Source organism: Pseudomonas sp. R3-41 (assembly GCF_054161485.1).
Window position 1 is genome coordinate 1,950,775 of sequence record NZ_CP096421.1, and the last position, 111,766, is coordinate 2,062,540.

General features: G+C 61.0%; 113 protein-coding genes, 1 tRNA gene and 1 pseudogene (2 of these 115 running past the window's edge). 89 read left to right on the forward strand and 26 right to left on the reverse strand.

What is annotated here, in order from left to right:
• Together amrS and M1D99_RS08800 are read right to left on the reverse strand one after the other, a co-directional pair.
• A protein-coding gene (amrS, locus tag M1D99_RS08795; RefSeq protein ID WP_431481309.1) for an AmmeMemoRadiSam system radical SAM enzyme crosses the window boundary here: on the reverse strand, positions 1-1,029 show its 5' portion. Its footprint begins 456 nt before the window's first position; only the first 1,029 of its 1,485 coding nucleotides appear in the window; its start codon is at positions 1,027-1,029; its stop codon lies off the left edge, out of view.
• A gap of 98 nt (positions 1,030-1,127) precedes the next feature.
• Positions 1,128-1,841: a YczE/YyaS/YitT family protein gene (locus tag M1D99_RS08800; protein ID WP_434574715.1), complete on the reverse strand. Its 714-nt coding sequence runs from the start codon at positions 1,839-1,841 to the stop codon at positions 1,128-1,130.
• A gap of 199 nt (positions 1,842-2,040) precedes the next feature.
• Between M1D99_RS08800 and M1D99_RS08805 the strand changes: the two genes are divergently transcribed.
• Positions 2,041-2,472 (forward strand): Lrp/AsnC family transcriptional regulator, encoded by a 432-nt coding sequence (locus M1D99_RS08805; RefSeq protein WP_060741195.1) that lies wholly within the window; start codon positions 2,041-2,043, stop codon positions 2,470-2,472.
• 27 nt (positions 2,473-2,499) lie between these two features.
• Here M1D99_RS08805 and M1D99_RS08810 read toward each other — a convergent pair whose 3' ends face one another.
• The gene (locus tag M1D99_RS08810) at positions 2,500-3,369 is read right to left on the reverse strand and encodes a response regulator transcription factor (RefSeq protein WP_458131653.1); all 870 of its coding nucleotides are present in this window, start codon (positions 3,367-3,369) and stop codon (positions 2,500-2,502) included.
• Positions 3,370-3,670: 301 nt separating this feature from the next.
• On the opposite strand from M1D99_RS08810, the gene M1D99_RS08815 reads away from it, so the two are divergent.
• From M1D99_RS08815 to M1D99_RS08870, 12 genes are all read left to right on the forward strand, one after another.
• Positions 3,671-3,862, forward strand: coding sequence for a Flp family type IVb pilin (locus tag M1D99_RS08815; RefSeq protein WP_434574717.1), 192 nt, complete (start codon positions 3,671-3,673; stop codon positions 3,860-3,862).
• Positions 3,863-4,006: 144 nt separating this feature from the next.
• Positions 4,007-4,198 carry a Flp family type IVb pilin gene (locus tag M1D99_RS08820; protein ID WP_434574719.1) on the forward strand — a complete coding sequence of 64 codons (192 nt, stop codon included), beginning with the start codon at positions 4,007-4,009 and terminating at the stop codon, positions 4,196-4,198.
• A 26-nt stretch (positions 4,199-4,224) separates the two neighbouring features.
• Complete coding sequence (locus M1D99_RS08825) at positions 4,225-4,755, forward strand: A24 family peptidase (RefSeq protein WP_458131654.1); 531 nt, start codon at positions 4,225-4,227, stop codon at positions 4,753-4,755.
• Positions 4,756-4,757: 2 nt separating this feature from the next.
• Positions 4,758-6,086, forward strand: coding sequence for a P-loop NTPase family protein (locus tag M1D99_RS08830; RefSeq protein ID WP_186707160.1), 1,329 nt, complete (start codon positions 4,758-4,760; stop codon positions 6,084-6,086).
• 15 nt (positions 6,087-6,101) lie between these two features.
• Positions 6,102-6,917, forward strand: a complete 816-nt coding sequence (cpaB, locus tag M1D99_RS08835; protein ID WP_186730971.1) for a Flp pilus assembly protein CpaB — start codon at positions 6,102-6,104, stop codon at positions 6,915-6,917.
• A gap of 71 nt (positions 6,918-6,988) precedes the next feature.
• Entirely contained in the window at positions 6,989-8,305 is a 1,317-nt protein-coding gene (locus M1D99_RS08840; RefSeq protein ID WP_186730972.1) for a TadE/TadG family type IV pilus assembly protein, read from the forward strand.
• A gap of 8 nt (positions 8,306-8,313) precedes the next feature.
• Entirely contained in the window at positions 8,314-8,778 is a 465-nt protein-coding gene (locus M1D99_RS08845) for a TadE/TadG family type IV pilus assembly protein (protein WP_458131655.1), read from the forward strand.
• Positions 8,778-9,272: a TadE family protein gene (locus M1D99_RS08850; RefSeq protein ID WP_186707164.1), complete on the forward strand. Its 495-nt coding sequence runs from the start codon at positions 8,778-8,780 to the stop codon at positions 9,270-9,272. Before M1D99_RS08845 ends, M1D99_RS08850 begins: the two co-directional genes overlap by 1 nt.
• Complete coding sequence (locus M1D99_RS08855; protein ID WP_434574726.1) at positions 9,266-10,486, forward strand: AAA family ATPase; 1,221 nt, start codon at positions 9,266-9,268, stop codon at positions 10,484-10,486. The genes M1D99_RS08850 and M1D99_RS08855 overlap by 7 nt, the downstream gene beginning before the upstream one ends.
• Positions 10,487-10,489: 3 nt before the next feature.
• On the forward strand, positions 10,490-11,932 hold the full coding sequence (locus tag M1D99_RS08860; RefSeq protein ID WP_186707166.1) for a CpaF family protein: 1,443 nt from the start codon (positions 10,490-10,492) through the stop codon (positions 11,930-11,932).
• Positions 11,929-12,915, forward strand: coding sequence for a type II secretion system F family protein (locus M1D99_RS08865; protein ID WP_434574728.1), 987 nt, complete (start codon positions 11,929-11,931; stop codon positions 12,913-12,915). Before M1D99_RS08860 ends, M1D99_RS08865 begins: the two co-directional genes overlap by 4 nt.
• Positions 12,916-12,942: 27 nt before the next feature.
• Entirely contained in the window at positions 12,943-13,908 is a 966-nt protein-coding gene (locus M1D99_RS08870; RefSeq protein WP_434574730.1) for a type II secretion system F family protein, read from the forward strand.
• A 690-nt stretch (positions 13,909-14,598) separates the two neighbouring features.
• Here M1D99_RS08870 and M1D99_RS08875 read toward each other — a convergent pair.
• The 5 genes from M1D99_RS08875 to M1D99_RS08895 form a co-directional block, all read right to left on the reverse strand.
• Positions 14,599-14,868, reverse strand: coding sequence for a DUF3613 domain-containing protein (locus tag M1D99_RS08875; RefSeq protein WP_186707169.1), 270 nt, complete (start codon positions 14,866-14,868; stop codon positions 14,599-14,601).
• 22 nt (positions 14,869-14,890) lie between these two features.
• A complete protein-coding gene (locus M1D99_RS08880) occupies positions 14,891-15,604 on the reverse strand; it encodes a tetratricopeptide repeat protein (RefSeq protein WP_458131656.1) in 714 nt (237 codons plus the stop codon).
• A gap of 56 nt (positions 15,605-15,660) precedes the next feature.
• Entirely contained in the window at positions 15,661-16,884 is a 1,224-nt protein-coding gene (locus M1D99_RS08885; RefSeq protein WP_458131657.1) for a type II and III secretion system protein family protein, read from the reverse strand.
• 461 nt (positions 16,885-17,345) lie between these two features.
• Positions 17,346-17,669, reverse strand: coding sequence for a hypothetical protein (locus M1D99_RS08890; protein ID WP_434574733.1), 324 nt, complete (start codon positions 17,667-17,669; stop codon positions 17,346-17,348).
• 196 nt (positions 17,670-17,865) lie between these two features.
• Positions 17,866-18,492: an alanyl-tRNA editing protein gene (locus tag M1D99_RS08895; protein ID WP_458131658.1), complete on the reverse strand. Its 627-nt coding sequence runs from the start codon at positions 18,490-18,492 to the stop codon at positions 17,866-17,868.
• A 91-nt stretch (positions 18,493-18,583) separates the two neighbouring features.
• On the opposite strand from M1D99_RS08895, the gene M1D99_RS08900 reads away from it, so the two are divergent.
• Complete coding sequence (locus tag M1D99_RS08900; RefSeq protein WP_186707173.1) at positions 18,584-19,582, forward strand: LysR family transcriptional regulator; 999 nt, start codon at positions 18,584-18,586, stop codon at positions 19,580-19,582.
• Between the two features lie 186 nt (positions 19,583-19,768).
• Here the strand turns inward: M1D99_RS08900 and M1D99_RS08905 are convergent, their stop codons facing one another.
• Together M1D99_RS08905 and M1D99_RS08910 are read right to left on the reverse strand one after the other, a co-directional pair.
• Entirely contained in the window at positions 19,769-20,176 is a 408-nt protein-coding gene (locus M1D99_RS08905) for a PA2817 family protein (protein ID WP_186707174.1), read from the reverse strand.
• 103 nt (positions 20,177-20,279) lie between these two features.
• Positions 20,280-22,727 carry an acyl-CoA dehydrogenase gene (locus tag M1D99_RS08910; protein WP_186730586.1) on the reverse strand — a complete coding sequence of 816 codons (2,448 nt, stop codon included), beginning with the start codon at positions 22,725-22,727 and terminating at the stop codon, positions 20,280-20,282.
• 400 nt (positions 22,728-23,127) lie between these two features.
• Here M1D99_RS08910 and M1D99_RS08915 point away from each other — a divergent pair, with 400 nt between their 5' ends.
• The 4 genes from M1D99_RS08915 (at position 23,128) to M1D99_RS08930 (ending at position 26,305) form a co-directional block, all read left to right on the forward strand.
• On the forward strand, positions 23,128-23,787 hold the full coding sequence (locus M1D99_RS08915; RefSeq protein WP_434574740.1) for a transglutaminase-like domain-containing protein: 660 nt from the start codon (positions 23,128-23,130) through the stop codon (positions 23,785-23,787).
• A 43-nt stretch (positions 23,788-23,830) separates the two neighbouring features.
• Positions 23,831-24,454 carry a glutathione S-transferase family protein gene (locus M1D99_RS08920; protein ID WP_434574742.1) on the forward strand — a complete coding sequence of 208 codons (624 nt, stop codon included), beginning with the start codon at positions 23,831-23,833 and terminating at the stop codon, positions 24,452-24,454.
• 136 nt (positions 24,455-24,590) lie between these two features.
• Complete coding sequence (locus tag M1D99_RS08925; RefSeq protein WP_458131659.1) at positions 24,591-25,523, forward strand: ABC transporter ATP-binding protein; 933 nt, start codon at positions 24,591-24,593, stop codon at positions 25,521-25,523.
• Between the two features lie 2 nt (positions 25,524-25,525).
• Positions 25,526-26,305 carry an ABC transporter permease gene (locus tag M1D99_RS08930; protein ID WP_411387542.1) on the forward strand — a complete coding sequence of 260 codons (780 nt, stop codon included), beginning with the start codon at positions 25,526-25,528 and terminating at the stop codon, positions 26,303-26,305.
• 169 nt (positions 26,306-26,474) lie between these two features.
• Here the strand turns inward: M1D99_RS08930 and M1D99_RS08935 are convergent, their stop codons facing one another.
• The gene (locus M1D99_RS08935; protein ID WP_046063671.1) at positions 26,475-26,990 is read right to left on the reverse strand and encodes a DUF2062 domain-containing protein; all 516 of its coding nucleotides are present in this window, start codon (positions 26,988-26,990) and stop codon (positions 26,475-26,477) included.
• 145 nt (positions 26,991-27,135) lie between these two features.
• On the opposite strand from M1D99_RS08935, the gene M1D99_RS08940 reads away from it, so the two are divergent.
• From M1D99_RS08940 to murB, 8 genes are all read left to right on the forward strand, one after another.
• A complete protein-coding gene (locus M1D99_RS08940; protein WP_434574745.1) occupies positions 27,136-29,382 on the forward strand; it encodes a DNA internalization-related competence protein ComEC/Rec2 in 2,247 nt (748 codons plus the stop codon).
• Positions 29,383-29,477: 95 nt separating this feature from the next.
• Positions 29,478-30,113: a MotA/TolQ/ExbB proton channel family protein gene (locus M1D99_RS08945; RefSeq protein WP_434574747.1), complete on the forward strand. Its 636-nt coding sequence runs from the start codon at positions 29,478-29,480 to the stop codon at positions 30,111-30,113.
• Positions 30,110-30,538 carry a biopolymer transporter ExbD gene (locus M1D99_RS08950; RefSeq protein ID WP_207964794.1) on the forward strand — a complete coding sequence of 143 codons (429 nt, stop codon included), beginning with the start codon at positions 30,110-30,112 and terminating at the stop codon, positions 30,536-30,538. Before M1D99_RS08945 ends, M1D99_RS08950 begins: the two co-directional genes overlap by 4 nt.
• Positions 30,538-31,548: a tetraacyldisaccharide 4'-kinase gene (gene lpxK / locus M1D99_RS08955; protein WP_434574749.1), complete on the forward strand. Its 1,011-nt coding sequence runs from the start codon at positions 30,538-30,540 to the stop codon at positions 31,546-31,548. Before M1D99_RS08950 ends, lpxK begins: the two co-directional genes overlap by 1 nt.
• 23 nt (positions 31,549-31,571) lie before the next feature.
• The gene (locus M1D99_RS08960) at positions 31,572-31,757 is read left to right on the forward strand and encodes a Trm112 family protein (RefSeq protein WP_003179363.1); all 186 of its coding nucleotides are present in this window, start codon (positions 31,572-31,574) and stop codon (positions 31,755-31,757) included.
• Positions 31,754-32,518, forward strand: a complete 765-nt coding sequence (gene kdsB / locus M1D99_RS08965) for a 3-deoxy-manno-octulosonate cytidylyltransferase (RefSeq protein WP_434574750.1) — start codon at positions 31,754-31,756, stop codon at positions 32,516-32,518. The genes M1D99_RS08960 and kdsB overlap by 4 nt, the downstream gene beginning before the upstream one ends.
• The gene (locus M1D99_RS08970) at positions 32,518-32,982 is read left to right on the forward strand and encodes a low molecular weight protein-tyrosine-phosphatase (RefSeq protein ID WP_186707183.1); all 465 of its coding nucleotides are present in this window, start codon (positions 32,518-32,520) and stop codon (positions 32,980-32,982) included. Before kdsB ends, M1D99_RS08970 begins: the two co-directional genes overlap by 1 nt.
• Positions 32,979-33,998 (forward strand): UDP-N-acetylmuramate dehydrogenase, encoded by a 1,020-nt coding sequence (gene murB, locus M1D99_RS08975; protein WP_434574752.1) that lies wholly within the window; start codon positions 32,979-32,981, stop codon positions 33,996-33,998. Before M1D99_RS08970 ends, murB begins: the two co-directional genes overlap by 4 nt.
• A gap of 86 nt (positions 33,999-34,084) precedes the next feature.
• Here the strand turns inward: murB and M1D99_RS08980 are convergent, their stop codons facing one another.
• Positions 34,085-35,338, reverse strand: coding sequence for an SEL1-like repeat protein (locus M1D99_RS08980; protein ID WP_434574754.1), 1,254 nt, complete (start codon positions 35,336-35,338; stop codon positions 34,085-34,087).
• Positions 35,338-37,157, reverse strand: a pseudogene (locus M1D99_RS08985) (phospholipase D-like domain-containing protein). Before M1D99_RS08985 ends, M1D99_RS08980 begins: the two are co-directional and overlap by 1 nt.
• Positions 37,158-37,762: 605 nt before the next feature.
• On the opposite strand from M1D99_RS08985, the gene M1D99_RS08990 reads away from it, so the two are divergent.
• The 4 genes from M1D99_RS08990 to M1D99_RS09005 are packed head-to-tail and all read left to right on the forward strand — an operon-like array spanning position 37,763 to position 42,127.
• The gene (locus tag M1D99_RS08990) at positions 37,763-38,233 is read left to right on the forward strand and encodes a (2Fe-2S)-binding protein (RefSeq protein WP_053123841.1); all 471 of its coding nucleotides are present in this window, start codon (positions 37,763-37,765) and stop codon (positions 38,231-38,233) included.
• On the forward strand, positions 38,230-40,545 hold the full coding sequence (locus M1D99_RS08995; RefSeq protein WP_434574756.1) for a xanthine dehydrogenase family protein molybdopterin-binding subunit: 2,316 nt from the start codon (positions 38,230-38,232) through the stop codon (positions 40,543-40,545). The genes M1D99_RS08990 and M1D99_RS08995 overlap by 4 nt, the downstream gene beginning before the upstream one ends.
• A complete protein-coding gene (locus M1D99_RS09000) occupies positions 40,545-41,516 on the forward strand; it encodes an XdhC family protein (protein ID WP_434574758.1) in 972 nt (323 codons plus the stop codon). The genes M1D99_RS08995 and M1D99_RS09000 overlap by 1 nt, the downstream gene beginning before the upstream one ends.
• A gap of 20 nt (positions 41,517-41,536) precedes the next feature.
• Positions 41,537-42,127: a nucleotidyltransferase family protein gene (locus M1D99_RS09005; protein ID WP_434574760.1), complete on the forward strand. Its 591-nt coding sequence runs from the start codon at positions 41,537-41,539 to the stop codon at positions 42,125-42,127.
• A gap of 1,191 nt (positions 42,128-43,318) precedes the next feature.
• On the opposite strand, the gene rne is transcribed toward M1D99_RS09005, so the two are convergent.
• Complete coding sequence (gene rne, locus M1D99_RS09010; protein ID WP_434574762.1) at positions 43,319-46,510, reverse strand: ribonuclease E; 3,192 nt, start codon at positions 46,508-46,510, stop codon at positions 43,319-43,321.
• A 699-nt stretch (positions 46,511-47,209) separates the two neighbouring features.
• Here rne and rluC point away from each other — a divergent pair.
• Genes rluC through M1D99_RS09025 form a run of 3 tightly spaced genes read left to right on the forward strand, consistent with a single transcriptional unit; the run spans position 47,210 to position 49,828 of the window.
• Entirely contained in the window at positions 47,210-48,166 is a 957-nt protein-coding gene (rluC, locus tag M1D99_RS09015) for a 23S rRNA pseudouridine(955/2504/2580) synthase RluC (protein WP_458131660.1), read from the forward strand.
• A complete protein-coding gene (locus M1D99_RS09020; RefSeq protein WP_186707189.1) occupies positions 48,156-48,818 on the forward strand; it encodes an HAD-IA family hydrolase in 663 nt (220 codons plus the stop codon). The genes rluC and M1D99_RS09020 overlap by 11 nt, the downstream gene beginning before the upstream one ends.
• Positions 48,819-48,838: 20 nt before the next feature.
• Positions 48,839-49,828 (forward strand): S49 family peptidase, encoded by a 990-nt coding sequence (locus M1D99_RS09025; RefSeq protein ID WP_186707190.1) that lies wholly within the window; start codon positions 48,839-48,841, stop codon positions 49,826-49,828.
• A 146-nt stretch (positions 49,829-49,974) separates the two neighbouring features.
• Here M1D99_RS09025 and M1D99_RS09030 read toward each other — a convergent pair whose 3' ends face one another.
• On the reverse strand, positions 49,975-50,553 hold the full coding sequence (locus M1D99_RS09030) for a Maf family protein (protein ID WP_250962544.1): 579 nt from the start codon (positions 50,551-50,553) through the stop codon (positions 49,975-49,977).
• Positions 50,554-50,658: 105 nt separating this feature from the next.
• On the opposite strand from M1D99_RS09030, the gene M1D99_RS09035 reads away from it, so the two are divergent.
• From M1D99_RS09035 to araH, 23 genes are all read left to right on the forward strand, one after another.
• Positions 50,659-51,186: a YceD family protein gene (locus M1D99_RS09035; RefSeq protein ID WP_003204262.1), complete on the forward strand. Its 528-nt coding sequence runs from the start codon at positions 50,659-50,661 to the stop codon at positions 51,184-51,186.
• Between the two features lie 13 nt (positions 51,187-51,199).
• Positions 51,200-51,382 carry a 50S ribosomal protein L32 gene (gene rpmF, locus M1D99_RS09040; protein ID WP_003179396.1) on the forward strand — a complete coding sequence of 61 codons (183 nt, stop codon included), beginning with the start codon at positions 51,200-51,202 and terminating at the stop codon, positions 51,380-51,382.
• Between the two features lie 4 nt (positions 51,383-51,386).
• A complete protein-coding gene (gene plsX, locus M1D99_RS09045; RefSeq protein WP_186707192.1) occupies positions 51,387-52,397 on the forward strand; it encodes a phosphate acyltransferase PlsX in 1,011 nt (336 codons plus the stop codon).
• A gap of 123 nt (positions 52,398-52,520) precedes the next feature.
• Positions 52,521-53,459, forward strand: a complete 939-nt coding sequence (gene fabD, locus M1D99_RS09050; RefSeq protein ID WP_434574767.1) for an ACP S-malonyltransferase — start codon at positions 52,521-52,523, stop codon at positions 53,457-53,459.
• Between the two features lie 15 nt (positions 53,460-53,474).
• Positions 53,475-54,218 (forward strand): 3-oxoacyl-ACP reductase FabG, encoded by a 744-nt coding sequence (fabG, locus tag M1D99_RS09055; protein WP_186707194.1) that lies wholly within the window; start codon positions 53,475-53,477, stop codon positions 54,216-54,218.
• Between the two features lie 191 nt (positions 54,219-54,409).
• Entirely contained in the window at positions 54,410-54,646 is a 237-nt protein-coding gene (acpP, locus tag M1D99_RS09060; protein WP_003175607.1) for an acyl carrier protein, read from the forward strand.
• A gap of 108 nt (positions 54,647-54,754) precedes the next feature.
• A complete protein-coding gene (fabF, locus tag M1D99_RS09065) occupies positions 54,755-55,999 on the forward strand; it encodes a beta-ketoacyl-ACP synthase II (RefSeq protein ID WP_018613569.1) in 1,245 nt (414 codons plus the stop codon).
• Positions 55,999-56,814, forward strand: a complete 816-nt coding sequence (pabC, locus tag M1D99_RS09070) for an aminodeoxychorismate lyase (protein WP_434574769.1) — start codon at positions 55,999-56,001, stop codon at positions 56,812-56,814. The genes fabF and pabC overlap by 1 nt, the downstream gene beginning before the upstream one ends.
• 3 nt (positions 56,815-56,817) lie before the next feature.
• Entirely contained in the window at positions 56,818-57,978 is a 1,161-nt protein-coding gene (gene mltG, locus M1D99_RS09075) for an endolytic transglycosylase MltG (RefSeq protein ID WP_434574771.1), read from the forward strand.
• 20 nt (positions 57,979-57,998) lie between these two features.
• Positions 57,999-58,631 carry a dTMP kinase gene (gene tmk / locus M1D99_RS09080; protein WP_186730601.1) on the forward strand — a complete coding sequence of 211 codons (633 nt, stop codon included), beginning with the start codon at positions 57,999-58,001 and terminating at the stop codon, positions 58,629-58,631.
• Entirely contained in the window at positions 58,624-59,610 is a 987-nt protein-coding gene (locus M1D99_RS09085) for a DNA polymerase III subunit delta' (RefSeq protein WP_186707198.1), read from the forward strand. Before tmk ends, M1D99_RS09085 begins: the two co-directional genes overlap by 8 nt.
• Before the next feature lie 42 nt (positions 59,611-59,652).
• Complete coding sequence (locus M1D99_RS09090; protein WP_186707199.1) at positions 59,653-60,009, forward strand: PilZ domain-containing protein; 357 nt, start codon at positions 59,653-59,655, stop codon at positions 60,007-60,009.
• A gap of 11 nt (positions 60,010-60,020) precedes the next feature.
• On the forward strand, positions 60,021-60,815 hold the full coding sequence (locus tag M1D99_RS09095) for a TatD family hydrolase (protein WP_458131661.1): 795 nt from the start codon (positions 60,021-60,023) through the stop codon (positions 60,813-60,815).
• A gap of 384 nt (positions 60,816-61,199) precedes the next feature.
• Complete coding sequence (locus M1D99_RS09100; RefSeq protein WP_186707201.1) at positions 61,200-61,838, forward strand: TetR/AcrR family transcriptional regulator; 639 nt, start codon at positions 61,200-61,202, stop codon at positions 61,836-61,838.
• Between the two features lie 155 nt (positions 61,839-61,993).
• Positions 61,994-62,962: a GTP 3',8-cyclase MoaA gene (locus M1D99_RS09105; protein WP_434574775.1), complete on the forward strand. Its 969-nt coding sequence runs from the start codon at positions 61,994-61,996 to the stop codon at positions 62,960-62,962.
• Positions 62,963-63,168: 206 nt separating this feature from the next.
• Positions 63,169-63,774 carry a DUF4823 domain-containing protein gene (locus tag M1D99_RS09110; RefSeq protein WP_186707202.1) on the forward strand — a complete coding sequence of 202 codons (606 nt, stop codon included), beginning with the start codon at positions 63,169-63,171 and terminating at the stop codon, positions 63,772-63,774.
• 15 nt (positions 63,775-63,789) lie between these two features.
• A complete protein-coding gene (locus tag M1D99_RS09115) occupies positions 63,790-64,350 on the forward strand; it encodes a DUF1285 domain-containing protein (RefSeq protein ID WP_434574776.1) in 561 nt (186 codons plus the stop codon).
• A 341-nt stretch (positions 64,351-64,691) separates the two neighbouring features.
• Positions 64,692-65,438, forward strand: coding sequence for a FadR/GntR family transcriptional regulator (locus tag M1D99_RS09120; RefSeq protein WP_060741242.1), 747 nt, complete (start codon positions 64,692-64,694; stop codon positions 65,436-65,438).
• The gene (locus M1D99_RS09125; protein WP_458131662.1) at positions 65,435-66,310 is read left to right on the forward strand and encodes an SMP-30/gluconolactonase/LRE family protein; all 876 of its coding nucleotides are present in this window, start codon (positions 65,435-65,437) and stop codon (positions 66,308-66,310) included. The genes M1D99_RS09120 and M1D99_RS09125 overlap by 4 nt, the downstream gene beginning before the upstream one ends.
• A 236-nt stretch (positions 66,311-66,546) precedes the next feature.
• Positions 66,547-67,365 (forward strand): SDR family oxidoreductase, encoded by an 819-nt coding sequence (locus M1D99_RS09130; RefSeq protein ID WP_434574780.1) that lies wholly within the window; start codon positions 66,547-66,549, stop codon positions 67,363-67,365.
• A 174-nt stretch (positions 67,366-67,539) separates the two neighbouring features.
• Positions 67,540-68,544 (forward strand): substrate-binding domain-containing protein, encoded by a 1,005-nt coding sequence (locus M1D99_RS09135; protein ID WP_458131663.1) that lies wholly within the window; start codon positions 67,540-67,542, stop codon positions 68,542-68,544.
• Positions 68,545-68,619: 75 nt separating this feature from the next.
• Positions 68,620-70,164: an L-arabinose ABC transporter ATP-binding protein AraG gene (araG, locus tag M1D99_RS09140; RefSeq protein WP_186707207.1), complete on the forward strand. Its 1,545-nt coding sequence runs from the start codon at positions 68,620-68,622 to the stop codon at positions 70,162-70,164.
• Between the two features lie 10 nt (positions 70,165-70,174).
• Positions 70,175-71,143, forward strand: a complete 969-nt coding sequence (gene araH / locus M1D99_RS09145) for an L-arabinose ABC transporter permease AraH (protein ID WP_025214842.1) — start codon at positions 70,175-70,177, stop codon at positions 71,141-71,143.
• 401 nt (positions 71,144-71,544) lie between these two features.
• Here araH and M1D99_RS09150 read toward each other — a convergent pair whose 3' ends face one another.
• Together M1D99_RS09150 and M1D99_RS09155 are read right to left on the reverse strand one after the other, a co-directional pair.
• Positions 71,545-71,925, reverse strand: a complete 381-nt coding sequence (locus M1D99_RS09150) for a Rho termination factor N-terminal domain-containing protein (protein ID WP_186707208.1) — start codon at positions 71,923-71,925, stop codon at positions 71,545-71,547.
• A gap of 32 nt (positions 71,926-71,957) precedes the next feature.
• Positions 71,958-72,305: a hypothetical protein gene (locus M1D99_RS09155; RefSeq protein WP_207964821.1), complete on the reverse strand. Its 348-nt coding sequence runs from the start codon at positions 72,303-72,305 to the stop codon at positions 71,958-71,960.
• A gap of 191 nt (positions 72,306-72,496) precedes the next feature.
• Between M1D99_RS09155 and M1D99_RS09160 the strand changes: the two genes are divergently transcribed.
• Positions 72,497-72,979 carry a GNAT family N-acetyltransferase gene (locus tag M1D99_RS09160; RefSeq protein WP_030137727.1) on the forward strand — a complete coding sequence of 161 codons (483 nt, stop codon included), beginning with the start codon at positions 72,497-72,499 and terminating at the stop codon, positions 72,977-72,979.
• A 3-nt stretch (positions 72,980-72,982) separates the two neighbouring features.
• Here M1D99_RS09160 and M1D99_RS09165 read toward each other — a convergent pair whose 3' ends face one another.
• Positions 72,983-73,615 carry a glutathione S-transferase family protein gene (locus M1D99_RS09165; protein WP_250962559.1) on the reverse strand — a complete coding sequence of 211 codons (633 nt, stop codon included), beginning with the start codon at positions 73,613-73,615 and terminating at the stop codon, positions 72,983-72,985.
• Positions 73,616-73,803: 188 nt separating this feature from the next.
• On the opposite strand from M1D99_RS09165, the gene M1D99_RS09170 reads away from it, so the two are divergent.
• The 5 genes from M1D99_RS09170 (at position 73,804) to M1D99_RS09190 (ending at position 78,986) form a co-directional block, all read left to right on the forward strand.
• The gene (locus M1D99_RS09170; RefSeq protein WP_186707211.1) at positions 73,804-74,784 is read left to right on the forward strand and encodes a 2-dehydro-3-deoxygalactonokinase; all 981 of its coding nucleotides are present in this window, start codon (positions 73,804-73,806) and stop codon (positions 74,782-74,784) included.
• A gap of 19 nt (positions 74,785-74,803) precedes the next feature.
• Positions 74,804-75,424: a 2-dehydro-3-deoxy-6-phosphogalactonate aldolase gene (locus M1D99_RS09175; RefSeq protein WP_186707212.1), complete on the forward strand. Its 621-nt coding sequence runs from the start codon at positions 74,804-74,806 to the stop codon at positions 75,422-75,424.
• A gap of 49 nt (positions 75,425-75,473) precedes the next feature.
• Positions 75,474-76,622, forward strand: a complete 1,149-nt coding sequence (dgoD, locus tag M1D99_RS09180) for a galactonate dehydratase (RefSeq protein ID WP_186707213.1) — start codon at positions 75,474-75,476, stop codon at positions 76,620-76,622.
• Between the two features lie 190 nt (positions 76,623-76,812).
• On the forward strand, positions 76,813-78,123 hold the full coding sequence (locus M1D99_RS09185) for an MFS transporter (RefSeq protein WP_186707214.1): 1,311 nt from the start codon (positions 76,813-76,815) through the stop codon (positions 78,121-78,123).
• Between the two features lie 59 nt (positions 78,124-78,182).
• A complete protein-coding gene (locus M1D99_RS09190; RefSeq protein WP_013693986.1) occupies positions 78,183-78,986 on the forward strand; it encodes an IclR family transcriptional regulator in 804 nt (267 codons plus the stop codon).
• Positions 78,987-78,992: 6 nt separating this feature from the next.
• On the opposite strand, the gene M1D99_RS09195 is transcribed toward M1D99_RS09190, so the two are convergent.
• Positions 78,993-80,045 carry an NAD(P)-dependent alcohol dehydrogenase gene (locus M1D99_RS09195; protein ID WP_186707215.1) on the reverse strand — a complete coding sequence of 351 codons (1,053 nt, stop codon included), beginning with the start codon at positions 80,043-80,045 and terminating at the stop codon, positions 78,993-78,995.
• 180 nt (positions 80,046-80,225) lie between these two features.
• Here M1D99_RS09195 and M1D99_RS09200 point away from each other — a divergent pair, with 180 nt between their 5' ends.
• Positions 80,226-81,116: an AraC family transcriptional regulator gene (locus tag M1D99_RS09200; RefSeq protein WP_186730202.1), complete on the forward strand. Its 891-nt coding sequence runs from the start codon at positions 80,226-80,228 to the stop codon at positions 81,114-81,116.
• Between the two features lie 183 nt (positions 81,117-81,299).
• Here the strand turns inward: M1D99_RS09200 and M1D99_RS09205 are convergent, their stop codons facing one another.
• Positions 81,300-82,964, reverse strand: a complete 1,665-nt coding sequence (locus tag M1D99_RS09205) for a 4Fe-4S dicluster domain-containing protein (RefSeq protein WP_186707217.1) — start codon at positions 82,962-82,964, stop codon at positions 81,300-81,302.
• Between the two features lie 544 nt (positions 82,965-83,508).
• Here M1D99_RS09205 and M1D99_RS09210 point away from each other — a divergent pair.
• The 14 genes from M1D99_RS09210 (at position 83,509) to M1D99_RS09275 (ending at position 95,032) form a co-directional block, all read left to right on the forward strand.
• The gene (locus M1D99_RS09210; protein ID WP_003179445.1) at positions 83,509-84,258 is read left to right on the forward strand and encodes an electron transfer flavoprotein subunit beta/FixA family protein; all 750 of its coding nucleotides are present in this window, start codon (positions 83,509-83,511) and stop codon (positions 84,256-84,258) included.
• Positions 84,259-84,260: 2 nt separating this feature from the next.
• The gene (locus tag M1D99_RS09215) at positions 84,261-85,190 is read left to right on the forward strand and encodes an electron transfer flavoprotein subunit alpha/FixB family protein (RefSeq protein WP_053123770.1); all 930 of its coding nucleotides are present in this window, start codon (positions 84,261-84,263) and stop codon (positions 85,188-85,190) included.
• A 76-nt stretch (positions 85,191-85,266) separates the two neighbouring features.
• Entirely contained in the window at positions 85,267-86,091 is an 825-nt protein-coding gene (locus M1D99_RS09220) for a substrate-binding periplasmic protein (RefSeq protein WP_434574796.1), read from the forward strand.
• A gap of 9 nt (positions 86,092-86,100) precedes the next feature.
• Complete coding sequence (locus M1D99_RS09225) at positions 86,101-86,460, forward strand: DUF4398 domain-containing protein (RefSeq protein ID WP_186707219.1); 360 nt, start codon at positions 86,101-86,103, stop codon at positions 86,458-86,460.
• Positions 86,457-87,266 carry an OmpA family protein gene (locus M1D99_RS09230; protein WP_186707220.1) on the forward strand — a complete coding sequence of 270 codons (810 nt, stop codon included), beginning with the start codon at positions 86,457-86,459 and terminating at the stop codon, positions 87,264-87,266. Before M1D99_RS09225 ends, M1D99_RS09230 begins: the two co-directional genes overlap by 4 nt.
• Positions 87,267-87,466: 200 nt before the next feature.
• Complete coding sequence (locus M1D99_RS09235) at positions 87,467-88,909, forward strand: aminotransferase-like domain-containing protein (protein ID WP_014339472.1); 1,443 nt, start codon at positions 87,467-87,469, stop codon at positions 88,907-88,909.
• Positions 88,910-88,994: 85 nt separating this feature from the next.
• On the forward strand, positions 88,995-89,471 hold the full coding sequence (locus M1D99_RS09240; protein ID WP_458132120.1) for a translation initiation factor 2: 477 nt from the start codon (positions 88,995-88,997) through the stop codon (positions 89,469-89,471).
• Between the two features lie 148 nt (positions 89,472-89,619).
• Positions 89,620-89,874: a YkgJ family cysteine cluster protein gene (locus M1D99_RS09245; protein ID WP_186707222.1), complete on the forward strand. Its 255-nt coding sequence runs from the start codon at positions 89,620-89,622 to the stop codon at positions 89,872-89,874.
• Positions 89,875-89,927: 53 nt separating this feature from the next.
• On the forward strand, positions 89,928-90,533 hold the full coding sequence (locus M1D99_RS09250; RefSeq protein ID WP_434574800.1) for an START domain-containing protein: 606 nt from the start codon (positions 89,928-89,930) through the stop codon (positions 90,531-90,533).
• Positions 90,534-90,671: 138 nt separating this feature from the next.
• Positions 90,672-90,908, forward strand: coding sequence for a hypothetical protein (locus M1D99_RS09255; RefSeq protein WP_186730199.1), 237 nt, complete (start codon positions 90,672-90,674; stop codon positions 90,906-90,908).
• 201 nt (positions 90,909-91,109) lie between these two features.
• A complete protein-coding gene (locus M1D99_RS09260) occupies positions 91,110-91,451 on the forward strand; it encodes a ribonuclease E inhibitor RraB (RefSeq protein WP_003179463.1) in 342 nt (113 codons plus the stop codon).
• Between the two features lie 411 nt (positions 91,452-91,862).
• Positions 91,863-93,272: a circularly permuted type 2 ATP-grasp protein gene (locus M1D99_RS09265; RefSeq protein WP_060741264.1), complete on the forward strand. Its 1,410-nt coding sequence runs from the start codon at positions 91,863-91,865 to the stop codon at positions 93,270-93,272.
• Positions 93,273-93,281: 9 nt separating this feature from the next.
• Positions 93,282-94,232, forward strand: coding sequence for an alpha-E domain-containing protein (locus tag M1D99_RS09270; protein ID WP_186707225.1), 951 nt, complete (start codon positions 93,282-93,284; stop codon positions 94,230-94,232).
• Positions 94,229-95,032 carry a transglutaminase family protein gene (locus tag M1D99_RS09275; protein WP_458131664.1) on the forward strand — a complete coding sequence of 268 codons (804 nt, stop codon included), beginning with the start codon at positions 94,229-94,231 and terminating at the stop codon, positions 95,030-95,032. The genes M1D99_RS09270 and M1D99_RS09275 overlap by 4 nt, the downstream gene beginning before the upstream one ends.
• 127 nt (positions 95,033-95,159) lie before the next feature.
• Here M1D99_RS09275 and M1D99_RS09280 read toward each other — a convergent pair whose 3' ends face one another.
• On the reverse strand, positions 95,160-95,972 hold the full coding sequence (locus tag M1D99_RS09280) for a c-type cytochrome (RefSeq protein WP_458131665.1): 813 nt from the start codon (positions 95,970-95,972) through the stop codon (positions 95,160-95,162).
• A 611-nt stretch (positions 95,973-96,583) separates the two neighbouring features.
• Between M1D99_RS09280 and M1D99_RS09285 the strand changes: the two genes are divergently transcribed.
• From M1D99_RS09285 to M1D99_RS09295, 3 genes are all read left to right on the forward strand, one after another.
• Positions 96,584-97,789: an acetyl-CoA C-acetyltransferase gene (locus M1D99_RS09285; RefSeq protein WP_458131666.1), complete on the forward strand. Its 1,206-nt coding sequence runs from the start codon at positions 96,584-96,586 to the stop codon at positions 97,787-97,789.
• A 24-nt stretch (positions 97,790-97,813) separates the two neighbouring features.
• The gene (locus tag M1D99_RS09290; RefSeq protein ID WP_458131667.1) at positions 97,814-99,958 is read left to right on the forward strand and encodes a 3-hydroxyacyl-CoA dehydrogenase NAD-binding domain-containing protein; all 2,145 of its coding nucleotides are present in this window, start codon (positions 97,814-97,816) and stop codon (positions 99,956-99,958) included.
• 88 nt (positions 99,959-100,046) lie between these two features.
• Positions 100,047-100,781, forward strand: a complete 735-nt coding sequence (locus M1D99_RS09295; RefSeq protein WP_186707230.1) for an amidotransferase — start codon at positions 100,047-100,049, stop codon at positions 100,779-100,781.
• Between the two features lie 83 nt (positions 100,782-100,864).
• Here the strand turns inward: M1D99_RS09295 and M1D99_RS09300 are convergent, their stop codons facing one another.
• The 3 genes from M1D99_RS09300 to M1D99_RS09310 form a co-directional block, all read right to left on the reverse strand.
• Entirely contained in the window at positions 100,865-101,836 is a 972-nt protein-coding gene (locus M1D99_RS09300; RefSeq protein WP_434574811.1) for a magnesium and cobalt transport protein CorA, read from the reverse strand.
• Positions 101,837-101,971: 135 nt separating this feature from the next.
• Positions 101,972-102,694: a 1-acylglycerol-3-phosphate O-acyltransferase gene (locus tag M1D99_RS09305; protein WP_186707232.1), complete on the reverse strand. Its 723-nt coding sequence runs from the start codon at positions 102,692-102,694 to the stop codon at positions 101,972-101,974.
• A gap of 356 nt (positions 102,695-103,050) precedes the next feature.
• A complete protein-coding gene (locus tag M1D99_RS09310) occupies positions 103,051-103,740 on the reverse strand; it encodes a crotonase/enoyl-CoA hydratase family protein (protein WP_053180884.1) in 690 nt (229 codons plus the stop codon).
• A 307-nt stretch (positions 103,741-104,047) separates the two neighbouring features.
• Here M1D99_RS09310 and M1D99_RS09315 point away from each other — a divergent pair.
• The 7 genes from M1D99_RS09315 (at position 104,048) to M1D99_RS09345 (ending at position 107,995) form a co-directional block, all read left to right on the forward strand.
• Positions 104,048-104,137 (forward strand) — tRNA-Ser (locus M1D99_RS09315).
• Positions 104,138-104,463: 326 nt separating this feature from the next.
• Entirely contained in the window at positions 104,464-104,946 is a 483-nt protein-coding gene (locus M1D99_RS09320) for a nuclear transport factor 2 family protein (RefSeq protein WP_458132121.1), read from the forward strand.
• 160 nt (positions 104,947-105,106) lie between these two features.
• Entirely contained in the window at positions 105,107-105,334 is a 228-nt protein-coding gene (locus M1D99_RS09325; protein WP_186707235.1) for a zinc ribbon domain-containing protein, read from the forward strand.
• 158 nt (positions 105,335-105,492) lie between these two features.
• The gene (locus M1D99_RS09330; protein WP_434574816.1) at positions 105,493-105,825 is read left to right on the forward strand and encodes a type II toxin-antitoxin system HigB family toxin; all 333 of its coding nucleotides are present in this window, start codon (positions 105,493-105,495) and stop codon (positions 105,823-105,825) included.
• Positions 105,822-106,463 carry a helix-turn-helix domain-containing protein gene (locus M1D99_RS09335; protein ID WP_458131668.1) on the forward strand — a complete coding sequence of 214 codons (642 nt, stop codon included), beginning with the start codon at positions 105,822-105,824 and terminating at the stop codon, positions 106,461-106,463. Before M1D99_RS09330 ends, M1D99_RS09335 begins: the two co-directional genes overlap by 4 nt.
• Before the next feature lie 340 nt (positions 106,464-106,803).
• Entirely contained in the window at positions 106,804-107,385 is a 582-nt protein-coding gene (locus M1D99_RS09340) for a hypothetical protein (protein ID WP_186707238.1), read from the forward strand.
• A gap of 49 nt (positions 107,386-107,434) precedes the next feature.
• Complete coding sequence (locus M1D99_RS09345; protein WP_186707239.1) at positions 107,435-107,995, forward strand: GNAT family N-acetyltransferase; 561 nt, start codon at positions 107,435-107,437, stop codon at positions 107,993-107,995.
• A gap of 34 nt (positions 107,996-108,029) precedes the next feature.
• On the opposite strand, the gene M1D99_RS09350 is transcribed toward M1D99_RS09345, so the two are convergent.
• Positions 108,030-109,145: a S1C family serine protease gene (locus M1D99_RS09350; protein ID WP_458131669.1), complete on the reverse strand. Its 1,116-nt coding sequence runs from the start codon at positions 109,143-109,145 to the stop codon at positions 108,030-108,032.
• Between the two features lie 202 nt (positions 109,146-109,347).
• On the opposite strand from M1D99_RS09350, the gene M1D99_RS09355 reads away from it, so the two are divergent.
• Positions 109,348-110,508, forward strand: a complete 1,161-nt coding sequence (locus tag M1D99_RS09355; RefSeq protein ID WP_186707241.1) for a PDZ domain-containing protein — start codon at positions 109,348-109,350, stop codon at positions 110,506-110,508.
• A gap of 40 nt (positions 110,509-110,548) precedes the next feature.
• On the opposite strand, the gene M1D99_RS09360 is transcribed toward M1D99_RS09355, so the two are convergent.
• On the reverse strand, positions 110,549-110,878 hold the full coding sequence (locus tag M1D99_RS09360; protein WP_186707242.1) for a DUF2834 domain-containing protein: 330 nt from the start codon (positions 110,876-110,878) through the stop codon (positions 110,549-110,551).
• A gap of 116 nt (positions 110,879-110,994) precedes the next feature.
• On the opposite strand from M1D99_RS09360, the gene M1D99_RS09365 reads away from it, so the two are divergent.
• Positions 110,995-111,766: the 5' portion of a helix-turn-helix domain-containing protein gene (locus M1D99_RS09365; protein ID WP_238349498.1), read on the forward strand. It continues 38 nt past the right edge of the window; the window shows 772 of its 810 coding nt (coding positions 1-772); it begins with the start codon at positions 110,995-110,997; its stop codon lies beyond the right edge, outside the window.

The window sequence follows — 111,766 nt, forward strand, 5'->3', positions numbered from 1 at the left end:
ATCGTGCCCGCACTGAGAGCAGCACCCTTTGCTGTCCAGCCCGATGATTTCCGCGTTCAAGCCATAACGGGTGACGAGCAGGGCGTTACAGTGGTTGCAACTGGTGTTGGTCCCTTCGACGTCATTCACGTTACCCAGGTAGACATGCTCGACGCCCATGCTCCGAGCCACGTCCCGAGCCTTCAGCAGCCTGTCCACCGGCGTACGGATGCTGTTGCTCATCTTGTAATCGGGGTGAAACCGGACGAAGTGCAGCGGTACGTTCGGCCCCAGTTCATCCAGGACCCACTGGCTGATTTTCCGGGCCGTTTCTTCGTCGTCGCTGATGTCGGTCACCATCAAGGTGCTGACCTCGACATATTTGCCGGCGTCATAGACTTTCTTGATGCCCGCCAGAACGGGCTCTACCCAGCCGGTAGTGACCTTGCGGTAGTATTCCGGGGAGATGGATTTCAGCGAAATCGAGAAAATATCGATGACCGGCAGTAATTCATCGATGGCTTCTTCGCTGATGAAAAACGCCGATTTATAAAGATTGATCAGGCCCGCTTCCTTGGCCAGCTTTGCTGTGTCGAGGATGAATTCATGCCAGACAACCGGATCGTTATAGGTCCAGGAAATGACGCGTATGCCGTGTTTGAGCGCGGTCTCCACCACCTGTTCGGGGGTGTAGTAGTAAACGTCCTTGTCGGTGACGTACTTGGCCTGTGATGTCTTCCAGTTGTGACAGTAACCACAGTTGAGCATGCAGCCGATATTGCCCAGGGACAGGATCCGCTCACCGGGGGCAAAGTGGAAAACGGCTTCGGTTTCGATTGTTTCCTCGGTGCTGTGGACGCCCTTGCCATAGTTCAATGTAACGAGCCTGCCCCCACGGTTTCCGCGTACCTTGCAAAACCCTACCTTGCCTTCCTGAATGACACAGTTGCGTGGGGAAAGATGACACTTCACGGCACCCCCAGGAAGTATTTCTTCCAATTTTGCCGGGCTGCTTTCCAAGGTCCAGTTTTTATTTTTTGTAGTGTCCATCTTTCACTCCTCATCACGGAAGTTGCCATCAATAGCATCGGTTTAAAAAAATCGAGGCGAAGCCATCCTGCCGCCCTAGAGGGCAGTCATGTTTCTTATTAGTAAGAGGATGAAGCGCTCATCAATCCATAGTTCTTAAGTGCAAAGCGCTTGGCATTCATGTTCATGAACGGTTGAATAAGCGGGCCAATTACCAGCAGGAATGCAATTGTTCCTATACCGAACGGCCCGCCTAAAAGCCAACCGCTGGAAAAGATGCCGATTTCAATAATCATTTTGGCTTTGGTGAATGACCAGTTCCATTTGGATACCATGGTCAATACCACAAGATCCATGATCCTGATGCCAATACCGCTCATGATGATCAATGCGGATGAATAGGCACATAACATCAGCCCCGAGGCCAATAACGCGTACTCATTCATTCTGACGATCAAATACTCTCCGAGCCCCAGCCACGACCAGAGATCAATCAGCAGTCCGGTCAGCGTCGTGGTAATGAAGGGGCTTATCGGCGGGTATTTTTTGTTCCAGAGCATCCACCAGGTCAGGAAGAACAGCGACACGATAGCCGAACAAACACCCATGCCGAGCAGAAGAATTTTATCGATCGAGATGATCAAGACGTCTAGAGGATCGGTACCCAGTTGACTGATGATGAAACACTTGGCACCCAGCGAAAAGAAGCTGACGCCCATCAGGTACATCAGTATCTGGTCTTTCTTGAAGTGGCGGAGATTTAGGACTTGCGTGCCAATGTGCTGAATCAACGGGTGAGGCTTTTTTCCACACTTTTTCTTTTCATCTTCCATGCGAACACCATCCCTGGAGAGAATATTTTATTATGAGTGCGTCACGCTAAAGAGCAGGGCTATTGATTACCCGGATTCTTTTTCAGGTTTTTCAGGCTGGGAATAGACTAGCGCGCTGCTTTATTTTGGTGCATGCTTTTTTTAATGAAAAATGCGGGGTTTTCATTAAAATTTATACTTTGAACCGGGGAAAACGCACATGGATCGTATAGACGTCAAAATCCTGGGTAAGGTACAGGACTGTGGTCGCATTTCCATCACAGAGCTTTCCAAGCATGCTGGGCTTTCTATTCCTGCCACCAATGACAGGTTGCGCAAACTTGAAGACTCCGGGGTCATCAAGGGCTATTGCGCTCAGTTGGATCCTACCAAGCTGGGCTACGGCATATCGGCCGTCGTCGGCATTACCACCCTCAAGCCGGCAAAAGCCAAATTGATCGCGACGCTCACCGACATACCCGAGGTCGTCGAGTGCCTGCACATCACGGGGAATGACTCCTATCTGATTCGGATCTACGCCAGGTCCATGGCTGAGATCGAGGACATCATCGCGAAAATCAACGCGTACGGAGAGACGCGGACCAGCATCGTGCTGTCCATTCCAATCGAGAGAAGAAAGCTCGCCCCATGAGCCTGGGCTGCGCGCACCGACTACTGTTCAACCCTCAAGGCTGTGCACCAGGTTTTCAATCGCTTCCAGGGCCGCCTCATCCGCAGGCTCCGGTGCAGGACTCGCGCTGCGCATCTGGTACGCGAGACGGTACTCGCTTGGCGTGCAACTGGCGTATTGCTTGAAGGCGCGGGCAAAGTAGGACGGGTCTTTGAAGCCGGCCTCATAGCCGATGCTGGTGATGGGCATCTGGCTGTTGTCGAGCAGTTCCTTGGCGAAGCTCATGCGTTTGTTCAGCACGTAGTCGGTGAAGCCGAGCCCATTGGCTTCCTTGAACACCCGGCTGAAGCGAAACGTCGTCATGCCACAGCGCCTGGCCAGGTCGCGCTGATCGATGCTGTCACGAAAGTGCTGGTCGATGTACAGCATGATGTGGCTGAGGGCCTGGTGTTTCTGGTGCCCGGAAGTCAGGCGAATGCTGTCCGGCAGGGTCGGAGAGTGGTCGATCTGCGAGGTTCTTCCCCGGCCGCTGGTAGTGCGGCGCAGCTCACACAGCTGGGCCACGGCGGTGAGGTAGCGCTTTCGCTCGGCGACGGACAAGGGCAGCACCATGTATTCCCAGACGCTGGAGCGCATCGCCCACACCGCCAGTTCCTCGGAGTGCTGCACGGTGAACATGGTGATGGGGGTGCCGGGCACGGTCCGCTTGATCTCCAACAGGCGTCGCAGGCCCGGCGTGTCCGGGCGGTCGAAATGGATGCAGATCATGTCGACCTGTTCCGCGCTGGGCAGCATGGCGTTTTTTGCCAGCGTGCAGTCGCAGGTTTCCCGGAACTGGGAGACGAGCTCCTGAGTGGACCGATCATGGGTCAGATCGAACCATAACAGCTTTGGCTTTCCAGTCGGATTGGGTGCCATAGGACGACTACTCACAGGTTCTTTCTGCCCTTTAGCTAGCAGTATTGTCACTGTGCCATCACTTCGCCGAATTATTTTTCATAAAAATCCTATTTCTTCCCGTCATCCTCTCGCGGGACGCTTGCCCGGGGCTGTCGCAGGGGCGAATTCCCCGCGCCGGCCTCTTTCCCACCCCGCGCAAAAAAATCCTAGCGATGTGCAAAATCCTCCTAACGGCAATGACCACCCGCTGACTAGGGTTGCATCAGGCAGTTCGCAATGTACTGCCTCTTGAGAAAACAACCCCAATGAGGTGTGCGAAATGACTCTTCAAACAATCAAGGCTTCGGTAGTGAAGTTCGCCAAAGATGAAGATGGCCTGACCATTGTGGAATACGCCGTGGCCGGTGGGTTGATCACGGTGGCGGTGGCGGCGATGTTCGGCTTGCTGGGTGGCGCCGTAAATACCCGGATTACCGCACTCTGCGCCGCGGTCAAGGGCGCTGCTTGCTGACAACCGCCCCTGTCGGGAATGGGATGAAGCCCATCGAGGCGCCGGTTTCAGCAGGATCTGATAAAGCTTCGAAGTAGTTGCTCAATGGGCTTCGCGTTGTTCTTGATCAGCCGGCTTTATTGCCGTTGAAGTGAGGTAAATGACATGAAAGTTCAAAGACTGAGCACTTCGATAGTTAAGTTTATCGACGATGAAGATGGCCTGACTATTGTGGAATACGCCGTGGCCGGTGGGCTGATTACGGTGGCGGTTGCCGCGATGTTCGTTCTGCTAGGCGGTGCGGTGAATGATCGGATCACTGCACTTTGTGCCGCGGTTAAAGGCGCTGCCTGCTAACCCCAACCGCATTATGGAGACGCATCATGTCCATGGAATTGCTGATGTTGACGGTATTGCTGCTAGGACTGCTGGGTGTGGCGGTGGTGAGCGATCTGCGTCGCCACCGCATCCCCAACACGCTGGTCCTGTTGGGCCTTGCCCTGGGCTTGGCCGGCCAGGTCTATACCGGCGGGATCGGCGGCCTGGGCGACAGCCTGCTGGGCATGCTGGTCTGTTTCGGGTTGTTCCTGCCCATGTACGCAGTGGGTGGCATGGCCGCCGGCGACGTCAAGCTGATGACCATGGTCGGCAGCTTCCTGCCTTTTCATTACGCACTGTGGGCGGCGCTGTTCAGCCTGATCGCCGGCGGTGTGTGCGGTTTCCTGATCGTCCTGGCCCGCGGCCAACTGCTCCAGACCCTGGGACGCTACTGGTTGATGGTGCGAGCCCAGTCCTACCTGGCGCCGACGTCGGATGAAGTAGCCGGCAAACCCTTTCCTTATTCGATTGCGATCCTGATCGGTACTTTGAACAGCGTCTACTGGCAACTGGTTGCCGGCGGCTGGGGAGTCTAGTCATGCACGTCATCAACGATAGCGATGCCTACCCCAGCGAACGGGAAGCGGTGCAACGCCTGGCACCCCAGCCATGCACCATTCGCGACACCGGCCTGAGCGACAGTTTCCTCGGTGAGCTGGTGTGCAAGCACCTGCACGATGGCGGTGTGCTGGACATGTCGCGGCTGGTGGAGCGCCTGGCCCTGACCGGCGCGGTACTGGAAGAAGTCCTGGCGTTCCTGCGCAAGGATGGTCGCGTCGAAGTGCTGGGTCAGTTGGGCCAGACCGGCGGGCAGACGTTGCGTTATGGCCTGACCGAGCGCGGCCGAAGCTCCGCCCGTGATGCCCTGGCCCGCAGTGGCTACATCGGCGCTGCGCCGTTTCCGGTGAGCACCTATCGCTCGCTGATCAAGATCCAGACCATTCACCACGGCCGCATCACCGCCAAGGACATGAACCAGGCCTTGGCGGGGATGGTGCTGAGCCAAGGCATGCTCGACCAGTTGGGCGTCGCCCTGAATTCCGGGCGAGCGATCATGATCTACGGCCCGGCGGGCACCGGCAAAACCTACGTCAGCAGCCGGCTGATCCGGTTGTTCGCCGAAGCCATCTGGGTGCCCCACGCGATTGTCATCAACGAGTCGGTGATCGAAATCTACGACCCACAGGTGCATCAGCGCCTGGATGACAACAGCCAAACCAACAACCTGATGCTCAACGAAGGCATTGACCGCCGGCTGCTGTGCTGCAAACGCCCGATCGTCATCACCGGCGGCGAGTTGAGCATGGAGCAGTTGGACGTGCGCTACGACCCGTTCACCCGGCAATACCAGGCGGCGTTGCAGCTCAAGGCCAGCAACGGCCTGTTCATCATTGACGACATGGGTCGCCAGCGCATGGCCCCGGCCGAATTGCTCAATCGCTGGATCGTGCCCATGGAGGAGAAGCGCGACTTCATCAACCTGGGCGGCGGTCGGCATTGCGAGTTGCCGTTCGACCTGGTGCTGGTGTTTTCCACCAACCTCAATCCCCTCGAATTGGCCGACGAGGCCTTCCTGCGGCGCATTGGCTACAAGGTCCAGTTCGGCTACCTCAAGCCCGAGGAGTACGAACGCATCTGGCGCCAGGAATGCGAACGCCTGGGCATCCCCTATGACCCGCTGTTGGTGCGTTATGTCCTGCAGCGGTTGTATGGCGGCGAAGGCATGCCGCTGGTGCCTTGCCATCCCCGTGACCTGTTGAACATGGCGCTCGACCGCCAGCGTTACCTGGGCGGTTCCGGGCCCCTGTCGCCGCAAGAGCTGGATTGGGCCTGGCACAACTACTTCGTTCAGCTCGACTTCCTTTGATCTGGAGATACCGACATGAGCTCTCGTACGCTTCCGCTGATAGGCGTTTCCCTGGTAATGGGCCTTGGTGCCGCATGGATGGCTGACTCCTGGCTGAGCGCGCGACTCAACGCGACCCCCGATGATCACCTGCGAAGCGTGGTGGTCGCGACGGTGGAAATTCCCTTCGGGCAAATGGTCGAGGCCCAGCAGGTCACGACCGTGCGCATGCCCATGGACACGATCCCGGACGATGCCTTCGATGCCAGCGAACAGGCCGTGGGCAAGATCGCCACCTTCGACATCCTGCGCGGCGACATTGTGCGGGGCGCACGCCTGAGCGAGCACCTCGGCGGCAGCACCCTGGCTTCGCTGATCGCACCGGACAAACGCGCCATTTCGGTACGCGTGGACGATGTGGTTGGCGTGGGGGGCTTCCTCTTGCCAGGCAACCGGGTCGATGTCTTGGCGACCAAGACCACCAGCGCCGGCAGCAACAGCGCCACGTCCCGGACCATCCTGGAAAACCTGCGGGTGCTGGCGGTGGACCAGACGGCGGGCACCGACAAGACCCAGCCAGTGGTGGTGCGGGCCGTGACCCTGGAAATGTCCGCCACCGAAGCCGAAGCGCTGGTCACCGCGCAGACCGAAGGCAAGCTGCAGCTGGCCTTGCGCAACCCGTTGAACCTGGAAAAAAAGGCCGTGGCCGTTGCGCCGCCAGCCCCTGCGCCGGTCATCGCCATGGCAGCCGCCCCGGTGCCCAAACCAGTGGTGCAGCGCAGTGCCAAGCCGCAAGGCGGGGCTGTCACGCTGATCCGCGGGGTTGAAAGCAGCGTGATCAATGTCCGCTGAGTGATCCCTCCATGCCAGGCCTTTGCGGGCCGTGGCGATGCCGATCCTCAAACGTTGTAGGTGAGGGCTCGATGATGAATGCCAATATCCGGCGCCAGGGAGGGGCGGTGAGTGTACTGATGGTGATCGCGTTGGTGGCGATTTCCATGATGGCGGCGTTGGCCCTCGATGGCGGGCACATGCTGCTGAACAAGACGCGCCTGCAAAATGCGGTGGATGCCGCGGCCTTGGGTGGCGCCAAGACCCTGAGCCAGGTGAGTGGCGGCATCAACATGGCCAGCACCACCCGCGCGGCTGCCCTGGATACGCTGAACAGAAATGCCAGCGCCGTGGGCAACACCGAGCTGGCCACCGCGGTTGCCGGCAACCCGGGCGCGTTCGCCGTGGTGGAACTGGCCAGCAGCGTCTATGGCCCGTTCTCCTACCCTGGGCCTAGCGATGCCAAATACGTGCGGGTGTCGGTGGCCAGCTATCAATTGGACGGTTTTTTCTGGAGCTTCGTGCAAACCATGGGCAGTGCCGGGCTCGGTAACAAGCGCGTGGCGGCGATTGCCACGGCGGGTCCCAGCCCCACCTCGCCGTGTGACCTGGCGCCGTTGATGGTCTGTGGCGAGCCCACTGAGTACAACCCGGCCGCCGGCAACTTCTGGGGGTATCAATTTGGCGATCTGGAAGTCTTGAAGACGGCGGCGGGGAACACCTCGCCCATCGGCCCGGGCAACTTCCAATTGCTGGATTTCGGCTCCGGCGGCAGTGCGGTCCGCGAGGACCTGGCCGGCGGGGGCTCGGTCTGCCGCAGCGTTGGCGACAACGTCCAGACGGCGCCGGGCAATAAAGCCGGCCCGACTTCCCAAGGCTTGAACACCCGTTTCGGTGTCTATAACGGCCCGGTCAGTTCTTCGGATTATCCACCGGACCTGGTCACGTCTTCAGGCAGCCCGGCAATCACCTACAACGATTCGGTCCCCCGGCCGGAATACAAAGGCCAGGCGATCACCTCGAGCAACGGCGATCTCTCGGCGGGCGGCGAGGCGATACAGGACTACAACGACTGGCGGGCCCAGGTCGCCGCCTGTGTGGCGGGGGGCGCCAGCGGCTGTGAAAGCAACGGGGTCTTCGAGCGCCGGATGCTGAAGATCGTGATTGGCGATTGCGCCGGGAAACTGAGCGGCTCGACGTCGATTCCGGTCCTGGGGTTTGGCTGCTATTTCGTCCTGCAACCGGTGAACGGTGGTGGTTCGGAGTCGATCATCTTCGGCCAGTTCGTCCAGGAGTGCGAAGGCGACAACGTACCCGGCCCGACGCCATCTTCCGACTCCGGCCCACAGATCATCCAGCTCTACAAAACCTATCTCAACGGCAGCGGCACGCCGAGCACCGACTCGTAGGAGGCGTCATGGGACTTTCTCATTTCAAACCCGCAAGAGCCCAACAAGGCGTGGCGCTGGTGGAGTTCACCCTGGTGCTGCCGTTGCTGCTGTTGCTGCTGCTGGCCTTCGGCGAGTTCGGCCGGATGCTCTACCAGTACAACGTGCTGTTGCAGGCCAGCCGCGATGCCGATCGCTTCGTCGCCAGCCAGGCGTGGAACACCACCCTGGGCGGGATCACGCTGAACAACACGTTGCTGACCCAGACGAAAAACGTGGCGGTGTATGGCGTGCCCAGCAATGCCGGCGACGCCGTGGTGTCCGGGTTGACCACGGCCGACGTGGAGGTCGTCACCGAGGGCATCGATCATGTGCGCGTCACCATCAAGCACACCTTCTCGCCGGTGATCGGCACGGTGATCCCTGGTTTTTTCGGTGCGTCCACCGTCTTGGGCATCGAACTGGTGGCGACCACCGTCATGAGGGCGCTGTGATGAATCGCAAACACATGGGCGGCACCTACATCGTGGAGTTCTCCTTCGTCGGCTTGCTGGTGTTCATCCTGCTGTTCGGCGTGGTGGAAATGGGCCGGCTGTACTTCACGGTCAACGCCCTGGATGAAGCCGCGCGACGTGGCGCGAGGCTGGCGGCGGTGTGCAATGTCAGCGACCCGGTGGTCCTGCGCCGGGCCATCTTCAACGCCGCGACGGACGCTGGCACCAGTCAGTTGATCAGCAACCTGGCGACCTCGAACCTGGCGCTGACCTACCTGGACGTCAATGGCGCCGTGGTGGCGAACCCCTCCAACACATCCGGCACCACCGGCTTTCGTGCCATCCGCTATGTGCGGCTGAGCGTGCAGAACTTCGTGTTCAACCTGTTCATTCCCGGCTTGGGCGTGCCCATCACCTTGCCGACGTTCCAAGCAACCTTGCCACGCGAAAGCCTTGGGCGTCATTCCGATTCCGCGGAGATCACACCATGCTGAACACCAGGGAAAATCCGCTTTCAACCACCACTGGCAGAGCCGGGCTGCGGATACTGATCAGCAGTCGCGATGCCACGGCGCTGCGCGACCTGCAATGCGTCTGCCAGCGCATGCCGGGCCTTGAGGTCAGCACGCGCCTGGTCAGCAATGGGCATGTCGATCCGCTCTATGGGCTGGATCGCATGCCCGATCTGTTGCTGCTGCGGGTCAGCCATTTGTGGCGCGAAGAACTCTCGGCGTTGCTGCAACGTCCGGCCCATGAACGGCCGCCGATGCTGGTGTGCGGTCCTTTGGGCGAGCAGGAAGGCATGCGCCTGGCGATGCAGGCCGGTGCCCGGGATGTGTTGCCCGAACCCATCGCCGATACGGAGCTGGTGGCGGCGCTCAATCGCCTGGTGGCGGACGTTCGTCTCGGCAACGGCAACGAAGGGAAGTTGGTCGCGGTGATCAGCGCCAAGGGCGGCTCCGGCGGCACCTTGGTGGCCTGCAACCTGGCCCAGCAGCTCAGCGCCCGGGCAGGCAATACCCTGTTGCTGGACATGGACCTGCAATTTGGCAGCGTGACCCATTACCTGGACGTGGCGCAGTCCCACAGTCACCTGGAAGTGCTGCAGCAGGTCGATGAGATGGACAGCGTCGCGCTGCGAGGCTTTTGCAGTCACTTCAGCCCGACCCTGCACGTATTGGGTGGTCGGGCCGGTGAATTGTGCCTGCCCCAGGACGCCCAGTCTGAACAGCTCGATGCCCTGCTGCAACTGGCCCGCGCCAGTTATGACTGGGTGGTGGTGGACCTGCCGCGGCAGATCGATCACCTCACCGGCTCGGTGCTGGAACAGGTGGACCGGGTGTACGTGGTGGTGCAGCAGAGCGTCAGCCACCTGCGTGATGCCAGCGCCTTGGTGCGGATTCTTCGCGAAGACCTCGGTGTGCGCGGGGACCAGTTGCAGATCGTGATCAACCGCTATGACAAAAACGCCGCCGTCAGCCTCAAGGACATCGGCGAGGCCCTGCGTTGCGCGAACCTGTCGAAATTGCCCAATGACTTCAACCTGGTCAGCCAGAGTCAGAACACTGGCGTGCCGTTGGGGCTGCATGCGCCGAAGGCGGCCATCACCGCCGCCCTGCGCGATTTGACCGAAGACCTGGTCGGTCACCAGATGGCCACGAACAAGGGCCTGCTTAAACGCGCCTTCAACCGTTTCTTCGGGGGATGACCCATGATCAGCGACTTTCGTAACCGCTTGCGCAAACAGCCCGCCAAACCTGGCACCTCGGCGGGTGCCCAGCCCGGCGACAGCTTGCCGGACCCGACGGACGCCTTGATGGCCTGGGAACAGGCCATCCCGGATGTGCTGTATGAAACCCGCAGCCAGGTCACGCCGGTGGAAGCCGAGTGGCGGGAAAAGATCTACCAGCAACTGCTCAAGGTCATGGACCTGTCATTGCTCGATGCCCTCGAACAAGCCGAGGCCGCGCGGCAGATTCGCGATATCTGCCAGCGCCTGCTGGAAGAACATTCCGCGCCGGTGAGTACCGCCAGCCGGCAGTTGATCATCAAGCAGATCACTGACGAAGTGCTCGGCCTTGGGCCGCTGGAACCGCTGTTGGCCGACCATAGCGTGTCCGACATCCTGGTCAACGGCTTTGCTTCGGTCTACGTCGAACGCTTCGGCAAGCTGCAACGCACCGACGTGCGTTTTCGCGACGACCAGCATCTGTTGAACATCATCGACCGCATCGTCTCCAGCCTGGGGCGACGCATCGACGAGTCCTCGCCGTTGGTGGACGCTCGGCTCAAGGACGGTTCGCGGGTCAACGCGATCATTCCGCCGTTGGCCATCGACGGTCCGAGCATGTCGATCCGGCGCTTCGCCGTGGACCTGCTCAATACCGACAGCTTGATCCAGGTGGGCACTATGACCCCGGCCATTGCCTTGCTGCTCAAGGCCATTGTTCGTGGGCGGTTGAACGTGCTGATTTCCGGTGGGACCGGCAGCGGCAAGACCACCATGCTCAACGTGCTTTCCAGTTTCATCCCCCACAACGAGCGCATCGTCACCATCGAGGATTCGGCCGAGCTGCAACTGCAGCAGCCCCACGTGGTACGCCTGGAAACCCGACCGTCGAACATTGAGGGGCGTGGCGAGGTGAGCCAGCGGGAACTGGTGCGCAACAGCCTGCGCATGCGCCCGGACCGCATTGTCATCGGCGAGGTGCGTGGCGCCGAGGCGATGGACATGCTCACGGCGATGAACACCGGCCACGACGGTTCGCTGACCACCGTTCACGCCAACACTGCACGGGATGCCCTGGGGCGAATCGAGAACATGGTGTCGATGACCGGGGCGACGTTTCCGATCAAGGCCATGCGTCAACAAATTGCCTCGGCCATCGATGTGGTCATCCAGCTGGAGCGTCAAGAAGACGGCAAGCGCCGCGTGGTGAGCATGCAAGAGATCAACGGCATGGAAGGCGAGATCATCACCATGACCGAAATTTTCTCCTTCGCGCGCCAGGGCATCGGTGAGCATGGCGAGGTGCTTGGGGAGTATCGGCCCAGTGGCATGATCCCGGCCTTCCGCGATGTGCTGGCCAAGCGCGGCATCGAGTTGCCGCTGACCTTGTTTCGCCCTGAGTGGATGGAGGGCCGGACGTCATGAGCAATATCCCCAGCGAGTTCATCCTGATGTTCCTGGGCATGGTGTTCATCGCCGTGTTCCTGCTGTCCCAGGGCGTGGTGGTGCCGGTGTTCGGCGAGGCCGGCAGGATGCGCAAGCGTATTCGTGGGCGCCTGCATGTGCTGGAGAAGGCCAACCACTTGCCCAACATGCAGACGGTGTTGCGGCAGAAATACCTGACGCGCCTGTCACCCTTGGAAGCGCGGCTGGAGCAGCTGCCATTCATGGCCAACCTGACGCAACTGATCGAACAGTCCGGCCATGAATACCGGGCTTATCGGGTCATGCTGCTCGGTCTGATCCTGGGGACGGCGGCCGGGGCCTTGGTGCTGATGGTTTCGCCAGTCTGGTGGATGGCGCTGCTGGCGGCCTTTGCCGTGACCTGGGTGCCGGTGTTGAAAATCCTGCGGGACCGCAACAAGCGTTTCGCCGCCTTCGAGGAAGGTCTGCCGGATGCGCTGGACGCCATGTGCCGGGCCTTGCGCGCCGGGCACCCGTTCAACGAAACCCTGCGTCTGGTCGCCGAGGAGCATAAGGGGCCGGTCGCCCAGGAGTTCGGCATGACCTTTTCCGACATCAACTACGGCAACGATGTGCGCCGGGCCATGCTCGGCCTGCTGGAGCGGATGCCGAGCATGACGGTGATGATGCTGGTGACCTCGATCCTCATCCACCGCGAGACCGGTGGCAACCTGACCGAAGTGCTGGAGCGCCTGAGCCGTTTGATCCGCGGGCGTTTCCGGTTCCAGCGCAAGATCAGGACGCTGTCGGCGGAAGGGCGCATGTCGGCCTGGGTGCTGGTGGCGATCCCGTTCGTGCTGGCGATCGCCATCGTGCTCACCAGCCCCAGCTACATGCCGGTGCTGATCAATGACCCCATAGGGCACAAGCTGATCATCGGCGCGTTCTGCGCCATGTTGATCGGGATTTTCTGGATCAGGAAAATCATCCGGATCCAGGTTTAAGCGCTGTTGCGTCGAGAGGTTTCAGCCATGGACTTTCTGCTCGGATTGTTGAGTCGGTTCACCGGTAACGAAGAACTGGCCCGCCTGTTGTTCATCGCCGCGATTGGCCTCAGCACGGTGCTGACGGCCGTTGCGCTCCTGCTGTTGGTGCTGGGCTTGCAGGATCCGGTGCAGCGGCGCCTGGCGCTGATCAAGCGCGGTTACGCCGGCACCGGCGCAGGGCAGGAGGCGCCGGGTAATTTGCAGCTCTTGCTGGAGCGAATCGGCCAGCGTTTTGCCTCGACCGACCAGGCCCACACGTCCGCCACCCAGACTTTGCTGACCCACGCCGGTTACCGGTCTGCCTCGGCGGTGCAGATGTATTGGGCCGTGCGCCTGATGTTGCCGCTGTTGCTGGTTGGCGTTGCGTTGTTGCTGCTGCCGATGGTCAAGGTTTCATTGGCCGTTGGCTTGCTGGGGGTGACCCTCATGGCGGGCATTGGCTGGTTGATCCCGGCGATCTACGTCGGCAAACGCAAGCAGGCCCGCCAAGGCCGGCTGCGCGCCGCGTTTCCGGATGCGCTGGACCTGATGGTGGTGTGCGTCGAGTCGGGCCTGGCCCTGCCGACGACGATTGAGCGGGTGGCTGAGGAAATGTCGGTCAGCCAGGTGGAACTGGCCGAGGAACTGGCGTTGGTCAATGCGCAGATCCGGGCGGGCATCACCAGCACCGAGGCGCTCAAGCAACTGGCCGTGCGCACCGGCCTGGAGGATATCCAGGGCCTGGTCAGCCTGCTGGCGCAAAGTATCCGTTTCGGCACCAGCGTGGCCGATACCCTGCGGATCTACGCCGACGAGTTTCGCGACCGGCGAACCCAGGCCGCGGAAGAGATGGGCGCCAAGATTGGCACCAAGCTGATCTTCCCGCTGATCTTCTGCCTGTGGCCGAGCTTCTTCCTGGTCGCCATTGGGCCGGCCATGATCGGGGTGTTCCGGGCTTTCGGGAATATGTAGGCCGCGCCTATTTGTGGTGATGAGGCTTGTGTTCACCACAGCCCATTGTGGGCGATCTGTGGGAGCAAAGCTTGCTCGCGATAGCGGTGGGTCAGTCGGTCAAGGTAGTGACTGTCCGTCCGCTTTCGCGAGCAAGCTTTGCTCCCACAGGTTTTTCTGGCATCCGTCTACTGATCACTCCGGTCAACACACCGCACCTGTGGCGAGGGCGTCTGCTCCCACAGGTTTTTCTGACACCTACCTACTGATCCTTCCAATCGAAACACTGCACCTGTGGCGAGGGAGCTTGCTCCCGCTGGGCTGCGCAGCGGCCCCGGCTTTTTGCGGCGGCTCTGCACCATTGTGTGCGAGCTTGCTCGCGATAACGGTGGGGCAGTCAGTTAGGTGTTGAATGTAAGTTGGCCATCGCGAGCAGGCTCCCCACAGATGATCTTGGGTGTTCATGAGGCTTGTGTTCACCACAGTCCCATTGTGGGGACATCTGTGGGAGCAAAGCTTGCTCGCGATAGCGGTGGGTCAGTCAGTGACGTGTTGAATGGCAGTCCGCCTTCGCGAGCGAGCCCGCTCCCACAGGTTCAGGCCTGTGGTCTGCCGGCCGCTCAAGCTAAAAGACCGCAGCCCTCGGCAGTCCCTGCATCGGATCAAATGCAGGGACTGTCGAAGGCTGCGGTGTTTCGTTTCCAGCGTGTTTCATTTGCCGCTGGTAATTTCTCCTGCCGAGTCCTGGTCAAAGAACTCCGGGATCGGATAGTTGAAGCTGTTGAGCCAACGCTGCATGGCCATCTCGCGCTCGGCGGCCGAGGCGGTTTGCAGGTGGGTGGAGGCCGCCACGCCGCGAATCTGCAGTTGCATCCAGCTCTCGGTGCCTTGCTGAGCGGCCGAGGAGGGGCCTGGCTCAATGGCCCAGGCGGCGGTGGACAGGCCCACCATGCACACGATCATCAATTGTTTGGTCATCATTTCTTGAACTCCTCGTAACGCTCTACTTGACCGCGCCGGTTGAAGCATCGACAACTTCGGTCAGGCGGTTGACGGGTGACGTCACTGCCTGAGGGGCCGAGCCCCTGATTTTTTCCGCACGGGCCTGGGCATCTGCTACTTGCCGGGGGCTGAGCTTGGCCATGTTGGCGAGCTCGGCGGCCTGCTTCCAGTTGTCCTGGTAAATCAGCAGGGTCACCATGTTGATCGCGGCCAGCGTGTCGGACTGCTGGAGCTCCATGGCGGTCATGAACTCGAAGCGGGCTTCTGAAATGCGCCGCTGGTTGAGGTAGACCACCCCCAGGTCATTGCGGATCTTGCCCTCGGTCGGGGCCATTTTCGCGGCGCGTTCGAGGTACTGTGTCGCGGCCGCATTGTCATGTTTGGCCGCCGCCAGCTGACCCAGGCCATGTTCACCGTCAGCGGCCAGGCACGTCCCCTGCAGGCTTTTATACAGCGGTTCGGCCTCGTTGCGGCCCATCAGCCGCAGCACCCGAGCCTTGCGCAGGCGGACCTGGACCAAGTCCTCGGGCAAGCGTTCGAGGTTCGCCAGGCTGGCGTATAGACGGCCCTCGTTGGCCATGTCTTCCGCCATGTTCAGGGCCAGCTCCTGGTCGGCCCCGGGCTTGGCACAATCGGCCGAGCGTGAAGCCACCACACCGTTGCTGGCGCAGCCGGCAAGCATCAAGGCCGCCGTTAAAGCGATCACTGTTTTCATGGAATACCCCTTGGCGAGCCGTTGGACATCGAACGCCTTGCACATCAGGCGCCGGCTCATTGGGAAAGCCCGCTGCGGTTGTCAAACTCGCCACTTTCAAGGAAGTACATGCGATAGAAGTTCGGGTCGTAATTGCGCAGTTGCTCGCCGGGCAAGCTCGGCAGTTGCGCGTCGGCTGCCAAGGGTTGGACCAGGTGTGGGGTGACGATCATCAACAGTTCGCGTTCTTCGCGGTTGATGGAATTGTCACGAAAGAACGCGCCGAGAATCGGCACGTCGCCCAGCCCTGGAAACTTGTTCACCTGGGAGCTGTTACGGGTGCTGATCAGGCCGCTGATGACAAAACTTTCGCCATCGGCCAGGGCGATGCTGGTATCGGTGCGGCGTACCGTGAGGGCGGGTACCAATGTCCCGGCGATGTTCACGGCGTTGGTGAAGTCCAGCTCACTGACTTCCGGCGCCACCTTCAAGACGATGCGATTCTTGCCGATGACGGTGGGGGTCAGGGTCAGGCGGATGCCGAACTCCTTGTACTCGATGGACACGTTGTCGCTGCCGGCACTGGGCACCGGGATCGGCACTTCGCCGCCGGCCAGGAAACTCGCACTCTGCCCGCTGAGGGCCACCAGGCTCGGCCGCGCCAGTGTGTAGGCGAAACCGCTGCCTTCCAGGGCGTTGATCATTAACAGGGTCTTACCGGTGGCGAACGACAGGTTGAACATGTCGTTATTGACCGGCAATGAAGGCCGGACCACACCGCCGATGGTGGGCAAGGTCCTTGGTGAACCGAACAGGAAGTTGCCGCGGGTGCCGAAAATCGAGGTCGAGGCTTCCTTGAGCTTGGTCCGGCTGACTTCCACGAAACGGATGTCGGTCTGTACCTGGGCGAGCAGCATCGGGTCTTCGGAAGGCATGCTCGCAGCGCTCGTCAGCGCCTCAGTGGCCCTACCTCTGACAAAGACCATGCTCTGGCGCGGTATTTTCGAACAGTCGGTCCAGACCATCAGGCTGGTGGCGCCGGGCGCCAGGCCCGTGAGAATGAAGGCATCGCTGCCACTGGGTTGCACATCGGCGATTTTCGGGTCGCCGACGGCCAGTTTCGTCACGGGGGCGAGGATGCGCAGTTCGCTCTGGAGCCCTTGGCCAACCTCGAAGGTCGCCGGCAAGCTGTCCAGTTGCGAACAGTTCGCCGCTGCGGCCTGCGCCGCCTCCAGGCCAAGACTCATCCAGAACAGGCCGTGAATGAAATGTTTTAAAACGGGTGCGGTGCGCTGGGTCATGAAGTGATCCTCGATGGAGAGGCCTTCCCTAGGCTTGCCTGATGCCTCGGATCACTTAAGAGGCCCGGGCTGCCCCTTTTCATCTCGCCAGATTGTTCATGAGTACCGGCTTCGGGCCTCATCGCTACCAGCGAACGGGCGCATTACACCGGCCCGACTGAACGACAGGCAGCTTGCGAACAACCTTTTTGGGTCCCGGGATCTCCGGGACTGTCGAGGGCAGTGACGGTATCGATCAGGGCGTATGAGGCACTTTTTACCGGCCCCGTCCTCGCTTGTGTTTGACGGTAGTTCACGCATGGCAAAGCGCCACGTCTCGGGACAAAAAAATGACTAAAAGCTGACGGGCGGAAAAGTCGGTGAAAATTCGCGTCAATAATCTGTCTTTTGTTGCGGTTTTCGGTTGACGTATTGACATGGAAAGGAAGGGGGTTAGCTACGCTGATGTTTGTTTTGAACGTTTAGAGCTCGCCGGCAAGAGCGATCAGCAACGCTTTGGGTTGGTCGGGTTCATGGAACAGGCTAAGGCTCAGTTGCAATAACAAATCATGGTCTGGATGAGCTTCCGAGCCAATTTGAGCTACCTCAAAAACTACATAAGGTTCGTGTGGGTAGGCTTGGCGAGTTTCGAAAGCTGCTCGCAGTACCTGGCTAAGTCGATCGAACAGCAGTGTCTCCGGGTGATTTGAATGCTCAGGCAGTACTGCGCGTTCCCATGCCCCGGGAGTGAATACTACGGGTAACTGAAGGGGGGAGAGTCCTTGCGGTTTGGGTGAGTCGGACATGGTGTGCCTCTTTTGAATGGGCGAAGAAACCTGCCCCATGGGAGAAAGATCTTTCCCGTGGTGGGTTCAAGAGAACATGTTGGTTTATCTGGAGAGCAGGACGCAGTGCCGATCGAGGTTCTCGACGGTAAGGATCTTAGGGCTGATCCATGTATAGGCCTGCGAACCGCTATCAGGCCGCAGGCTACGGTGGGTGTCAGTCCACGTGATAATGAACTGACAACGTTCCTTTCTTCTGTGAAAGCGAGGCGATGGTGACCGCTCCCAGTTCCTGCAGCCGCCGTATATGGGTGCCGCCGCAGCCGTAGGCGGTCAGCTCACCGAAGCCGACTTCCCGCGTGCCTTGGCGAAGTGCGACCAGGCGAGGCAGGTCCTCGGCGATCCAGGCATCGATGCCCTGCTGGATGATCGATGTATCCAACTCCTTGGCATATTCGCCAGGCTGGAACTGCACGCGGCTTTCGCCGGGCCAGTGATGGGCCTTGATCGGTTTCCAGCCACGGCTTTCGGCGAAATGGCCGATCAGGTGTCCGGCCGAGTGCAGGCGTGAGTTCAACAACCGCCGTTGCTCATCCACGCGGATCGTGGCCATGCCCGGGGCCACTGGGCGATCGACGTAATGAACGATCTGTTGCCCGTCCTGAACGACGCGCAGCACCTGGGCGTCGTCGATCCATCCGGTGTCGCAGGGCTGACCGCCGCCCTGGGGATGGAACAGGGTGGCGCGCAGTACCACGGCAAATTCATTTTCCTGGGGGCTGCAATCCAAGACTTCCGCGTTGGCCTTGAGGTCATCGCTATGGAAAAAAAGGCGAAGCGTCATATTCCATATCCTTATCAGAATTTCCTGTCGCGATTATAAAGTAGGCTGAAATTGGTGATAATCCGTTCCAATTTCAAAGGACTGTTGCGCCATGAGCACAAATCTACCGTTGCCGTTGCTTGCCGAAATGGCCATCTTCGTCAAGGTCGTGGAGACCGGCAGCTTTTCCGAAGCGGCCCGTCAATCCGGCTCATCGCCGTCGGCCATCAGCCGCAGCATTTCCCGCCTGGAGAAAGCCCTGGCGACCCGATTGTTGCAGCGCACCACCCGCAAGTTGCGCTTGAGCGATGGCGGGGAAGAGGTGTTCAAGCGCTGCCAGGAAATGGTCGCCGCCGCTCGGTCGGTGATGGAAATCAGCGGCCAGTTCACCCAGGAAGCGCAAGGGCGTATCCGCGTCAGTGTGCCCAAGGCGGTAGGGCGTTTCGTGATTCATCCCCACATGCCTGAATTCTTGCGCCGTTATCCCAAGGTCGATGTGGAGCTGTTCCTGGAAGATCGACAGGTCGACTTGATCGATGATCATGTCGACCTGGCCATCCGGATCACCGATCAACCGCCGGCCGGGCTGGTGGGGCGCCAATTGCTGACCATTGACCACTTGCTCTGCGCCACGCCGCAATACCTGGCGGAACACGGGGTTCCCACGCATCCCCACGATTTGCTGGAGCACAGCTGCATTTACCTGGGGGAAACCCCGAACGATGCGCGCTGGAAATTCAAGAAGGGCAGCAAGGCCGTCACCGTAGCCGTGCGCGGACGCTATGCGGCCAATCACACGGGCGTGCGGTTGGGGGCGGTTTTGCAGCACATCGGCATCGGTAGCCTGCCGTATTTTACCGCCCGACATGCTTTGGAACAGGGGTTGATCGTGCAGGTGCTGGCTGACTGGACGTTCCTGGCTTCCTACCACGGTGGCTTGTGGTTGCTGCATTCGCCGACCCGCTACCTGCCGCCGAAGCTGCGGGTGTTCATTGATTATCTGGTGGAGTGCCTGGCGAAGGAGCCGACCTTGAACAAAGTGGGCACGGGGAGTCGGTCCGGCAAGGTCGCGGCGCACTATGAATTGCCGGAGAGTGATGGGTTGTTCTGACGGGCGCCATCGCGAGCAGGCTCGCTCCCACAGGAGGCCTGCTGCGCACACGAATCCCATGATCAAATATAGTCATTGTGGGAGCGAGCCTGCTCGCGATGAGGCCCATCCAGGCAACACACTTTGCCCAGACAAAAAAAGGCCCGCAGGGTTAACCGTGCGGGCCTTTTGCATGACGGATCGTTATCAGTGCTTGCTGTCCTGGTCCGACATCGCCAGCAATTGCTTTTCCTGGTTCCAGTCGAAAGGCTCGTCGTTCTGCTCGGCTTCGAAACGACGCTCTTCCAGGGCTTGGTACAGGGCGATTTCTTCGTCGGGCATATAGTGCAGGCAGTCACCGGCGAAGTACCAGAGCAGGTCGCGAGGCACCAGGTGGGCGATCTGTGGATAACGGACGATTACCTGGCACAGCAGGTCCTGACCCAGGTACTGGCTTTCGATCGGGTCGACGGGCAGTTGCGCGCGCAGTTCGTCGAAGCGCTCCAGGAACAAGGCGTGGCTTTCTTCGGGCACCTGTTCGGCCTCACCTACGGCGACCAGGATGCTGCGCAAATGGTCAAGCAAGATAAGGTGGTCGGCAACGATGTTGGACACGAGATAAGTCCTCAAGAGCAAAACGGGCGCAGGAGTATAAAGCCCTTGCGCCCGCTTTTATAGTTGAAGAGCTATAGCTGGCGAGCGTACCTGGCCGTCAGCGTCAACGGACCTTGTCCTGCGCCAGTGTCAGCTCGTCCTTATCGAAATCATCCACGTCGATGACCTTGCGCCGCGCCGCCTCGGCCGCGCGCAAGGTCTGCGCTTCGCCGGCTTGCAGCACACCGGCGTCCAGCGCCGCGTCGATGAGGGGTTCGCCTGGCGCCGGGTTGAGCTGGCCCTGCTTGAGCGCACCGTGCAGTTTCTTGTGCAGCGGATGGGCGGCCGCCAGCAGATCGGCGGCGTGTTGCAAGGCGCCCACCGGGTCGTCGGTCGATTGCGGACGATAGCAACCTTGCAGCAACTCTTCGAGGGTCGGGTCACCCTTGGGGCGGCCAATGACCGCGGCGACCTCGGCGTCGAGCCTGTCGCTCGGGCCTTTGTGACGACGACCGAAGGGGAACACCACCAGGCGCAACAGGCAACCCAGCACCCGGTTCGGAAAATTGCCCAGCAGCTCATCCAGCGCGCGTTCCGCCTGGCCGAGGCTTTCCTCCATGGCCCAGTTGAACAGCGGCGCCATGTGCTCCGGCGAATCGAGGTCGTGATAACGCTTGAGCGCGGCGGACGCCAGGTACAGGTTGCTCAAGACATCGCCCAAGCGGGCCGACAGGCGTTCGCGGCGTTTGAGCTCGCCGCCCAGCAGCATCATGCTCAGGTCTGCCAGAAGGGCGAATGCCGCTGCCTGGCGGTTGAGGGCGCGAAAATACCCCTGGCTCAAGGCATTGCCGGGTGCTCTCTCGAAATGCCCCAGGCCCAAGTTGAGCACCAGGGTGCTGGCGGCGTTGCTGACCGCGAATCCGATGTGCTTGAGCAACAAGGCATCGAACTCGACCAGTGCCTGGTCCTTGTCTTCACGGGTCGCCAAGGCCATTTCCTTGAGCACGAACGGATGGCAGCGAATGGCGCCCTGGCCGAAGATCATCAGGTTACGCGACAGAATGTTCGCGCCTTCGACCGTGATGAAGATCGGCGCACCTTGCCAACTGCGACCCAGGTAGTTGTTCGGGCCCATGATGATGCCCTTGCCGCCATGCACGTCCATGGCGTGGCTGATGCACTCGCGACCGCGTTCGGTCAGGTGGTACTTGAGAATGGCCGACAGCACCGAGGGTTTTTCCCCCAGGTCCACCGCGTTGGCGGTCAGCATGCGTGCCGCATCCATCATCCAGGCATTGCCGCCGATGCGCGCCATGGCTTCCTGGATGCCTTCGAATGCCGACAACGGTACGTTGAACTGCTCACGCACCTGGGCGTACTGGCCCGTTACCAGGCTGGTGAATTTCGCTGCACCGGTGCCCACCGCCGGCAAGGAAATCGAGCGTCCGACCGACAGGCAGTTCATCAGCATCATCCAGCCCTTGCCGAGCATGGCCTGGCCACCAATCAGGAAGTCCAGCGGGATGAACACGTCCTTGCCCCAGTTCGGCCCGTTCATGAACGCGGCGCCGAGGGGCAGGTGACGGCGGCCGATGTGCACGCCAGGGGTGTCGGTGGGAATCAACGCGAGGCTGATGCCCAGGTCCTCTTCGTCGCCCAACAGGTGATCGGGGTCATACGCCTTGAACGCCAGGCCCAAGAGGGTGGCCACCGGGCCGAGGGTGATGTAGCGCTTTTCCCAGTTCAGGCGCAGGCCGAGGGTTTCCTGGCCCTCCCATTCACCCTTGCAGATGATGCCGGTGTCGGGCATGGCTCCGGCGTCAGAGCCGGCCAGCGGCCCGGTCAGGGCGAAGCAGGGAATGTCGTCGCCACGGGCCAGGCGCGGCAGGTAGTGGTCGCGTTGTTCATCGGTGCCGTAGTGCAGCAGCAGTTCCGCCGGGCCGAGGGAGTTGGGGACCATGACGGTGGAGGCCAGGTCGCCGCTGCGGGTGGCCAGTTTCATCGCCACCTGGGAGTGGGCATAGGCGGAGAAGCCCTTGCCGCCATATTCCTTGGGGATGATCAGCGCGAAGAACCCGTGCCTCTTGATGTGCGCCCAGGCTTCAGGCGGCAGGTCCATGGCCTGGCCGATCTGCCAGTCGCTGACCATCGCGCAGAGTTCTTCGGTGGGGCCGTCGAGGAACGCTTGCTCCTCCTCCGTCAGTTGCACCTTGGGGTAAGACAGCAGCAGGTCCCAGTCCGGGCGGCCGCTGAACAGTTCGCCGTCCCACCACACCGTGCCGGCATCGATGGCGTCGCGCTCGGTCTCGGACATGGGCGGCAGGGTTTTCTGGAACCAGTCGAACATCGGCGCACTGAAATATTTGCGGCGCAGGTCCGGTAGCAGCAGCGGGGCCGCGACAGCCGCGAGCGCCACCCAGAGAATCAGCAGCAGCCAGCCGGGCGCATGGCTGAAAATGCCCATGGCGAACAGGTAGACCGCGACGATACCCAGCGCGGGCAGCGGGTCGGTGCGCCGATGCGCCAGCCAGGCGATCCCGACGACCAAGACCAGTATCCACAACAACAGCATATGTAATCCTCCGTGAACCAAGGCAAAACCGACCTTCAGAGCTTAGACGGCCTCTGCAAAACCGGCGGTCAGCGCGATGTGATTGATTTCGTGGGAAACCCTGGGTTCATTGCGCCAGTCTGGTTGGCAACAGCCGTGGGAAATCGTTCGTTATCGAAGTGAGAAAACGCCATTGTTTGGCCGGAATGCCGTTATCGCTGGGCTGGGGCTGTGGATAGACTCGTGTTTGCCCGATGCCCGTTCTTAACCGCTGTTGTGGCGAGGGAGCTTGCTCCCGCTCGGTTGCGCAGCAACCGTAAAAGCCGGGGGCCGCTACGCAGCCCAGCGGGAGCAAGCTCCCTCGCCACAAGGATCTGGTTCGGCATACCAGCGGTGATGTTTCCCAAGAGGTCTTCCTTTTATGCAGCAATACCTGAACCCCAGCCGCTTCATCGACAGCGACCACCCCGCGGTCATCGACTTCGCCGAAACCCACCGCGGCGCCGATCGCGACCCGCTGGCCCAGGCGGTCAGCCTGTATTACGCCGTGCGCGAGGCGGTGCGCTACAACCCCTACACCTTCAGCCGTGACCCGGCGACCCTGCGCGGCAGTTACGCGTTGATGGCAGGCGAAAGCTATTGCGTGCCCAAGGCCACCTTGCTGGCCGGATGCGCCCGGCATTGTGGCATCCCGGCGCGTATTGGCCTGGCGGATGTCCGTAATCACCTGTCTACGCCGCGCCTGCTGGAATTGCTCAGGAGCGACGTGTTTGCCATGCACGGTTATACCGAGCTGTACCTGGACGACCGCTGGGTCAAGGCCACGCCGGCTTTCAACCAGGGTTTGTGCGAGTTGTTCGATGTGGCCCCGCTGGAGTTCGACGGTCGCCACGACAGCGTCTTCCACCCGTTCAATCGGCAAGGGGCGAAGCTGATGGAGTACGTCACCGAGCACGGCCAGTTCGCCGATGTGCCCGAGGCCTTCTTCTTCGAACACCTGGAAAAATGCTATCCGCACCTGTTCGGCGAGCAGGTGCCGCGCTTGCTCGGCGACATGCAGGGCGATTTGAGTCGCGCCTGATCCGGCGTATGCTGCTGCGCATTTATCCATCGAGGACGCCGTGATGCTGAAGATATGGGGCCGGAAAAATTCATCGAATGTGCGCAAGGCGTTGTGGTGCGCAGAAGAGTTGGGGCTGGCCTACGAGGCCATCGATGCCGGCGGGGCATTCGGTGTGGTGGACACGCCCGAGTACCGTGCGAAAAACCCCAACGGCCGCGTGCCGATGATCGAGGACGACGGCTTCGTACTTTGGGAATCCAACACCATCGTGCGTTACCTGGCGGCGCGCCATGCGTCGGGCTCGGCCTGGTATCCGGCTGACGTGCAGGCACGGGCCCAAGCTGAGAAGTGGATGGACTGGACCACATCCAGCTTTGCCGCACCGTTTCGCACGGTGTTCTGGGGTGTCTTGCGTACCCCGGCCGAACAACAGGACTGGGCGGCCATCGATGCGGCGATCAAGGAATGTGACGACTTGCTGGCGATGGTCGAGCAGACCTTGAGCGAGCAGCCTTACCTGTCGGGAGATGAAATCGGCATGGGCGACATTCCCCTGGGCAGTTTCATTTATGCCTGGTTCGAGATGCCCATCCAGCGCGCCGAGCGGCCTGGTGTACAGGCCTGGTACGGGCGGTTGCAGGAGCGTGCGGCCTACCGCAAGGCCGTCATGACCGCGTTGACTTAATACTTACTATCGACACACTTGACTGTACTTGTGCGGCGACGCCAAGCACCATTGCCTTCGTGCGCCGTGGTTGTATTGCTCGCCGCCCGCCCTTATCTATTCTTTTCTTCCCTCCCTTCTTGGTGCGTAATCCGATATGAGTTCCGCTCTGTCCATCCGGCAGTTAACCAAAACCTACGGCAACGGTTTCCAGGCCCTGAGTGGTATCGATCTGGATGTCGCCGAAGGTGATTTCTTCGCCTTGCTCGGCCCTAACGGTGCCGGCAAATCCACCACCATCGGCATTCTTTCCACCCTGGTGAACAAGACCAGCGGCACGGTGAATGTCTTTGGTCATGACTTGGACCGCGAGCCCGCCGCCCTCAAGCGCTGCATCGGCGTGGTGCCCCAGGAGTTCAACTTCAACCAGTTCGAAAAGACCTTCGACATCGTCGTGACCCAGGCCGGTTACTACGGCATCCCGCCGAAGATCGCCAACGAGCGCGCCGAGCAGTACCTGACCCAACTGGGCCTGTGGGACAAGCGTGACGTGCCGTCCCGCTCGCTGTCCGGCGGCATGAAACGTCGACTGATGATCGCCCGCGCGTTGGTGCATGAGCCGCGCCTGCTGATCCTCGACGAGCCGACCGCCGGCGTGGATATCGAGCTGCGTCGTTCGATGTGGAGCTTCCTGACCAAGCTGAACCAGAAAGGCATCACCATCATCCTCACCACCCATTACCTGGAAGAGGCTGAGCAGTTGTGCCGCAACATCGGCATCATCGACCACGGCACCATCGTCGAAAACACCAGCATGCGCCAGTTGCTCAGCCAACTGCATGTGGAGACCTTCCTGCTGGACCTTAAAGGCGACCTGGCGACCGCGCCCCAGCTCATCGGTTATCCGGCTCGCCTGGTGGACAGCCACACCCTGGAAGTGCAAGTGGACAAAGCCGCGGGCATCACCGGCTTGTTCACCCAGCTGGCCCTGCAAAACATTGAAGTGCTGAGCTTGCGCAACAAAACCAATCGCCTCGAGGAGTTGTTCGTGTCCCTGGTGGAGAAAAATCTGGCGAAGGTGGCGGTATGAGCATGAGTTCCGAACTGCGCCCCAACCTCATCGCCCTCAATACCATCGTCTACCGTGAAGTCCGCCGCTTCATGCGGATCTGGCCACAGACGCTGCTGCCGCCAGCCATCACCATGGTCCTGTACTTCGTGATCTTTGGTAACCTGATCGGCCGGCAGATCGGCGACATGGGTGGCTTCACGTACATGGACTACATCGTGCCGGGGCTGATCATGATGTCAGTGATCACCAACTCCTACGGCAACGTGGTGTCGAGTTTCTTCGGCAGCAAGTTCCAGCGTTCGATCGAAGAGCTGATGGTGTCGCCGGTGTCGCCCCATACGATCCTCGTTGGCTACACCTTGGGCGGCGTGCTGCGCGGCCTGGCGGTGGGCCTGATCGTGACGCTGCTGTCGTTGTTCTTCACCGATCTGCAGGTGCATCACTTGGGGGTGACGGTCTTGGTGGTGGTGCTCACGGCCACGATCTTTTCGCTGCTGGGTTTCATCAATGCCGTGTTTGCGCGCAACTTCGATGACATCTCCATCATCCCGACGTTCGTGCTCACGCCGCTGACCTACCTGGGCGGGGTGTTCTACTCGATCTCCCTGCTGCCGCCGTTCTGGCAGACCGTGTCCCTGGCCAACCCGGTGCTGCACATGGTCAACGCCTTTCGCTACGGCATCCTCGGTGTGTCGGACATCAAGATCAGCATCGCCATCACCTTCATGCTGGTGGCGACCGTGGTGCTCTACATCGGCTGCGCGCGGTTGCTGGTCAGCGGGCGCGGGATGCGGACCTGAGAAGTCCGCGTCGCCTTCTTCGCGAGCAAGCCCGCTCCCACATTCGATATTCAGTGAACGCAAGATTGGCGTTTGGCATGGATCAGTGTGGGAGCGGGCTTGCTCGCGAAGAGGCCAGCAAGAACACCACAAAAAAAGGCCTCCATTCCCAAGAGGCCTTTTTTGCATCTCACATCCGGCTTTTCTTGCGCCGCCGCCACTGCCGCGCCACCCACCAGCGCCAATAACTCATGGTGACGAAGTAGGCCAGGGCGCCGAGCACCAGGCCGGTCACCACCGAGCCCAGCAGGAACGGTTGCCACAAGGTGGACAACTGGCCACTGATCCATTCCCAGGTCAGTTCTTCGGGCAGCGTCCGGGCGGGTACGTCCATCAACCAGGCGCCGGTCTGGTAGGTGCAGAAAAACACCGCCGGCATGGTGATCGGGTTGGTCAGCCACACCAGGCTCACCGCAATCGGCATATTGCCGCGCACCGTAACGGCCAGCGCCGCGGCCAGCAACATCTGCAACGGGATCGGCAGGAACGCGGCGAACAGGCCAACGGCCATCGCTCGGGCCACTGAGTGCCGATTGAGGTGCCAAAGGTTGGGATCGTGCAGCAGGGTGCCGAGAAAACGTAAGGACTTATGTTCCCGAATGCTCTCTGGGTCTGGCATGTAACGTTTGAATAGGCGCCGGGGCATAAGGCTTCTCGGTCGGTTCAACGCAATTAAAGCCGCAAGTATGTCTGGATTCTACGGCTGGCAGATTCAGACTTTGTGACAATTGATAACGCCAGCGGTGCCGCGAACCGTCTATGCCTGAAGAGGGCACTCTCAAGGACGGGTTATGCGCACAGGATTAGTCGCGCTTGCATTGGGGCTGGTGGCCCCGATTTTTTTACCGGCACTGCCGCCGTTGTGGCTGGTTGCAGCCATGCCGCTGCTGGCGTTGATGGTGTTGCCGTTTCGAACCTACCCGCTGGGTTTTTTCCTGTTCGGGCTGGCCTGGGCCTGCCTGTCGGCGCAGTGGGCGCTGGACGATCGGTTACCCGCTACCCTGGACGGAGAAACCCGCTGGGTCGAAGGGCGCGTCGTCGGTTTGCCGCAACAGGGCGACGGCGTGGTGCGCTTCGAACTGGCCGATGTCCAATCACGTCGTACCCGCTTACCGAAAACGCTGCGCCTCGCCTGGTTTGGTGGCCCGTCCGTCAACAGCGGCGAACGCTGGCGATTGGCCGTGAAGCTCAAGCGACCCGCCGGGTTGCTGAACCCGCACGGCTTCGATTATGCCGCCTGGTTGTTGAGCCGGGGTATCGGCGCGACCGGGACGATCAAGCAAGGGCATCTCCTGCAAGCGGCCCGGGGCGCCTGGCGTGACGAGGTGCGCCAGGCGCTGGCACAGGTCGATGCCTACGGCCGCTCCGGTGCGCTGGCGGCATTGGTCCTGGGCGACGGTGGCGGGCTGAGTCGCGAGGATTGGCAGGTTTTGCAGGACACCGGCACCGTTCATTTGTTGGTGATTTCCGGGCAACACATCGGCCTGCTTGCCGGCCTGGTGTACCTGCTGGTGGCCGGCGCGGCACGTTATGGCCTTTGGCCGACGAGGCTCGCGTGGTTGCCTTGGGCCTGTGCGCTGGCCTTTTGCGCCGCCCTGGGCTACGGCTTGCTCGCCGGGTTCGAGGTGCCGGTGCGACGGGCCTGCGCGATGATCGGCCTGGTGTTGTTGTGGCGCTTGCGCTTCAAGCAGCCTGATCCCTGGTGGGCCTGGCTGCTGGCCTTCGCCGGGGTGCTGGTGTTCGACCCGCTCGCCAGCCTGCGGCCGGGATTTTGGTTGTCGTTCGCGGCCGTCGCCATCTTGATGTTCACCTTTGGTGCTCGCCTGGGGCCCTGGCGCTGGTGGCAAACCTGGACCCGAGCCCAGTGGCTGGTTGCGCTCGGCCTGTGTCCGCTGCTGTTGATCGTGGGCTTGCCGGTCAGCCTCAGCGGACCGCTGGTGAACCTGTTCGCGGTGCCGTGGATCAGCCTGCTGGTCTTGCCACCGGCGCTGCTCGGCACGGCGTTGTTGCCAGTGCCGCTCATCGGCGAAGGGCTGCTGTGGGTCGCAGGCGGTTTACTCGATCTGCTGTTCAGGGGGCTGGCGTTGGTGGCTGGGCGATTGCCCGCCTGGGTGCCGGTTGCGGTCCCGTCCTGGGCCTTGGGTATCGCCGCCCTGGGGGCTTTTTTGCTGCTATTGCCCAAAGGGGTGCCGCTGCGCTTGCTGGGGTGGCCGATGGTCTTGCTGATGGTGTTCCCGCCGCGAGAGAACCTGCCGCCAGGGCACGCCGAGGTCTGGCAACTGGACGTCGGTCAAGGACTGGCGGTGCTGGTACGCACCCGGCATCACACCTTGCTTTACGACGCCGGGCCGCGTTTTGGCGAGGCCGATGTGGGCGAACGTGTCGTGCTGCCGACCTTGCGTAAACTCGGCGTGCATGGCTTGGACCTGATGCTTCTCAGCCATGCCGATGCCGATCACGCCGGCGGCGCCCGCGCCGTGCGCAAGGGACTGCCGACGATGGAAGTGATCAGTGGCGATCCCGACGCTCTGCCTGAGCAATTGCAGGCCGGGCCTTGCGACAGCGGCAGGCGTTGGGAGTGGGATGGCGTCGGGTTCGAATTGTGGCGGTGGGCCTCTGCCGTCGAAAGCAACCAGAAGTCCTGCGTCTTGCTGGTAGAGGCCGGCGGCGAACGCCTGCTGCTGACCGGCGATATCGACACCCCTGCCGAGCGCGCCCTGCTCGACGAAGCCTTGGCACTGCCGATCCAGTGGCTGGCCGCGCCTCATCACGGCAGCCGCAGCTCGTCGTCGATGGCCTTGCTGTCGCGCCTCAAGCCGCATTCGGTGCTGATCTCCCGAGGGCAGGGCAACGCGTTCGGTCATCCCCATCCCCAAGTGATGGCCCGGTACCGCCGCTCGGGCCTGGCGATTTACGACAGCGCCGAGCAGGGTGCCATTCGTCTGCAACTGGGCGCGTTCGAGTTGCCGCGCACCGAGGCCGGGCACCGACGCTACTGGCGCGATCCGCCCGCCGTCGGGCCACCGCGGCAACATTGATCCAGGGCAATCGGCGGATGCGCTTATCGGCGGGACGGGTCTGCAAGGCGAGTCTGTGTGATAAAGTGGCGCACTTTTTCGAGGGGGCAGTCACTGTGTGGGAATTGGTCAAATCCGGCGGCTGGATGATGTTGCCGATCATTCTGAGTTCCATCGCGGCACTGGGTATCGTTGCCGAACGCCTGTGGACCCTGCGGGCCAGCCGCGTGACCCCGGAGCATCTGCTCGGGCAGGTCTGGGTCTGGATCAAGGACAAGCAGCTGAACACGGACAAGCTCAAGGAGCTGCGGGCCAGTTCGCCGCTGGGGGAAGTCCTCGCGGCTGGCCTGGCGAACTCCAAGCATGGTCGCGAGATCATGAAGGAGTGCATCGAGGAGGCCGCTGCCCGGGTCATCCATGAACTGGAGCGCTACATCAATACCCTGGGCACCATCGCCGCCATGTCCCCGCTGCTGGGCCTGCTGGGTACGGTGCTGGGCATGATCGACATCTTCAGCGCATTTACCGGTTCCGGCATGACCACCAACGCCGCCGTACTGGCAGGGGGTATTTCCAAGGCCCTGATCACTACCGCCGCTGGCCTGATGGTCGGTATTCCGGCGGTGTTCTTCCATCGATTCCTGCAACGCCGCGTCGACGAGTTGGTGGTGGGCATGGAGCAGGAAGCCATCAAGCTGGTCGAGGTGGTGCAGGGTGATCGTGACGTGGACCTGGCTGGGGGCAAGAAGTGAAATTCCGCCGCAAGCCCCGGGAAAACATCGAGATCAACCTCGCGTCGCTGATCGACGTGGTGTTCATCCTGCTGCTGTTTTTCGTCGTGACCACCACGTTCACCCGGGAAACCCAGCTCAAGGTTGAGTTGCCGGAAGCCGTCAGCGGCTCGCCGGCCGAAGACCAGCAACTCAAGAACCTGGAAGTCACTATCAGCGCCGAAGGGGCGTTTTCGGTGAACAACCAATTGCTGCCCAAGAGCGACCTGGCGAGCCTGATCGAGGCCTTGCAGAAAGAGTCTGGCGGCGACACCAACCTGCCGCTGTCCATCAGCGCCGACGGCAAGACCCCTCATCAATCGGTGATCACCGCCATGGACGCGGCCGGCAAGCTCGGTTTCAGCCATCTGCGCATGACCACGGTCGAGGCGGCTCCGGCACCCTGATGGCCATGTCCGATCGATTGCTTGCCGCGTGGTATGACGGCCACCCGGCCCTGACCTTGCTGCGCCCACTGGAATGGTTGTACCGGCGGGTGGTGGTGGGCAAGCGCGAGCGTTTCCTGGCGGGTGAGGGCCAGATCTACCAGCCGCCCGTGCCGTTGGTGGTGGTCGGCAATATCACGGTCGGTGGCACCGGCAAGACGCCGTTGATCCTGTGGCTGATCCAGCACTGCCAGCGCAGTGGCCTGCGGGTCGGGGTGGTCAGCCGGGGCTATGGTGCCAAGCCGCCGCAACTGCCGTGGCGGGTCGCGGCCGAGCAGGGCGCCGATGTCGCGGGGGACGAGCCGTTGTTGATCGTCCAGCGCACGGGCGTGCCGCTGATGATCGACCCCGATCGCAGTCGCGCGGTCCAGGCGCTGCTGGAGAGCGAACCGCTGGACCTGATCCTGTCCGACGATGGCATGCAGCATTATCGGTTGGCCCGGGACCTTGAGCTGGTGCTGATCGACAGCGCCCGCGGCCTCGGCAACCGACGTTGCCTGCCCGCCGGGCCATTGCGCGAGCCGGTGGAGCGCCTGCAATCGGTCGACGCCGTGCTGTACAACGGTGCCAGTGCCGACCGCGAAGACGGCTTCGCCTTCCAACTGCGTCCCACCGAATTGGTGAACCTGGCCAGCGGCGAGCGCCGTCCCCTCGACCATTTTCCATCCGGCCAGGCCTTGCACGCCGTGGCCGGCATCGGCAATCCCCAGCGTTTCTTCAAGACCCTCGAAACGCTACACTGGCGGCCCATACCGCACGGGTTTGCCGACCATGCCGAATACAGCGCCCAGGCCTTGAATTTCACGCCATCCCTGCCGGTGGTCATGACGGAAAAAGACGCGGTCAAATGCCGTGCCTTCGCCGCGCCCGACTGGTGGTACCTGGCGGTGGACGCCGCGCCGTCGCCGGCCTTTGCGGCCTGGTTCGATACGCAGTTGATGCGCCTGTTGCCGGATCGGCTCTTGCCTTAACACCTTTTACCCAGGGGAATTCCATGGACACCAAACTGCTCGATATTCTGGCCTGCCCAGTCTGCAAAGGCCCGCTCAAGCTCAGCGCCGACAAGACCGAACTGATCAGCAAGGGCGCCGGCCTGGCTTACCCGATTCGCGACGGCATCCCGGTGATGCTCGAAAGCGAAGCCCGTACCCTGACCACCGACGAGCGCCTGGATAAATGACTACCGCCTTTACCGTTGTCATTCCGTCGCGCTTTGCCTCGACGCGCCTGCCCGGCAAGCCGCTGCTGTCGATTGCCGGCAAGCCGATGATCCAGCATGTCTGGGAACAAGCCTGCAAGAGCAACGCCCAGCGCGTCGTGGTGGCGACTGACGATGCGCGCATCGTCGAGGCCTGCAAAGGCTTTGGCGCCGAGGTCGTACTGACGCGCGAAGACCATAATTCCGGCACCGATCGCCTGGCGGAAGTCGCGGCGAAGCTTGGACTGGCCGCCGACGCGATCGTCGTCAATGTGCAAGGTGACGAGCCGTTGATCCCGCCGAGCGTGATCGATCAGGTCGCCGCCAACCTCGCGGCCCACACCGAAGCGCGCATGGCCACCCTGGCCGAGCCGATCGAGGATGTGCAGACCTTGTTCAACCCCAACGTGGTCAAGGTGGTCAGCGACCTCAATGGCCTGGCGTTGACCTTCAGCCGCGCGACGTTGCCCTGGGCGCGGGATGCCTTCGCCCAAGACCGCGACGTGCTGCCAGAAGGCGTGCCGTACCGCCGTCACATCGGCATCTACGCCTACCGCGCCGGTTTCCTCCAGGACTTCGTCACCTGGGGCCCGTGCTGGCTGGAAAACACTGAAGCGCTGGAACAACTGCGGGCCTTGTGGCATGGCGTGCGGATCCATATCGCCGATGCGTTGATCGCCCCGCCGACCGGTGTCGACACCGCCGAAGACCTCGAGCGCGTTCGTCGCCTGCTGGAGGCTTGATGCGGGTCCTGTTCGTCTGCCTCGGCAATATCTGCCGCTCGCCCACCGCCGAAGGCATCTTGCGCCACAAGTTGCGCGAGGCCGGGCTGGCCGGGCAGGTGGAAGTCGCTTCCGCCGGCACCGGTGACTGGCACGTCGGCAAGGCCCCGGACAAGCGCAGCCAGGCCGCGGCCCTGCGGCGTGGCTACGACTTGTCGGCCCAGCGCGCGCAACAAGTGACGCGCGCCGACTTTGCCGCCTACGACCTGATCCTGGCGATGGACAGCAGTAACTTGCGCAATCTCCAGGCCCTGCAACCGGCGAAGGGCAGGGCCGAGCTGGATCTGTTCCTGCGGCGCTACGAAGCCGAACTCGACGATGTGCCGGACCCGTATTACGACGGCGAGCAGGGTTTCGAGCAGGTGCTGGACTTGATCGAACGCGCCACGGATCGCCTGGTGATCGAATTGAAGGGGCGGTTATGACCTTGCAGGTGCGGGCGGGCGTCAGCCTCAAGCCCTTCAACAGTTTTGGCGTGGACGTCAGTGCCCGCTTGTTCGCCGAAGCCCACAGCGACGCCGATGTACGCCAGGCGCTGGCCTACGCCAGCGAACATGGCGTGCCGTTGCTGATGATCGGCGGCGGCAGCAACCTGCTGCTGACCGGCGACATCGATGCCTTGGTGGTGCGCATGGCCAGCCAGGGGATCCGCCTGGTCAGCGATGACGGCGAGCGGGTGGTGGTCGAGGCCGAAGCCGGGGAACCCTGGCATCCCTTCGTCCAGCACACGCTGGCACAAGGCTGGTCGGGCCTGGAAAACCTCAGCCTGATTCCCGGTACCGTGGGCGCGGCACCGATGCAAAACATCGGCGCCTACGGTGTGGAGATCAAGGATGTCTTTGCCGGCCTCACCGCGCTGGATCGTCAGACCGGCGAACTGCACGAGTTCACCCTCGAAGAATGCCGTTTCGCCTACCGCGACAGCCTGTTCAAGCAACAGGCCGGGCGCTGGCTGATCCTGCGGGTGCGCTTCGCCCTCAGTCGCGCTGCGCACTTGCACCTGGAGTACGGTCCCGTCCGCCAGCGATTGACCGAGCAGGGCATCGATCAGCCGACGCCCACGGATGTGAGCCGGGCCATTTGCAGCATCCGCAGCGAAAAACTCCCCGACCCGGCCGTGCTGGGCAATGCCGGCAGTTTCTTCAAGAACCCGCTGGTGCCGGCCACGCACGTGACGCATCTCAAGCAGCAATACCCCGACCTGGTGGCTTATCCACAGCCTGGCGGGCAAATGAAAATCGCTGCTGGCTGGCTGATCGAACGGGCCGGCTGGAAGGGCTTTCGCGAGGGCGATGCCGGGGTGCATAAGTTGCAGGCGCTGGTGTTGGTCAATTACGGCAACGCTACCGGCCCGCAATTGTTGGACCTGGCCCTGCGCATCCAGAAAGACATTGCCGAACGTTTTCAGGTTGAGTTGGAGATGGAGCCTAATTGGTATTGATGGGCTGATTGTTAGCGGTGGCAGATCGATCAGCACCTTATGGATCGGGGGCGGGAATAACTGGGCGCATTCCCGCGCTTGATAGCTCATCCGTAAAATATCCAATCCACCTTTTCTGGGCCGACCGTCACCCGGTCAGGGAGCAGGAAACGGTACTCGCGATGACGCACGTTCAGCGTCGGCAGGGTCTGGCCTTCTTCGAAGCGGCGGATGACGGCATACCCGGCGGCGATCCAGTACCCGGTTTGCGTACAGGCCTGGCCGCTTTGGCAGGTTGTCGAGGGTTGCTCGGCCCTGATGAAGGCGGGTGAATCGGGCGTGGGTTTGCCGGTGGCGGGCTCGAGACCCTTGGCCTTGGCCAATTCGCGGATCAGCGCCTCGCTGGGTTTTTGCGGTGGGACATTGGCCAGGCGGGCTTCGAGCCATTGGAGCTTGCCGTCCCACTCGGGCAGTTCGGCGGGTGGCAGGGGGAGGATGTCGTGGATTTCGGGGACGGTGGGGTTGGCGTAGGAGTAGTTGCCCAGCACTTTGCCTATTTGCTTATAGCGCTCGACGCGTTCAAGGTCTTGTTGCAGGTCGAGGTAGTGCGACCGATTCTCTGGCCGTGGCCCACGAAAGCTTTGTTCCAATACGTAAGCAGAGGTTTCATCACCAGCAGCTACGCCTAGTTGGAATGCTTCAACTGCCTCCTGATATAGATCTGAGTTTTTTAAGTCGATGCCCAAAGCCAGAGCTGCTTCGCCACTACCTTGTTCAGCAGCACAGCGGCGCATCTGTCGCGCTACGTCTGGAGCAATTTTTATCGGTGCCAACTTATCGCCAACAGAATACTGAGCCTGAGCGTTGCCTTGATCAGCCGCTTTACGGAAGTAACGCAACGACATCTCGGGGTCCTGATGCAGACCCGCCGAGCCTTGTTGCAGGAAAATCCCGACGAAGTAGTAACCCGTTGCCACGCCTGCTTCGATCAATTGTTGGCTCATACGCAAGTGCTGGGCGCCACTGAGCTCGAAACGACCGCGCATGGCGCCATTCTGTAGGTTGATATTGGCTTTGAAATGGCCGTTCTCGGCGGCGATGCGGTAAAGCCGTTCTATCTCGATATCAACGGTTTCGTCCTGCTTGAGCTGGTTGTTCTTTTGCAACCAACGGGCGTATTGAAATAACACCTCACTTTCAGCGGACGGTGCAGGGATCGTTTCGTGTTGGCAGGTAAAGGCCAGCTTGGCCTTGATCTCGGTTAAAGGCTTCACGGAAGGGTCCTTCTTTGGAAAATTAAAAGCGCCACCGGTGCCGCAGGCAACCAGCAACAGGCAGGACAGCAGCAGGATCCAACGCATCAGTCGAGGTCCTTCAAGATGGCTTTGTCGTAGTAGAATTCAACTAGCGAAGTGTCGGGCGACCATTCCTTGGTTTGACGGTCTTTGTTCTCTTTAATGATGTTCTCCCAAGCCTTAAACGCCTCCTCCGCATCATCCTGCGATCCCTTCTTTTTCGTATGCAGATCCCACAACCGCCGCCGCAACGCCTGGGTCACGCTCATCCACTCATGGGCAATGTTCAGCTCGCTGTCCACCTGCATGCTGCGGGTGTTGATGTTGGCCGAACCATGAGTGGTGAACACGTCGTTGATGATCATCAACTTGGAGTGGATATACACCGGCATCCAGGGTTCGCCCGCCGGTGAGTCGGGGGCGACCAGGGAGCATATGTGCACCTTCAAGCCGGGTATTTCCTCGGGCACAACGGTGCTGTCGAGGATTTTTTGTTTCTTGCGTTCGAGATCGGCCTTCCATTGGGCCTGTTCCAGTTGGCCGATACGGTCGTTCGGGTCGGCGCGGGGCATGGGCGGGGCATGGGCGGGGCGTCCTGTTGCATTTTTTGAATGCGCCGCAGTTTGGTAACGCCTGGGATGGTGTTGGCGCGCCCGAGGCTTTCGAGCATGCGTTGGGTGTTCACGGTGCCGGCGCCGATGCCATCGTCGGTGGCGTTGGTGACCACGAACAGATGCAGCGCACCGTGCAGGCCGGGATCGCGCCCGGCCTGGGTCTGGGTGGCGGCGACCGACTTGATGAATTCGGCCAGCGGTGGCCAGCGGAAATACTGGTTTTCGATGTAGATGAACTGCGTCGCGTTGTTGACGGCTTGCATGTAGAGCCGCTCGATATCGCGTTTGCCCTCCTGCGGTTGAGTGCGCAGGATCTGAGCGATTTGCGGCAGACCGAGGGTGTGCAGTTGCGGCCCCACCTTCATGGATTGGCGCGAGGCGAGCAGGTCTTCGCCGGTTTCCTTGCGCCAGGCAACGGCGAAGTTGTGGTGCAGGTGTTCCAGGATCGGCCCGCTGACCTGGCTGGAAATGTCCTGGCGTGGCGTATCGCCGCGCGGGCCACGGTTGGGGGCGGGTTTGGTGCTGTCGGAACGACTCAGTGCCGAGTGCCGGTCGGTGTCCCAGTATTCATCGAGCATGTTGTGGCCCATGACGAAGCCGACCGCGCGGTCCGGTAGTTCGAAATCGACCAACACACTTTTCTGGTGGTGGGTGGCCGTCCACCTCAGCGTTTGGCGCATCTTGGTACTGATTTCGCTGTCCAGGCTCGCGTACTTCACCCAGTGGGCGATCTCGCTCCTTTCATCCAGGTTGAAACCGCGACTGACAAACACCGGAAGTCCTCCACTGGCGGTACGTTGCGCGGCCTCGTGATCGGCGACCGCAGAGGTCGCAAACCACTGGCGATCGAAGGCGTACTGCTCTTCGGTGGCGCGCTGCATCACTCGGTCCATGAGGCGGATCGAGCCTTTGCCGGGCAAGTTGGCTTCACCGGCAAAACCGGCGGTATTGAATGGCATCTCCCACCCCAACAGCCGCACCTCGACGCCTTCCCGCGCCTTGGCCATCAACAGTTCGCCAATGCTCGGCGCGTTGCCGTCCCGGATGAAATACATCGACGGCTGAAACCCCCAGCAAATGATGTCGATGCTCTTTTTGGCCTGGGCAATGGCCTGGTGCACGGCGCTGAAAGTTTCCTCGCCATTGACCAGCGGTTGATAGCCGGCCGCCACGGGATGGTATTCCGTGTGTTGGACGTACCACGGCGGGGTGCAAACGGCTTCCTCGGTGTGCCGTAGGCAAATGGGTACGACGATATCTGGCAGAATCATAGGTTGGTTTCTTCCTTGTTATGGTCTGGACCGCCCATCTGGACGGCGTACAGCGCGCGGTGGTCCGTGTGCGCAGAGGGTGCGTTGACTTCGGTCTTGGCAAGTCAAGGCTGGCCAGATTGGCCTGCTCGGTATTGCACTCGCGATGCATTGGGTTGCCTTACCAAGGACCGCTAGATCGGATCAATATAAAGGGGGAACTCCAAGTCAGGCCTGTACGTATCGCCCGTTTTTAAGCGTTTCAGAAGCGTCCTATGGGGAATCACCGCAACGTCCTAGGAAATGGCCCACATAAGGGCGGTCTATGGAGATAGAAGGGTAAATATTGGCTGTGGTTGTTTTGCTCCAGATTGAAGCTGACCCGAATTCAAAAAAACGCCCTGCACACGATCATTTGTGCAGGATTGTGCAGGGCGTTTTGCTTGATCCTGGGTTAATTTAGCCTCCTAACGATGCGACCATCGCATCCAAAAGGCCCGATGCAGACGCCTGCGTGCGCTTGCATAAGAGAGCCTGATCAGCCTGAGCCAGTCTGCGCGAACCGAACCGCTAACCCAGCGGCAGATTGCTCGACCCCATAATTCGATCACTGTGCGGGCGTGCCCATGATTACCCTGAAACTCAATGGAAAAGACCATCAACTGGATGTGACCGAGGACATGCCACTGCTGTGGGCTATCCGGGATGTGGCCGGTTACAACGGCACCAAATTCGGCTGCGGCATGGGCCTGTGCGGCGCCTGCACCATCCACATCGACGGCGCCCCGGCGCGCAGCTGCATCACGCCAATCGGTTCGGTGAAAGGGCAGGCCATCAGCACCATCGACGGGCTTCACGCCGACCCGGTCGGGCAAGTCGTCCAGAAGGCCTGGCTCGATACTGCCGTGGCCCAGTGCGGTTACTGCCAGGGCGGGCAGATCATGTCCGCCACGGCGCTGCTCAAGACCAACCCCAACCCGAGCGATGAGCAGATCGAGGAAGCCATGGTTGGCAACCTCTGCCGCTGCGGCACCTACAACCGGATCAAGACCGCGATTCGCCAGGCCTCCACTCACCTGAAGGAGGCCAAGGCATGAGCCGCTTGCCCGATGATTTCGTGCTGAGCAACCTCAGCCGTCGTGGTTTCCTCAAGGGCGCGAGCGCCACCGGTGTGCTGGTGCTGGCGGCCACGTGGGGCCTGCCGGATGCCTTTGCCGAAGAGAAAAAATTCGGCGCCGAGGGCATGCCCCATGGCGCGGTCGACGATCCCAAGGTCTATGTGAGCATTGCCGCCGATGGCAGCGTGACCGTGATCTGCAACCGTTCGGAAATGGGCCAGGGCGTGCGCACCAGCCTGAGCATGGTCGTGGCCGATGAGCTGGAAGCCGACTGGGCACTCGTCAAGGTCAAGCAAGCGCCGGCCGATGAAGCGCGTTTCGGCAACCAGGATACCGACGGCTCGCGCAGCATGCGTCACTGGTACGAGCCGATGCGCCGCTGCGGGGCCGCCGCCCGGACCATGCTGGAACTGGCCGCCGCTGCGCAGTGGAACGTGCCAGTAGGCGAATGCCGTGCGCAGATGCATAAGGTGGTGCACCAGCCTTCGGGGCGCGAACTCGGCTATGGCGAGTTGGCCGCTGCCGCGAGCGCCTTGCCAGTACCTGCCCGTGACAGCCTGCGCCTCAAGCAGCCGTCCGAGTTCCGCTATATCGGCAAGGAAGCGAGCCGGGCCATCGATGGCGCGGACATCGTCAACGGTCGCGCAGTCTTCGGGGCTGACGTGAATTTCGAGGGCATGCTCTATGCCGTCATCGCGCGTCCGCCGGTCTATGGCGGCAAGGTCAAGAGCGTGGACAGCAGCGCGGCGCTGAAGGTGCCGGGCGTGGTCAAGGTGGTGTCGATTGAAGGGCGACCGCTGCCCTCGGAGTTCCAGCCGTTGGGCGGCGTGGCGGTGGTGGCGAAAAACACCTGGGCGGCGATCAAGGGTCGCGAGGCCCTGAAGATCCAGTGGGACGACGGCCCGAATGCCGGCTACGACTCCATTGCCTATCGCAAGGAGTTGGAAGCGGCGGCCCTCAAGCCTGGAAAAGTCGTGCGCAGCAGCGGCGACCTCGACGATGCGCTGGCCAAGGCTGATTCGACATTGGAGGCATCGTATTACTTACCGCACCTGTCGCAATCGCCTATGGAGCCGATGGTTGCCGTCGCTCGGTTCAAGGATGGCCAATGCGAGGCCTGGGCACCGAGCCAGGCGCCGCAGGTCACTCGTGAACGTGTCGCTGAGCGCCTGGGCATTCCTTTCGAGAAGGTCACGGTGAACATCACCTTGTTGGGCGGCGGTTTCGGACGCAAGTCGAAACCCGACTTCGTCGTCGAAGCGGCGGTGCTCGCCAAGGAAATTCCCGGCCAGGCCGTACGCGTGCAGTGGACCCGTGAGGACGATATTCATCACTCGTATTTCCACACCGTGTCGGCCGAATACTTGAAGGCTGGCTTGAACAAGGACGGCATGCCTTCCGGTTGGCTGCATCGCACCGTGGCCCCGACCATCACCGCATTGTTTGCACCGGGCATGACCCACGAGGCGCCGTTCGAAGTGGGCATGGGCGTGACCAACATGGCCTACGCCATTCCCAACCTGCGCCTGGAAAACCCCGAGGCGGTGGCCCATACCCGGGTGGGCTGGTACCGCTCGGTGTCGAACATTCCCCATGGTTTTGCGATCCAGAGCTTCATTGACGAGTTGGCCCACAAGGCCGGCCAGGATCCGCTGAAGTACCACCTCAAGCTGCTGGGCCCGGACCGCAGGATCGATCCGAATAGCCTCAATGACAGTTGGAACTACGGCGAATCCCCCGAGCGTTATCCGATCGATACGGCGCGAATCCGCACGGTGCTGGAAACCGCTGCGAAGGCTGCCGGTTGGGGGCGCGAGTTGCCCAAGGGCCGTGGGTTGGGGCTGGCGGTGCATTACAGCTTCGTCACCTACGTGGCGGCGGCGATTGAAGTCGAGGTCAAGGACGACGGCACGGTGATCGTGCACAAGGCGGACATCGCCGTGGACTGCGGTCCGCAGATCAACCCCGAACGCATCCGCTCACAGTTCGAAGGCGCCTGTGTCATGGGCCTGGGCAATGCGATGGTGGGCGAGATCAGCTTCAAGGACGGCAAGGTGCAGCAGGACAACTTCCATATGTATGAAATCGCGCGCATGTCCCTGGCGCCCAAGGACGTGGCGGTGCATCTGGTCACGCCGCCGGGCGAGGTGCCGTTGGGCGGTGTCGGCGAGCCGGGCGTGCCGCCGATTGCGCCGGCCTTGTGCAACGCGATCTTCGCCGCCACGGGCAAGCGTATCCGTAACCTGCCTGTGCGCTATCAGCTGCAAGGCTGGCAACAGGCGAAGGCCTGATGGACAGCGTCGATCTGAATGTCTTGCGCAGCGTGCTTGAATGGCGCCGCGCCGGGCAGCGGGTGGTGTTGTTCACCGTGGTCCAGACCTGGGGCACCGCGCCCAGGCCGCCGGGGGCGATGCTGGCCCTGCGTGAAGATGGCGTGGTGATTGGTTCGGTGTCGGGCGGTTGTGTCGAGGATGACCTGATCGCCCGGTTGCACGACGGTCGCATTCCGGCGGACGGTCCGGCGGTGCAACTGATCACCTATGGCGTTACTCGCGAAGAGGCGGCGCGCTTCGGCCTGCCGTGCGGTGGCACCCTGCGCCTGACCGAAGAGCGGGTGGGCGATCCACACTGGGTCGCCCAGTTGCTGGAGCGTTGCGAGGCCCATGAAATCGTTGCCCGTGAGCTGACCGTCGCCAGCGGCAACGTGGTCTTGACCCCGGCCAGCAAGACCGACGCTTTGATGTTCGATGGGCAGGTGTTGCGGGCCATTTACGGCCCGCGTTGGCGGCTGCTGCTGATCGGGGCCGGACAACTGTCGCGCTACGTGGCGGAAATGGCCCGGCTGCTGGATTTCGAGGTGCTGATCTGCGATCCGCGCAAGGAGTTCGTCTACGGTTGGGAGGAGCAGCATGGGCGCTTCGTCTCCGGCATGCCTGACGAAGCGGTGCTGAGCATCCAGACGGACGAGCGCACGGCCATTGTGGCTCTGACCCATGATCCACGTCTGGACGACATGGCGCTGCTCACGGCGCTGGACTCCAAGGCTTTTTATGTCGGCGCCCTGGGTTCGCGGGTCAACAGCCAGAAGCGCCGGGACAACCTGGCTCAGCTAGGCTTGTCAGCAGAGGCCATTGAACGCTTGCATGGACCGATTGGCTTGCACATCGGCAGTCACACCCCGGCGGAAATCGCCTTGTCGTTGCTGGCGGAAATCGTGGCCATCAAGAATGGCGTGGAGCTGCGGCAGAAAAAGCCGCTGTAAGCCATGGGCAAGGAGGACGTATGGGCGATTCGATTGGCGTGATCATCCTGGCAGCGGGAGCGGGTAGCCGTTTCCGCCGGATTGCAGGTCCCGACAAGGATAAATTGCTCGCCGATTGCACCGGGCGTGACGGCGCCGTGCGGTCGGTGATCGAGCAGGTGCTGGTGAATCTGCCGGCCTCCCTGGAAAAGCGTGTGTTGGTGACGAACAAGGACCGGCCACAAGCCATACGCATGGCCCAGGCGTATGGGTGCGATTTCCTGGAGCTGGACTCCCCCGGCCTGGGTGACAGCATCGCCGCGGGTGTCCAGGCTTGCCCTGATCTTGATGGCTGGCTGATAGTGCTGGGCGACATGCCCTTCATCTTGCCGTCGAGCATCGAGCAGGTGGCGGCAGGGATTCATGAGGATGGGATCAGCGTGCCGGTCCTGGCGGGGGAGTACGGGCATCCGGTGGGATTTGGTCGTGGGTTTGGCCCGAAATTGATGGCGTTCACTGGAGATCGTGGCGCCAAGGCATTGTTTGCCGGGGCGCAGGTAGTCGAAGTACCGGTGGACGATCCGGGCGTGACGTGGGATGTCGATGTGCCAGAGGCACTGACCTTCAAATAACAGGCGACGCAAAACCCTTTGGGAGCAAGCTCGCGAGGGCGGAGGGTCAATTTGCAGTGATGTTGGATACCACCAGGTTTCTCGGAACAGCACGGTCCTGTGGCGAGGGAGCTTGCTCCCGCTGGGTCGCGCAGCGGCCCCAAAAAAACGATGAGCGCTGCGCACTGGAGCGCCAGCCCGGTCAAGCGGGAGCAAGCTCCCTCGCCACAAAAGCTTCCCAGCCATCACGGCACAGATTGATCAACAGTAAACATTGTGGGAGCGAGCTCGCGAAAGCGGTTTGGCATTCAACATTGATGCTGGCTGAGACGACGCTATCGCGAGCAAGCTCGGCTCCCACATTGGATCTCCAATGGATATAAGCCTTGTGCCGGGCCCCGGCCTCCTGTGCGAGCGATGGCGTAGGGTCAATTTGCAGTGATGTTGGATACCACCAGGTTTCTCGGAACAGCACGGTCCTGTGGCGAGGGAGCTTGCTCCCGCTGGGTCGCGCAGCGGCCCCAAAAAGCGATGAGCGCTGCGCACTGGAGCGCCAGCCCGGTCAAGCGGGAGCAAGCTCCCTCGCCACAAAAGCTTCCCAGCCATCACGGCACAGATTGATCAACAGTAAACATTGTGGGAGCGAGCTTGCTCGCGAAAGCGGTTTGGCATTCAACATTGATGCTGGCTGAGCCGACGCTATCGCGAGCAAGCTCGGCTCCCACATTGGATCTCCAATGGATATAAGCCTTGTGCCGGGGCACGGCCCCCGTGGGAGCGAGCGATGGCGCAGGGTCAATTTGCAGTGATGTTGGATGCCACCAGGTTTCTCGGAACAGCACGGTCCTGTGGCGAGGGAGCTTGCTCCCGCTGGGTCGCGCAGCGGCCCCAAAAAAACGATGAGCGCTGCGCACTGGAGCGCCAGCCCGGTCAAGCGGGAGCAAGCTCCCTCGCCACAAAAGCTTCCCAGCCACCACGGCACAGATTGATCAACGGTAAACATTGTGGGAGCGAGCTTGCTCGCGAAAGCGGTTTGGCATTCAACATTGATGCAGGCTGAGACGACGCTATCGCGAGCAAGCTCGGCTCCCACATTGGAGCTTCGGCGGATATGAGTCTTGTGTCCGGCCCAGTTCCCCTGTGGATAAGTCTGCAGGCATAAAAAAGCCCCGCCTGGCGTTACCAGGCGGGGCTTTTTACTGGGCGGTGGAATCAGGCGTGAGGTTTAGGCTCGTGCTCTTTTTCCTGGGCTTCAGTGTGACGCGGTGCGATTTCCTCAGCGACGTGCTGAGGTTCGTCGAACGTAGGAGCTGATTCAGCCGGGGTTTCGGCGACCGGGGCAGGGGCTGCCTCGGCTACGTCTTCCACGACTGGAGCTGGCTCGGCGGCAGGCGCTTGAGCGGCGGCAGCGGCAGCTTGTTCGGCTTCCTTCTGCAGACGCTCGGCTTCACGCTTGCGACGACGCACTTCACGTGGATCGTTCGGCGCGCGGCCATTCGCGGTCAGGGCACTGGCCGGTGCAGGCTCTTCCAGCGGGGCAGGGGCTTCGGCAACCACGGGCGCTTCGACCACTGGAGCAGGCTCGACCACTTCTGGCTCGACCGCTTTCACGGGCTCTGGTGCCGGCTCAGGCTCGACAACCGGTGCCGGTGCGGCAGGCTCGGCGGTCCAGTTGAACGCCGTCTGCTCTTCGCGGACAGGCTCGGGTGCCTTTTCTTCGGCCGGTGCTTCGACGACCGGTTCGGCAGCCACCACTGGCGTCTCGACGACCGGTGCAGGCTCGGCGGCGACTTCAGCGTCAGGCTGGGCTTCAGGTGCCGGAGCGAGTTCCACTTCTGGCGAAGCGGTGGCTTCTACCGGGGTGGTGGCTTCGACCGCAGGCGCTTCAACCGGCGCGCTTTCCACCGCAGCGGTGGCACGTTCAGCTTGTTCGTGCGCCTGGGCTTCGGCCGGAGCGCTGATCGCGCTGCTGGCAACGGCCGCAGTCACGGCCAGGCCGGCGGCCAGATCCGCAGCGCTTGGCGCTTCGGCGTTTTCGCTGGACTCGGACTCTTCCGAACCTTCGATCACATTGCCGTTGGCGTCGCGTTGACGCTCACGACGGTTGCTGCGACGACGCTGGCCACGGGAGCGGCGGCGTGGACGATCACCTTCGGCGGTGTCCTGGCCGTCTTCCTGCAACTGCTCTTCGGCGTTCAGCACTTCTTCTTCGCTGGCAGCGGCGGCTGCCTGTTCAGCGCGAGGCTGGCGCTCCTCACGTGGCGGACGCGGCGCGCGTTCTTCACGAGGCGGGCGAGCCGGACGCTCTTCAGCAGTGGCAACAGCCACGGCCGGGGCGGCATCCAGTGGCTCGCGCAGTTCGCGAACACGCTCTTCACGCTCGCCACGTGGCTTGCGATCTTCACGCGGTGCGCGCGGCTGGCGTTCTTCACGCGGCGGACGCGGTGCGCGTTCTTCGCGGGCTACGACTGGCGCTTCCTCACGGGCCTCGCGCGGCTGGCGCTCTTCACGCGGCTCACGCGGCGCGCGTTCTTCACGCGGTGCACGTTCTTCGCGAGGCTTGCGCTCTTCGTCGCGACGGCCGTTGCGGTTGCGGGTTTGCTGGCGACCGTTGCGGCGTTCTTCGTTGCGGGCCGGACGCTCGGTAGCGGCGGGCTTGGCGACGACGGCCGGGGCAGCTGGCTCTTCCTTGGTTGCAAACAGGCTGACCAGCGACTTCACCAGGCCTTTGAACAGGCTCGGCTCCGGGGCTGCGGCCGGGGCGGCAACCGGGGCAACCACTTCGGTAGGAACCGGAGCGTTGGCGCGGGCCGGTGCGGTCTTGACCGCGGCTTCCTGGCGAACCAGGGTGCGAGTGGCGGCGGCCGGCTGGACTTCTTCCACTTCGGCAGCGGCAGCAGCGATTTCGTAGCTGGACTGGTTGGTGTGGGCTTCCGGGCTGTCATCGCGCAGGCGCTGCACTTCGAAGTGCGGCGTCTCGAGGTGATCGTTCGGCAGGATGACGATACGGGCGCGGGTGCGCAGTTCGATCTTGGTGATCGAGTTGCGTTTTTCGTTGAGCAGGAACGCGGCCACCGGGATCGGCACTTGGGCGCGAACTTCGGCGGTGCGGTCCTTCAGGGCTTCTTCTTCGATCAGGCGCAGGATCGCCAGGGACAGCGACTCGACGTCACGGATGATGCCGGTGCCGTTGCAACGCGGGCAAACGATGCCGCTGCTTTCGCCCAAGGATGGACGCAGGCGCTGGCGGGACATTTCCAGCAGGCCGAAGCGCGAGATACGACCGACCTGGACGCGGGCGCGGTCGGCTTCCAGGCATTCACGGACTTTTTCTTCCACGGCGCGCTGGTTCTTGGCCGGGGTCATGTCGATGAAGTCGATGACAATCAGGCCGCCAATGTCGCGCAGGCGCAACTGACGGGCGATTTCCTCGGCTGCTTCAAGGTTGGTCTGCAGGGCGGTTTCTTCGATGTCGCTGCCTTTGGTGGCGCGCGCCGAGTTGATGTCGATGGACACCAGGGCTTCGGTCGGGTCGATGACGATGGAGCCGCCGGACGGCAGTTCGACGACGCGCTGGAAGGCGGTCTCGATCTGGCTTTCGATCTGGAAACGGTTGAACAGCGGAACGCTGTCTTCGTAGAGCTTGATCTTGCTGGCGTACTGCGGCATCACCTGGCGAATGAAGGTCAGGGCTTCGTCCTGGGCTTCGACGCTGTCGATCAGCACTTCGCCGATGTCCTGGCGCAGGTAATCGCGGATGGCGCGGATGATCACGTTGCTTTCCTGGTAGATCAGGAACGGCGCGGAACGATCCAGCGAGGCTTCTTTGATGGCGGTCCACAGTTGCAGCAGGTAATCGAGGTCCCACTGCATTTCTTCGCTGCTGCGACCCAGGCCTGCAGTGCGCACGATCAGGCCCATGTCGGCCGGTGCGACCAAGCCATTGAGGGCTTCACGCAGTTCGTTGCGCTCTTCGCCTTCGATGCGACGGGAGATGCCGCCGGCACGCGGGTTGTTCGGCATCAGGACCAGGTAACGGCCGGCGAGGCTGATGAAGGTGGTCAGGGCCGCGCCCTTGTTGCCACGTTCTTCTTTTTCGACCTGGACGATGACTTCCTGGCCTTCGCTCAGGACGTCCTTGATGTTGACGCGGCCTTCAGGGGCCTTCTTGAAATATTCGCGGGAGATTTCTTTGAGGGGCAGGAAGCCGTGGCGCTCGGAGCCGAAATCGACAAAGGCAGCCTCAAGGCTTGGTTCGATACGAGTAATCCGGCCTTTATAGATGTTGGCCTTCTTCTGCTCGCGTGCACCGGATTCGATATCCAGGTCGTAGAGGCGCTGGCCGTCTACCAGTGCAACACGCAACTCTTCGGGTTGAGTTGCGTTAATCAGCATTCTTTTCATGTAGTACCGTCGGTTTCCGGGCTGCCGGAAACGGCGTTCGGCACACACGACTTCTCACGGTCGGTGTCAGGTGCGTCCTGGAGGTGGCAAGGCCATTCCAGTGTCCAGCGAGTTCGGCCCAATGATGGCGAAGTCGCGACGGACGCGTCCTGCTTGCTGGTACTCAAGCACTCAGTCAGGAGGAGGAATCAACCGGCGTCTGTGGACGAGATGAAGCGTCTAAATATAAGCCTAGTGCTACACAGTCCGACGGTTGTACGTCTCCACCCTACACGTATCCCTGATAATTCGGGTGCTGCCGCGCGCAGAATCCGCAGCGGGTTGGCATTTACCGTGAGCTCCGGAAGGGGAGGTCACGCATCATGGCTAATTTAGGCGTTGTTTCCGAAGCTCTCGCTCGGGGTCGTTCGCAGCTGACTGCACTTTGTGAACTGGCCGTGAATGTGGCGCGCAAGGCGAGTCAAAACTCTGCTTTGCGGCGTATCTCAGGCCTCATGTCACCTGCGCTCGTTACACCTGAAAACTCTACCGTTACGTAGCGAAAGCCCCGTAGGACGGCCTCTCGTCCTCGTGAATTGCGTTGGTCAGGGCCGGTTTTTGACCGCTGGTCCACTGTCCAGCCACTTTTGGCGGCGTTCGCGACTATAGCAGCAATGATTAAGTGCTTCAATTCCATAAAAAATTGTTATGATCGCCGCCATGACAACTACTGCCTCTTCGACCCCTGGCGTTCAACTGCTCGAGGTCTCGCCGGAATATGCCGGCCAACGAATCGATAATTTCCTGCTGGCCCGGCTCAAAGGCGTGCCCAAGACCTTGATCTACCGCATTTTGCGTAAAGGCGAAGTGCGGGTGAACAAAGGTCGGATCAAGCCTGAATACAAGCTCCAGGCCGGCGACATCGTGCGCGTGCCCCCGGTTCGCGTGCCCGAGCGCGATGAGCCGGTACCCCTGGCCCAGGGATTATTGCAACGCCTTGAAGCCTCGATCGTCTATGAAGACAAGGCCCTGATCGTGATCAACAAGCCCGCGGGCATTGCGGTCCACGGCGGCAGCGGCCTAAATTTCGGCGTGATCGAAGCCTTTCGTCAGTTGCGTCCGGACGCCAAGGAACTGGAGCTAGTCCATCGCCTCGACCGCGACACCTCCGGCCTGCTGATGATTGCCAAGAAACGCAGCATGTTGCGCCACCTGCACGAGCAATTGCGCGGCGATGGTGTCGACAAGCGCTACATGGCGCTGGTGCGGGGGCGCTGGGAGACCTCCATCAAGCAGGTCCGTGCGCCGCTGCTCAAGAGCAACCTGCGTTCCGGCGAGCGCATGGTGGAAGTCAACGAGGAGGGCAAGGAGGCGCTGACGGTGTTCAAGGTATTGCGCCGTTTCGACGACTTCGCCACCTTGGTCGAGGCCAAGCCGGTGACTGGGCGTACGCACCAGATCCGCGTCCATACCCTGCATGCCGGCCACTGCATTGCCGGTGACAGCAAATACGGCGACGACGATTTCACCAAGGAAATCCGCGACCTGGGCGGCAAGCGCCTGTTTCTCCATGCCTATATGCTCACCGTGCCGCTGCCCGATGGTGGCGAGCTGAAGTTGCAGGCCCCGGTGGATGACATGTGGGCCAAGACCGTGGAGCGGTTGAGTGCATCCTGACTACAAATTGCTGATCTTCGATTGGGACGGCACTCTGGCGAACTCTGTTGGTCGGATTGTCGAAGCGATGCATGTCGCATCGGATCGTTCGGGTTTGGCCCGGTGCGACGATTTTGCAGTGAAGGGCATCATCGGCCTGGGATTGCCGGAAGCGATTCGCAGCTTGTACCCGGATATCGATGACGATGCGCTGGTGGTTTTTCGCCAGCACTATGCCGATCACTACATCGCGCTGGAGGCTGAGCCTTCGCCGTTGTTCGAGGGGGTGGTTCATACCCTTGAAACCTTGAAAGGCGAGGGTTATCGCTTGGCGGTCGCGACCGGCAAGGCTCGTCGGGGGTTGGATCGGGTATTGAAGGCCCATGGGTGGGATGATTATTTCGACATCACTCGTGCCGCCGATGAGACGGCCAGCAAACCGCATCCGTTGATGCTCGAACAGATACTGGCCCATTGCGGGGTGGAGCCTGCGCAAGCGTTGATGGTGGGGGATTCCTCGTTCGACCTGCAGATGGCGCGTAACGCCGGCATGGGTTCGGTGGCTGTCAGCTATGGTGCGCAGTCCATCGAGGCGCTCAAGGCGTTCGAGCCGCGACTGGCGATCGACCATTTTCCTGAATTGCACGCCTGGCTGAGCCGGCGCGCTGATTAAAGTCTGTTGAGGATGCATGTATGACCGATGAATGGAAGGCACCGGCCAAAGCGAGCGCTGACAACGGTGACGAAAAAAGCTGGAAGCTGTTGGAGAAGACCCTGCTGGCCGGGGTGGAAGAGCAGCGTCGTGCGCGCCGGTGGGGGATCTTCTTCAAGTGCCTGGTCTTTATCTATCTGTTTTTCGGCTTGGCGCTGATCTACCAGGCGGTTGACGGGAAAACGAGTCCGGGAGGTGGTGCAGCCTATACGGCGGTCATCGATATTGAAGGCATGATCGCCGACAAGGAAGCGGCCAGCGCGGACAACATCATCGGTAGCCTGCGAGCTGCGTTCGAAGACTCGAAAGTCAAAGGGGTGGTGCTGCGCATCAATAGCCCGGGCGGCAGTCCGGTACAGGCCGGCTACGTCTATGACGAAATCGTTCGTTTGCGTGCGGCGCACCCGGACATCAAGCTCTACGCGGTGATTGCCGATCTCGGCGCCTCCGGTGCTTATTACATCGCCAGTGCCGCGGACCAGATCTATGCCGACAAGGCCAGCCTGGTGGGTTCCATTGGCGTGACGGCGGCCGGTTATGGCTTCGTCGAGACGCTGGGCAAGCTTGGGGTGGAGCGTCGGGTCTATACCGCGGGCGAGCACAAATCCTTCCTGGATCCGTTCCAGCCGCAAAAGCCTGAGGAGACGGCGTTCTGGCAGGGCGTGCTCGACACCACCCATAAACAGTTCATCGCCAGCGTCAAGAAAGGGCGGGGCGAGCGCCTGAAAGACAAAGAGCATCCAGAGTTGTTCTCCGGGCTGGTCTGGTCGGGCGAGCAGGCTTTGCCGCTGGGCTTGATCGATGGCCTGGGCAGCGCCAGTTCCGTGGCTCGGGATGTGATTGGTGAGAAAGAGTTGGTGGATTTCACCGTCGAAGAGTCCCCGATCGACCGCTTCTCGAAGAAGTTGGGTGCCAGTGTCGCCCAGCACCTGGCGATGTGGATGGGGTTCCAGGGGCCTGCGTTGCGCTGATTGCCTTGAAGTTTTCGCTACAGGGGAAGGTTGACACTACCCCTGTGGCGAGGGAGCTTGCTCCCGCTGGGCTGCGAAGCGGCCCCAGATTTTGCGGTCGCTGCGCAACCGAACGGGAGCAAGCTCCCTCGCCACGGATTTTAGCGTTAGGGAACCTGCACGCCCTCGGCCAGCAACATATCCACAAGACGAATCAACGGCAGCCCGATCAGGCTGGTGGCGTCCGGCCCTTCGGTGCTCTGGAACAGGCTTACGCCAAGCCCCTCGGCCTTGAAGCTGCCGGCGCAGTCGTAGGGTTGTTCAGTGCGCAGGTATCGTTCGACGCGCCCAGGATCCAGGGTGCGCATGTTGACGGTAAACGGAACGCAATCGACCTGGCAGGCGCCGGTCTGGCTGTTGAGCAGTGCGAGGCCGGTCAGGAACGTGACCCTGGTGCCGCTGGCGGCCAGCAGTTGCTCGCGAGCATTGTCGAAGGTGTGGGGTTTGCCCAGGATGCGCTCGCCGAGCACGGCGACCTGGTCTGAACCGATGATCAGGTGTGCCGGATGGCTGTCGGCCAGCGCCAGGGCTTTTTCCCGGGCCAGGCGCTTGACCAGCTCGACGGCGGGCTCGCCGGGGCGATGGCTTTCGTCGATATCGGGTGAGCTGCAGACGAACGGCAGTCCCAGGCGGGCAAGCAATTCCCGGCGATAGACCGAGCTCGAGGCAAGTAATAAAGGCAGCATGGACGTCTCCAGGAGGCAGGGGTGAATTCTAGCGAGGCACGCAAGTGACGGACAGGGCTGAATTTCCTTTGACATGGCTGGGGGCATCCCTATAATGCTGCGCCTATGTTGAATGACCCGATTCCACCTCACGTTGACCCGCGCAAATTGGCTGACCGTGGCACCACCCTTCAAGGTGAACTGCTGCTGGCCGATTTGAAGAGACTCTGCGACCCGCTTTCCGACGATGTCGGTACGGTCCAGGCCAAATTCGTTTTTGAACGAGATGAACGTAAATCTGTGGTTATCCACAGCTTTATCGACACCGAAGTCAAAATGGTTTGCCAGCGTTGTCTTGAGCTGGTCACCCTGCCGATCCACAGCGAATGCAGTTACGCCGTGGTGAAGGAGGGTGCGAATACCCAGTCGTTGCCGAAAGGTTATGACGTGCTGGAACTGGGCGAAGATCCATTGGATCTGCAGTCACTGATCGAGGAGGAGCTTCTGCTCGCCTTGCCCATTGTGCCTGCTCATCATCCGGAAGAATGCCAGCAGCCGGCGGGAGCAGATGAGCCCGAACCGAGCGAGGACGAGGTAACGCGGTCCAACCCGTTCAGTGTATTGGCGCAGTTAAAGCGTGACCCAAACGTTTAGGAGTTAATCAATTATGGCTGTTCAGCAGAACAAAAAATCCCGCTCTGCCCGTGACATGCGCCGTTCGCACGACGCTCTCGAGGCTAGCACCCTGTCCGTAGAAAAGACCACCGGTGAAGTTCACCTGCGTCACCACGTATCGCCAGAAGGCGTATACCGTGGCCGTAAAGTGATCGACAAGGGCGCCGACGAGTAATCACTTGTCCGCTCAAGTCATCGCGATTGACGCAATGGGCGGGGACTTCGGTCCCCGCAGCATTGTTCAGGCCAGCCTTGCTTGCCTGAATGCTACTCCCTCGCTGCACCTGACCCTCGTCGGTCAATCCCCTCTCCTGGAAGACATGCTCAGCGGCCAATCGGCTGTGGATCGCGCGCGCCTGACGATTGTCCCGGCGTCGGAAATCATCGCCATGGACGAAAAGCCAGCCCAGGCCCTGCGCGGCAAGCCTGACGCCTCGATGCGGGTGGCCCTTGAGCTGCTGCGCGATGGCAAGGTCCAGGCCTGTGTCAGTGCCGGCAATACCGGTGCACTGATGGCACTGTCGCGCTACGTACTCAAGACCTTGCCGGGTATCGACCGGCCCGCGATGGTGGCGGCGATCCCGACCCAGCGTGGGTTCTGTCAGTTGCTCGACCTGGGGGCAAACGTCGACTGCAGTGCCGAGCATTTGCTGCAATTTGCGGTGATGGGCTCGGTCGCGGCTGAAACCCTGGGCATCGTGCGTCCTCGCGTGGCGCTGTTGAATATCGGCACCGAAGACATCAAGGGTAACCAGCAGGTCAAGCTGGCGGCCACGTTGTTGCAGGCTGCGCGGGGTATTAACTACATCGGTTTCGTCGAAGGCGATGGCTTGTACCGTGGCGAGGCCGATGTGGTGGTCTGTGACGGCTTCGTGGGCAATATCCTGCTCAAATCCAGCGAGGGGCTGGCCACCATGATCGGCCAGCGCATCGAGACTTTATTCAGGCAAAGCCTCGCCTCGCGGGTGGTCGGCGCCTTGGCGCTGCCGTTGATGCGCCGATTGCAGGCGGACCTGGCGCCGGCGCGGCACAACGGAGCGAGCTTCCTCGGGCTGCAAGGTATCGTGATCAAGAGTCACGGATCGGCGGGCGTGCTGGGGTTCCAAAGTGCGATCAACCGAGCGGTGATCGAGATCCAGGAGAACCTGCCGGAGCGCTTGCACGGTCGCCTCGAGGATTTGTTAACTTAGGCGTTTTCGTCCGACAATGCTTAAATGTGACCGGTCGGTTCAACCCGCCATCCAATGTGCAGTTTGCTAGCGCCCCCAGGGGCGTCAATTTTTGACGACAAGATCATTAGGGGCTTTGTTTTCATGTCTGCTTCCCTCGCATTCGTCTTTCCAGGGCAGGGCTCGCAGTCCCTCGGCATGCTGGCCGAGCTGGGCGCGCAATACCCGCTGGTCCTCGAAACATTCAAAGAAGCTTCCGATGCGCTCGGCTATGACCTGTGGGCATTGACCCAGCAAGGGCCGGAAGAGCAGCTCAATCAAACCGATAAAACCCAGCCAGCCATCCTCACCGCTTCGATCGCCTTGTGGCGCTTGTGGCTGGCTGAAGGCGGCGCGCGCCCGGCGTTCGTCGCCGGTCACAGCCTGGGCGAATACAGCGCCCTGGTGGCCGCTGGCAGCCTGAGCCTGGGCGCCGCGGTGAAACTGGTGGAGCGTCGTGGCCAGTTGATGCAAGAGGCCGTTCCGGCCGGGCAGGGCGGCATGGCCGCGATCCTGGGTCTGGAAGACGCTGATGTGCTCGCCGCCTGTGCCGAAGCGGCACAAGGCGATGTGGTCAGCGCGGTGAACTTCAACTCCCCGGGCCAGGTAGTCATTGCCGGTGCCAAGGCGGCCGTCGAGCGTGCCATCGAAGGCTGCAAGGCTCGTGGTGCCAAGCGTGCCATGCCGCTGCCGGTCAGCGTGCCGTCGCACTGTGAACTGATGCGTCCGGCCGCCGAGCGCTTTGCCGAATCCATCGCTGCCATCGACTGGCAGGCTCCGCAGATTCCCGTGGTGCAGAATGTCAGCGCCAACGTGGCGCCAGATATCGAGACCCTCAAGCGTGATCTGCTGGAGCAACTCTACAAGCCGGTTCGCTGGGTCGAATCGGTACAGGCCCTGGCAGCCAAGGGCGCGACCGAACTGGTCGAATGCGGTCCTGGCAAAGTGCTGGCAGGCCTGAACAAACGCTGCGCCGAAGGCGTGTCGACTTCCAATCTCAATACCCCAGATGCCTTCGCTGCCACCCGTGCAGCGCAGGCCTGAACAGGAGAAGCTTGCATGAGTCTGCAAGGTAAAGTTGCACTGGTGACCGGTGCAAGCCGTGGCATCGGCCAGGCCATCGCCCTGGAACTGGGTCGTCAAGGCGCCATCGTCATCGGCACCGCGACTTCCGCTTCGGGCGCCGAGCGCATCGCCGCGACCCTGAAGGAAAACGACATCCAAGGCACCGGCCTTGAACTGAACGTCACCAGCGACGAATCCGTTGCGGCGGTGCTGGCGAGCATTCAGGCGCAGTTCGGTGCGCCGGCGATCCTGGTCAATAATGCCGGTATCACCCGCGATAACCTGATGATGCGCATGAAAGATGACGAATGGTTCGACGTGGTCGACACCAACCTGAACAGTCTGTACCGGCTGTCCAAGGGCGTTCTGCGTGGCATGACCAAGGCGCGCTGGGGTCGAATTATCAGTATCGGCTCGGTTGTGGGTGCCATGGGCAACGCAGGCCAAGTAAACTATGCTGCGGCGAAGGCCGGTCTGGAAGGTTTCAGCCGTGCGCTGGCGCGTGAAGTGGGTTCGCGCTCGATTACGGTAAACTCGGTTGCACCGGGTTTCATCGACACCGACATGACCCGTGAACTGCCGGAAGCACAGCGTGAAGCCTTGTTGACGCAGATTCCGCTGGGTCGTCTGGGGCAAGCTCAAGAAATCGCGTCCGTGGTCGCTTTTCTTGCGTCGGACGGTGCGGCATACGTGACCGGGGCTACAATCCCGGTGAACGGCGGGATGTACATGAGTTAAATGTGACGGATTGCTTCAAAAAAATGTCATACGAGCTGTCTAAAATCCGTTATAAAGCTGCAATCAATTTATAGACGGCGGGCCGCTGGGTTTGAGGAGTGAAGCTTTCGGTTGAAAAACCGAAAAGTTCTTCTATACACTTACCCACCGGCCAGCTGCCTGAATTTGTCCATTAGGAGTGAAAACAAGGTATGAGCACCATCGAAGAGCGCGTCAAGAAAATCGTTGCCGAGCAACTGGGCGTTAAAGAAGAAGAAGTTGTGAACACCGCTTCCTTCGTAGAAGACCTGGGTGCCGACTCCCTTGACACCGTTGAGCTGGTGATGGCTCTGGAAGAGGAATTCGAGACCGAGATTCCTGACGAAGAAGCTGAGAAGATCACTACTGTACAAGCTGCTATCGACTACGTTACCAGCCACCAGGCGTAATCGTTCTTAGTCGTCGCTAGCTGTCATGGAAAAACCGCACTGCCATCACGGCGTGCGGTTTTTTCTTTAGGCCTGATGCAAAGTCGTCATTAGAAAAAGGAGAGTGCTGTGTCGCGTAGACGCGTCGTAGTCACCGGTATGGGTATGTTGTCGCCACTGGGCACGGATGTGCCGAGCAGTTGGCAGGGCATTCTGGCCGGCCGCAGTGGCATTGGTCTGATCGAACACACCGACCTTTCTGCCTATTCCACCCGTTTCGGCGGCTCGGTAAAGGGCTTCAATGTCGAGGAATACCTGTCGGTCAAGGAAGCCCGCAAGCTTGACCTGTTTATTCAATACGGCCTGGCAGCCGGTTTTCAGGCAGTGCGTAACGCCGGCCTGGAAGTCACCGACGCCAACCGTGAACGCATCGGCGTGGCCATGGGCTCGGGTATTGGCGGCTTGACCAATATCGAAGAAACCAGCCGCACGCTGCACGAATCGGGGCCGCGACGGATTTCTCCGTTCTTCGTGCCGGGCTCGATCATCAACATGATTTCCGGTTTCCTGTCCATCCACCTGGGTGCCCAGGGGCCCAACTACGCCATCGCCACGGCGTGCACCACCGGTACCCACTGCATCGGCATGGCCGCGCGCAACATCATGTACGACGAAGCCGACGTGATGATTGCCGGTGGCGCCGAGATGGCCGCATGCGGCCTCGGCATGGGCGGTTTCGGCGCATCCCGCGCGCTGTCGACCCGCAACGACGAGCCCGCCCGCGCGAGCCGGCCGTGGGACAAGGGCCGTGATGGCTTCGTGTTGTCCGACGGTGCCGGTGCGTTGGTGCTCGAGGAGTTGGAGCACGCCAAGGCGCGCGGCGCGACTATCTATGCCGAGCTGATTGGCTTTGGCACCAGTGGCGATGCGTACCACATGACTTCGCCACCGGCCGACGGCGCCGGTGCGGCCCGTTGCATCGCCAACGCCTTGCGTGACGCGAAGCTCAACGGCGAGCAGGTGCAGTACATCAACGCCCACGGCACGTCGACCCCGGCCGGCGACCTGGCCGAAGCCCAGGCGATCAAGACCGTGTTCGGCGAGCATGCCTACAAGCTGGCGGTCAGTTCGACCAAGTCCATGACCGGTCACCTGCTGGGTGCGGCAGGGGCGGTGGAAGCGATCTTCAGCGTCCTGGCGATCAACAGCCAGACAGCGCCGCCGACCATCAACCTCGATGAGCCGGACGAAGGCTGCGACCTGGACTTCGTGCCGCACACTGCCCGCAGCATGGACATCGATGTGGTGCTGTCCAACTCCTTCGGCTTTGGCGGGACCAACGGTTCGCTGGTGTTCCGCCGGTTCGCCGGTTGATGGAAAGCTGGGTCGACGGTCAGCCGGCCGACGTCCTGTCGCTGAAAGATCGTGGCCTGGCTTACGGCGATGGGTTGTTCGAGACCCTCGCCGTGCACGATGGCAGACCGGTGTTGCTTGAGCGTCACCTGCAACGCCTGGAAACCGGTTGCCGGCGGTTGGCTCTCAATGTCGACATGAGCGCGTTGAGCACCGAGCTGAATGCCTATGCCCGGTGCCTGGGCGCCGGCGTGCTGAAGCTGATCGTGACCCGTGGCGACAGTCTGCGCGGTTATGCCGCAGATCCCTCGACCTCGGCCCGGCGCATCCTGCAAGGGAGCCCGCCAGCCGCTTATCCCACCGCCCATGCCGAACAAGGCGTTCACCTGTTTCCTTGTACCGTGCGTTTGTCCGAGCAGCCCTTGCTCGCCGGCCTCAAGCACCTCAATCGCCTGGAACAAGTGTTGGCCCGTGCCGAGTGGCGCGATGGGCAGTACGCCGAAGGTTTGATGCTGGACACGTCCGGGCGGGTAATCGAAGGCGTATTCAGCAACCTGTTCCTGGTGCGCGATGGCGTGTTGTTCACGGCGGACCTGAGCCGTTGCGGTGTGGCCGGTGTGATGCGCGCGGAATTATTGTTTCAAGCCAAGTCCCAAGGCATCGCTACGCAAATCACCGACCTCAGCCTTGAACAGTTGCACCAGGCCGATGAAGTTTTCGTCTGCAACAGCGTTTATGGCGTGTGGCCGGTACGCGGATGCGGTTCGGCGCGCTGGTCGGTTGGCCCGCTCACCCGTAAACTGCAGACCCTTGCCCGTGCGCTATTGGATGCTTGATTCGTGAGACGTAAATTCTTGCTGCTGCTGGAGACCGGACTGGTCCTGGCAGGGCTGTTGTTGGGCGCTTCGGCCTGGAAAATTCATTCGGCGCTGCAACAGCCGCTGAACATTACCCAGGAAGAATTGCTGGACGTGCCCAACGGAACCACCCCGACCGGAACCCTCAAGCGCCTCGAGGCCGATGGCCTGATCAAGGACGCCTTCTGGCTGCGTGTCTATTGGCGCTTCAATCTTGCCGGCCAGCCGTTGCACTCCGGTGAATACCGGATGGTGCCAGGCATGACCATGGAGGGGCTGATCGGTGTCTGGAAGCGCGGTGAAGTGGTGCAGTACAGCGTGACGCTGGTGGAGGGCTGGAATTTCCGCCAGGTGCGCGCCGCACTGGCCAAGGATGAAAAACTCCAGCAGACCCTTGCCAACCTGAGCGACAGCGAGGTCATGGACCGTCTGGGTCATTCGGGAGTATTTCCCGAAGGCCGGTTCTTCCCGGACACCTACCGCTTCGTGCGCGGCACATCGGATGTCGACCTGCTTAAAAAAGCCTACGACCGTCTGGAAGACGTGCTCGCCAAGGAATGGGCACAGCGTGCCGCCGATGTGCCTTACACCATGCCGTACCAGGCGCTGATCATGGCGTCCCTGGTGGAGAAGGAAACCGGCGTACCCCAGGAGCGTGGGCAAATTGCCGGCGTCTTTGTCCGGCGCATGCGCCTGGGCATGCTGCTGCAGACCGATCCCACAGTGATCTACGGGTTGGGTGAGCGCTACACCGGCAAGCTCTCCCGCGCCCATTTGAAAGAAGAAAACCCGTATAACACCTACCTGATCCCGGGCTTGCCGCCGACGCCGATCGCGATGGTGGGGCGCGAAGCGATTCATGCCGCGTTGAACCCGGCACCGGGCAACAGTCTTTATTTTGTCGCCCGTGGCGATGGCAGCCATGTGTTTTCCGATGACCTGGAATCGCACAACAACGCGGTGCGCGAGTTCCAGCTCAAGCGCCGTGCCGATTACCGCTCCAGTCCGGCGCCGGTAACGCCGGACGAGCAGGCGCCGATCCCGGCGGCATCGCCCGACACGGCACCTGAAGCGGTGCCCCATGTGCCACCTCAGGTACCTGCCCCGGAACCGGACGCCAGCGAGCCACCGAGCCCGCAATGAATTTGATTAAGGATCGCCCCGTGACTGGCTTGTTTATAACGCTGGAAGGCCCGGAAGGCGCCGGCAAGAGCACCAACCGCGAATACCTGGCCGAACGCCTGCGGGCTGCCGGCATCGAGGTGGTATTGACCCGTGAACCGGGCGGTACGCCACTGGCCGAGCGAATTCGCGAGGTGCTGCTGGCGCCCCTCGAAGAAGTCATGAACCCTGACACTGAGCTGCTGCTGGTGTTCGCCGCCAGGGCGCAGCATCTGGCCGAGGTGATCCGCCCGGCGCTGGCCCGTGGCGCCGTGGTGCTCTGCGATCGTTTTACCGATTCGACCTATGCCTACCAGGGCGGCGGCCGGGGATTGTCCGTGGAACGCATCGCCGCGTTGGAAAGCTTCGTCCAAGGTGAGCTGCGCCCAGACCTGACCCTGGTGTTCGACCTGCCGGTGGAAATCGGCCTGGCCCGCGCCAGCGCCCGTGGCCGGCTGGATCGTTTCGAGCTTGAGGGCCAGGCTTTCTTCAATGCCGTGCGCAATGCCTTCCTGGGGCGCGCCAAGGCCGATCCGGCGCGTTACCTGCTGATCGATGCCGCGCAGCCGCTGACCCAGGTCCAGCAGTCCCTGGATAGCTTGCTGCCACGTTTGCTGGAGCGTGTCCGTGGCTGAAGCCTATCCCTGGCAAGACGGTCTCTGGCAGCAACTGGCCGGTCGTGCCCAGCATGCCCATGCTTATCTGCTACACGGCCCGGTCGGCATCGGCAAGCGGGCGCTGGCCGAGCGGCTGATGGCCAGCCTGTTGTGCCAACGCCCGGGGGTCTCCAACGCTTGCGGCGAATGCAAGTCCTGCCTGCTGCTCAAGGCCGGCAGCCATCCCGACAATTACGTGCTGGAGCCGGAAGAGGCGGACAAGGCGATCAAAGTCGACCAGGTTCGCGACCTGGTCAGCTTCGTGGTCCAGACCTCGCAGATGGGCGGGCGCAAAGTGGTGCTGATCGAGCCGGTCGAGTCGATGAACATCAACGCTGCCAACGCCTTGCTCAAGAGCCTCGAAGAGCCTTCTGGCGATACCGTGTTGCTGCTGGTCAGCCACCAGCCGAGTCGCTTGCTGCCGACCATCAAGAGTCGTTGCGTGCAACAGGCCTGCCCGCTGCCGAGCGAGGCGATGAGCTTGCAATGGTTGGCGCAGGCCCTGCCTGACAGCAGCGACGAAGAGCGTGTCGAGCTGCTGACCCTCGCGGCTGGCTCGCCCCTGGCGGCTGTCAGCCTTCAGGCCCAGGGCGTGCGTGAGCAGCGGGCCTTGGTGGTGGACGGGGTCAAGAAACTGCTCAAGCAGCAGCAGTCCCCCACGCAACTGGCCGAGGGCTGGAACGCCATCCCGCTACTGTTGCTGTTTGACTGGTTCTGCGACTGGTCGAGCCTGATCCTGCGTTACCAGTTGACCGAAGACGAGGCCGGCCTGGGGCTGGCCGACATGCGCAAAGTGATCCAGTACCTGGCGCAAAAAAGCAGCCAGGATAAAATCTTGAACATCCAGGACTGGATTCTTGCCCAACGTCAGAAGGTGCTGAGCAAGGCGAACCTCAATCGAGTGCTGTTGCTCGAGGCGCTGTTGGTGCAGTGGGCGAGTTTGCCTGGTCGAAGTTGACAGGTACCGCCTAGACTCAGCTCAATCGCAGCGGAGATCAGCATGAACGAACCTGTCAGTCCCGGTCCACGCAACGGCATCCTGTCCCTGACCATCAAGGACAAGTCGGTGCTTTATGCCGCCTACATGCCCTTCATCAAGAACGGCGGCCTGTTCATTCCGACCAACAAGAATTATCGCTTGGGCGACGAGGTGTTCATGCTCTTGAGCCTGATGGATGAGTCGGAGAAAATTCCGGTCGCCGGCAAGGTGATCTGGCTGACCCCCAAGGGCGCCCAGGGCAATCGGGCCGCCGGCGTGGGCGTGCAGTTCAGCGACGGCGACAATTCAGCCCGCAATCAGATTGAAACCCACTTGGCCGGCTCCCTGAAGTCCGACCGTCCCACCCATACGATGTAGCCTGACCTTTTATGCTTGTAGATTCCCATTGTCACCTTGACCGTCTCGACCTCGCTGCCCATGGCGGTTCCCTGGATGCCGCGCTGGACGCGGCCCGGGAGCGGGGCGTCGGCCACTTCCTGTGCATCGGCGTCAGCGCCGACAACGCTGCCGACGTGAAGGCCCTGGCCGAGCGTTATGCCGATGTCGATTGTTCGGTCGGCGTCCACCCACTGGACGTCCAGCCCGGCGCCGCGCCAGCGCTCGATTGGCTGTTACGTGAGCTCGATCATCCACGTGTGGTCGCCATTGGCGAAACCGGCCTGGACTATCACTACGAGCCAGAAGCCGCCGACGTGCAACAGGCGTCGTTCCGGCTGCACCTGGAGGCCGCCCGGCAGACCGGCAAACCGGTGATCATCCACACCCGCGGCGCCCGGGCCGACACCCTGGCCTTGCTGCGTGACGCCGCGCTGCCCCAGGCCGGTGTGCTGCATTGCTTCACCGAAGACTGGGACATGGCCAAGGCTGCTTTGGACATGGGCTATTACATTTCCTTGTCCGGGATTGTCACGTTCCGCAATGCCGATGCCCTGCGCGACGTTGCCAGCAAAGTGCCGGCTGATCGGCTGCTGGTGGAAACCGACTCGCCTTACCTGGCGCCGATCCCCTATCGCGGCAAGCCGAACCTTCCGCAATACGTACGGGAAGTGGCGGAGTTTCTGGCGATGCTGCGGGGCGAGTCCTACGAGCGATTTGCCGAGCAGACGACGGAAAATTTTAAGCAATTGTTTCCGCTGGCTCACGTTCGATCGGCGCACGCCTGAATTTCATGCAAAAAAAACCCGGGTTCTGGGGGGTGAATCCGGGTTAAGACCATTAGGAGTAAAACAAAGGCACGCGGTCCGTTGGCACCTTTATCAGCGCGTCACTTGGGGGAGATGTCACGCCGACAGTTCAAGTATTGATCAGTATGCCCACCCGTCCAGTCTGGCCGGGGCGGTTTTTAAACAAATTTGGAATACGCTCGCTTCGGATAAGTTCTCACTGTCGTCAAAGCTCGCCAGTGCGGCCCGTTGGCAAGGGAAACGACGAGGCGGGTGTGCACGGTTTTGTGAAGAACGGAGGCCGAGAATGGATGATCCGTGCATTTTTGCGTAAGTTAGGCATAATACCCGGCTTCGAATTTTGACCCTTCAGACCTTTTTCTTATGCACAAAGAACCCCGTAAGGTCCGTGAGTTTCGCCGCCGCGAGCAGGAAATTCTCGACACCGCGCTCAAGTTGTTCCTCGACCAGGGTGAAGACAGTGTCACCGTCGAGATGATTGCGGATGCCGTGGGTATCGGCAAAGGCACGATTTATAAACATTTCAAATCCAAGGCGGAGATCTACCTGCGCCTGATGCTCGACTACGAGCGCGATTTGAACGAGCTGCTGCATTCAGCCGATGTGGACAAGGACAAGGAGGCCCTGTCCCGGGCCTACTTCGAGTTCCGCATGCGCGACCCGCAGCGCTACCGCTTGTTCGACCGCTTGGAAGAGAAGGTGGTCAAGGGCAACCAGGTGCCGGAGATGGTCGAGGAGCTGCACAAGATCCGCGCCTCCAACTTCGAACGCCTGACGCTGTTGATCAAGGGCCGGATCAGCGAAGGCAAGCTTGAGGACGTACCGCCTTATTTCCATTACTGCGCCGCCTGGGCGTTGGTGCACGGCGCGGTGGCGCTGTATCACTCGCCGTTCTGGAGCAACGTGCTGGAAGACCAGGAAGGTTTCTTCCAGTTCCTGATGGACATTGGCGTGCGCATGGGCAACAAGCGCAAGCGCGATACCGACCACCCGAGCACCTGACTGGCCACACGAGCCAAGACATTCAGCTGCCTTATTGCGCCATGTCCGCTTACATGGCGCAGTGCCCCAGTAATATACTCAGGTTTGGGTCTTGCGAAATCTTGATTTCTAGGTCAAGTTTCGCTAGTCCGATTTTTCTCGTGCCGGAGTGATCCATGATCGTTGACCGTCAAGGCAGGCGCTTCCGCAATCTGCGGATCAGCCTGACCTCAGCCTGCAATTACGCCTGTACCTACTGCGTGCCTGACGGCAAGCGGTTGGTGGCTGCGCAGGATGAACTGTCAGCCGAAGCCATGGCGCGCGGCGTGGCGTATTTGATCGAGGCCGCCGGTATCGAGCGGCTGCGCATCACGGGCGGCGAGCCGCTGGTCAGCCCCAAGCTCGAGCGTTTCATGACGGCGGTGGGGCAGATGGGGCTGGAGGACATCAGCCTGACCACCAATGGCCAGTTGCTCGCGAAAAAACTACCGTTGCTGGTGGATGCCGGTATCCGTCGCATCAACGTTTCCCTCGACACCCTGGACCCCGCCGCGTTTCGCAGTATCGCCCGTGGCGGCGACCTGGCGACCGTGCTCGATGGCATGGAGCAGGCCCGGGCCGCCGGGATGAAGATCAAGGTCAACATGGTGCCGTTGCGCGGGCAAAACCTCGACCAGGTGATGCCGTTGCTCGAGTACTGCCTGGAACGTGGTTATGAGTTGCGTTTCATCGAGTTGATGCGCATGGGCCACCTGGCCAGCGATTCCAACGCCTTCCTGCAGCAGTTCGTCAGCCTTCAACAATTGCTCAGCCTGATCGGCGACCAGTACGAATACCTGCAGGCCGACGCGCCGGTGGACGCCACGGCGGTGCGTTATGAGATACCGGGGCTGGGGCACTTCGGTGTGATCGCCAACGAAAGCGTGCCTTTTTGCCGTACCTGTTCGCGACTGCGGCTGTCTTCCACGGGCTGGCTGCACGGCTGCCTGTCGTCGAGTAACCGTCACTTCGTCGGCGATCTTCTGGACAAGCCACGCCATCAGGCCTTGCCGGCGCTTCAGCGCTTGTTGGTCAAGGCGCTGGGGGATAAGCAGGAAGTGGCGTTCTCCGGCGGTGCGACCGTCATGAAAATCATCGGCGGCTGAATAAGGCTTTTGTGGCGAGGGAGCTTGCTCCCGCTCGACTGCGAAGCCGTCGCAACGTCCAGAGGGGCCGCTCGCAGCCCAGCGGGAGCAAGCTCCCTCGCCACAGGTATTCCAAGGTGCAACCCCAACCATCCTGCGAGCTGGCGCAAAAGCTGCATCCCACGACCATTCGCCGGTTTTCCGACACCGGTCTTTGGAGGAATAGGATGCGTAGCCTGGTTTTGCTGCTGGCCGTTTTGGTGCTTGGCGGTTGCATGAATGTCAGCGACATGGGGGAGGGCGTTCGTTATCACATGAGCGATGCCGGCCTGCTGGACCATAGCGACAGCCGTCGTGTGAACAACCTGCGAATCCAGCCCGACTCGTTCATCTACATCGCCCAGGGCGCCTTCGCTCCGCCGGGCAGTGCCTATCCACGTCCCAATGTCGTGGCCGAAGAAGCCTTCAACGGCTTCATCGAATATTTCCCCATGGTTCGTCGCGCCCGTGTTCCCGAAGGCCTCGATCAGGCGATGGGCGAAGCCCGTGCCGCCGGTGCTCACTACCTGTTGTACACCCGGTTCGCCAAGGCCGATAACCGCATCGGCAACTCCGACGAATGGCTGGATGAAGAGGCCGTGGATCGCCTGGGTGTCGATACCGGCGTGATTCAAATCATGTTGATCGAGACCAGCACGCAGTATTTGATTGATACTGCACGGATCAAGAGTCGTGGCGGTTTACTGACGTTCCACGACAAGCAGCCCCAAGACCTCATCGCCGCGCCGCTGCGTGAATATGCCCGCAGCCTGTTGGGGATGAGCGACCAGTAACTACGAGGAGTCACCATGAGCGGACCGCAAAAAGCCAATGACTTGCTGGGGCAGATCCCCAAGACCAAAGGCCTGCCGCCGGTCCACTTGTGGAACCCCGACTTCTGCGGCGACATCGACATGCGCATCGCCCGGGACGGCACCTGGTATTACCTGGGTACGCCCATCGGACGAAAACCGATGGTCAAGCTGTTCTCCACCATCATCCGCCGCGACGGCGATGATTATTTCCTGATCACCCCCGTGGAAAAGGTCGGCATCAAGGTCGATGACGCGCCGTTCGTGGCCGTGACCCTGGAGGTGGAAGGCCAGGGAGAAGGACAATTGTTGCGCTTCACCACCAATGTCGAGGAAACCACCGAGGCCGGCACCGAGCACCCGCTGCGGGTGGAGATCGATCCCCAGACCCAGGAACCGACGCCCTACGTGCATGTGCGCAGCAACCTCGAAGCACTGATCCACCGCAACGTGTTCTATCAACTGGTGGAGCTGGCGGTCAGTCGCGAGATCGATGGGCAGCGCTGGCTGGGTGTGTGGAGCGGCGGCGAGTTTTTCCCCATCGGCCTGGAGCCCTGATCCCTTGTGGAAGTGAGGGTTGATCCAACATCCGCGTCGGCTGAAGGATCGCTATCGCGAGCAAGCCCGCTCCCACAGTAAATTTGGAGTGCCTGCACTATCTGTGTGCACCACCAAACCTGTGGGAGCGAGCTGTGGTGAACGCTAATAATGTGAACGCCCGGAATCTACTGTGGGAGCGGGCTTGCTCGCGAAGGCGCCAGCACAGCCAACATCTTCTTAGCTGACCCACCGCTATCGCGAGCAGGCTCGCTCCCACAGGGTTTTGCAAAATTCAAATTGACACCCAATCATATGATGATTAGCGTGGGCCACCAATAAGAGTGGCCCGCGGGGTTTTCATGTCCAGCAGTTTTCACGCATCGACCGTCGATTGGCTGGGGGGCTGGATCGCCGCTGGCCAGGTCAAGCCTGGGCAAACCATCAAGGTCGAAGCGGACTTGGGCGAGCAACTGGGCGTCAGTCGCACAGTGATTCGCGAGGCGATCAAGACCCTGGTGGCCAAAGGCATGCTGGAAGTCGGGCCGAAAGTCGGCACGCGGGTATTGCCGGTGCGCCGCTGGAACCTGTTCGACCCTCAAGTGGTGGGCTGGCTGTCACGCAGCGGCCTGCCGGAAAACTTCGTCGACGACTTGCTGGACCTGCGCCGTACCATCGAGCCGATGGCGGTGCGCTGGGCCTGTGAGCGGGCCACGGCCGATCAGGTGCAGGCGATCCGCCTGGCCTACCATGCCCTGGAACGGGCAGTGGACAGCGGCGCCGATTACAACCGCGCCGACCAGTTTTTCCATGAGTGCATCCTGGCCGCCAGCCATAATCAATTCATCGAACAAATGGTCCCGGCCCTCGGTGCATTGCTGGCGGTGTCGTTCGAGGTGTCGGCGGCCGACCCGGATGAACTGCGCCGCACCTTGCCCATCCACAAGGACATCGCCGACGCCATCGCTGCCCGCGACGCGGCCCGGGGTGTCTGGGCCTGCATGACCCTGATCGATAACGCTGACCTGGCGATCAAACGCTTTTACCCCAATGTCATGGCCGGTCGAACAGACGCCGCCGGGCAAGTCGGGAACGGGAGGTTTCAATGAAGTGGACGGCTGTGACGGAACACCGGGCGAAGTTGGGCGAGGGGCCCTTCTGGGATGCGCCGACCCAAGCGTTGTATTGGGTCGATATCGCTGGCAAGCAGGCACTGCGGCTGATCGGCGCCAACGTGGAGATCTGGCAGATGCCCGAGCATGTGTCCGCCTTCATACCGACCCAAAGTGGCGACGCACTGGTAACCCTGAGCAGTGGCGTCTATCGCCTCGATCTTGATTCGCCGGGCCTTGAGCCGCGCCTGACGCTGCTGTGCATGGCCGACCCCCAACTGGGTAACCGTGCCAATGAGGCCCGTTGCGACGCCCTGGGCCAACTCTGGCTCGGCACCATGCAGAACAACATCGGTGCCGACAGCGAGGACTTGCCGATCGAACAACGGTCCGGTGGCCTGTTTCGCGTCGGTGGCGACGGTCGGGTCATGCCCTTGTTGCGCGGGTTGGGCATCCCCAACACGTTGCTCTGGAGCCCCGATGGCACCACGGTGTATTTCGGCGACAGCCTGGACGGCACGGTGTATCGGCACTTTATCTATCCGGAAGGCAATCTCGCGCCGGCCGAGGTCTGGTTCGGCCCACACCCGCGTGGCGGCCCGGATGGCTCGGCGATGGATGCCCGGGGCTATATCTGGAACGCCCGCTGGGACGGCAGTTGCCTGCTGCGGCTGACGCCGGACGGGCAGGTCGACCGGGTGATCGAATTGCCCGTCAGCCGACCGACCAGTTGTGTGTTCGGCGGCGAAGACCTCAAGACGTTGTACATCACCAGCGCGGCGAGCCCCTTGGGTCATCCGCTGGACGGTGCGGTGCTGTCGATGCGTGTCGATGTGCCTGGCGTGGCTTGTACAAGATTCGCGGGATAAATCCCAAAATATGGGATGTAAATATATATATTGAGATTATTTGGCGGCCGGGTTTATAGTCGGCTCCATCGGCAATACGCACTCACACTAAAAAAACAAAACAGGTGAAGTGATGCAACGATCTTTCCCCGTACGCCCCGGCGGCGTACGCCGGCCACTGTTCTTCCAAGCGCCTTTGCGCCGGTCATCCGTGGATGCCCGGTTTTCGTCGTGCCCGCACGCAGGAGCCTTGAGCCATGGCTGAGCCCTTGGTCTTGCCGCCCATGCCGGAGCCCCCGAAGGGCGAGCGCCTGAAAGACAAGGTCGTGCTGTTGACAGGCGCCGCCCAAGGCATTGGCGAAGCCATCGTCGCGGCGTTCGCTTCGCAACAGGCCCGACTGGTGATCAGTGACATCCAGGCGCAGAAAGTCGAGGCGGTGGCCGCCCACTGGCGTGAACGCGGGGCCGATGTGCAAGCGTTGCAGGCCGATGTGTCGAAGCAACAAGACTTGCAGGCCATGGCCCGTCGCGCCGTCGAGCTGCACGGTCGCATCGATGTGCTGGTCAACTGCGCCGGCGTCAACGTCTTCCGCGACCCGCTGGAAATGACCGAAGAGGACTGGCGCCGCTGCTTCGCCATCGACCTGGATGGCGCCTGGTACGGTTGCAAGGCGGTGCTGCCACAGATGATCGAGCAGGGCGTGGGCAGCATCATCAACATTGCCTCCGTCCATTCGTCCCACATCATTCCCGGCTGTTTCCCTTACCCGGTGGCCAAGCACGGCCTGCTCGGCCTGACTCGCGCCCTGGGCATCGAATACGCGCCCAAAGGGGTACGCGTCAATGCCATCGCTCCGGGTTACATCGAGACCCAGCTGAACGTCGACTACTGGAACGGCTTTGCCGATCCCCACGCCGAACGCCAACGTGCGCTGGATATGCACCCGCCACGGCGCGTCGGGCAACCGATCGAAGTGGCGATGACGGCCGTGTTCCTGGCCAGTGACGAAGCACCCTTCATCAATGCCTCATGCATCACCATCGATGGAGGACGTTCAGTCATGTACCACGACTGAATATTCTTGGATTGCAGTGGGAAACTTCGCCTGTAATCCAATCATCATACGATATGACTATTTAGGCCTATGCTGTGTAGCAACTTGATGTAACCGCCCAGCCTGCGTATTTCCACCGACGGTGGAGCAGACCCTGGACGTTTGGCTTTCAATAAAAAAAACAAGGAGTCAACTATGAAACATCGTCGTGGGATCCGTTCCCTGTGTCGCGCCGCCCTGGCGGTTACCGCGTTCAGCCTCAGCAGCCACTTGCTGGCGGCCGATGCGGTAAAAATTGGTTTCCTGGTCAAGCAGGCCGAGGAGCCTTGGTTCCAGACCGAGTGGGCGTTTGCCGAGAAGGCGGCCAAGGATAAAGGCTTCCAACTGATCAAGATCGCCGTGCCTGACGGCGAGAAAACCCTCTCGGCCATCGACAGCCTGGCCGCCAACGGCGCCAAGGGCTTCGTGATCTGCCCGCCGGACGTGTCCCTCGGCCCGGCCATCATGGCCAAGGCCAAGCTCAACGATCTCAAGGTCATTGCCGTGGACGACCGTTTCGTCGACGCCAACGGCAAGTTCATGGAAGACGTGCCGTACCTGGGCATGGCCGCGTTCGAGGTGGGCCAGAAGCAGGGCGCCGCCATGGCCGCTGAAGCGAAGAAGCGTAATTGGGAGTGGAAAGATACCTACGCGGTGATCAACACCTTCAACGAGCTGGACACCGGCAAGAAGCGCACCGACGGTTCGGTCGATGCCCTGAAGAAGGCCGGGATGCCGGAAGACCATATCCTGTTTACGGCGCTCAAGACCCTCGACGTACCCGGCAGCATGGACTCCACCAACTCGGCGCTGGTGAAGCTGCCTAGCGCCGCGAAAAACCTGATCATCGGCGGCATGAACGACAACACCGTGCTGGGCGGCGTGCGCGCCACTGAAGCGGCCGGGTTCAAGGCAGCCAATGTGATTGGTATCGGCATCAACGGCACCGACGCCATCGGCGAACTCAAGAAACCCAATAGTGGCTTCTTCGGTTCGATGCTGCCAAGCCCGCACATCGAAGGCTACAAGACCGCCGAAATGATGTACGAGTGGATCACCACCGGCAAGGAACCGCCGAAGTACACCGCCATGGACGAGGTGACGCTGATCACCCGGGAGAACTTCAAGCAGGAGCTGGAAAAGATCGGCCTGTGGAACTGACGGTCGGTTGATTCAAAAGCGGCCCTGGCCACATGAGTGGCGGGGTCGCTTGATCTCTGTAAGTTCGAGGTGGTTATGCAAGCGCAAACAGCGACACGGCAACACAACATCGGCGGCAGCTTGCGGTTCAACGGGATCGGCAAATCCTTTCCCGGCGTGCAGGCGCTGGCCAATATCAGTTTCGTCGCGCATCCGGGGCAGGTGCATGCCTTGATGGGCGAGAACGGCGCGGGCAAGTCCACGTTGCTGAAGATCCTCGGTGGCGCCTACATCCCAAGCAGTGGCGACCTGCAGATCGGCGAACAGACGATGGCCTTCAAAGGCACCGCCGACAGCATCGCCAGCGGGGTGGCGGTGATTCACCAGGAGTTGCACCTGGTGCCGGAAATGACCGTTGCGGAAAACTTGTTTCTCGGCCATTTGCCGGCGCGTTTCGGCCTGGTCAACCGTGGTGTGCTGCGCCAGCAGGCGCTGGCGCTGCTCAAAGGCCTGGCCGACGAAATCGACCCGCAGGAAAAAGTCGGTCGCCTGTCCCTCGGCCAACGGCAATTGGTGGAAATCGCCAAGGCCTTGTCCCGTGGCGCCCATGTCATTGCCTTCGACGAACCCACCAGTAGCCTGTCGGCCCGGGAAATCGACCGCTTGATGGCGATCATCGCCCGCTTGCGAGATGAGGGCAAAGTGGTGCTGTACGTCAGTCACCGCATGGAAGAGGTGTTCCGTATCTGTAATGCGGTGACCGTGTTCAAGGACGGTCGTTACGTGCGGACCTTCGAGAACATGAGCGAGCTGACCCACGATCAGTTGGTCACCTGCATGGTCGGCCGCGATATCCAGGACATCTATGATTACCGTCCTCGGGAACGCGGCGATGTGGCGCTGCAGGTGAAGGGCCTGCTGGGGCCGGGCTTGCGCGAACCGGTGAGTTTCCAGGTGCACAAGGGCGAGATCCTCGGCTTGTTCGGGTTGGTCGGCGCCGGTCGTACCGAGCTGTTTCGCTTGCTCAGTGGCCTGGAGCGCCAGAGCGAGGGCAGCCTGGTCCTGCACGGCCAGGAACTGAAACTGCGTTCGCCACGGGATGCCATTGCCGCTGGCGTGCTGCTGTGCCCGGAAGATCGCAAGAAGGAAGGCATCATCCCGTTGGGCAGCGTGGGCGAGAACATCAACATCAGCGCCCGACCGTCCCACTCGACCCTCGGCTGCCTGTTGCGCGGTGATTGGGAACGGGGCAATGCCGACAAGCAAATCAAGTCGCTGAAGGTGAAGACGCCAGCGGCCAGCCAGAAAATCATGTACCTGTCCGGTGGCAATCAGCAGAAGGCGATTCTCGGTCGCTGGCTGTCGATGCCGATGAAAGTCCTGCTGCTGGACGAACCGACCCGTGGCATCGACATCGGCGCCAAGGCGGAGATCTATCAGATTATCCACAACCTGGCGGCGGACGGCATCGCGGTGATTGTGGTGTCCAGCGACCTGATGGAAGTGATGGGCATTTCCGACCGAATCCTGGTGCTCTGCGAAGGGGCCATGCGTGGCGAACTGCCGCGCGACCAGGCCAACGAATCCAACCTGCTGCAACTGGCGCTGCCGCGCCAACGCGTTGCCGACGCGGCGAACTGAGAGGTAAATCATGACCATTCAAAACAATGCACTGCCAACGGCACGCAAACCCCTGGACCTGCGCCGTTTCCTCGACGACTGGGTCATGCTGTTGGCCGCCATCGGGATTTTCGTGCTTTGCACCCTGATGATCGACAACTTCCTGTCGCCGCTGAACATGCGCGGCCTGGGCCTGGCGATCTCCACCACCGGTATCGCGGCCTGCACCATGTTGTATTGCCTGGCGTCCGGGCACTTCGACTTGTCGGTCGGTTCGGTGATTGCCTGTGCCGGCGTCGTCGCGGCGGTGGTGATGCGCGACACCAACAGCGTGTTCCTCGGCGTCAGCGCGGCGCTGGCGATGGGGCTGATCGTCGGCCTGATCAACGGCATCGTCATCGCCAAGCTGCGGGTCAACGCCTTGATCACTACCCTGGCGACGATGCAGATCGTCCGCGGCCTGGCCTACATCTTTGCCAACGGCAAGGCGGTGGGTGTGTCCCAGGAATCGTTCTTCGTGTTCGGCAATGGCCAACTGTTCGGCGTGCCGGTGCCGATCCTGATCACCATCGTCTGCTTCCTGTTTTTCGGCTGGCTGCTGAACTACACCACTTACGGGCGCAACACCATGGCCATCGGTGGCAACCAGGAAGCGGCGTTGCTGGCGGGGGTGAACGTTGATCGCACCAAGATCATTATCTTTGCCGTGCATGGCCTGATCGGCGCGCTGGCCGGGGTCATCCTGGCGTCGCGCATGACCTCGGGCCAGCCGATGATCGGCCAGGGCTTCGAGTTGACCGTGATCTCGGCCTGCGTGCTGGGCGGGGTGTCGTTGAGCGGCGGCATCGGCATGATTCGCCACGTCATCGCCGGCGTGCTGATTTTGGCGATCATTGAAAACGCGATGAACCTGAAGAACATCGACACCTTCTACCAATACGTCATCCGCGGCTCGATCCTGTTGCTGGCGGTGGTGATTGACCGGTTGAAGCAGCGCTAGGCAGTAGGGATTACTGGCGACTGATCTGCCGCCATCGCGAGCAAGCTCGCTCCCACAGGGTTTTGTGCTAGGCGCAAAGCTCAGGCATACCGAAGATTCAATGTGGGAGCGAGCCTGCTCGCGAAGGCGTCGACACATCCAACACTTCCTTAGCTGACCCACCGCTTTCGCGAGCAAGCCCGCTCCCACAGGTTTTTAGTGTCAGGCTCAGGGCCTCGGCACAGCACAGACCCCATGTGGGAGCGGGCTTGCTCGCGAAGGCGTCGGCACATTCAACACTACCTTAGCTGACCCAACGCTTTCGCGAGCAGGTTCTTGTGCCAGGCTCAGAACTTCGGCGCAGTGCAGAACCAGTGTGGGAGCGAGCCTGCTCGCGAAACGGGTATCCCTGACGCCAATTATCACCCGGCCTTGCGCAACGCTTCGACCAGCTCCTGCTTGCGCATCTTCGAACGTCCGGGAATGTTTTTCGCCCGGGCTTCCTTCATCAAGCTATCCACCGTCTGGGCCCCATGGGAGGCTTTGCTGGTGCGTGGGTGACCTTCGCGGGTCTTGGCGGCGCGGCGGGCTGATTCCTTGCGGTCGGTTTTCTTGGCCGCCGCCGGTTTTTCCTTGCCTGAGCCACCGGAGCGTTCGCCGCCACCGGACTGCTTGTTCACCGTCGCCCAGGCCCGAGCTTCGGCCTCGCCCTCCGACACACCTTTTTGCTCATAACTTTCTTCGATGTGCTCGGCCTTGCGTTTTTGCTTGTCGGTGTATTTGTCTTTGCTTCCACGAGGCATGGGATGTTCCTCCTCAAATGTCCGGGCAAAGGCTACTGGCTGGCGGCGCCACCTTCGGAACCCGAGCCACCGGTCGTGGTTTTCGAGCCCACTCCGGTCTCGGCGTTATCTGGTGCGGTGGAGTCCGGCGTATTCATGCCACCCTGGCGCCCGGTGTCATTGCCCTGCACGCGTGGATCGGTGCCGGTGGCCGGTGGCTGGCCATTGTTCAGGCTACCGCCACCGGTGCCGTCGGTGTTCAACTTGGGGAGGCCTTGCGTGGCAGGGGAGTTTGGCGCTTGCACCGGGTCGGTTGGCCCAGTGCCGTCGGTAGAGGCCGCGAAGGCCACCGAGGACAACAGCGCGGCGAAGGTGAATGCGGTCAGCCTTGAAGTGATCATGGGTGTCGCCTCCATTTTTCAGAATGCTTACCTGATCTTGGGCCTTGGCGGCTTGGCGTTGGTGCCTTGGGCGCGACGAATGGCAGTTTTGGGAAGAGCCGTGCGCCCGCGATCAAATAGTTGGATCGGTATGTGACGAGCGCCGCGCAGCGGCTTAGTATGGCGCTTTCAATTGGCTACAAGGCCTGTTCATGTCGATCGAGATCCGTCCTGCGCAACCCAGCGATGCGCCTCAAATCCTTGCCTTCATCACCGAGTTGGCCGATTACGAAAAAGCCCGCCACGAAGTCATCGCCAGTGTGGCCGACATCGAGCGCAGCCTGTTCAGCGAAGGCGCAACCGCCCACGGGCTGATCTGCCTGCGTGACGGCGTGCCGATCGGTTTCGCGGTGTTTTTCTTCAGCTATTCCACCTGGCTGGGCAGCAACTGCCTGTACCTCGAAGACCTGTACATCACGCCGGAGCAGCGCGGTGGCGGGGCGGGGAAGACGCTGTTGCGCCACCTGGCGAAGATCGCCTGCGACAACGATTGCGGCCGCTTCGAATGGAGCGTGCTGGACTGGAACACGCCGGCCATCGATTTCTACAAATCCCTCGGCGCGCAACCCCAGGAAGAATGGGTGCGCTACCGAATGGACGGCAAGGTGCTACGGGATTTCGCTAACGGCAATTGATGCTCATGAATATGCGTTGGACGCGTATTCGGCAAATCCGGGGCGTTGTTCGAGCCGCTTGCAATAGGCGGCCACCGCCGGATAGTCCGGGCGTTCCATCGGTGTCTGGCGCCAGCGGTGTGCGGACAGACCGATAAGTACGTCCGCAAGGGAAAACGCCGTACCGGCCACGTAGGCGCCGGTGCGGTTCAACTGCTGTTCCAGCAAACCCATCTTCTCGTTCCAGCCTTTGACGCCCGCGGCGATAAGCTGTGGGTCCTGGAAATCCGGGTGTTTGCGCACCAGTCCGTAAAACGCATCGCCCCAGGAAGGATTGAGTTCCGTGGCCTGCCAGTCCATCCACTGCTCGATGCGTGCCCGTGCGGCAGGTTCGACGGGCAGCAGATCGCTGCGCCCCTGCTTGCCCACCAGGTAGCGACAAATAGTGTTCGACTCCCAGAGCACACCGTTCTCATCAATGATCACCGGCACCTGGGCATTCGGGTTCAAGGCCAGGAACGCCGGGTCATGGGTCGAGGCAAAGCCGATACCCCAGTCTTCGCGCTCGTAGGCGATGTCCAGTTCCTGGCAGGTCCACAGCACTTTTCTGACGTTGATCGAGGAAGTGCGGCCGAGGATTTTCAGCAATTGTCCCATCACTTTTTCCCTGAGTTGTTTAGCGTCCGACCAGAAAACTAGCAGGGTCTTGGACGGATGGCGATTAGCTTTGTGGCTGGCCAATTAAATCCCAATATATGGGAGTGATATTTATATATTGAGATTTTATCGTCCCCAGGTTTATAGTCCGTTTCACTCACTGCCAAAAAACAAAACAGGTGAAGCGGATGCAGGCGCAATTGATCGCGCTCGATTGGGGGACCACCTCATTACGGGCTTACAAACTCGCAGCCGGTGGCGAGGTGCTCGAGCAGCGTTCGCTGTCGTCGGGGATCATGCAGTTGCCCTCCGGGCCACGAACCGTGGCCGGCCGGGTCTGCATCGACGGTTTCGAGCTGGCCTTCGACGAGGCTTGCGGCGACTGGCTCGATGCTCAACCGGGCTTGCCTGTGATTGCCTGCGGCATGGTGGGCAGTGCTCAGGGCTGGCGCGAAGCGCCTTACTGCGACACACCCGCCAACGTCGCCAATCTCGGACATTCCCTACAAACCGTTCGCAGCCTTCGCGGCGTCGATGTGCACATCGTGCCCGGCGTGATCCAGCGTTCACGTTTGCCCAATGTCATGCGCGGCGAAGAAACCCAAGTGCTCGGTGCCTTGCACAGCCTGCCGGATGAAGCGGTGCTGATCGGCCTGCCTGGCAGTCATTCGAAATGGGTGGAAGTGGCCGATGGCTGCATTGTGCATTTCGATACCTTCATGACCGGCGAGATCTTCGCCGTCCTCAGTGACCACAGCATTCTCGGCCGCACCCAGCAACGGGGGACGACCTTCGATGGCGTGGCGTTTGACCGTGGCGTGCAAGTGGCGCTGTCGGTGGACGGCCAGATCGGCCCGTTGTCCACCGTGTTCAGCGCCCGCAGCCTGGGCTTGACCGGCGAGCTGGTGGCCAGTGCCCAGGCGGATTACCTCTCGGGCCTGTTGATCGGCCATGAGCTGGCAGCGCTGGCCGAGGTGCAGCGCCGTCGCCGCGACAGCCTGCACCTGCCGACGGTGGTGCTGATCGGCAACTCCCAACTCTGTGTCCGTTATCAACGGGCCCTCGACGCCTGCGGCTTCGCCCGGGTGGTCCTGGCCGAACAGGCCACCGAACGCGGTTTGTGGCAACTGGCCGTGGCGGCCGGGTTGCTCGATTCCACCGCCCCCTGAACCTGACTGGAGGTCTGACATGCTCACACAAGCACTGGCGCACAACGGCTTGATCGCGATCCTGCGTGGCTTGCGTCCCGAAGAGGCGGCGGCCATCGGCGAGGTCCTGTACAACGCCGGATTTCGTGTCATCGAAGTGCCGCTCAATTCCCCCGAACCGTACGAAAGTATCCGCATCCTGCGCAGCACCTTGCCCGCCGATTGCCTGATCGGTGCCGGCACCGTGCTCACGCCGGAACAGGTCGAGCAGGTGAAAGCCGCTGGCGGCCAAGTGATCGTCATGCCCCACAGCGACCCGAAGGTGCTGCGTGCGGCGAAAGCGGCGGGCTTGTACCTGTCGCCCGGCGTCGCCACGCCCACCGAAGCCTTTGCCGCGCTGGCCGAAGGCGCCCATGTACTGAAGATGTTTCCCGCCGAGCAAATGGGCCCGGCGGTGGTCAAGGCCTGGCTCGCGGTGTTGCCGGCTGGGACCGTGCTGGTGCCGGTGGGCGGGATTACGCCGGACAACATGGCGGTGTTCGTCGAAGCCGGCGTCAAGGGTTTCGGCCTCGGTTCCGGGCTGTTCAAGCCGGGCCTGACAGCGGATGAAGTGGCGGTACGCGCCAAGGCCTACGTGGCCGCATGGAATGCCTTGAACTGAAGATTTTTCCAGCGCCCCGCGCGCTGCATCTGACAAGAGAGACAACAAGATGAAAATTACCAAGCTGACCACGTTTATCGTTCCGCCGCGCTGGTGCTTCCTCAAGGTCGAGACCGACGAGGGCGTGACCGGTTGGGGCGAGCCCGTGGTCGAGGGCCGTGCCCACACGGTGGCGGCGGCTGTCGAGGAATTGTCCGACTACCTGATCGGCAAGGACCCACGCAACATCGAAGACATCTGGACCGTGCTCTATCGCGGCGGCTTCTACCGCGGCGGCGCCATCCACATGAGCGCCCTGGCCGGCATCGACCAGGCGTTGTGGGACATCAAGGGCAAGGCCCTGGGCGTGTCGGTCAGCGATTTGCTGGGCGGCCAGGTGCGGGACAAGATCCGCGTGTATTCGTGGATCGGCGGCGACCGGCCAGCGGACACCGCCCGCGCGGCGAAAGAGGCTGTAGGGCGGGGCTTCACCGCGGTGAAAATGAATGGCACCGAAGAGTTGCAGTTTCTCGACACCTTCGAAAAAGTCGACCTGGCCCTGGCCAACGTGGCGGCGGTGCGTGATGCGGTCGGGCCGAACGTTGGCATTGGCGTGGACTTCCACGGCCGCGTGCACAAGCCGATGGCCAAGGTGCTGATGAAGGAGCTCGACCCTTACAAACTGATGTTCATCGAAGAGCCGGTACTCAGCGAAAACTACGAAGCCCTCAAGGAATTGGCGCCGCTGACCAGCACCCCGATTGCCCTCGGCGAGCGGTTGTTCTCGCGCTGGGATTTCAAGCGCGTACTCAGCGAAGGCTACGTGGACATCATCCAGCCGGATGCGTCCCACGCCGGCGGCATCACCGAAACCCGCAAGATCGCCAACATGGCCGAGGCCTACGACGTGGCGCTGGCGCTGCACTGCCCGCTGGGTCCCATCGCCCTGGCGGCGTGCCTGCAACTGGACGCGGTCTGCTACAACGCGTTCATCCAGGAGCAGAGCCTGGGCATCCACTACAACGAGAGCAACGACCTGCTGGATTACATCAAGGATCCGCAGGTGTTCGACTACGACAAGGGCTTCGTGAAGATCCCGAATGGCCCGGGCCTGGGCATCGAGATCAACGAGGAATACGTCATCGAACGCGCGGCCATCGGCCACCGCTGGCGCAACCCGATCTGGCGCCATGCCGATGGCAGTTTTGCCGAATGGTGAGTGAGTACTGAGGCAACTCGGTTCCCTTGTGGGAGCGGGCTTGCTCGCGAAAGCGGTGTGTCTGCGATACATCCGCTAACTGACACAGTGCCTTCGCGAGCAAGCCCGCTCCCACCCTCAACCTCCTTATGCAGGGGGATTATCCCAACGCTCCCGAATTCCTCAATAAACATAAAAAGAGGCACCTCACATGCAAGCGCACACCCTGAGCGCGCAGGCGTCGTTGGTGACGCCTAGCCGCAAGCGTTTTTTCATCATGGTCCTGCTGTTCATCACCGTGGTGATCAACTACCTGGACCGCAGTAACCTCTCGATTGCCGCCCCCGCGCTAACCAGTGACCTGGGCATCGACCCGATTCATGTCGGACTTATTTTCTCCGCGTTCGGCTGGACCTACGCCGCGATGCAGATTCCCGGCGGCTGGCTGGTGGACCGGGTGCCGCCGCGCATCCTCTACAGCGTGGCGTTGCTGCTGTGGTCGGTGGCGACGGTGATGCTGGGGTTCGTCTCCAGCTTCATCGCGTTGTTCGTGCTGCGCATGGCGGTCGGTGCCCTGGAAGCGCCGGCCTATCCAATCAACAGCCGCGTGGTAACGACCTGGTTTCCCGAGCGTGAGCGGGCCACGGCCATCGGTTTCTACACGTCTGGGCAATTCGTCGGGCTGGCTTTCCTGACCCCGGTATTGGCCTGGCTGCAACACACCTTCGGTTGGCACATGGTGTTTGTCGCCACAGGCGCGGTGGGCATTCTCTGGGCAGTGATCTGGTACGCGGTGTATCGCGAGCCGCGGGATTTCAAAGGCGCCAACGCCGCCGAAATCGAGCTGATCCGCGAAGGCGGCGGGCTGGTGGACATCCAGGCCGAGACTGCCAAGGTCAAGGCCAAGTTCAGCTGGGCCGACCTGGGCATCGTCCTGACCCAACGCAAGTTGTGGGGCATTTACCTGGGGCAGTTCTGCCTCAACTCCACGCTGTGGTTTTTCCTGACGTGGTTTCCGACCTACCTGGTGAAATATCGCGGCATGGACTTCATCAAGTCTGGCTTGCTGGCGTCGTTGCCGTTCCTCGCGGCGTTTGTCGGCGTGCTGTGCTCCGGGTTCTTCTCCGACTGGCTGATTCGCCGCGGCGCCACGGTGGGCTTTGCCCGCAAACTGCCGATCATTGGTGGGCTTTTGATTTCCACGGCGATCATTGGTGCCAACTATGTCGAATCGACGCCGCTGGTGATCGCCTTCCTGGCCCTGGCGTTCTTCGGCAATGGCCTGGCGTCGATCACGTGGTCGCTGGTTTCCACCTTGGCACCGGCGCGATTGCTCGGGTTGACCGGCGGGGTGTTCAACTTCATCGGTAACCTGGCGGCCATCGCCACGCCGATTGTCATTGGCTTCCTCGCCAGCGGCGATTCGTTTGCCCCGGCCATTACCTATATCGCTGTCCTGGCATTGGCTGGCGCGCTGTCCTACATCCTGCTGGTCGGGAAGGTCGAGCGCATCGAGTTGTAGTCCGACGGGGCGGGCGACCATAATGCCGCCCGTTCCCCGCTCACTGTTGAAGGTCGGCTATGCAGCAAGACGATCCAAAAATCACCAAGGACGCCGCGCCTACCGGCACGCAGACATTGCTGCGTGGCCTGGGCGTGGTCCAGGCGGTCGCCAGTGGCGCCCGCGACTTGAAGGAAATCGCCCGGCTGATCGGCACCACCCGCAGCACCACCCATCGCCTGGCCAGTTGCCTGGTGGACGAACGTTACCTGCGCGTGGTGCCGCAAGTGGGTTACCTGCTGGGGCCGAAGTTGATCGAGCTGGGTTTCCAGGCCCGGGAAGAGCTGCCCCTGGTGAGCCTGGCGGGGCCGTACCTGGACGAGCTGTCGGCGCTGACCGGGGACACCGTTCACCTGGCGATTCGCGAGGGCGACGAAGTCTTGTACCTGCTGAAGAATCCGGGGCGCAACGGCCCGGAAATGCGCTCGCGCGTAGGCCATCGCATGCCGTTGGCGCGCACCGGGATCGGCAAGGCGCTGATGCTCGATGATTCGCAGGAACAATGGAAGCGGCTGTACGAAATCAGCCTGCCGGCGGGAGGGAAAAATCAGTTCTGGCCCCAGCATCAGGAGCAATCCTGGGAACAGTTCCAGCAACGGATGGTGGAATACGTGGCGGGGGGCTATGCCTTCGACCTGGAAGACAACGAGCCGTCGATTCGCTGTGTGGCGGCGCCGATTCGAGACGCGGGCAAGCGCATCGTCGCTGGTATCAGCATCGCCAGCACCGTGCCGTACATGCCGCTGGAAAAGATGGCCGAGCTGATTCCCCTGGTCAAAGGGGTCACAGCCCGGCTGTCGGCAGAGCTGGGCGCCAAGGTCTGACGAGCGTCAGGCCTTGAGCGTCGCCATGTCGATGACGAAGCGGTACTTCACGTCCCCGGCGATCATGCGGCTGTAGGCCTCGTTGATCTGGCGGATGTCGAGCATTTCAATGTCGCAACTGATGTTGTGCTCGGCGCAGAAATCCAGCATTTCCTGGGTTTCTGCGATACCGCCGATCAGCGAGCCGGCCAGCACTCGGCGACCCATGATCAGTTTTGCCGCGTGTACCGGTGGGTCGACTGGCTCGACCAGGCCCACGATGATGTGTACACCGTCGAAATGCAGCGTGTCGAGGTAGGGGTTGAGGTCGTGCTGCACCGGAATGGTGTCCAGCAGGAAATTGAAGCGTCCGGCGGCAGCCGCCATCTGTTCGGCGTCGGTTGACACGATCACATGGTCCGCGCCCTGACGACGGGCTTCTTCAGCCTTGCTCGCCGAGCGGGTGAACAACGTCACTTCTGCGCCCATGGCCTTGGCGAACTTGATGCCCATGTGGCCCAGGCCGCCCATGCCCAGCACGCCGACCTTGTCGCCAGCCTTCACGCCGTAGTGTTTGAGGGGCGAATAGGTGGTGATGCCGGCGCACAGCAGCGGCGCGGCGCTGGCCGGGTCGAGTGTTTGCGGGATGCGCAGCACAAAGTGCTCGCTGACCACGATGCTGTCGGAATAACCGCCCATGGTGTGGCCACCACTGACGCGGTCCGGGCTGGCGTAGGTCTGGGTCATGCCTTCGAAGCAGTATTGCTCCAAGTCCGCCCGGCACGCTTCGCACTCGCGGCAGGAGTCGACCATACAGCCCACACCGACCAAGTCGCCGACTTTGTGAGCGGTAACATTCGCACCGACGGCGGTGACTTTTCCGATGATTTCGTGGCCGGGCATCAGCGGGTAGACGGCAATGCCCCATTCATTGCGGGCCTGGTGGATGTCGGAGTGGCAGACCCCGCAGTAGAGAATATCGATCGCCACATCGTCGGCTCGCGGGCTGCGACGCTCGAACTTCATGGGGGCGAGGGGAGTGGTGGCTGATTGGGCGGCATAGCCGATGGCTGTGTACATGATGGACCTCGCTAAGCAGTGAACGGTGAGGGAATCCATTCTGGGAGTCATGGCGGTAGGCGGCGATGGCGATTCCTCCGCCTGTCATGCCTAATCCTCCGGCATTGGCCAGGATTTGATTCCATGTGACGCCAGACCTGCGATGATGGTTTCATCCCATTTTTCGTGAAGTTTTTGCCCATGTTGTTGACCCGCCATCTCGACGCCAATGCCACGCTGGTTTCACTGATAGAACCCTTGGCGACCCGCGACGGTTTCGTCCCAACGAGACTGCCTGGCGTGCACGCGCTGCGTGCCAGCCAGGATGTCGCTCGTGGCCCGCAGCTCTACGAACCGAGCCTGGTGATCATCGCCCAAGGCAGCAAACTGGCCTACCTGGGGCCACGCACAATGGAATATGGCGCCGGGCATTATCTGATCCAGGCCTTGCCGGTGCCGTTCGAATGCGAAACCTACGCCATGCCCAATGCTCCGCTGTATGGCGTTTCCGTTGCGATCGACCGGGCGATGTTGGGGGAGTTGGTGCTTTCCATGGGGTTGATGCCAGGTCGGAATCTACCGCCCCAGACACCGGAATCCATGACCTGCGCTGTGCTCGATGACGCCATGCGTGGGTGTGTCGAGCGCTTGTTGCGCTGCCTGCACGATCCGCTGGAATGCCAGGTCATGGGCCAGGCGCGGTTGCGGGAGTTGCTGTTCGTCGCGTTGCGCGGTCCCCAGGCTGATGTGCTGCGGGCGCTGGTGGAGCAGCAAGGCCAGTTCGCCCGGATTGCCGCGGCCCTGAGCCATCTGCATGCGCATTTCACCGAACCACTGAACGTCGAGACCTTGGCCAGTTGCGCGAACATGAGCGCTTCGACCTTCCATGAGCATTTCAAGCGCAGCACCTTGCTGTCGCCGGTGCAGTATCTCAAGCGGTTGCGCCTGCTCAAGGCCCAGCGCCTGCTGATGTGCGAGGGCATGAGTGTGGCCCATGTCGCGCACCAGGTGGGGTATCAGAGCCCGTCGCAATTCAGTCGCGAATACAAGCGCTACTTCGAGCGCAATCCCGGGGAAGAGCGCGCGGCCTGATCCACTCAGGATCCCTGTGGGAGCGGGCTTGCTCGCGAAAGCGGCGTATCTGCCAGTATTTTTGTTGACTGACACACCGCTTTCGCGAGCAAGCCCGCTCCCACATTTCGACTGTTGTGTTGCTTGAATCGGGGGCAACAAAAAGGCCCCCATTGCGGGAGCCTCGATGTTCGGCGTGTCGGCTTACATGTTCGGGTAAGTCGGCCCGCCAGCGCCTTCCGGCGATACCCAGGTGATGTTCTGCGCAGGATCCTTGATGTCGCAGGTCTTGCAGTGGACGCAGTTCTGGGCGTTGATCTGGAAGCGCTTCTCGCCGTCTTCCTTGGTCACCACTTCGTACACGCCTGCCGGGCAGTAGCGCTGGGCCGGTTCGTCGTACAGCGGCAGGTTCTTGCTGATCGGGATGCTCGGGTCGGTCAGCTTCAGGTGGCAGGGTTGTTCTTCTTCGTGGTTGGTACCGGAGATGAACACCGAGCTGAGTTTGTCGAAGCTGATCTTGCCGTCTGGTTTCGGGTAGTCGATCTTCTTGCAATCGGCCGCCAGTTTCAGGCACGCGTAGTCGGGCTTGTTGTCATGCAGGGTGAACGGAATCTTGCCGCCGAAGATGTTCTGGTCGAGCCAGTTGAAGCCGCCACCGATGATTGCGCCGTATTTGTGGATCGCCGCACCGAAGTTGCGGCTGGCGAACAGTTCTTCGTACAGCCAGCTGTTCTTGAAGCTGTCGACGTAGGCGGTCAGTTCATCACCGCCTTCGGACTCGGCGAACAGGCGATCAGCCACGGCCTCGGCGGCGAGCATGCCGGATTTCATGGCTGTGTGGCTGCCCTTGATCTTGGCGAAGTTCAGGGTGCCGAGGTCGCAACCGATCAGCGCACCGCCCTTGAAGACCATTTTTGGCAGCGAGTTCAGGCCGCCCTTGCAGATGGCGCGGGCGCCGTAGCTGACGCGCTTGCCGCCTTCCAGGTACTGCTTGAGCACCGGGTGGTGCTTGAGGCGCTGGAACTCGTCGAACGGCGACAGGAAGGTGTTGCTGTAGGACAGGTCGATAATCAGGCCGACAACTACCTGGTTGTTTTCCAGGTGATAGAGGAATGATCCGCCGGTGTTCTCGGTGCCCATGATGTCTAGCGGCCAGCCAGCAGTGTGCACCACTAGGCCGGGTTGATGCTTGGCCGGGTCGATTTCCCAGATTTCCTTCAAGCCAATGCCGTAGTGCTGGGCGTCGGCCTCGCTGTCCAGGTTGAAGCGCTTGATCAGTTGCTTGCCGATGTGACCACGGCAGCCTTCGGCGAATAGCGTGTATTTGCCACGCAATTCCATGCCGGGGGTGTAGAGGCCTTCCTTTGGATTGCCTTCGCGGTCGACACCCAAGTCGCCGGTGATGATGCCGCGAACCACGCCGTTTTCGTCGAACAGCGCTTCCTGGGCGGCGAAGCCCGGGTAGATTTCCACGCCCAGGTTCTCGGCTTGCTGGGCCAGCCAGCGGCACAGGTTGCCCAGGGAAATAATATAGTTGCCTTCGTTGTGCATGGTCTTGGGCACAAAGAAGTCAGGGATTTTGCTCGCGGCCTCGGCGTTTCTCAGGACATAAATGTCATCGCGTACGACAGGCGTGTTCAACGGTGCGCCGAGTTCTTTCCAGTCCGGGAACAGCTCATTCAAGGCGCGGGGCTCGAACACCGCGCCGGAGAGGATGTGCGCGCCGACTTCGGAACCTTTTTCGACCACGCAGACGCTGATTTCCTTACCGGCTTCGGCGGCCTTCTGTTTCAGTCGGCAAGCGGCAGACAGGCCAGCGGGGCCGGCACCGACGATGACCACGTCGAATTCCATGTATTCGCGTTCCACAGGCTATCTCCTACTCAAGGCTCACAGTTTTTCTAATTGGAGGTTTGGCGTTGCATCCGTTGTTTCCTTCGCGAAAAGCGACGAAAGCGGCAATGGATGAAACGCGGGTCTCTCTTAAGCGGCGCATTATATCTACACCACTCTCAGGGTCCAATACAAACGTTTGTTTGAAATTGCCGCAGCCCAGATAAATCACTGACGTACGGCTTATGACTGACCATTTTGCCGTATTGACCGGAATAGGCGTTCCGGTCAAGATACGGGCGGTTTTGCGCTCGCCGTAGGCTGACTGTTGGTTCCAAGAGCACCTCTAAAGACAGGGCGAAGGCAGCACAAAGTGACGTATTGCGCGGTTCCGAGGCGCAGTTTACACGCCGCGATAATGAATGACTCCTCGGTCATCACTGACGAATGGTCTTCACTCCCGTGAGCTGGGTCATGTGTGGTTCATGCCGGCGTTTTTAGAGGTGCCCTTGCGCCCATGAGCATCAACCGCCAGGTTCGCCTAGGCGACTTTTTTTCACCGGAGAGTAACGAGGAATCCATGAAGGTTCTTGTAGCTGTCAAACGAGTGGTCGACTATAACGTCAAGGTTCGCGTCAAGGCGGACAACTCCGGCGTCGACCTCGCCAACGTCAAGATGTCGATGAACCCCTTCTGCGAAATCGCCGTGGAAGAAGCCGTCCGCCTGAAAGAGAAAGGCGTGGCAACGGAAATCGTCGTCGTCTCCATCGGCCCGACCACCGCCCAGGAACAACTGCGCACCGCGCTGGCCCTGGGTGCCGATCGCGCCATCCTCGTCGAATCCGCCGAAGACCTGACTTCCCTGGCCGTGGCCAAGCTGCTCAAGGCCGTTGTCGACAAGGAACAGCCATCGCTGGTGATCCTCGGCAAACAGGCCATCGACAGCGACAACAACCAGACCGGCCAGATGCTCGCGGCATTGAGCGGCTACGGTCAGGGCACCTTCGCTTCGAAAGTCGAAGTGTCCGGCGACAGCGTTGCCGTGACCCGCGAGATCGACGGCGGCGCGCAGACCGTTTCCCTGAAACTGCCGGCCATCGTCACCACCGACCTGCGTCTGAACGAGCCGCGTTATGCGTCGTTGCCAAACATCATGAAAGCCAAGAAGAAGCCGCTTGAAGTGCTGACTCCGGATGCTTTGGGTGTTTCCACCGCCTCCACCAACAAGACCGTCAAAGTCGAAGCGCCGGCTGCACGCAGCGCGGGCATCAAGGTCAAGTCGGTGGCTGAACTGGTCGAGAAACTGAAAAACGAAGCGAAGGTAATCTGACTATGACTATCTTGGTAATCGCCGAACACGATAACAAGGCGTTGGCTCCGGCCACGTTGAACACCGTTGCTGCCGCCGCCAAAATCGGTGGTGACGTGCACGTTCTGGTGGCCGGGCAGGGCGCAAGCGCCGTTGCCGAAGCCGCTGCGAAAATCGCTGGCGTGGCAAAGGTGCTGTCGGCCGACAACGCCGCCTACGCTCACCAGTTGCCGGAAAACGTTGCGCCATTGGTTGCCGAGCTAGGCAAGGGCTACAGCCACATCCTGGCTGCCGCCACCTCGAACGGCAAAAACATCCTGCCGCGCGTTGCTGCCGCACTGGACGTCGACCAGATCTCCGAGATCATCTCGGTAGAAAGCGCTGACACCTTCAAGCGTCCGATCTACGCCGGCAACGCCATTGCCACCGTGCAATCGACCGCTGCGATCAAGGTCATCACCGTCCGTGCCACCGGTTTCGACCCGGTTGCCGCCGAAGGTGGCTCGGCTGCCGTTGAAGCCGTAGGCGCTGCTCACGACGCCGGCATCTCCAGCTTCGTCAACGAAGAACTGGCCAAGTCCGACCGTCCTGAACTGACCGCTGCCAAGATCGTCGTTTCCGGCGGTCGCGGCATGCAGAACGGTGACAACTTCAAGCACCTCTACGCCCTGGCCGACAAGCTGGGCGCCGCCGTCGGTGCTTCCCGCGCCGCGGTCGACGCCGGTTTCGTGCCGAACGACATGCAGGTCGGCCAGACCGGCAAGATCGTTGCGCCACAGCTGTACATCGCCGTCGGTATCTCTGGCGCGATCCAGCACCTGGCCGGCATGAAAGATTCCAAGGTGATCGTTGCGATCAACAAGGATGAAGAAGCGCCGATCTTCCAGGTGGCTGACTACGGCTTGGTAGCGGACTTGTTCGAAGCCATCCCTGAGCTGGAGAAGCTGGTCTAATCCGGCGTCTTCACTTATAAAGAGCCCGGCCCTTTGGCCGGGCTTTTTATTTTCCGCATCAGAGGAGCTTATCGCCATGGATCTGCGTCGCTTGACCGGCTGGTGGTTGCTGTGGGCGTTGGCGTTCGTGCCGGGCCTGTCTTTCGCCGCCGGCAAATGTGAACGACTGATCGCCACCGGCAGCCCGGACGCACCGCCTTACCTCTGGCAAGACCCTCAAGACCCCAAGCACCTGATCGGTGCCGGTGCCGATCTGCTGGCGCACGTCGCGGCGGAGCTGGGGATCAAGATCGAACTGCTGTATGCCGGCAAGCGCGCCCAGGCGTTGGACGAAGTGCGCAGTGGGCGCATGGACCTGCTCACCGACGCTCCGCTGACCCCCACCGGGCTTGACGCGCTGGATTACGTTCATCCGCCCTTGCTGGAAAACGATTACCTGGTCTGGACACGCAAGGACTCGAGCCTGGTCATCAACCAGCCCGAAGATCTTCACGGTCACTCCGGCGCCTTGTCGGAAAAGTCTCGCATGACCCAAGGATTTGGCGTCTTTGCCGAGCAGAAATTATCCCTGGTGCGCACGCCCAACCTGACCCAGGCCTTTCAGAAATTGCTGCTGGGAGAGGTGGAATATGTCCTGGCAGGGCGCTATTCGGGCCTGGCGATGGCGCAGACACTGGGGATGGCCAGCGACCTGCAAGCCGTATCGCAACCGGTGGACAAGCCCGGGCTGTTCCTCGCGGTTTCCCATAACTCCGCCTGCAATGACCCATGGTTACGCGGACAGCTGGCGCAAAAGATGACAGAATTGGCCGCGTCCGGTCTGACAGAGGCTGTGTTGCAGCGCAATCTCGAGCGTTGGAACACACAGTTGCAGCCACCTGTCAGTGCCCCCAAACAGTAGGGAACATTAGTGACTATTCGACCTCTTTTCGCTGCCCTGGCCGTTCTGGCTCTGGCGGGCTGCGCAGCCGATCCGGCGCCGAATGAACAGATCCGCCTGACCGAACAGGCATTGAAGCAAGCCCGGGCCGTTGGCGCCACTGTCGACGAAGTGCCCGAATTGAAACTGGCTGAAGAGAAATTCGCCCGCGCCAAATCCAATATGGCAGACGAATCCTACAAGAAGGCGCGCATGCGGGCCGAACAGGCTGAGCTCGACGCCCGACTGGCCGAAGCGAAGGTGCTGACCCTCAAGAGCCAGGAGCAACTGAACGTGCTCGACACCCGCATCAAGCGCTTGCGCAAACAATTGAGGGAGGATGCCCAATGAAGCACTCCCACGTATTGGGCGGCCTGGTCCTCGCCAGCCTTGCCAGCTTGTATGGCTGTGCCGGCCAGCGCAGCGAAGCGGCGCTCGAACAGGCCAGCACCGATTTCCAGAAGGTCAAGGAAGACGCCAACGTATTGCGTGCCGCGCCCCGGGATGTGATCCGCGCTGGCGAGTCCCTGGCCCGTGCCGATCGCCTGTCCAGCTACTGGGGCAGCGGTCAGGATGTGCAGCATTACGCCTACCTGAGCCAGCGCTACAGTGCGATCGCCCGGGAGCACAGCAACCAGGTGCTCAACGAAGAGCGCGCGGCGAAGCTCGAGCTGGAGCGCCAGCGCCTGCAGTTGGCCTTGCGTGAGTCCAAATTGTTGAGCGTGCAGCAGCAGGGCAAATGGCTCGAAGAACAGATCATGGCGATGGCGACCACCCAGACCGATCGCGGCTTGGTGATGACCTTGGGTGACGTGCTGTTCGACACCGGCGAAGCGGAACTGAAAAACTCGGCCAACCGGGTCGTGCTCAAGATCGTGCAGTTCTTGCAGCTCAACCCCAAGCGCGTGGTGCGTATCGAGGGGTACACCGACAGCACCGGCGGCAAGCAGGAAAACCTCAAGCTGTCCCGCGACCGCGCACAGTCGGTGGCGGATGTGCTGGTGGACTTGGGGATTGATGAAAAACGCATCCAGGTCGAAGGCTACGGTGATGAGTATCCGGTGGACGTCAACGCTTCCGAGCGTGGCCGGGCACAGAACCGTCGCGTGGAAATTGTGTTCTCCGACGAAAAAGGCCAGCTCGGCGCCGCCCGCTAAGGGCTGCGTCACTGGAAAACCCGGCCCCTGTAAAAGGCGCCGGGTTTTTTTGGCCCTGCAATCGATGCAGGATGAGTACAGTTAGAGCTGTCACTCCACTGTACTGTCGAGTAATCTGGCAACTGTCCCAGTACACTTCTAAACTGTTCCGGTATCGTTTCCGACAAGAATAAAATGCCCGTGAAATCGAGTGCTGCGTCATGACCAACCTCCTGCTCTATCAACGTATTGCTCAACAGCTGGCTGAAGACATCCGGCGCGGTGTGTATCAGCCTGGTGAACGCGTGCCTTCGGTGCGCAAGATGAGCTCGCAGCTCAACGTCAGCCACGCCACGGTGCTGCAGGCCTATGCGAACCTTGAAGACCAGGGGTTGATTCGCGCACGGCCGCAATCGGGCTACTACGTTCACCAGACGCCGGCCCTGACCGCACCGACGCCGGACATTGCCCGGGTTGAGCGTCCGGGGCTGGTGACGCGCAGCAGCATCATCCAGCAGGTATTGGTCGAGTCGCGCCGCGAAGGGGTATTCCCCCTGGGCGCGGCGGTGCCGAGCGTCGACTATCTGCCGGTTCGGGCCTTGCATCAGCAATTGGCCAAGGTCACGCGCTTCCACAGCCCGAGGGCGTTCAGCTACATGTTCAGCCCGGGCTTCGAGCCGTTGCGGCGCCAAGTGGCGATTCGCATGCGCGATGCCGGTGTCGTGGTGGACCCTTCCGAAGTGGTGATCACCCACGGTTGCGTCGATGCGCTACAGATGTCCTTGCGGGTGCTGACGCGGCCGGGGGACTTGATCGCTGCCGAGTCGCCGACCTACTACGGTTTGCTGCAACTGGCGGATCTGTTGGGCCTGAAGGTCATCGAGATTCCCAGCGACCCGGTTACCGGGATGAGCCTGGAGGCCTTGCAGTTGGCGGCCAACCAGTGGTCGATCAAGGCGTTGGTGCTGACCACGCGCCTGAGCAATCCCCTCGGCGGCACCATGCCCGAAGAGCGGCAAAAGCAGTTGCTGCGCCTGGCGTCGGACTTCGATATCCAGATCGTCGAGGACGATATCTATGGCGAGCTGATGTTCGAGCAGGGGCGCACCAAGGCCCTCAAGGCCTACGACCGACTGGATCGGGTCATCTACTGTTCGAGTTTTTCCAAGACATTGTCACCGGGCGTGCGCATCGGCTGGATGATCGCGGGGAAATTCCAGCAGGAAATACAGCGGCTCCAGACCTTCAGCACGCACTCGGCATGCAGCGTCACGCAAATGGGCATCGCCGCGTACCTGGAAAACGGCGGCTATGACCGACATTTGCGCTATATCCGCCAGGAGTACCGCAAGAACCTCAGCGCTTTCCAACTGGCGGTGCAACAGTATTTCCCCGAAGGCACGCAAATGAGCCGCCCCACTGGCGGGTTCATCCTGTGGGTCAGTCTACCGGGGCGGGTCAATACCCAGGAATTGCATGTGCGGGCGTTGCAACAAGGCATCAGCATCGCGCCAGGGCTTATCTTCAGCAACACCGAGCAGTTCAACCACTGCATTCGCTTGAACTGCGGCACACCCTGGAACCGCGAGGCAGAGCGGGCCCTGATGACGCTGGGATTGTTGGCGACACAATTGTGCCAAGAGACGGCCAACGGGTTCCTATAGAAATCAGCGGCTTAGCTTGATGTGCTTGTCAGCGCCTGATTATCAGGCGAGCATGGGGATCTCTGTCGTCAGTGCCGTTGTGTCTATGAAAGCCATTGTTCCTGTTGCCTGGGTTTTGATCGGCCTGTTGAGTGCCTTCCAAATGGGAGGCGTTGCCATGGCGGCTCCAACGCAGGAAAAACCGGCCGACAGTGCCACGAAGAGCGCGCCGAAAAAAACCGCAGCGGCCAAGAAGCCCCCCCCTAAAAAGGCGACTGCGGCGAAGAAAAAGCGCGCGCCCGTCGCTTCCAAGAGCAAATCCGCCCATGAAGTCGCCAAGACCCCATTGCCGCCGGCCAAGCTGGACTTGAGCCTGCCCCGTGACATGGTCGAGGAACTGCAGCCACCGGGTAAGGTGCAGCCGCCCAAGCGTGAACCGCTCTTGCCGTCAATGTTTGGAGATAAGCCCGGACCGTTCCAGCTCAACGGCCGGTTGCTGAGCAACGAAATGCAACTGCCATTGCGCAATCAGGAGCGCAATGAGGTGGAAGGTGCGGCACTGGAGTTTGAATTCAAGCAGTAGGCCTCTCACAGGCGTGCCGCTCGTCACTGACCGTTCGGTCATTTCGCCAAGGGAAAAAAAACACGCAGACGGTAATTTAAAACGAGTGTTTTAGCCGTTACTCTGTGTTCTGTTATTCATCATTACCTGTCGCGAGGATGTGGTTGTCGTGAAATGCCGTGAAGGCTGTGGTGCCTGTTGCATCGCCCCCTCTATCAGTTCGCCTATCCCTGGGATGCCCCAAGGCAAGCCTGCGGGAGAACGGTGCGTGCAATTGTCCGTCGATAACCTGTGCCAGATCTTCGGCCAGTCGGAGCGCCCGGCGGTATGCTCGGCGTTCGAAGCCGACATCGAGGTGTGCGGCGACAGCAGTGAAGAGGCCATCCGCTTGATCGGTTGGTGGGAGCAAGTCACGGCAGCGTGATGGGGCAATGAACGGATCCGAAATGAACGAACTTGGACAATAAGGAAAACACTATGGGTTCGCTGCATCGTATGGCTGTGTTGTGTGGGTTGACCGTGTTGCTGGCAACGGCCACCGCTCAGGCAGAGGATTGGCAGGTTGCCAAGGAGAAGGACGGCATCAAGGTTTCCCTCAGTGAAGTAGCGGGCTCCGAGTACAAGGCTTATCGCGGCGTGACAGTGATGAAAACCACCATGGCCAAGCTGCGCAGCTTGCAAGAGGACGTAGCGGGCGCCTGCGCCTGGATTCATGAATGCAAGAGCCAGAAACTGCTCAAGCACGAAGGCGACAAGAGCTGGACTTACACCCAATTCAACACGCCATGGCCGGTGACGCCCCGGGACTCGGTGCTGAAAGTCACGACCGAGGAGGGCGCCGATGGCAGCTTGACCCGCAAGCTCGAGGGCTTACCTGGGTACTTGCCAGAGGAGAAGGGTTTTGTGCGTGTGACCAAGGTCGAGGGTTTCTGGAAGTTCATTCCCAAGGACGGCCAGGTCGAAGTGACCTATCAAGTCCATACCGAGCCGGGTGGTAGCGTACCGTCCATGGTGGCCAACAAGTTCGTGGTGGATGCGCCGTTCAATACATTGAAAGCGTTGAAAGAGCTCGCTGAAAAATAAACAGTATTCGCTGATGAAAAGACCGCCCTCGAGGCGGTCTTTTCATGTGTGCCGTCCGAGCACCCAGCGGAACGATTGTTCCACCGCCAATGTCGAGATAGAGGTAAGCCCGGCCCTGAATTGATCAAGGAGACACTGATGCAAAAGTGGGAAATCACTTTCATTGACGATCACGGTGAAACCACCGTCGAGCAGTTCGACTATGACCAGAAGCCCACCATGGAGCAGGCTGCCCAACTGATTCGCGAAAGGTTGCTTCCAGTGCTCAACAAGCTGGATATGAACGACTTGGAGAACCGCACCGAAGACCCGACGGTCAAGAATCTCAAGTCCCAGAACAGTATCGAAATCGTCAGCATTACACCCATTTCATGAAACCTTGCCTGGTCTCGCTTGGCAGTGGCCATCACTTGCGGCTACTCTGCAATTGAGATCAGCGAAAGGATCGCCAAGGTCCGGTCTTGTCAGCTACATGCTTGTGTCCCGACGGTCATTTGATGCCGTATCGCTTGAAGCCTGCGGGCTTCACGCACGGGAAGACGGAAAGTCTATCCATCGGTTTTAGGAGGACGTTTCATGAGCACAGCCTATCAAGAAGACATCAGCACCAGCGTATTGCGCCGCATGAAAGAAGGCGGTTTCGATTTTTCCCGATTCCATCCCATCGAGTTCTACGCCATTTTCCCGGACGAGGAGCGGGCGCGCAGGGCGGCAGGTCATTTTCGGGGAGAATCGTTGAACGCGCAGATCAGTGCACGGGACGACGGGGCTTGGTCATTGGAACTGAGCCGGGTGATGTACGCCACTTACGATGATATTGGCGACTTCGAGCAAGACTTCGAGGCCGTCGTCGAACCTTTGGGTGGTGTGATCGAAGGGTGGGGCGTCAAGCAAGAGATCCGGCGCTTGCAGGCCTGACAATCACTTACTGCAACCACAGCAACGGCTGACCTTTGTGTCGGCCGTTTTCATGTCTGCGAGCCGCCAATAAATTCCTGTGGGTGCTCACCGATAATCCATTGTGGGAGCGAGCTTGCTCGCGATGGCGGCCGCAAACCAACATCACTTTCCCGCTGATTCATCACCATCCTTCTCCAGGTTTTGTACCTAACTGTATCGAGACCAAGCCGCGTCGTTTTTCCGTGACTATGCTCATGAAAGCGACGCCCCTGCGTCGCAATGAAGCGGGGGGCAGCGGGTTGGGGGGGGTTGCCGCACCATAAAAGTGCGCGACCTGTAAGTGGAGAATCCAACCCGTTGATCATAAAGCGTTTATGCCGATGGCACGGGGCTTGCGAAGCTTGCTGCCAGGGTGACAAGGAGTACGGCATGATCCGCAGCGGTTTTGATGAAATGTATGACGCCGACGGCCAGGTCCGGCCGCACTACCAGGCGTTTGCCCGCTGGTTGGCCGACACGCCTGACGAGTTGCTGGCGCAACGCAGGCGCGAAGCCGACCTGTTGTTTCATCGTGCCGGCATTACGTTCACGCTGTACGGCGACGAGCAGGGGACCGAGCGCCTGATTCCGTTCGACACGATCCCGCGCAGCATTCCGGCCAGCGAATGGCGGGTGGTGGAGCGCGGCTGCATCCAGCGGGTCAAGGCGCTGAACATGTTCCTGGCCGACCTCTACCACGAACAACGGATCATCCGCGCCGGCATCATTCCCGCCGAGCAGGTGCTGGCCAACGAGCAATACCAACTTGCGATGCAGGGGCTGGATCTGCACCGTGACATCTATGCGCACATTTGCGGTGTCGATCTGGTGCGCGACGGTGACGGTACGTACTACGTGCTCGAAGACAATCTTCGTACGCCCAGCGGTGTCAGCTACATGCTCGAAGACCGCAAGATGATGATGCGCCTGTTTCCCGAACTGTTCGCCGCCCAGCGCATCGCCCCCATTGACCATTATCCGAACCTGCTGCTCGACACCCTGAAAAGCTCCAGCCCACTGGACGACCCCAGCGTTGTGGTGCTGACGCCGGGGCGTTTCAACAGCGCGTTCTTCGAGCACGCGTTCCTCGCCCGGGAAATGGGCGTGGAATTGGTGGAAGGCGCCGACCTGTTCGTGCGGGATGACAAAGTGTTCATGCGCACCACCGACGGCCCGAAAGCGGTTGATGTGATCTACCGTCGCCTCGACGATGCGTTCCTCGATCCCCTGGCCTTCAATCCGGATTCGATGCTCGGCGTACCGGGTCTGTTGTCCTCCTACCGTTCCGGCAACGTGGTGCTGGCCAATGCCATCGGCACAGGTGTAGCAGACGACAAATCGGTGTACCCGTTCGTCACCGACATGATCCGTTTTTACCTGGACGAAGAGCCGATCCTGAAGAACGTTCCTACCTGGCAGTGCCGTAATCCCGCTGAACTTTCCCACGTACTGGCGAACCTTCCCGACCTGGTGGTCAAGGAAACCCAGGGTTCCGGCGGTTATGGGATGCTGGTGGGGCCAGCCGCGACCACGGCGCAGATCGATGCCTTTCGCGAGCGGATCAAGGCCAAGCCGCACGCCTACATCGCCCAGCCGACGTTGTCGCTCTCGACCTGCCCGACCTTTGTCGAAAATGGCATCGCCCCGCGCCACATCGACTTGCGTCCGTTCGTGCTGGCCGGCCGCGAGACCCGCGTGGTCCCTGGCGGGCTGACACGGGTGGCGCTGCGCGAGGGCTCCCTGGTGGTGAACTCATCCCAGGGCGGTGGTACCAAGGACACTTGGGTGGTCGAGGATTGAGGAGCTGCCATGCTGAGTAGAACCGCCTCGGACCTGTACTGGATGTCGCGCTACCTGGAGCGGGCGGAAAACCTCGCGCGGATGCTCGACGTGAGCTATTCGTTGTCGTTGATGCCCCAGGACGGGCGTGGCGACGGCCTGCACGAACTGGCCATGCCATTGCTGATCACCGGCACGCTGGACGATTACCGGGAGCGACACGGCGATCTGCACGCCGAGCGCCTGCTGCATTTCTTTGCCCTGGAAGCGGCCAACCCGGCCAGCATCTACAGTTGCCTGGGCTCCGCGCGAGCCAGTGCCCACGCGGTACGTGGGCGAATCACCGCCGACATGTGGGAAAACATCAATGCCACTTGGCTGGAAATTCGCGGTATCGCCGAGCAAGGCTTGAATCGCTACGGCATGAGCCGTTTCTGCGAGTGGATCAAGGAGCGCTCGCACCTGTTTCGCGGCGCAACCTACGGCACCATCATGCGGAACGACGCGTTCCGGTTCATTCGCCTGGGGACCTTTATCGAACGGGCCGACAACACCCTGCGCTTGCTCGATGCGCGCTACGAAATGGCCGGTGACCAGGCCGACGCGGTCAGCGATGGCACGGCCCACGCGTACTACCAATGGAGCGCCTTGTTGCGGGCCTTGTCGTCCTTCGAGGCCTACACCGAGATCTACCGTGAGGCCCCGGGCGCTCGCCATGTGGCGGAGTTGCTGCTGTTGCGCGCCGACGTGCCGCGCTCGCTGCGCGCCTGCACTGAAGAAATCAACCAGATCCTCGCCAGCCTGCCGGGCACCAACGGCCGGCAGGCACAACGGCTGGCGGCGGAAATGGACGCACGCCTGCGCTACACCGGCATCAACGAAATCCTCGACGGGGGCCTGCATGCCTGGCTCACCGAATTCATCCCACTGGTCCGTGAACTGGGCAATGCCATTCACAGTTCCTACCTGGAGGTCATATGAGACTCTCGATCAGCCACGAAACGGCCTACCACTATGAAGACCAGGTTCGCGCCAGCATCCAATATCTGCGCCTGACGCCCCACGACAGCGAACGCCAGCACGTGCTGAGCTGGCAGCTTGATTTGCCACGGCCAGTGCGGGCGCAACTGGATCCGTTCGGAAACATCCTGCACGTACTGACCCTGGATGAGCCCCACGAAACGGTGATCATCGGCGCCCGCGGGCAGGTGGATATCGATCCGTCGCGCGAAGCCGAACATGAAAGCCAGTCGGCGCTGCCGTTCCTGCGTTTCACCCGGCTGACCGAGGCGGACGAGGCTCTCCGAACCTTCGCCGCGCAGCAATGCCAGCAGCGTCGCGATCGCACGGCGCTGATCGACCTGATGCTGGGGCTGAACCAGCACATGATCTATACCCCTGGCACGACGGCAATCGAGACCAGCGCGGCCCAGGCTTTTGCCGGTCGTAGCGGGGTGTGCCAGGACCATACCCACGCCTTCCTGGCCTGCGCGCGTAGCCTGGGCGTGCCGGCGCGTTATGTGTCGGGGTATCTGTTCAGCGAAGAAAGCGAACACCTGGCGAGCCATGCCTGGGCAGAAGCCTGGCTGGACGACGCCTGGTACAGCTTTGACGTGACCAACCAACTGGCCCGTCCGGAGCGGCACCTGAAACTGGCCGTGGGCCTGGATTACCTGGACGCCTGCCCGGTGCGAGGCATGCGCCGCGGCGGCGGTTGCGAGCAGATGCGCGCCAAGCTGGTGGTGACAGCGGCGCCGGTGATCACGGTGCAACAACAATGATCATCTAGTGAGCGAGCTTCTGTGGCGAGGGAGCTTGCTCCCGCTCGAGTGCGAAGCGCTCGCAAGCTTTATAAGGGCTGCTACGCAGCCCAGCGGGAGCAAGCTCCCTCGCCACAAAAAAGCGATCTCACGGGGCCGATGGCTGCTTGCGTCCCGCCATATGCTTCAAATAACCCACCAGCAAATCCAGCTCTGAGTCCGGCAGCACCGCTGTGGAGAACCCGGGCATTTTTCCCTGTGGCCAGCGTCGCAGGCCTTGCGGGTCGCGGATGTAGCGCTTGAGGAAATCCCCGGAGAAGTATTCGGTGGGGTTGAACGGAATGTTCAGGTCAGGACCGAACTGCGCATCGCCGGCGCCATTGAGCCGATGACACGCCAGGCAGTTTTTCTGAAACAGCTCGAAACCTTTATTGACCGGGTCGTCCTTGGCCAGGTTGGGCGCCGGCAGCAGGGCCGGGAAGCGCTCAGCCACGGCCGACAGGCGCTTGATGCTCGCCACCGCGTAGGGCCATTGCTCCGGGCTGATGTGACCCGCCTGCGGATCGGTCCAGACCAGATAAAAAGGCCCGGCGCTGGACTTGCCTTCCCCCAGCGACGGCCAAGGCTTGGCCGGGTCCTCGATCGCCAGCCAGGCACGGGCTCCGCTCTTGTCGAGGAGTGGCGCAGCGGGCATTTCGGCAGCGAAGCCGTCCAGGGCAACGGCTTGCAGATGGTCGTCCGGCTGGATACCCGTCAGGAGTGAAGTCAGTGGCACGGCTCGATAACTCATGGGTTTCTTGTAGGAAACGTCCTCGGCAATCTGGACCGTCCGCGCATCCGGGTGCTTGAGCAGTTCTTCGGTTTGCCAGGTGCGCGTGCTCGCGCCCAACTCCAGCACCAGTTGCGCGGCATAAAGGGGCGAGCTGAGCAGCAACGCCCCGAACACAATGAGAGCTTTCAAATCGGTCGCCTTCCATGTCGAGGGGAGCCGCGAAGGTTGGCACAGCCATCGCAGCTCGAACAGTGAACCCATCACATTTTTTGGCGATACAACGCATTGGATGATGCAGGTGCCCACGCGCAGGGTTTCAGCCAATCACCTTGGTGATATTCGGCAAAATCAACAGCAGCGTCGTGGCAAAGAGAATGAGTCCGGCTTGGCGAACTTTCGATTGTTTGAACATGGCTGACCCGCCTTTTTTGTTATTTCCTAAAAACCAGCCTGCATATCCATGACGGCTGGTGGTGCACTTCCTGTTCCGACAAGCGCCTCGGCAAAACCCGACGACTTACTTGTACAAGGATTACATTAGGGGCCGCGGCCGCCTTGGCTTAGATCCAATTCGTATCAGCTTTTAGCTCGTGGCTATAAAAATGATATGAGGCGGATTGCCACCTTCCTGCTGGGCCTTTTGCTAGACAGCTTGCCCTCCTGAAACGGTTAACCCGATAGCACGCTACCGTTCGTCTGAGCGTGGTCGTCAACGTCATTGAGCGCTGTGGTCATTGAATCCGGCGCCGCTGGGCTTATGGTTGAGGCATCGCATTACGCCCGTGGTTTCGAGGATGGTCATGACCCAAGCTTTGATTTTCGACGCATTACGCACCCCTCGCGGAAAGGGTAAGGTCGATGGTGCCTTGCACAGCGTCAAGCCGGTGAACCTGATGGGCGGCCTGCTCAGTGCCTTGCAGCAGCGTATGGATCTGGACACCAGCCAGGTTGACGACATCGTGCTCGGATGCGTGACGCCGGTGGGCGAGCAGGGCGCCGATATCGCCAAGACGGCTGCGCTGGTGGCCGATTGGGATGTCAGTGTGGCCGGCGTGCAACTCAATCGGTTTTGCGCCTCGGGCCTGGAAGCGGTGAACCTGGCGGCCATGAAAGTGCGTTCCGGGTTCGAAGACCTGGTGGTGGCCGGCGGCGTCGAGTCCATGTCCCGGGTGCCCATGGGCAGCGATGGCGGTGCGTGGGCGCTGGACCCACAGTCAAACCTGCACGGCCACTTCATTCCCCAGGGCATCGGTGCGGACTTGATCGCCACCTTGGAAGGCTTCAGCCGCGAGGATGTCGACGGTTACGCACTGCATTCCCAGCAAAAAGCCGCGCGCGCCCGGGCCGACGGTTCGTTCGATAAATCCCTGGTGGCCGTGCGGGACCAGAATGGCATCGTGCTGCTGGCCCACGACGAATTCATCCGCGCCGACTCCACGCTCGACGGCCTGGGCAAGCTCAAGCCGAGTTTCGAAGCCATGGGCCAGATGGGCTTCGATGGCACGGCGCTGCGGGTGTATAGCCATGTCGAGCGAATCAATCATGTGCACACGCCGGGCAACAGTTCCGGCATCGTCGACGGTGCGGCGCTGATGTTGATCGGTTCCGAAGCCAAGGGGCGCGCCATGGGCCTGCAACCCCGGGCGCGAATCGTCGCCACGGCCGTCACCAGCACCGACCCGACCATCATGCTCACCGGCCCGGCACCGGCCACCCGCAAGGCCCTGGCCAAGGCCGGGCTGCGGGTGGAGGACATCGACCTGTTCGAAGTCAACGAAGCTTTCGCCTCGGTGGTGCTCAAATTCATCCGGGACATGGCCATCGATCCCGCCAAGGTCAACGTCAACGGTGGCTCCATCGCCCTGGGACATCCCTTGGGAGCCACCGGCTGCGCAATCCTGGGCACGTTGCTCGACGAGTTGGAAGCGCGTCGCCTGCGCTATGGCCTGGCGACCCTCTGTGTCGGCGGCGGCATGGGCATTGCCACCGTCATCGAACGCCTCTGAGCCCGACTTCAAGGAACACCTTTCATGACCGATGCCATCCGTTACGAAACCGGCCAGGACCGGATCGTCGTCCTGACCCTGGACATGCCGGGCCAGAGCGCCAACACCATGAATGCGCGTTACCGCGAGGCCATGGCCGCTTGCGTCGCCCGTTTGAAGGCTGAAAAGGACTCGATTGCCGGTGTGATCATCACCTCGGCCAAGCACACGTTTTTTGCCGGTGGTGACCTCAACGAGCTGGTCAAGGTCGGCAAGCCCGAGGCCAAGGCTTTTTATGAAATGGTCCTGCTACTCAAGGCGCAACTGCGTGCCTTGGAAACCCTGGGCAAGCCCGTGGTGGCGGCCATCAATGGCGCGGCCCTTGGCGGTGGTTGGGAGATCTGCCTGGCCTGCCATCATCGTGTGGCGCTGGACCTGCCATCGGTGCAGCTCGGCTTGCCGGAGGTCACCCTCGGCCTGTTGCCGGGCGGCGGCGGGGTGGTGCGGATGGTGCGCCTGCTCGGCTTGGAAAAGGCCTTGCCCTACCTGCTCGAGGGCAAGAAGGTCAATGCGCAACAAGCGCTGCAGGCGGGTTTGATCGATGAGCTGGCGAAGGATCGTGACGAACTGCTGGCCAAGGCCCGGGCCTGGATTCTCGCCAACCCCAGCGTCGTGCAACCCTGGCACGCAAAGGGCTATCGGCTGCCGGGCGGCACGCCGTCCGACCCGAAAGTCGCGCAAATGTTGGCAATCGCCCCCTCGATCCTGCGCAACAAGACCCAGGGCTGCCTGCCGGCACCGGAGAAGATCCTCTGCGCCGCGGTGGAGGGCGCCCAGGTGGATTTCGACACGGCCCACCTGATCGAAACCCGCTACTTCACCGAACTGACCACCAGCCAGGTGGCAAAGAACCTGATCGGCACCTTCTGGTTCCAGCTCAACGAGATCAAGGCCGGCGGCTCTCGCCCACAAGGTTTGGCGCCATATCTGACTAAAAAAGTCGGCGTGCTCGGTGCGGGCATGATGGGGGCAGGTATTGCTTACGTTAGCGCCGCGGCCGGCATTGCGGTGGTGCTGAAAGATGTCGATCTGGCGGCAGCCGAGAAGGGCAAGGCCCGTTCGGCGGCGTTGCTGGATAAAAAGATCGCCCGCGGACAACTCACTGCCGAGCAGCGCGAAGCCACGCTGGCGCGGATTCACCCTACCGACAGCAACGCGGACCTGGCCGGTTGCGACTTGATCATCGAAGCGGTATTTGAAGATCGAGCCCTGAAAGCCAGCGTGTCGGCCGCCGCCCAGGCAGTGGCGGGAGATGATGCGGTGATCGCTTCCAACACCTCGACCTTACCTATCACCGGCCTGGCCATGGCCGTGCCGGACCCGACGAAGTTCATCGGCCTGCACTTCTTCAGCCCAGTGGAAAAAATGCCCCTAGTGGAGATCATCAGGGGCGCTCATACCAGTGACGCGACCTTGGCCCGGGGTTTCGATTTTGTCCTGCAGATCAACAAGACGCCGATTGTGGTCAACGACAGTCGCGGTTTCTTCACGTCGCGGGTATTCGGCACCTTTACCAGTGAAGGCATCGCCATGCTCGGCGAGGGCGTGAGCGCGCCGATGATCGAGACCGAAGCGCGCAAGGCCGGAATGCCGGTCGGACCTCTGGCGATCTCTGACGAAGTTTCCCTCGGCCTGATGAGCCATATCCGCACGCAAACCGCCAAGGACCTGCGTGCAGAAGGGAAAACGCCGACTGAGCATCCGGCGTTCGCCGTAATTGACTTGCTGCTCAACGAATACAAGCGCCCGGGCAAGGCCGCTGGCGCCGGCTTCTACGAATACCCGGCCACTGGACAAAAGTATCTGTGGCCACAGTTAAAGAGCCGCTTCGAGAAAGTCGACGGGCAGATTTCCCCGCAGGATATCCGGGATCGCCTGCTGTTCATCCAGGCCCTGGAAACCGTGCGCTGCGTGGAGGAGGGCGTACTGACCTCGACGGCCGACGCCAACGTCGGCTCGATCCTTGGCATCGGCTTTGCGGCCTGGACCGGTGGTGCGCTGCAATTCATCAACCAATACGGCCTGCCGGACTTTATCGGTCGTGCCCAGTACCTGGCCGAGCAATACGGCGAACGCTTCTCACCGCCGGCCTTGTTGTTGGAGAAAGCCGCCCGGCACGAACTGTTCTGACAAACCAGGGAAGGGGCTTGCCTTGGGACCGTGTTTCAAGGCAGGCTCTGGGGTGTGCAATATTCCCATCACGTGTCAGGTATTTTTTATGTCGCTACGCATCTGCATTCTGGAAACCGATATCCTGCGTCCTGAACTGGTCGACCAATATCAGGGTTACGGGCAGATGTTCCAGCGGCTTTTTTCACAGCAGCCCATCGCGGCCGAATTCATCGTGTACAACGTGATGGAGGGGCATTACCCCAGCGATGACGAGGCGTTCGATGCTTACCTGGTGACCGGCAGCAAGGCGGACTCCTTTGGCACCGACCCTTGGATTCAAACCCTCAAGACCTACCTGCTGGAGCGCTACCAGCGCGGCGACAAATTGCTCGGTGTGTGCTTCGGTCATCAACTGTTGGCGTTGTTGCTGGGCGGCAAGACCGAGCGCGCTACCCAAGGCTGGGGCGTTGGCACCCATCGCTACAAACTCGCCGCCAAGGCGCCGTGGATGAGCCCGGTGATGGAAGAACTGACCTTGCTGATCAGCCATCAGGACCAGGTCACCGAACTGCCCGAAAGCGCGACCGTCATCGCCTCCAGCGATTTCTGCCCCTTCGCCGCCTACCACATCAACGACCAGGTGCTGTGCTTCCAGGGCCACCCGGAGTTCATCCACGATTACTCCCGGGCCTTGCTGGAGATTCGCCAGCAACACCTCGGCGAGCAGATCTACAGCCAGGGCGTGGCAAGCCTGGCCCATGAGCACCACGGCACCACAGTGGCGGAGTGGATGATGCGTTTTGTGGCGCACAAGCCGCAGGTTGAAACCAGCCAAGCCTAAAGGTCACACGCCGAGCAGGACTTAATGTGGGAGCGAGCCTGCTCGCGATGGACGCCACACAAATCCCACCGGATGATGCTCGCCTACAACCACCCCGACCGCTTGAAACTCGCCCACAAAGCGGTGCACCCCACCCCGATGAATCCAAGCACCAGAAAATACCCATAGTGCCAGGTCAACTCCGGCATATTTTCGAAGTTCATCCCATAGATCCCGGCTACGGCTGTGGGAAACGCCAGGATCGCCGCCCAAGCGGCGAACTTGCGTTGCACCACGCTCTGGCGCGACGCTTCGAGCAGCACGCCGACTTCGATGGTCTGGCTGGCGATGTCGGCCAGGGTCGCCAGGTCTTCCATTTGCCGCGTCACGTGAATCTGCACATCGCGAAAGTACGGGCCCATGTTCTTGTCGATGAAGGGGAAGTCGAGTCGCTGCAGCTCTTCGCTGATTTCCACCATGGGGGCTGCATAGCGACGCAGGCGCAACACGTCGCGGCGCAAGCTGTGCAGGTTCTGGATATCCCGCTCGTTCAGGGAGCTGCACAACACGTTACGTTCCAGCTCGTCGATTTCGGCATGAATGGCTTCACCCACCGGCTGGTAGTTCTCAATCACGAAATCAAGGATGGCGTAGAGGACAAAATCTTCCCCATGTTTCAGTAAGAGCGGACGTGCCTCACAACGCTGTCGGACGTAGGCGTAGGACGCGGAATGACCGTTGCGAGCGGTGATGATGTAGCCCTTACCGGCAAAGATATGGGTTTCGATGAACTCCAGCTTGCCGTCCTTGCGTATTGGCGAATACGTGACGATGAACAACGCATCGCCAAAGGTCTCCAGCTTGGGGCGGCTGTGTTTTTCCATGGCGTCTTCGATCGCCAGTTCGTGCAGGTTGAATTGACGCTGCAGGTTGGTCAGCTCCAGCGTGCTGGGCTCTTCGAGACCGATCCACACAAAGTGACCCGGTTTGGCAGCCCACGTGCTGCCTTCGTCGAGGGTGATATTGGTGACTTTCTTACCGGCACTGTAAACCGCAGCGGCAACGACTCTACCCATAATGGTGGTTCACTTCTTATTGGAAAATGGCAGTGGCAGGCAGCGTTCAGCTTAACGTGCCCTGTTGCTTGAGAGTCAATGAAATCTGCGGAGTTCGGCGGTAAAAGAAAACCCGCCGTAGGGCGGGTTTTCCATTCACGCGGCTTGCAACTGCCGGTCCATGGTCGCGATGCATTCGCGCATCTGCTCGCGGCATTCGGCGATGAGCCGGGGCATGTCATCCATGCTCAATCCGGCCGTAGGAATTGCCGGCAACGAGCGTATGAGAATGTCACCGCTGCGCCAGCGATTGAGGCGCATGTGCTTGATGTAGCTGCTGACGCACACCGGAATAATCGGGACCCCAGCGGCGATTGCCATCTGGAATGCACCTTTCTTGAAGGGCAGCAGGTCCTCGCCCAGGTTGCGCGTGCCTTCCGGGAAGACCCAGATCGACGTGTCCTCATGCTGCAACGTATGAGTGGTGGTCAGCATCGATTGTCGCGCCTTGATCGCGTTGCCGCGGTCGATCAACACATTGCCCGCCAGCCAGAACAACTGCCCGAACAGCGGCACCCATTTCAGGCTCTTCTTGCCAATGCACACGGTACGGCGCGGCACCACGTTGCCGAACATGAACAGGTCATAGTTGGATTGGTGATTGGCGATGATCACGCAGCCGTTGGGCTTATTCACCAGCGTGTCGACCTGCGTCCGGACCCGCAGGCGCAAAATGCACATGGCCGGCAACGCGTACAGCCTGGCGCATAAACGACTGTTGTCCGGATTGAACGGCCGGCACAGGCCCAGAATCACCCCAAGCACACCCGCCAGGACAAAGTGCAGGCCCATCAACAACATACGCAATACAAACAGCATCTACAGGGCCCCATCGGGACAAAAGGTGGCGCAGTGTACGGACGTGCACTGTTTTCAGCAATTGCCCCTATAGAGGTAGGAAATGGACGATGTTTAAGCGCATGTTTCTAAGTAGTGCGCCAGAAGCGTCCTAGAGCGGTTGGAGATTTTTAAGCGGCCCATGTAGGAAAAAGCCCAACGCTAGGGGAGGGGCTTAAATCCGTGGCGAGGGAGCTTGCTCCCGCTGGGCTGCGCAGCAGCCCAGACCATTCCACACGGTGCATCAGGAAAAACGGCTGGCAGTTTTTTACGACTGCTGCGCAGCCGAGCGGGAGCAAGCTCCCTCGCCACAATGATGTTTGAGTGATTTGTGAGCGTCAGCCCATATGCTCCTGATCCAGCAGAATCGCACTGTCCAGCGTTTCCAGCAGCGCCTTGCGAACTTTCAGCTTGGTGTTCTTGTGGGCTGACATATTGATTTTTTTCAGCTGACGCGCTGCTTCCAGGGCTGCGCCCTGCAGCTCTTCGGCCGACACCACCTTGTCGAGGAAACCGGCATCCACGGCGCCTTGGGGATTGAACATCTCGGCGTTGATCACCGAACGGTGGAACGCCGACTTGCGCAGGCGATCACGGGCCAGTTCGATACCGGCATGGTGCATGGTCATGCCAATCTGCACTTCGTTCAGGCCAATGCTGAACGGGCCTTCAACACCAATGCGGTAATCCGCCGACAGCAGCAGGAACGCACCCTTGGCCACCGCATGCCCAGGGCAAGCGACAACGACAGGGAAGGGGTGCGACAGCAGGCGACGGGCCAGTGTCGAGCCGGCCGTGACCAGGCTCACCGCTTCCTTGGGGCCGGCAGTCATCACCTTCAAATCGTAACCACCCGACAAAATCCCCGGCTGCCCGGTAATGATCACCACCGCCCGATCCGCCGTCGCCTGGTCCAGCGCTGCGTTGAACGCGGCAATCACATCCGGCGAGATGGCATTGACCTTGCCGTTGTTCAAGGTCAGGGTCGCGATACCGTCTTCGAGATGGTAGGCAATCAAGTCGCTCATGACGCTATTCCTTGTAAGAGAAGTGTCGCAGACGTTACCCACCGCCGAAGGCCAGGTAAAGCGCCGTGACTGACTCACCGGTCAGCCCCTAACCTCGCAAACAGCCTGGCCCGCCCATCCCGCCACGCCTTCCTCTATAGAGCAGTACCTACGTAGCCCCGAAGATTGGCCGGTTTGCCCTGCCCAGGCGCGTTTTAATGCCCGACGAAGCTTAACCGCATGAAAATTCTGAAAAAAACCTTTGCCATCGGAAAAGCTTTCGACTACATTAGCGCGCCTCGACAGACTGAACAGTTTAGCGAGATACGGTGAAGTGTCCGAGTGGCTTAAGGAGCACGCCTGGAAAGTGTGTATACAGGAAACTGTATCGAGAGTTCGAATCTCTCCTTCACCGCCACATTCGATACACACAAAACCCCTGGTTTCCAAGAAACCAGGGGTTTTGTGGTTTCTGCCGTCTGAAAAATACGCAAGGCGCGTGGAATATCCAGGAATAAGCACTGGCCCCTGTGGGAGCGAGCTTGCTCGCGATGACGGCCATACATCCATGTGACTGATCCACCGCTATCGCGAGCAAGCTCGCACAGTGGCCTCGCCACTGAACAGCATCGGGCAACCTCACAGCAGTATCGGGCAAAGGTTTCTGGGCACACGCCGTTAAGGTTCTCTTGGAAGAGCGTCCTATCAACTGCATTGCTGTGAGAGAACATCATGACCATATGGATGAATTTGGCTTGGCGCGTCCAGGCTCTTGCCCTGTCTTTAGTGTTTGTCACGAGTAACGTCTGGGCTTCGGAACCTATTCAAAACGCCAATACGGATCTGGTCCGCCAGGCCTTCGCGAATTGGCAACAAGGCAAAGGCACGGTATTCGATCTGCTGGCGCCCAATGCGAAATGGACCGTGGCCGGGACGAGTCCTGTTTCTGGTGTCTATAACAACAAGGCTGAGCTGGCCCATGTCGTGCGGTCGATTACCGCTCGGCTGGCAACACCGATTGTCCCCACGGTGCAGAACATCGTTGCTCAGGATGATGTCGTGGTTGTGATGTGGGACGGAACAGCCACGGCGCTTGATCATAAACCCTACAACAACACCTACCTGTGGCACATGACCTTCAAGAATGGTCAGATCATTGAAGTCACAGCCTTTCTGGACACCTACGTGCTGGACGACCTTATCCGGCGCGTAAAACCTGTACAGTAGCGGTTCCGCCGAAACAATTGCGTTGGGCTATCTTGTTGGCTGTGAAGCAGTTCGCTTTTCCGTCGCGTGGTTTTCAAAAGGTTCACTCGACTCAGAACAAAAACCGGAAAGGCATGGTCTTTGTCAGTATCCCAAGTTCGTCTCTTCCTGAGGTCACGCAATGAGTCTGATCGATTGCCCTGAATGCGCATCCCGAATTTCCGACAAGGCCTACGCTTGTCCACATTGCGGCAATCCTTTCCGGGAGCCGAGTTTCCGCCTGACCGAGAAGAACGTGGGGCAGATTGCCGGGGTAACCGGCGTCTGGCTCACCGCGCCGTGGGTCGCGCGGATGGTCTTTGGCGTGGTGGCCGTGATTGCGGTGGCGGCGGTGTTGATCTTACGGTGATCGGTCTCCGTGATCGCTGGCTTATGTCCTGGCTCATCTGGCCCAATGCTTCCGGCCAAATCGCCGGCTCGCCACAGCATGAGTCCCGCCATCGCCAATAAAATGGAGTTGTGAAAAAACACAACCAGAGTACCATCGGCTCAAAGACAAGGAAGCCTATGGATATACTCACGCCATCACGTTTTGACGACGCTGCGATTTTGTACCCCAACGACAAGGCCGGGCTTGATCGATGCCTGCGCATTCTGAGGATGGCGCGCCCCAAGGCGTTCGCCGACCTGCAAAAGCTATTCGGTACGCACGGTGTCGACTTGTTCAAGCCCAGAGCGGCAATGAACTGGGTGGTGATCGACGTAGGCGGCAATAATCTCAGGGTGATAGGCGGCGTCAACTATGCCCGGCAGAAGTTCTACGTCAAACACATCTACACGCATGCCGATTACGACGTTGCCAACAGCTGGTATGCAAGAAATAAAGGGGTAAGACGATGAGCGCAGCCCGGAACGACTTTCAAACCGTGATCGCGACGCTTGGCGAGCTACACGCCGTACTGGATCGCCTGCGCGGTGAGTTTGTGCATGGCATCAAGACCCCTGCCGACTATGCGCGTGCGACGGCCCTGCTCGATGCGCTTACCGACGGGCGCGAGCTGAGCAGGACCGAGGAGAGGATTCTCGTTGAGCTCGAGGACGAAATCCTGGCCTATCAGTGCGATTCTGACCAGTTTCGCGAATCGAATGCCGCCTTTGAGGCGAGCTGCACGCCTGTGCAGTTGATCAAGGACTTGATGGAGACGCTCGGGCTCACCGGTTCAGACCTCCCTGAAATCGGTGATAAAACGGCGGTGTCCAAGGTGCTCAATGGAGATCGGCCGATCAGTCACAAGATGGCGTACGCGCTGGCAGAGCGGTTTGCGCTGGAGCCGAGTGCTTTCTTGCCAGCGGCCTCTGCAAAGGCGGCCGCTCATATCGAAACTGTCCCTCTTCCTGTCAGTAAAACTTCCACCCATTACGTTTTGCACGAGGACGCCCTGACCGCATATTCAGTGGAAGAGGCCGGTTCCGGTGAATACAAAGTGGTGACTTCGAAGGGTCGCAGAAAGACAGCCAAAGGGCTGGACAAGGGGTAGGGCAATCATCTGCTGATCAAGGGGCGGCGTTGGTTGTCGATCCACGCGAGTTGAGGATGATCCGCACCCCCATGACCATCCCAACCAGCACAGCCGCAAGACCTGACATCTCCAGAAGTGTCGGCAGCCGATGATGAAACCACAAGCCCAGCTCAGCGTCGCGACCACGGCGAGGGCCAATCCGGTGATGAGGTTTGAGTGGGCCTGGATCATCAGGCGTGCGCCCCGGTACGTCGACTATTGCAGCCAATCCCTGAACCCTCTATAAAATCTCGCGCTGACATCGCGTTCCTTTTGACCGTTGTTGGCCCTGGATATCTGACCCGCATGGAGCATCATCGTGAGCCAATCGCCACACCCCCTCATCTCCCAGGCTGATATTTGCCCGGGCACTACCTCCCGCGTCCTGCGACATGCCTTGAACTTCATCTTATTGACGCTGCTCACCGGCTGCGGAGCGCTGTCGGATGTCCGCTCTTTCTCCACCCCTTATTCCACGCCTGACGGTGGCGAGACCGCACGCTTGCGGGTGATCAGCGATGGCATGGTCAGGGCCGTACCCAAGTCCGATTGTGTGGACTTCCGCCTGCCGGGCGCGGGCGTCATGGTGGCGTTCCGGGATGGCTACGCCAATCGCAACGGCGAACGACTGGGCATGCCAGACGACGACAAACATTCATCTTCCACGGTAATGACTGAGCTGCTGGTGCCTGCCGGACAGCCCATCGCTTTTCATTACATCGGTGCTCAATGCTACAACATGTTCCGCTTTGTCCCTAAAGCAGGGGCGGATTACCAACTGGAGGCTGCGGGGCGCTTCAAGTGCACGGTCACCCTCAAGCAACTGTCCGTGAAAACGACCGAGCTTCCCCCTTTATCCTTGGAGGACAGCAAGCTGTGCAGGATCACGGATAACTTGTAGCGTGAAAACTTTTCAAGGACGCCATAACGTTTGAAAAGGAATCTTCATCATGGACCCTATCCCCACGTTCCAAACCTGCCGCCTCATCCTCACCCCCCTTGAACTGGCGGATGCACCGGCGATTCAACGATTATTCCCATACTGGGAAGTGGTCCGTTACCTGGACAGCCGCGTGCCCTGGCCGTACCCGGATGACGGCGCGCTGACCTATGTGCGCGACCATGCGCTCCCCGCTGTCGCCGCCGGGCGCGAGTGGCACTGGATGATCCGTATTGCCGAGGACCCGGCACAGCGTATCGGCAGCATCAGCCTCTACGATCAGCCAGGCAACAACCGCGGTTTCTGGCTGGCGCCGCAATGGCAGGGGAAAGGCTATATGCGCGAGGCGTGCGAAGCGATCAATGCCTATTGGTTCGAAACCCTGGAACGCCCCGTCATGCAGGTGCCCAAGGCCGTGGGCAACCTGGCTTCGCGCAGGGTGTCGGAGCGCGAAGGCATGCGCATGATCGGGACGCAGCAGGGGGAATTTGTCTGTGGGCCGTTGCTTAAAGACGTCTGGGAAATGACGCGTGAGGCGTGGCTTAAAGCGAAAGCTTCATCGAACATCTGATTCCCGCGCCGGCCAGAGCCACCCATCGAGACAGTTACTGACTCGCCAACGGACGCCACGCGGTGGTCTGCAGATAAGGCCACTGTTTAAACAGTAGACCCCGCGTTGTTTCTACGCCCTGCAAGGTTTCTGTGCAATTGACCATCGCGGTAAAGCTGCGCTCGGTCAGCATGAAACTCTCCGACCCCAGTGCCTGGCACTGTTCGCTGGCACCGATTGGCTGGCAAAACATCGGTTGCATTTTCACGTCGTAGCCTTGGGACCGAGTGAATGCCTGGAACTCCGGCATAGCGAGCCGAGCGGGTGTGCCGCTCAGTGCCGGGCCTTGCCAGACGGCGGTGATGAGGCCCCTTGATGGATAGTCGCTCAGCCCCTGGACTTGTCTGGCCTCGAACAAGGCAAAACAGAACGAAGTATGGGTCGCGCTATTGCTTGCTGGCGATGTCACGGGAGCGGCGAGGGGGCGCGTCGGCGCGGCGGCTGCCGCAGGTGCAAGCGCTACCGAGGGTGCCAAGCCCGATGAGTCGCCTATTTCCACCAACGCGTCGATGGGTGCCCGGTTGCGCCACACCTTCAACGGCGCCGCGAAGCCAGGTCGAATACGACTGGCGACAGCGGTCAGCTCGGCAGGGCTGTTGACCGGAGTCCCGGCAATTTGCAAAACGATATCGCCGGCCAACATGCCGGCTTTTTCCGCGCCTGTTCCTGGCACTGGCCTCACGACCAATACGCCGCTGGTTGCGGCTAAGCCAAATTGCTGAGCCACCGCCGGTGTAACGCTGGTGATGTGCAGGCCCAAGCCCCCAGACTGATTAGGTTCCGATGCGGGCATTGCCGCGGACATCCCGGGCGTCGGTGACACCGCAGCGGCAACTGGTGCTGGAGCGCTACCGGCTGAACAATCGCGTTGTCTGGCGACTTGTTGGATCACCAGGTTAACGGGGTCGCCCGCCATGCTCGGATGCTTTTCCCAGCCCTGTTTGGTCGCCAGGAACGTTTCACAATCCATGGCGTAGTAGGTCGCCGGATCTTTGACCTTGCGCAGGTATTCCGCCGTTTCGGCTCGCTCGGCGGAGCTGTACATCGGGTTGACGCAAGACGCCAGGAGAGGGGAGAGCACCAGTAGTGCGGCAAGGCATTTTGTCGACATGGGCTTCTCTGAGGTCGTGGCGTTTAGGCAGGTCCAGGCAAGGTACTATTTGGCCATCATCCTGTCCAACCTCAACCAGGCACTTCGCTGCCGTGGTGATTGAGACGGGTGGCATCTGGGCAAATGTGCATTCGATATACAACTGAAAGGCACTTTGCCATGATGCGGCACGATCCACTCGAATCAATCACTGAGTAGCGAAATGTCCGCATCTGCCTTGAAATCAAGCACCAGGCTTGCCGTTGCACTTTCGCTCACTGCCTTGGCTGGCTGTGCCTCTGATGGCGGTCTCGGTGAGGCGGCGGTAGTCGGTGCGATGCTGCTGCCCATGGGAGGCGTCGATACCAGCATGATGACCAGTGCAGCAGGCCTTGCGGCCGGTGCCTACGTGGTCTCATCGGTTGCCAGTGCGGACTCTGCCAGCGTCTCCCCCGCAACCTCCACCGTTGCCGCCCCCCAAGGCTTGCCACCCATTGACTTGCAAAAGCTGGTGACCCGGGAAACGCCTGACCGGTATCGCTCCAAATCTTGCGAATACATCGAAATGTCCCTCAGCGAGGTGCCGATGTACCAGGCGAGCGCTGAGCCCATCCTGAAGCAGGTCGCCACGGCTCGAAAAGAAGCGGCCAGCCAGGTCTGGCTTGAAAAAGGCTGCCAGCCGGCCAATTTACCTCGCGGCAGGATCGGCGCCAGCATCGAGACCATCGATCCGAAGCGGGCGATGGCGCTGTCAGCGCCTCCCGCCGGAGTTGTGGTGCAGGGGACTGTTCCGGGCAGCGGTGCGCAACAGGCCGGGATCTTGCCTCAAGACGTGATCGTGGCCGTGGATAACGGGCTTATCGCCGATTCAATCGATTTCAGGGTGGCCGTTGCCAAAGCGCCAATCGGCTCGCGGGTGAACCTGAAGGTCTGGCGAAACAACGCGTTTAGCATCGTTCCGGTTCTGGTGGGGCCTGGTGGGACGCAAGTCGCGATGACACCTACGGTGATGGCCAACGGTGCCACGGCGGTGGTCCCGGCCGCAGCCATGTATTGCACCGCCGTACTGTCCACCCAGCATACGTACGGCGCTGCGGTCAGCCCGGTCAAATTGATTGCCGGTGCGGCGAGCGACATGCAACCCTCGCTCAAAAGCTACATCGCCAAGGTGAAGCAGGAACAGCCCGGCGTTTGGGGTGATTTCAAACTCAACAGCGCCGTTTGCACACCGGGCGCCGTGGTGTGCATGGCCGAAGCCAAGGGGCCGACCGGCAAGACCCAGAACGCCTTCGAGTTCTGCCACGCGACGCAAGCCAAGGCGGATGCTGAACTGGCCCAGATGCGTCAGGGGGATCCGAAAGCGGTGCTTGTTGATTGGCCGTGAGCTGTGATTGTCCGTTGCGGTGCATGAGTTGAGGAACTGGCTAATCATGAGTACCTGTCAGCGACGGTTGGTGTCCAAATCCGTTGACGACGATGTACAACAGCGGACCGACTGATACGAAGATGGCCGTGATCAGGAAGTAAGGCAGCAGCGATGTGAGCGACCGGCCTTTCGAACGTGCGTCCCGGTACATCCAGACGCACGCCATGCAAGCGAGCAGATACAGGTCGATGACAACCTGCGCGGTGTCTGGGCGCGACATGAGCCCGAGGCCGAACGCCAGGAGCGATTGCTCGGCGAGAAACAAAGTACTCGCCGTGTACACGGAAAAAAGCAGCAGTGTCACCAGTGCGATGTAAGGTTTCTTCAAGTTGCCTCCCTGGACAAGTTCGTTGATCAGGGAGGTAGGCTAGTGATTTGACCGTCATGGTTTCAATGACCTCTGAGGTCATCGACGCCGTTCACCCGCAATGCCAGAGTCAACGGATGACCAGTCGACCTTTCTCTCGAACAACGCCGCCAACCTCGGCCGGTGCCCAACTGCGTCACTTGCGCCAACAGGCCGGGCTGAGTCAGTTGGACTGCGCGCTGATGACAGGGCTATCTCAGCGTCACCTCAGTTGCATCGAGACGGGACGCGCGAAGCCAAGTCCCGGCACCCTGCATAACTTATTGACTGCCCTGGATGTACCTTTGGAACGATGCAATGACATCTTCCTCGCCAGCGGCTACGCCCCTCGCTACGAAACGACGCCGCTCACATCATCGACAATGGAGGTGGTGCGTGCTGCCATTGATCACATCCTTCACGCCAATAACCCCGCCCCAGCAATTGTCTTGGATGCTCAATGGGACATCCTTGCCGCCAACGCCAGCGCGGGAGTCTTGTTCGATCTGGTGGGGCTTGCCAGAGAAGCGGCAGAGGGGCTTAACCTGTTGGTGACACTGCTGCAACCCGGCGGCTTGGGCGATCATTTGAGTAACGCCGAGGAAATAAGGTTAGTGGCTTGGCAGCGCGCATCCAGGGAAGCCTTGAGTAATCCGGCGCTGGCTGAGATCCTGAAGAGCCTGCCGGCCCCACACAGCGCTGCGCTGGCTAACGAACTGCCTCCGCTGCTGCTGACGCGAGTCGACTCTTCCCAGGGGGAGCTGAGGTTCATGTCGACGTTCACCACCTTCGGTATGCCGCTCGATATCACGATGAGCTCATTGCGTATCGAGCATCTGATTCCTGCCGACACTAGAACTTGGGAGGTCA

Coding starts and splice junctions, on each gene's coding strand:
- M1D99_RS08865 (WP_434574728.1), top strand. CDS start 11,929: ATGAGCAATATCCCCAGCGAGTTCATCCTGATGTTCCTGGGCATGGTG.
- M1D99_RS08850 (WP_186707164.1), top strand. CDS start 8,778: ATGAATCGCAAACACATGGGCGGCACCTACATCGTGGAGTTCTCCTTC.
- araH (WP_025214842.1), top strand. CDS start 70,175: ATGACCATTCAAAACAATGCACTGCCAACGGCACGCAAACCCCTGGAC.
- M1D99_RS09175 (WP_186707212.1), top strand. CDS start 74,804: ATGCTCACACAAGCACTGGCGCACAACGGCTTGATCGCGATCCTGCGT.
- M1D99_RS09155 (WP_207964821.1), bottom strand. CDS start 72,305: ATGATCACTTCAAGGCTGACCGCATTCACCTTCGCCGCGCTGTTGTCC.
- M1D99_RS09115 (WP_434574776.1), top strand. CDS start 63,790: ATGAGCGGACCGCAAAAAGCCAATGACTTGCTGGGGCAGATCCCCAAG.
- M1D99_RS09265 (WP_060741264.1), top strand. CDS start 91,863: ATGATCCGCAGCGGTTTTGATGAAATGTATGACGCCGACGGCCAGGTC.
- rpmF (WP_003179396.1), top strand. CDS start 51,200: ATGGCTGTTCAGCAGAACAAAAAATCCCGCTCTGCCCGTGACATGCGC.
- kdsB (WP_434574750.1), top strand. CDS start 31,754: ATGACTACCGCCTTTACCGTTGTCATTCCGTCGCGCTTTGCCTCGACG.
- M1D99_RS08820 (WP_434574719.1), top strand. CDS start 4,007: ATGAAAGTTCAAAGACTGAGCACTTCGATAGTTAAGTTTATCGACGAT.
- fabG (WP_186707194.1), top strand. CDS start 53,475: ATGAGTCTGCAAGGTAAAGTTGCACTGGTGACCGGTGCAAGCCGTGGC.
- M1D99_RS08995 (WP_434574756.1), top strand. CDS start 38,230: ATGAGCCGCTTGCCCGATGATTTCGTGCTGAGCAACCTCAGCCGTCGT.
- M1D99_RS09195 (WP_186707215.1), bottom strand. CDS start 80,045: ATGTACACAGCCATCGGCTATGCCGCCCAATCAGCCACCACTCCCCTC.
- M1D99_RS09330 (WP_434574816.1), top strand. CDS start 105,493: ATGGATATACTCACGCCATCACGTTTTGACGACGCTGCGATTTTGTAC.
- M1D99_RS08815 (WP_434574717.1), top strand. CDS start 3,671: ATGACTCTTCAAACAATCAAGGCTTCGGTAGTGAAGTTCGCCAAAGAT.
- M1D99_RS09215 (WP_053123770.1), top strand. CDS start 84,261: ATGACTATCTTGGTAATCGCCGAACACGATAACAAGGCGTTGGCTCCG.
- M1D99_RS08870 (WP_434574730.1), top strand. CDS start 12,943: ATGGACTTTCTGCTCGGATTGTTGAGTCGGTTCACCGGTAACGAAGAA.
- M1D99_RS08810 (WP_458131653.1), bottom strand. CDS start 3,369: ATGGCACCCAATCCGACTGGAAAGCCAAAGCTGTTATGGTTCGATCTG.
- M1D99_RS09250 (WP_434574800.1), top strand. CDS start 89,928: ATGGGTTCGCTGCATCGTATGGCTGTGTTGTGTGGGTTGACCGTGTTG.
- M1D99_RS09320 (WP_458132121.1), top strand. CDS start 104,464: ATGAATTTGGCTTGGCGCGTCCAGGCTCTTGCCCTGTCTTTAGTGTTT.
- M1D99_RS08935 (WP_046063671.1), bottom strand. CDS start 26,990: ATGCCCCGGCGCCTATTCAAACGTTACATGCCAGACCCAGAGAGCATT.
- M1D99_RS09345 (WP_186707239.1), top strand. CDS start 107,435: ATGGACCCTATCCCCACGTTCCAAACCTGCCGCCTCATCCTCACCCCC.
- M1D99_RS08825 (WP_458131654.1), top strand. CDS start 4,225: ATGTCCATGGAATTGCTGATGTTGACGGTATTGCTGCTAGGACTGCTG.
- M1D99_RS09255 (WP_186730199.1), top strand. CDS start 90,672: ATGCAAAAGTGGGAAATCACTTTCATTGACGATCACGGTGAAACCACC.
- M1D99_RS08890 (WP_434574733.1), bottom strand. CDS start 17,669: ATGTCCGACTCACCCAAACCGCAAGGACTCTCCCCCCTTCAGTTACCC.
- M1D99_RS09230 (WP_186707220.1), top strand. CDS start 86,457: ATGAAGCACTCCCACGTATTGGGCGGCCTGGTCCTCGCCAGCCTTGCC.
- M1D99_RS09120 (WP_060741242.1), top strand. CDS start 64,692: ATGTCCAGCAGTTTTCACGCATCGACCGTCGATTGGCTGGGGGGCTGG.
- M1D99_RS09335 (WP_458131668.1), top strand. CDS start 105,822: ATGAGCGCAGCCCGGAACGACTTTCAAACCGTGATCGCGACGCTTGGC.
- dgoD (WP_186707213.1), top strand. CDS start 75,474: ATGAAAATTACCAAGCTGACCACGTTTATCGTTCCGCCGCGCTGGTGC.
- M1D99_RS09090 (WP_186707199.1), top strand. CDS start 59,653: ATGAACGAACCTGTCAGTCCCGGTCCACGCAACGGCATCCTGTCCCTG.
- M1D99_RS09355 (WP_186707241.1), top strand. CDS start 109,348: ATGTCCGCATCTGCCTTGAAATCAAGCACCAGGCTTGCCGTTGCACTT.
- M1D99_RS09300 (WP_434574811.1), bottom strand. CDS start 101,836: ATGGGTAGAGTCGTTGCCGCTGCGGTTTACAGTGCCGGTAAGAAAGTC.
- M1D99_RS08855 (WP_434574726.1), top strand. CDS start 9,266: ATGCTGAACACCAGGGAAAATCCGCTTTCAACCACCACTGGCAGAGCC.
- M1D99_RS09030 (WP_250962544.1), bottom strand. CDS start 50,553: ATGCTGCCTTTATTACTTGCCTCGAGCTCGGTCTATCGCCGGGAATTG.
- M1D99_RS08860 (WP_186707166.1), top strand. CDS start 10,490: ATGATCAGCGACTTTCGTAACCGCTTGCGCAAACAGCCCGCCAAACCT.
- M1D99_RS09035 (WP_003204262.1), top strand. CDS start 50,659: ATGTTGAATGACCCGATTCCACCTCACGTTGACCCGCGCAAATTGGCT.
- M1D99_RS08885 (WP_458131657.1), bottom strand. CDS start 16,884: ATGACCCAGCGCACCGCACCCGTTTTAAAACATTTCATTCACGGCCTG.
- M1D99_RS08960 (WP_003179363.1), top strand. CDS start 31,572: ATGGACACCAAACTGCTCGATATTCTGGCCTGCCCAGTCTGCAAAGGC.
- rne (WP_434574762.1), bottom strand. CDS start 46,510: ATGAAAAGAATGCTGATTAACGCAACTCAACCCGAAGAGTTGCGTGTT.
- acpP (WP_003175607.1), top strand. CDS start 54,410: ATGAGCACCATCGAAGAGCGCGTCAAGAAAATCGTTGCCGAGCAACTG.
- M1D99_RS09005 (WP_434574760.1), top strand. CDS start 41,537: ATGGGCGATTCGATTGGCGTGATCATCCTGGCAGCGGGAGCGGGTAGC.
- M1D99_RS08845 (WP_458131655.1), top strand. CDS start 8,314: ATGGGACTTTCTCATTTCAAACCCGCAAGAGCCCAACAAGGCGTGGCG.
- araG (WP_186707207.1), top strand. CDS start 68,620: ATGCAAGCGCAAACAGCGACACGGCAACACAACATCGGCGGCAGCTTG.
- M1D99_RS09305 (WP_186707232.1), bottom strand. CDS start 102,694: ATGCTGTTTGTATTGCGTATGTTGTTGATGGGCCTGCACTTTGTCCTG.
- M1D99_RS08980 (WP_434574754.1), bottom strand. CDS start 35,338: ATGCGTTGGATCCTGCTGCTGTCCTGCCTGTTGCTGGTTGCCTGCGGC.
- M1D99_RS08880 (WP_458131656.1), bottom strand. CDS start 15,604: ATGAAAACAGTGATCGCTTTAACGGCGGCCTTGATGCTTGCCGGCTGC.
- fabD (WP_434574767.1), top strand. CDS start 52,521: ATGTCTGCTTCCCTCGCATTCGTCTTTCCAGGGCAGGGCTCGCAGTCC.
- M1D99_RS08920 (WP_434574742.1), top strand. CDS start 23,831: ATGCTGAAGATATGGGGCCGGAAAAATTCATCGAATGTGCGCAAGGCG.
- M1D99_RS09260 (WP_003179463.1), top strand. CDS start 91,110: ATGAGCACAGCCTATCAAGAAGACATCAGCACCAGCGTATTGCGCCGC.
- M1D99_RS09100 (WP_186707201.1), top strand. CDS start 61,200: ATGCACAAAGAACCCCGTAAGGTCCGTGAGTTTCGCCGCCGCGAGCAG.
- M1D99_RS09135 (WP_458131663.1), top strand. CDS start 67,540: ATGAAACATCGTCGTGGGATCCGTTCCCTGTGTCGCGCCGCCCTGGCG.
- M1D99_RS09240 (WP_458132120.1), top strand. CDS start 88,995: ATGAAAGCCATTGTTCCTGTTGCCTGGGTTTTGATCGGCCTGTTGAGT.
- rluC (WP_458131660.1), top strand. CDS start 47,210: ATGACAACTACTGCCTCTTCGACCCCTGGCGTTCAACTGCTCGAGGTC.
- M1D99_RS09290 (WP_458131667.1), top strand. CDS start 97,814: ATGACCGATGCCATCCGTTACGAAACCGGCCAGGACCGGATCGTCGTC.
- M1D99_RS09285 (WP_458131666.1), top strand. CDS start 96,584: ATGACCCAAGCTTTGATTTTCGACGCATTACGCACCCCTCGCGGAAAG.
- M1D99_RS09170 (WP_186707211.1), top strand. CDS start 73,804: ATGCAGGCGCAATTGATCGCGCTCGATTGGGGGACCACCTCATTACGG.
- M1D99_RS08930 (WP_411387542.1), top strand. CDS start 25,526: ATGAGTTCCGAACTGCGCCCCAACCTCATCGCCCTCAATACCATCGTC.
- M1D99_RS09190 (WP_013693986.1), top strand. CDS start 78,183: ATGCAGCAAGACGATCCAAAAATCACCAAGGACGCCGCGCCTACCGGC.
- pabC (WP_434574769.1), top strand. CDS start 55,999: ATGGAAAGCTGGGTCGACGGTCAGCCGGCCGACGTCCTGTCGCTGAAA.
- M1D99_RS09150 (WP_186707208.1), bottom strand. CDS start 71,925: ATGCCTCGTGGAAGCAAAGACAAATACACCGACAAGCAAAAACGCAAG.
- M1D99_RS09310 (WP_053180884.1), bottom strand. CDS start 103,740: ATGAGCGACTTGATTGCCTACCATCTCGAAGACGGTATCGCGACCCTG.
- M1D99_RS09270 (WP_186707225.1), top strand. CDS start 93,282: ATGCTGAGTAGAACCGCCTCGGACCTGTACTGGATGTCGCGCTACCTG.
- M1D99_RS09295 (WP_186707230.1), top strand. CDS start 100,047: ATGTCGCTACGCATCTGCATTCTGGAAACCGATATCCTGCGTCCTGAA.
- M1D99_RS09350 (WP_458131669.1), bottom strand. CDS start 109,145: ATGTCGACAAAATGCCTTGCCGCACTACTGGTGCTCTCCCCTCTCCTG.
- lpxK (WP_434574749.1), top strand. CDS start 30,538: ATGGCCATGTCCGATCGATTGCTTGCCGCGTGGTATGACGGCCACCCG.
- M1D99_RS09185 (WP_186707214.1), top strand. CDS start 76,813: ATGCAAGCGCACACCCTGAGCGCGCAGGCGTCGTTGGTGACGCCTAGC.
- M1D99_RS09160 (WP_030137727.1), top strand. CDS start 72,497: ATGTCGATCGAGATCCGTCCTGCGCAACCCAGCGATGCGCCTCAAATC.
- M1D99_RS09210 (WP_003179445.1), top strand. CDS start 83,509: ATGAAGGTTCTTGTAGCTGTCAAACGAGTGGTCGACTATAACGTCAAG.
- M1D99_RS08940 (WP_434574745.1), top strand. CDS start 27,136: ATGCGCACAGGATTAGTCGCGCTTGCATTGGGGCTGGTGGCCCCGATT.
- M1D99_RS08900 (WP_186707173.1), top strand. CDS start 18,584: ATGAGCACAAATCTACCGTTGCCGTTGCTTGCCGAAATGGCCATCTTC.
- M1D99_RS09110 (WP_186707202.1), top strand. CDS start 63,169: ATGCGTAGCCTGGTTTTGCTGCTGGCCGTTTTGGTGCTTGGCGGTTGC.
- M1D99_RS09130 (WP_434574780.1), top strand. CDS start 66,547: ATGGCTGAGCCCTTGGTCTTGCCGCCCATGCCGGAGCCCCCGAAGGGC.
- M1D99_RS09200 (WP_186730202.1), top strand. CDS start 80,226: ATGTTGTTGACCCGCCATCTCGACGCCAATGCCACGCTGGTTTCACTG.
- M1D99_RS09025 (WP_186707190.1), top strand. CDS start 48,839: ATGACCGATGAATGGAAGGCACCGGCCAAAGCGAGCGCTGACAACGGT.
- M1D99_RS08895 (WP_458131658.1), bottom strand. CDS start 18,492: ATGACGCTTCGCCTTTTTTTCCATAGCGATGACCTCAAGGCCAACGCG.
- M1D99_RS08830 (WP_186707160.1), top strand. CDS start 4,758: ATGCACGTCATCAACGATAGCGATGCCTACCCCAGCGAACGGGAAGCG.
- M1D99_RS09105 (WP_434574775.1), top strand. CDS start 61,994: ATGATCGTTGACCGTCAAGGCAGGCGCTTCCGCAATCTGCGGATCAGC.
- murB (WP_434574752.1), top strand. CDS start 32,979: ATGACCTTGCAGGTGCGGGCGGGCGTCAGCCTCAAGCCCTTCAACAGT.
- M1D99_RS09325 (WP_186707235.1), top strand. CDS start 105,107: ATGAGTCTGATCGATTGCCCTGAATGCGCATCCCGAATTTCCGACAAG.
- M1D99_RS08970 (WP_186707183.1), top strand. CDS start 32,518: ATGCGGGTCCTGTTCGTCTGCCTCGGCAATATCTGCCGCTCGCCCACC.
- M1D99_RS09235 (WP_014339472.1), top strand. CDS start 87,467: ATGACCAACCTCCTGCTCTATCAACGTATTGCTCAACAGCTGGCTGAA.
- M1D99_RS08990 (WP_053123841.1), top strand. CDS start 37,763: ATGATTACCCTGAAACTCAATGGAAAAGACCATCAACTGGATGTGACC.
- M1D99_RS08875 (WP_186707169.1), bottom strand. CDS start 14,868: ATGATGACCAAACAATTGATGATCGTGTGCATGGTGGGCCTGTCCACC.
- cpaB (WP_186730971.1), top strand. CDS start 6,102: ATGAGCTCTCGTACGCTTCCGCTGATAGGCGTTTCCCTGGTAATGGGC.
- M1D99_RS08915 (WP_434574740.1), top strand. CDS start 23,128: ATGCAGCAATACCTGAACCCCAGCCGCTTCATCGACAGCGACCACCCC.
- M1D99_RS08910 (WP_186730586.1), bottom strand. CDS start 22,727: ATGCTGTTGTTGTGGATACTGGTCTTGGTCGTCGGGATCGCCTGGCTG.
- M1D99_RS08800 (WP_434574715.1), bottom strand. CDS start 1,841: ATGGAAGATGAAAAGAAAAAGTGTGGAAAAAAGCCTCACCCGTTGATT.
- M1D99_RS09000 (WP_434574758.1), top strand. CDS start 40,545: ATGGACAGCGTCGATCTGAATGTCTTGCGCAGCGTGCTTGAATGGCGC.
- M1D99_RS09220 (WP_434574796.1), top strand. CDS start 85,267: ATGGATCTGCGTCGCTTGACCGGCTGGTGGTTGCTGTGGGCGTTGGCG.
- M1D99_RS09275 (WP_458131664.1), top strand. CDS start 94,229: ATGAGACTCTCGATCAGCCACGAAACGGCCTACCACTATGAAGACCAG.
- M1D99_RS08805 (WP_060741195.1), top strand. CDS start 2,041: ATGGATCGTATAGACGTCAAAATCCTGGGTAAGGTACAGGACTGTGGT.
- M1D99_RS09095 (WP_458131661.1), top strand. CDS start 60,021: ATGCTTGTAGATTCCCATTGTCACCTTGACCGTCTCGACCTCGCTGCC.
- M1D99_RS09165 (WP_250962559.1), bottom strand. CDS start 73,615: ATGGGACAATTGCTGAAAATCCTCGGCCGCACTTCCTCGATCAACGTC.
- M1D99_RS09125 (WP_458131662.1), top strand. CDS start 65,435: ATGAAGTGGACGGCTGTGACGGAACACCGGGCGAAGTTGGGCGAGGGG.
- M1D99_RS08840 (WP_186730972.1), top strand. CDS start 6,989: ATGATGAATGCCAATATCCGGCGCCAGGGAGGGGCGGTGAGTGTACTG.
- M1D99_RS08925 (WP_458131659.1), top strand. CDS start 24,591: ATGAGTTCCGCTCTGTCCATCCGGCAGTTAACCAAAACCTACGGCAAC.